Here is a 92,493-nt window from a genome sequence, read left to right on the forward strand (position 1 = left end):
GTTTTTCGTCTTTACACTGATGCAGGCATAGCCCATACGGATCAAGGAAATCTCCCTCCTTCGCAGCAGCATTCCTTTGTAGTATCTCCAAAACGGGATCGTCGTCGGCTTCTTGCCAGAGAATTATAAAACGGATAAGATGGGAGAATGTCACAGGCACGCCGATAAACATTCCCTAAAAAGCGCGGATGTTCCTTGTGAGTAGACTTCGGTAGAGGTTTTTGAAGGAGAATGCAATGAATAGTCTTGACCAATCCTATAGTATGACTCTGGTTTTTCTCTCCTATTTTATTTCAGCAATGGCGTCATACACAGCATTAGATCTAGGCGCACGTCTCCATTATGCAAAAGGCAGGGGACGTGTGTTTTGGTTATGTGCTGGAGCCGTCTCCATGGGGCTTGGTATTTGGGCTATGCATTTTGTTGCCATGCTTGCCTTGCATCTGCCGATTGCCGTCCAGTATGATAACCTGATTGTATTTTTCTCGATTGTTTTGGCGGTTTTATCATCAGCGATTACATTATGGATCGTGAGCGAGCAGTCCATGTCCAAAACGAGGGTAGTAACAGGATCGGTTGTCATTGGGTCTGGTATCGCCGGAATGCATTATACAGGGATGGCAGCGATGATGATGAACGCCATTATTCTGTACGATTGGCTATGGTTTACCGTCTCCATTTTCGTTGCCATCCTGGTTTCGATGGTAGCGTTGATTCTTACGTTTCAATTGCGTTCGGTGGACCCAGTAGAAGGTCTCTGGCGTAAAATTTTTGCAGGGCTGTTGATGGGAACAGCCATTACCGGTTTGCATTACACTAGTATGTACGCCACCACATTCGTCGCTCACGAGCACATGACAATCGCATGGATCACGCATGATGATTCAGGGCTGATCGCTACCATGATTGGCATTGTCATCGTGTTGATTCTGGTCGTGACATTGGCTTCTGTATACGTGGACAAGCAATTCGCAGGGAAGACCTTGCGCGTGCTAGAAAGTGATCAACGCTATAAATCGCTATTTGAGCACAATTACGACGGGGTGATCTTTTACTCGATCGATGGTAGCCAAAGCGACATGAATCCTGCGGCGATGCGATTGACAAAGGAGAAGAGCTTGCCTCTCGAAAAATTAATGGCGATGTGTACTTCTACAGATGCCAAGCTCATATCGACACATTTTACAAATGCTGTGCAGGGTGAGGCGCGCAACTACGAGATCACCTTGACCACGAGCGAGGGTCGTCAGCTTCATCTGAATATGACCCATACCCCCGTATTTGTCGATCAGCAGATTACGGGCGTATTTGTGATTGTAAGAGACATTACCAATAAGAAAGAATACGAGGCAAAAATCAATTATCTCGCTTTTCACGATTCGTTGACTGGTTTGCCGAATCGCCGTTTTGTCGAACAGCAACTGGATCAGGTGATCATGGAGGCACAAAAAACGGATCAGCAAGTATACGTGTTGTTTCTGGATCTCGACCATTTCAAGCTGGTAAACGATTCCTTGGGTCATGATTTTGGTGACTTGTTACTTCAGGAAGCCTCCTTGCGATTGCAGGATTGTCTGGGTAAAAAAGGAACGGTAAGCAGGCTTGGCGGAGACGAATTCATGGTGATTCTTACGGATGTCACGGAAAGAGAAGTATCTTCCATGGCGAATGAAATCAACCAAAGGATTGAACAGGCATTTTTTATCCATGGGCACGAGCTGTACATAACGACGAGTATCGGGATTTCTCGATATCCAGAGGATGGGCAAGACAGGAGTATCTTGATGCGTAACGCAGATGCGGCGATGTATGCAGCAAAAGACAAAGGGAAGAACAGTTTCCACCTGTATGTACCGAATCTGGAGCAAGCAGTGAATGACAAAATGAATATTCAAAATGAATTGAATCGCGCTTTGGCCAGGCAAGAATTTTTATTGCACTACCAGCCACAGGTAAGTGCCAAATCAGGCGCAATCGTTGGTGTAGAAGCGTTGATTCGTTGGGATCATCCTGAACGAGGCTTGCTTTTGCCAGACCAGTTCATCTCTGTAGCAGAAGAAACCGGGTTGATCGTACCGATTGGGGAATGGGTACTGCGAACGGCCTGCAAACAGAACAAGCAATGGCAAGAGCAGGGACTCATGCCGCTTCGGGTAGCCGTTAATCTATCTGCGCGGCAATTCCTCAAACAAGACTTTACCCAGATGGTCGCTGAGATTCTGCACCAGACAGGGCTAGCACCGGAATACTTGGAGCTGGAAATCACAGAAAGCAGCATGATCGACGTCCAACGCGCCACACAGGCACTTAAGGAACTGAAGCAATTAGGGGTGCACGTTGCGATTGATGATTTTGGAACGGGCTACAGTTCTCTCTACTATCTGAAAGAATTTCCATTAAATCGTTTGAAAATAGATCGCTCGTTTGTGCGCGACATGATCGAACAGCCTTCCAATCAGGCCATCGTGTCCACGATTATTTCCATGGCGCATCATTTGCAACTGCATGTGATCGCGGAAGGGGTCGAGACGAAGGAAGAGCTTGCGTTTTTGCAAGAGCATCTGTGTGAAGAAGTGCAAGGCTATTTATTCAGCAGACCGTTACCGAGTGAAGACGTAGCGTTTTATTTGCAGGCCCAAAAAGGCGCGAGTTAAACAAGAGGAGCAGCTCACATGAGTTGCTCTTTTGTTTTGCATCGGCTAGCCAAATGAGGTGGTATAGCTATCAAATTGTCACGTAAAATGTACTATTCCTGCGAACTTGTCAAGGAATTGCATCTAGGACGAAAGGAGGGAGAGTATGCTGGCTCTAGGTGTCATCTTATTGCTGTTTACCATTGGAGTTGCGATTGCCATTGGGTATCGGGCAAACGAAAGCGTCCGGCAATTTGATGAAAGCGCGCATGAGAGCTTTATCGGTTCCCAAGCAGAGAGGGAGGGATAACGAAATGCAGCAGGAAAAAGAACAGCAATTGCTCGAGGACAAGAGAGACCTGAACAAGTTTGGTTATGCGCAGGAATTACTGAGGGATATGGGTGGCTTTTCGAACTTTGCGATCTCATTTTCGATTATCTCTATTTTGACAGGTGCAGTATCGTTGTACGGGCACGGTTTATTGTATGGCGGTTCTGGCATGATGGGCTTCGGATGGACCTTGGTAGCGTTATTCGTCATCCTGATTGCAGCATCGATGTCTGAACTCGCATCTGCGATCCCTACAGCCGGAGCGTTGTATCACTGGGCAGCAATTCTAGGTAGCAAACGATGGGGCTGGTACACAGCGTGGATCAATCTCATCGGCCAAATCGGGATTGTCGCAGGCATTGACTATTCGTTCTCTTTGTTTGCGGACCCGCTGCTCGCGAGTGCGTTTGGTTATACTTCAACAGAAACGACCACGTTAATCCTGTTCGGGATCACACTCCTTTTGCACGGTACATTTAACCACATTGGAATTCGACTCGTTGCTCGGTTAAATGACTTCTCCGCTTGGTACCATATTGGCGTCGTCGTCATACTCGTCGGAAGCCTCGTCTTTTTCTCCCGTCATGATTTGCAACCGCTTGATTACCTCTTTCAGGTCGGTCAAACCTTTTCAGACAAACCGTACGCGATTGCTTTTTTAATTGGGTTGTTACAAGCGCAGTGGACGTTTACTGGCTATGATGCATCGGCACATACGATTGAAGAAACGATTAACCCACGGGTTCGTGCTGCTTGGGGGATTTATACGTCTGTGGCCTTTTCCTTTATTTTTGGATTCATCATGCTTGCTTTTGTCACCTTATCCATCACAAACGCAGCGGCTGCGAGTGAAGCGGAAAATGCATTTATTTATGTGATTAGCGAGGCATTAGGTGGCACATTTGGTTCGGTGGTGCTGTGGCTGGTTACTTTTGCGATGTGGTTCTGTGGCCTGGCGTCCATTACTTCCTTTTCGCGAATGTTGTATGCGTTTTCACGTGACAAAGGAATGCCATGGAGCCACCAGTGGGCAGAAATATCGACCAAGTACAGAACGCCAGCAAAAGCAATTTGGCTGGTTATCATTCTTTCCTTTGCACTTGCCTTGTTCGATTACATCGTGAAAAGCATCAATCCGAACACGACGTATACGACCTTGGCATTTCTTACGGCGGTTAGTGTCGTTGGGCTTTATGTCGCCTACGGGATTCCGTTATACCTCAAGCTTCGGGCGGAATCGCGAGGCCTATTTCAGCGGAAGCATTACGGTCCCTGGCATTTGGGGAACTGGAGTAAACCCATTAATGTGTTGAGCTTGATTTGGATCATTTCCATCTCGATTATGATGGTGATTCCACCCAATCAGACAGCTGGGTACGCCTTGATAGCCATGTTTTTGGTGCTTCTGCTCATGGATTTGGCTTATTACCGGAAGCATTTCAAGGGCCCGCAAGCTGCGCTGGGCAATTCGGAGGAAGACATTAAGCGTCAGGAAGCGAAATATAGGGATTCCTAATGGAAAAGAAGTTCCGTTTCACGGAAAGTGCAGAGCCTCCCTTATGTCAGTATTGGCATAGGGCTTTTTTCGTTGAAGGAGGTTTTGCATAACGAATGGCAGAGGACGAAAAGCTATGAGTAGGAAGGAAATAGCAATACATATGGGAGGAACGCGATGAAAAGAATGAGATGGGTGTTGCTTGCGATGGGAATCGCGCTGATGGCTCAAGCAACGATGAGTTTGGTTCCACAGGTGAGTGGGTATGACAGATATGCGCGTGAAGAAAACTCCTCGAATCGGTATGAAGTCGCGGGTATTACAAATGCAGGCGCATTCGAAGCCTTTTTTGGAAACCTTCAAGAAGCGGTCAAAAAAAATGACAAGACAGAAGTAGCCAAGCATATCAGGTATCCACTACGTGTGAACAAAGACGGGAAAAGTCATTTTATCCGAGATGAACAGCAATTTTTGGAAGAGTATGATCGAATCATCACGGAGAAGGTAAAGGAAGCGTTTTTACAGCAAAAGGTAACGGATACGTTTGTCAATGATCAAGGCGTGATGGTAGGGAATGGAGAAATGTGGCTGGGGCAATTTTCGAATCGCTTTGTCGTTTTTGCAGTAAATGTAGAATAGGGATAAGGGCTTTTCTCTAGAAAAGCTCCCAATCTAGCAGCGTAAATGTTTTTATTGTTCCAAATAGTATATTTTACATGGACATTATCGATGGAAAATTCTAAAATAACAAATAAATAGACAGCTACAGATGTAGATTCGACATTTTTGTCCTTGTGGAATGGACATTTGTTATTTTCATCGTTCCGTGATAGAATTCACAAAACGATATTTTTTTTAGCTAAACTTAACTGACTCGGAAGATTTTGAAGAAGAAAGCAGAAAAAGGAGTGATTGTGTGAGTTTGGAAACGAAGAAATGGGCGGATGAAGTAGCTGAGCAGGTAGTCTCATGGCGACGATATCTCCATCAGCATCCAGAATTGTCGTTTGAAGAGGAGAAGACGTCTCAATTTATTTACGAAACGTTGGAATCTTTCGGGAATTTAGAGCTTTCGCGGCCAACGAAAACGAGTGTGGTCGCTCGACTGATCGGATCACAACCAGGAAAAGTTCTTGGCATTCGCGCTGATATTGATGCTCTCCCCATCCATGAAGAAAATGATGTGCCATATGCATCAGGAAAAGCTGGCGTGATGCACGCGTGCGGACATGACGGTCATACAGCAATGCTGTTGGGAGCCGCAAAAATTTTGTCCCAGTACAAGGATCAAATCAAAGGCGAGGTTCGTTTCTTCTTCCAGCATGCCGAGGAGCTGCCGCCGGGTGGGGCTGCTGAAATCGTAAGAGCTGGTGCAGCGGACGGACTGGATTCGATTATCGGCATTCATTTGGCCTCGTACATGCCTGTCGGGAAATTTGGTGTACTTTACGGGGCACTTACTTCATCGACAGATCGCTTCGATATCAAGATTCAAGGAAAAGGCGGGCACTCCTCGCAACCGGAAGCATCGGTTGACCCGATCGTCATTGGGGCACAGGTTATTACTGGCCTACAACAAATTGTATCCCGCAACGTTAGTGCGTTGGACAAGGTCGTTATTTCGGTGACGATGCTGAATGCAGGGACAGCTTATAACATCATTCCAGATTCGATGACACTGACGGGCTCCACGCGCTGCTTCGATGCGGAGATTCGCCAAAATATTCCGATGTGGATTGAACGAATTGTCAAAGGAATTACGGAAGCGCATGGCGCAAGTTATGAATTGACGTTCTCGCATGGCTACACATCGGTCGTCAACGACAAGCAGGTGACCAAGCTGATGGAGGATACGATCCGTGAGCGTTGGGGAGAAGAAGAGATTATTTACATTGATCCTTTGATGCCGGGTGAAGATTTCTCTGAGTATTTGAAAAAAGCTCCAGGCTGTTTTATTCAATTGGGCGCTGGCAATCCAGACAAAGGCTTTACGTATCCGCACCATCATCCACGCTTTGATTTTGATGAGGATGCAATGGTACGCGGCGTGGAATTGTTTGTTCGGGCCGCTCAAAAAGTCGTCATGGAGTAGAGCGAGATAGAATGAGGGGGATGTTGTATGGCAGAGGCACGCGTCAATGAGTACAAGCTGCATTTTCTCGTACTGATTCTCGTCGCATTGACAGAATTTATCGGGACAAAGAAAATCAGTATTGGCATCGGGGTTATCGCTCTGTTTCCGATGCTCTACGCGCTCGTTTTAGGTGGGGCAATTAGCTGGCCTAAGTTTAAATTTTTGAGTGAAAAAGAAATGAACGTCGCAGCCAATATTTTGGGTGTTTCGTTCTTGATCTTTATTGCGAAGCTGGGAGCCAATATCGGTCCTGAGCTGCCTAAGCTTCTCGGCTCTGGTGTATCCTTGATCGTCCAAGAGATGGGACACATTGTAGGGACAATCGCATTTGGTCTGCCAATCGCATTGTGGCTAGGTCTGAAGCGTGAAGCAATTGGGGCGACTTATTCTCTCGACCGTGAGCCAAACTTGGCAATCATTGTTGATAAGTTTGGAGCAAACTCTGCCGAAGCTCGTGGCGCGCTGGGTGTATATATTTGCGGAACCTTGTTTGGTGCCATTTATATGTCGATTCTTGCAAGTATTTTAGGAAGCAGCGGGTTGTTTCACCCGATTTCTCTGGCGATGGGAGCCGCAGTTGGTTCCGGTAGCATGATGGCAGCAGCAACAGGCTCATTGGCTGTTATTTTCCCGGAAGCGCAAAAAGACATTGCCTTTTATTCCGGAGCGGCAAACTTGATGATGAGTATCGTCGGAACGTACGTATGTATCTTCTTCTCCTTGCCGGTCACACAAAAGCTGTACGCATGGCTTGAGCCTATCATTGGGCGCAAAGGCGCTTCTTCTGCAGCAGAAGGGGGGAGAAAAAGCGCATGAATCAAATCTTGACGATTTTTATCATTGGCTTCATTGCTCTCATCGGTAACTGGATCGGTTATAAAGTACCATTGATGGAATCTTTGCCAGGTATTTTACTCTTGGCGGTCATTACGTTGATCGGAATGGGCTTCACTCGCATTCTTCCGTTCAAATCTCCCGTCATTGTATGGATCTCTTTGTTTGCGATGCTTGCGACCTCCCCGTTTTTTCCAGGGAACGAATATACGGCTGCTGCGATTGCCAAGATCAATCTGCTCGCATTGGCCACGCCGATTCTCGCGTATGCAGGTCTGTCACTCGGAAAAGACGTTCATTTATTCAAACAGCTTAGCTGGCGTATCGTAGTTGTGTCTCTCGTCGTCTTTACAGGTACGTTCCTATTCGCTACGTTGTTTGCGGAGATTGTATTCAAGATTCAAGGCAAATTTTAACGAAACTGTTTTTGTGTTAGGGCCTCCGTGTGCTTCCATATGCCATGGAGGTTCTTTTCACATACAACTGTGAGAGTCAGGAGTGGAGAGAGCATGATCATTGATGTGAGAAAGGTTACCTGGCAAAGGGATGAAACAACCATTTTGAGAGACATTGCCTGGCAAGTGCAAGACAGGGAGCATTGGTGTTTAGTCGGTTTAAACGGCTCTGGTAAAACCAGTCTGTTGAATATCATTTGTGGCTATGTGTGGCCGACAAAGGGGGAGGTCAGTGTATTAGGAAATCTTTACGGAACAGTCGACTTACGCGAGGTGCGTAAATCAATCGGCTGGGTAAGCACGGCGTTGATGGCACAGCTTCACGAGCATGAAACCGCACTCCGTGTCGTCTTGAGTGGACGGGAGGCAACCATCGGCTTGTATTCCGTTCCAGAGGAGGCGGAAGTAGAGAAAGCGTCGGATTTACTCGATACATTTGGATGCCGTGCATTGAAAAACAGACGTTTTGCCGCTTTATCGCAAGGGGAGAGACAAAAAGTACTGATTGCTCGTGCATTGATGGCTTCCCCTCGATTACTCATCCTAGACGAGCCTTGCACTGGACTGGACTTGCTTTCAAGAGAACAGCTGTTGGCCATGATTGAACAAATCGCCAAACAGCCAAACGGGCCCACTCTCATTTATGTCACCCATCACATTGAAGAAATTTTGCCTTGCTTCACGCATACCTTGCTGCTAAAAGCGGGGGAAGTAGACCAGGTTGGAAAAACAGATGAGGTCTTAACGGCTGAGCGTCTGACAAGCTTTTTCGGTGTACCTGTTCACATTCAACGCTCGCAAGGAAGATCTTGGGTAAGCTTAGGGGAAGAGGCGACTGTTTGATCGTGTAGGATAAGTTTGGGCACGAGTCAGCACGGTTGTGCATGATTGTGTATAATAGCAATAAGAAGTTGTATCTGGGAGGAGAGGAGAGATGGAGGCATGAACAATGTGATTGCACCAATCACAGACTCCACCTGGGCGATCATCACCTATGAGGAAGCGTGGAATAGCTACGTGAACAGCTATGTGATCAAACAAGGGAATGCCTTTGTATTGATTGATTCTCACCAGCGCAAGCAACGTTCATTTTTTCAACAGGCGTTGGAAGAGATCGGGGTCAAGCCAGAGCGAACGGAATATGTCTACTTCACTCATCGACATGCTGACCATATTGGAAATGCCGATATGTTCCCTTCTCGAAACAATTGGATTCACCTCGAAGATTATTACGAACTGGACGATTTTTCACAGACGCTATTCGGCCATACGTTTACAGGGAGTGGGGGGGATCTGCCTTCACTGCGTTTCCGACTGCTTTCCTTTCATACAGAAGGCTCAGTTGCCTTCTTTGATCCCCAGTCGAAAATATGCTTTGTCGGCGATCATTTGTGCTTTGAAAACACAGAACTCGGCCAAATTGTTGGCGGAGAAGTGGACTGTCGGACAGCTTATCAAGAACACTTGAAGCAATGGGTAGCACGTGAACCAGAGCGAGCGGTGGAGTTTACGGAGGGCTTGGAGATTTTGCAGGATTGGCCCATTGAGTATTTAGCGACTGGTCATGGCCCCATTCTTCAAGGCGAAATTAAGATGTTTTTGCAAGAGTTGATTGCGATTGCCCGTTCGTAACGAAAAAAAGACTTGTGTGCCGCGTACTGCCGGCTTGCACAAGTCTTTTTGCATTACTTGCTGGAAGTTGTTGTTTCTTCTTCTTCCACTTCTTTTTCTTTTTCTAAATCTTTATCCATGATTTGGACGTTATGTTTTTTATACAATTCATCGATCCATTTATCCATATTATTTCGTTTGTTTCTGGTTTTTACTTTTTCAATCACTTGCGGGCGAACTTCTTCGAGTGTTCCTTCGAACTTATCTTTGTTTTTCTCATAGTATTCTTTGATTTGTTCTTCAGTGATCGGTTTAGCCTTCTCGAACAGCTTGTCCCGCAGCATGACAGCACGCACGCCCTCACGGAGCTCTTGCTCAGTCATTTGCTTATCATCCAAATACTGTTGGAATCTCTCTGGTGATCCCATTTTTTCTTTAACTGGGTTCACACGCGCATCGAGTTCTTGATCACTTACAGTGACTCCTTGTGCAGCGCCTTCCTGCTTGTACAGCTCCAAGGTGATGATATCAGCCATGACACGCTTACCAGCATCTTTTTTCAACTTGTCGTACATTTGTTCTTGAGTGATCGTCACATCACCTATTTTGGCAACAGGGTTATCCGCAGAGAAAGCAGATTCTTTTCCAGAACTACAGCCTACCACGGCGAGACTTAGTACGAGTGCTGAGGCAGCAAGTATAGTTACATTGAATTTTTTCATGAAAAATACCTCACTTTCTTGATAGTAATACGACTGTGCATAGAGCAGCGTTACGGGGACGGGAAAATAAAAACCGCACACATAAAGCAATGTGCGGTCGTCAATCGATTAGCTGGCTTGTGTAGAGGCTTTTTTCCACTCTTCCAAGCGTTTTTCCAGTACGGTGTGATTCAGATGCAAAAGACTGGCTGATTTGCCCATCAATTGCTTGAGATGGGAAAGGGCTCGCTCGTAATTTCCTTTGGCAGCTTCAATCTCTGCCAAGCAGAAGAGCTTCCAGTCTTTTGCCGATCGTTTGCTTGCGATCAGCTGGTAAGCTTCTATCGCACTCTCTACTTCACCCAGGCGGGCGTGTGAGCATGCAATAAGAGCTAAGGAATCAGTCATTCCCTGATCACGCTGGTAAATACGAAACGCCACTTCCAATGATTCATTGTATCGTTCGGATGAATAGTAAACGATCGCTAGGTTGTAAAACAAGTAGTGAATCATCGCTTGATTGAATAACGTTGGTCGTTCTTTGCAAACGTTGATTCCTTGAACGATATATTTTTCGGCCATTTCATAATTGCCAAGCATGATCTCATGGGTTGATTTATCCAGCATAGCGACAGCTCGGGAACGGTTCTTCCGATAGGAAGCCTCCAGCCAGCGCAATCGAATATTCAAACGGCGTTTGAAAAGATTGGCCATGTACTGAAAGCGGAAGGGCCAGTGCAGGCGAATAAACATAACCAACAGCACAGCCGCAATCCCTGCCAGCGTTGATGTCAAATTAAAACTCAAATACTCCACGTAGTGACACCCTCTCTATTTACGCTGCATCTATTACCCCATCTTAGCACAGAACCTGTCCGCATGACAGAGCATTACCGCTATTTCGTCAATGGCAAGATATTCTCTTTTTGGTGGGAAGAGAGCTGCTGCGTTTTGACATAATCGTCGGAAATGGTGTAGAGCGTGTCGCCAATCGTGAGTATCCGTTTAATGTTACTGGAGCTGTCGTACCAGCCTTCGCCTGCTTTCGCGATATCTTCCTTCGACAGATGGGTGATCTGATCTGTCAGTTGAAAACCTTTTTGCAGATCGAGCTGATATACATAGGCACCTTGGAAAGTAAAGTGGCCGTACTCGCGCATATCGTTTTTGGCTTTTTGTTCAGCCGTACGTTCGTGGACGGATACAGGGAAGGCTAGCAGATCTTTTTCTTTGGAGAACAGCAGAGCCTTGTGATTGCGCAACAGCTCGGAGTCCGTTCCTCTGTCCCCGATAACAGTCTTGAACTTTTCCTTCGGTTTGGTTACATCACTGACGTCAAAGAGGGCAATTTTCATCCCTTGGTAGTACGCCCAGTCTTTATCTGATTCTGCTTCTTTGCCAAAACCGATGATATGGTTTTCATCATACGGGTGTAAATAGTCGCTGTAACCTGGAATTTTGAGGGCACCTAGTACGCTTGGAGCAGAAGGCTTCTTCAGATCGAGAACGAACAGCGGGTCGACTTTTTTGAAGGTGACCATGTAGGCACGATCTCCCATGAAACGGACAGAGTAAATGCGTTCGCCTGGAGCGATGCCTTCTAGCTTGCCGAATACCTCGAGTTTGTTGTCCAGTACATACAAGTTGTTTTTCGAAGTAAGCTCATCGTCTCGCCACATGTCACCGCTGGTGGTGGCAATTCGGAAATAACCATCGTTTTCATCCATGGAAAACTGGTTCAGAATGCGTCCAGGCACCGACCCTTTTCCTGTATACCGGATGTCTCCCTTGTTCATGGCAAAACGGTAAATGGTTGTATCTGACTCAATGGGAGGTGCAATCAAAGGAGTTGTCACTCCTTTTTGCTTAACGGCTACTGGCTGGGCATTGTTCTGGGTGACGGCTACATACAGATTTTTGGTGGATGCATAGATGTTCTCGCCAGCACCAAGATACGTATTCAGTGACATCTTTTGTTTCGAATCATCCAGATTCACACCAGCGACGATCAAATACTCTGGACGAAAGTGATCCGGGAAGTAACGAATCTCGCTGTAGGGAATGGTTTGGTATTGGTTATGATGGGCGCTGTCTTTATACGTTGGACCTGGCACTTCTGCTTTCTCTTGCATGATACGATACGTATCCATGTAATGGTTGGCTGTCACATACAAGCTCGCGCCGATTTTGCGGGACGACATGTACTGGCCTTCCAGCTCCAATTGACGAATGAGCCGAGGTTGTTTTTTGTCCGTAATATCGTAGATCATGGTTTTCACGGACTGCATGCCTTGGAAACGGGGGATGCCTCTTTTGGAAGCAGGACCAGGAGGATAGGAGATGGTCTCATCCGCTTGCCCGATTACGATGAGTCTGCGTTCGTCTACATACATTTCTTGCGGTACGAATTTTCCATTGTCATAGCTGATGCGGCTTGCGACCTTCATCTCGGTGGCTGGATACGCTTTGATGATGCGCACTTCATTTTGCGTGGATTGATAAAGATAAGTGCCGTCTGATTTTACGATATCTGCTTCATCGACGCCCTGCACTTGTGTGTTCGTTGTGGAAAAATCACCGCGAACAGCGCCGCCGGAGGTGTCTGCTACTTTGTTGGCTGTGCTAGGTGCTGCTACTGGCATAGCGGTACCCATTTCCATGGTGGCATAATGGTAGCTGTCCAGGTTTGATGATTGAATGAGCTTTTTTAGCTCCGCATAGGAACCGACTACTGGCAACTTTTCTGTAGATGCTGCGGCTTGAACGGTTGGCTCCGCGATTGTACCTGTCGTGAACAGGAAGGGTATAGCGGCCACTACCATCACGGAGGCGAGAAGCCCGGCAAATGTTCTTTTCATTTTGATCCCCCTCATATCTGCTTCTTGCCAAAATTTGTTGTCGGTAATAAGACGACGCACGTTTACGGAATGTTTCACACACTCTTTGGGCAGCAATCTACGGACAGGTGGGGGAGCGTGTGCTATAATAATAGGCGGTTTATGCTACCATTTACACCACTACGTCAAAAGGGGCGTCATAGATGGAAAACTTGAAGCAAAGCATTCTGGAACTCATCACGGATACTTCTACGAATCTACCACCAGACGTGCGTCGTGCCGTCAATACAGCTAAAGTGAACGAGGATCTTGGCACACGTGCAGCGCTGTCTTTGTCTACGATTGCGCAAAACGTCGTCATGGCAGAAGAAAATGTTTCTCCGATCTGTCAAGATACGGGTATGCCTACATTCGAAGTGAAAACTCCGGTCGGAGTCAACCAGTTGATCATTAAACAAGCAATCAAAGAAATGATTGCAGAAGCAACCAAAACAGGTAAGCTGCGTTCCAACTCCGTAGATTCCTTGACGGGTGAAAACACAGGGGACAACCTCGGTCCAGGTACTCCTGTCATTCACTTCGAGCAATGGGAAGAGAATGAAATCGAAATCAAGCTGATTCTCAAAGGCGGCGGCTGTGAGAACAAGAACATCCAATACTCCCTGCCCTGTGAGCTCGAAGGCCTGGGCAAAGTGGGCCGCAACCTGGATGGCATTCGCAAGTGCATTCTGCACGCGGTATACCAAGCGCAGGGACAAGGCTGTAGTGCCGGCTTCATCGGCGTAGGAATCGGTGGCGATCGCACTTCCGGTTATGCACTGGCGAAGCATCAATTGTTCCGCAAAGTGGACGATGTCAATCCAATTGCTGATCTGGCTGCATTGGAAGACTACATCATGGAAACAGCAAACCAACTCGGAATCGGAACCATGGGCTTTGGTGGGAATGCGACTCTTCTTGGCTGTAAAATCGGCGTGGAAAACCGCCTGCCAGCGAGCTTCTTCGTATCTGTTGCGTACAACTGCTGGGCATTCCGCCGTCAAGGTGTTCGCCTGAACCCGGAGACTGGCGAAATCCTTCGTTATCTGTATAAAGATGAAGAAGTGGCGATGGACTTGACCCCAGTAGCAGCTTCGGACGAAACAGACGATGAACCTCGTGAAGTTGTTCTGCAAGCGCCGATTACGGAAGAACAAATCCGCAGCCTGAAAGTGGGCGATGTGGTTATCATCAACGGCGAAATGCACACAGGACGCGACGCCCTGCATAGCTACCTGATGGATCATGACTGTCCAGTAGACCTGAATGGTGGCATCATCTACCATTGCGGTCCGGTTATGCTGAAGGATCAAGAGGGCGAATGGCATGTAAAAGCGGCTGGTCCGACTACCTCCATTCGTGAGGAGCCGTACCAAGGCGAAATCATCAAGAAATTCGGAATCCGTGCCGTTATCGGAAAAGGCGGAATGGGTGCGAAAACACTGAAAGCATTGAATGAGCATGGTGCTGTTTACCTCAATGCAATTGGTGGGGCAGCTCAATACTATGCACGCTGCATCAAAAAAGTAAACGGTGTTGACTTCATGGAATTCGGTATTCCAGAAGCAATGTGGCACTTGCAAGTGAACGGCTTCGCGGCAATTGTAACAATGGATGCGCACGGCAACAGCTTGCATGCGGATGTCGAGAAAACGTCCGCTGAGAGACTGGCTCAATTTGCTGCACCTGTATTTAAATAAGGTATAAAGGGAAAACCTCTGGCGCACTTATGTGTGGCTGGAGGTTTTTTTATTTTTTCGAGGCCAAGAAACAGGGAGGAAATAGTTGGATGCATGATGAACTTTCGAGGAGCTAACCACGATTGCGGACAAATGGATTTTCATTTTTGACAGGGGGGACAGAAATGAAATGGTTGATTGCTGATCGCGTCATTATCGGAGATGGAGAGCATGTAATCGAACAAGGCGCTGTTGGGATTGATGAGCGAGGAAAGATTGTAGCAGTAGGGAAAGAATCGGAGCTTACGGATTCCATTTCGGAGGGAGAGGTAAAGCGGTACACCGGATGCTCCATTTTGCCAGGTTTGATCGATTTACATGTTCATATCGGGTATTGGTGGAGCAAACCAGACTCGGCTGAGTATCGCAACAACGATGGACTCGTGGCTTTACTTGCGACGGCCAACTTGAAAGAGGCACTTTCCTTGGGGGTAACGACGATTCGCGATGTAGCAGCACCGGATGGATTGTGCAGTACGCTAAAGTTGGCAGCCAAGAACAAGTTCATTGTTTCCCCTCGTCTTTTTCAGGTCAACCAAGGGATTATTATGACTGGGGGGCACGGTTGGCAATTAGAGGGTGCCCTGCGAGAAGCAAATGGTCCGTGGGAAGTGCGGACAGCCGTACGTGAACAAGTGAGAGCAGGGGCAGACTGGATCAAGCTCATGACGAGCCATCGTACACCAACGCCGGAGTTCACACAAGAAGAGCTGGATGCGGCGGTTGATGAATCGCATCGCTTGGGACGGAAATGCTGTGTGCATGCCTCGACCCAACCTGCGATCCAGATGGCGATTGATGCGGGATTTGATACGATCGAGCACGCGACATTTATGACCGTCGAACAGGCAGAACAGATGAAAGAAAAAGGACTGGTATGGGTACCGACGATGATTACCTTTTTTCAGATTGCTGATTATTACAAACATATTTGGAATGAGCAGCAACAGGCGAATCAAGGCATATTGAGCGAAGGGCTTATTGAGCAGGGAGCCTTCTTCATCGAATCGGAAAAGGCGTACCGGGAGAACTTCGTACAATTGATGAATACAGGCGTAAAGATCGCTACGGGTACGGATATCGTATTGGAAGGCTATCCGATTACACCTGTGGCAGAAGAGATCAAGCTGATGGTGGAGCTGGGGATGGAGCCAATTCGTGCGATCCAGGCTGCTACCCAAAATGCTGCAGAGGTGCTGGACCAAGGTAGTAAGATCGGTACGTTAGCGCCAGGTTATTTTGCTGATTTGCTTGTGGTAAAAGGGGATCCATTACAAGAGATAGAGGTATTGAAGCAAGTAGAGGAAGTGTTTCTTGAGGGTGTGACTGTCTATTCAAAGTGTTGATGGGGCTGAGCCTTGCTCTTTCGGGTTTGCAACGGCGTTTGTACTGGGTGTTTGACTATTCTTTGCAAAAATGGGTATTGGTTTATTGCGCGTATACCAGGGCGGGCATAGGTTAATAACGAATGATCACAGAAAAAAGGAGTGAGATTCGTGAACTATGTAGTCCGTTCGGGAGATACGCTGAACAGCATTGCGGCTCGTTTTGGTGTATCCGTTCAGGAATTAATCCGCGTGAATAATATCGCCTATCCCTACTACATTTACGTTGGTCAAAATTTGTACATCCCGATTACTCCGACACCAGCTCCAGGTGGAGATGTCGAGCGTCGTTTGAATCGACTGGAGAATCGAGTAGATGCGCTTCGCGAAGACTTTCGGAGGCTGGATAATCGAGTAGATCGGTTGGAGAACCGTGTCACTCGTCTGGAGCGGGCCATTACGCCGACACAACCTCCGCGCCCACGTCCGACCGGCACGCCTCGTCCACGCTAAGCAGCAGGATAGAGGGTCGAATATTTTTCCACACTTTCAATTTCCTCTTTGCCCGATCCTGCATAAAATGATACGAGAGGATTAAGAGGAGGTGCGGCCATGCTGGGGTTAAATGGAAAAAACGTCCGACACCATTTCATGGGCGTCTATGGAAAAGTGGTACAGATTCGGGAACTGGTGGATGTGATCGACCAAGTTTTTGACTCTGTAAACAAAGTGGGCGACATAGGAAAGGCGATGCTTGGACCTCGTAAGGCAAGTGCCAAAAAGCTCGACAAGCTGAGATGAATGGCAAAACAATAAAACCGCGTCCATAATGGAGGCGGTTTTTATTTATGATTCATTCTTAGTTCTTATGGGCAGACTCTATCATCAGAATAACTCATCAGAAAGAAAAAGTCTACTCTTTTTCTGGAAATTCCCTTATATTTTTGGAGCTGTTATCAACTGACTTCAAAAAGGAGAGTGGGATGGAGATGGAAAAGGAAAAGCGCCGCGTAGGCTTGGTTACGGGTGGAGTACTGATGGGGCTAATCTTGTCATCGTTGGATCAGACGATTGTATCAACAGCCATGCCGACAATTACCAAAGAGCTGGGAGGTCTATCTCTTTATAGCTGGGTGTTCGCCATTTATATGCTTACAGCGACCACGAGCATGCCCATCTATGGGAAAATGGCGGACTTGTTTGGACCAAGAAGAATGTATTTGATCGGTTTGTTTCTGTTTCTCGTGGGATCTCTCCTGTGCGGCATGGCGAATTCCATGACGAGTCTTATTGTAGCGAGAGGAGTTCAAGGGTTGGGCGCTGGGGCATTAATGCCGGTTGCATTCATCATTGTGGGTGAACTGTATCCACCCGAAAAGAGAGGCAAATTTCAAGGCCTTTTCGGAGCTGTCTTTGCCATGACGAGTATACTCGGTCCCTCATTGGGAGGAATTCTCGTGGAGCATCTGCCGTGGGGATGGATTTTCTTTATAAACCTTCCGATCGGTATCGCTGCCTTTTTGATCATTGCCCTAGCCATTCGTGATCAGTGGCACTACGATAAGAAGCCTGTGATTGATTGGTATGGGGCGACTAGCTTGAGTGCAGCCATCATTCTCATCCTGCTGTCCCTTGTTATGGAGGGGAGGGAATACAAGATTGGGTTAGGGGGAGTGGGTCTCTTACTTCTCGGTTTGTTCATCTGGGTTGAAACGAAAGCAAAGGAGCCCCTGCTTCCGCTTTCCCTATTTCGCATCCCGGCCATTGGATATGGCAATCTCGTTGGATTCTTTGTGAGTGCCGCTTTGTTCGGTGCAATCGCATACATCCCACTGTTCGTCCAAGGGGTACGCGGTGCGAGTCCCTCAGAAGCTGGATTCCTTTTAGTGCCGCTCATGCTGTCCGCAGCGATTTCTTCGACGGTTGGGGGAAGATGGATGGCAAAAGCTTCATTTCGGGCGATTCTGATTCCTAGCTTACTCATCATGGCGACAGGCTTTTTCCTTCTAAGCACGATTGATGTAGAGACAACCAACACACAGCTCGTCAGTTACATGATTGTCACAGGTCTAGGCATGGGGGCAATCTATCCGGCACTCGGTACAGCAGCACACAGCGCTGTAAAACCGCAAGATCGGGGCGTTGCCATGTCGACATCGCAATTGTTTCGTTCCATTGGGGGGACGATTGGTATTAGTGTGTTTGGGACCATTATAGAATGGCGGATGCGGGGAGGAAGGGTGTTTAGTGAAGCTATGCACGATGCTTTTGTCACTGGATTGATTCTGATTGGAATCAGTTTGATAGCTAGTGTCCTACTAGGCAATACTCGATTGCTCGACAAAGACAAAGAACCCCGCCATTCGCGTACATCAAATAGCGGGGTTCCCAAACAATAGGATCATGGTTTTTTATTCATGCCTTCCATTGCCATCCGAACCATCTCTCTGACCATACTGCCGCCCAAGCGTCCTCCGATTCGACCAGCATCGTGAGAGGTTAACTGTCCATTGTAGCCGGGCTGTAACGGAACATGAATTTCTTCTGCGACCTCGAATTTGGCCTGCGCGGGATCAGCAACGTGTGCAACCTGCGCTTTTAGGGCGTCCAGTCCTTTTCTCGCCTCGGGGACGAGAGGGCGTTTGCGTCTGCTCATGGTAGATCACCTCACGCCCTAGTGTGCCCAATTAGACGAGTGCTTTGCGCAGAGTAAAATCAGTCTCCTGATAGTAAGTATTAGCAACGAGCAGGTTAGGTCCCGCACATCCAGCAGCGGGGCAGAAGCAATTGATCTTCTGATTCAGCGTGTGTTCCTGCCATTTTTCAAACATCGACTGGAGCTGATTGGTTTGAATATTGCCCAATGGCTCTACATCACCGAAATCGGTCACGATGACATCGCCGGTGAAAATGTTGATGTTAAGACGATTGCGACCATCTGGATCATTGCGAGTCGTCACATTTTTCGCAGAGCGCAGTCGGCTGATCAATTCCCTGTCTGCGGCTTCAGGACTACAAGCGAAAAACGGAAGCGTCCCGAAAAGCATCCACAAATCTTCATTGCGTACATCGAGCATCCGATGAATGGCTTGACGGAGCTCATCGAGTGAAAGTACATCCAGATCACGAGCAAAGTCACTCGCGTACATCGGGTGTACCTCATGTCGCTTGCTTCCCATCTCCTGAATCTGACGGTGGAGCGTATCGAGCTTTGTCCATGTACGATGATTCAGCATCGTTTCGGCTGAGACAAATACACCTGCTTCTGAGAGCTTGCGAACATTTTCCATCATCTCTTGAAACTGTGCTTCCGCTCTTTTGATTGAAACCGGCTGCCGTGCTTTTGCGTAAACAATATCATGGAATTCCTCGGGAGTGGACCAGTTCCATGAAATATGCATGACGTCGATGTAAGGCAGGATCAACTCATACCGAGAAAACGGCATGGACATGTTGGAGTTGATTTGCGTCCGCAGCCCACGATCTGCTGCATATTGTAGAATAGGCGCGATCACAGTTTTCACGGTGCGCTCGCTGTACATCGGTTCACCGCCTGTTATACTGATAGTAAGCAGATCTTTTGCTTCATCGAGACGACGGAGTATCAGATCAACAGGGAGAGCGGGATCGTCTTTGTATCGCAATGTATCACCAACCGCGCAATGCTCACAGCGGAGATTGCACAGATTCGTTACAGTAAACTCGACGCTGGTAAGTTTATAGGCGGGGGGTGTAGCATTGAACAACGGCTCCCATGGATCGTGTAAAGGTGTTAATGGTGTAGTTGGAACCATGCGGATCAATTGTGGAAACCTCCTTCATTCTGCGTACAACTCAACCTATTATAACGACATTAGGGCGGAAGGAGAATAGCTAACGAGATGATTATGGGGATGTCTTTTGGACGCGGTGTGCTTTTTCATGATCGAAATGTGCTGGCTTGCGCGGAAGTAAAAGACGGCGTGATTCATATGTGGGCGGAAAAAATCACATTGAAAACGATCGGGAAGCTCTGGTATCGAATATTTTTCTCCTTTCCGTGGTACTATCAATTGTTTCACCTTTTGCTTGCTGGTTATGTACTGGCAGCGATCGTGAAGCCTGACTGGGCCATCATTGATCCGATGTGGGTAGCTGTATACATCGCAGGCTTTCACTTTGTTTTTCCGAAAATGATGAAAAAATTTCACGGTGCAGAACATAAAGTGTTTAGCTATGGGGGCAAGAAGTCGCTAGCAGCATGGAAAGAGATTCAACGGGCAAATATCGTGAATGACGGTTGCTCGACGAATCTAGTCGTTTGGTTTTTTACGGGGTTCATTTTGTCCGTCTTCTTTTTACCCTTAGAATGGAGCGTCGCATGCGGGGTAGCAGGACTGCTTGTTGGCATGCTCGGGGATCGCTACGTGCGTAAATATTTCGGTTTTCTTTACAAGCTGTCGGCTTTCTTTCAAAAATACAGCACGACCAAAGAACCGGATCGGCTTCATCTAGAGACAGCGATCCGCTCGTATATGCTTTTTGAGCACATTCGCGAGGTGGATCGATTGCAGAATGCTTCATAAGGAAAAAGCGGTGTTTCCACTATGGATACGCCGCTTTTATTGTTCCATGCACAGGTCGGCTGCGTCATTGAATCCTGAAAAGTATTTTGGTAATATTTGCTCAACTCGATCCTTTTCCTTTGAAAAGGATCGAGGAATATGAGAAGAGGAGAGCTGAGTCGAGATGAGAAAAGAACAGGATGTAGGGGTGTACGAGCAAGTGGGAGTGGCAATGACATGCCGTTCCTATCAAGAGTATGTGGATATGTTTTCGCTCACGGATGAAATCTTGTCGATGGAACCGATTTTGGATGTCGGGGCAGGAGCGTCCTCCTTTACAGCGGAGGTATGCCAACAAGGACGAGAGGCAATTGCAGTTGATCCGCTTTATCAAATAAAGCCTGAAGAGATTTGTACGAAGGGGAAGCGAGAGATCGAGGAATCAACGCAAAAGCTGGCTGGAATCGCACACACACTTCATTGGGAATATTACGGCTCGCTTGACGAGCATCAGCAAAACAGAGAAAGGTCACTGGAGCAATTCATTGCCGCGTATCGTGCCGATGAAGGCATCGGTAAAAAATACGTCTCAGGCTTGCTGCCTGATTTGCCTTTTGCTGACAATCAATTTTCACTGGTGCTTGGCAGTCATTTTTTGTTTTTGTACCAGCAACAGTTCGATGAGCAATTTCACCTGGACGCGATTAAGGAATTGCTGCGTGTTTGTCAGCCTGGCGGTCGAATCAGACTCTACCCGTTAATCGGATTGGATCGCAAACCATATAGCAAGCTACCACAGCTCATGGAAGAAATACAGCGTTTTGGTCACACAGCCAGTTTGCAGTCGACGAGCTTTCGGTTTCTAGTGGGTGCAACGCATTATTTAGAAATTCGTAAAGCATAAAAAACAGGGAGGATAGAAGGTGCATATGCGCCCTCGACCTCCCTTTTCTTTTTCCTATTCCCGTTCTAGCGGGCTTTCTTCCAGTTGGCGATACATCTTGCCTTTATCCACATACGATTGGCGAATGCGTACGAATTCTTTCAAGTCAGCTTCGTTGAGTTCGCGTTTTACTTTCGCTGGATTGCCGACAACAAGAGAGCGAGGTGGCACCTTCATGCCTGGAGGAACGAGTGCACCCGCAGCAACCATCGCTTCTTCCCCGATTTCCGCACGATCCAAAACAATCGCGCCCATTCCGATCAATGCGCCGCGACGTACCACGCAGCTATGTAAAACGGCATTATGTCCGACGGTCACCTCGTCTTCGAGGATCAAAGGGTTGTTCGGACTTTGATGCAGGGTGCTGTTGTCTTGCACACTGACGCGTTTTCCAATGACGGTCGGAGCGATGTCCCCGCGGATTACAGTGTTGTACCAAATAGAAGAATCCTCGCCGATTTCGACATCGCCAGAAACGACGGAGCCTTTTGCCAGGAAAACAGTAGGGTGAATCTTCGGTTTGATGTTTTCGAATGATAAGAGCAGCATAGTAACCTCCTAATCAATGAGTAAGCGAGCAATCTGTTTGCATCGGGCGCGGATGGAAAATGGAGAAGCGACCAGTTGCAGGATCGCAGTCGATGACTGTCCCGGAAAGCTTGTCTATCTCATGGGTTTGATAAAAGAAATGAATCCCACTAATATCTTGGGTAATATCGTGTTTGTCCGCTTCCGTAATGGCGATGCTATATGTATAGCTGCCACAACCCGTCGTAGTCGGGACGAGTCTGATTCCGAGCTGTTCAGCATCCGATTCTTCCGCAATCATTTGTGCAAGACGTACTGCCGCAGCTGGAGTAATGGTTATCATCGTCCTACCTCCTCGTAGCCATTTCTATTGTACTACAAATGGACCTTCCAAATCCTGCTTGTTGACCATGTAGGAGGCATGTGATAGAGTAAATGTTACTGATTCTGATGTGCAGGAAATGTGGGTAGTCGCTGCCGCAATCGTTTCGACGATTGGCGGTAGAGGAAAGTCCAGGCTCGCCCAGGCTGAGATGCCTGGAGTGTTCGTACCTGGTGCAAGCCAGGGCAGTGAGGTGTTAAGCCTTGCTGACGGCGTGGAAAGGGCTCTCTCTGAGGCCCGAGTACGCTGAAAGTGCCACAGAAACGTAGCTTTTCTGGCGACAGAAAAGATGGAACGCGGTAAACCCTGCGAGCGAGAAACCCAAATTAGGTAGGGGAACCGTCCTGAAGGAATCAAACGGAAAGGACGGATGGTATCTTCGGATGCCATAGATAGATGGCTACCGCTCTTGGTGCGAGGGATTGCCCCGCTTGAAGCACGGGAGAGACAGAACCTGGCTTATAGCATTTCCTGCTGGAATGAAATGTAAAACCACCTGAGATCTCAGGTGGTTTTTTTACGTTCTCCGAAATATCGTGAACCCGCTACCTATCAATGATTGAAGAACAGTGGAATGATTTACCGTGAACAAGCTATGAAACTTTTTCGGAAGTCTTGTCGTCTAAAAAGAGCATTCGGCAGAAGAAAACAGTTCTACTGCGGACAATTCCATCATTTCTTCAAATGGGAGTGTTTGCTGGAGAGAATGAACTGATAAAACTGTTACATTGATGGAGGGGTTTATTTTGCAAAAAGCAAAGAATAGAGCAAGCAAGGATTTCAAAAAATTATTGGCGACAGCGGTTCTGGCAGGTTCGCTTGCATTGCCGGGTACCGGATTGGCTGCTACGGCACTGCCATTCTCCGATATCGGAGGAAACGTAAATAAAGACGCGATTCTGAAATTGAATTATGCCGGTGTGCTGAAAGGTTATACAGATGGCACTTTCAGACCGTATAAAGAAGTGACGAGAGCGGAGTTCGCTAAAGTTGCTGTGCTGGCACTCGGGTACACAGATGCGCAAGCAAAGCTACTACAAGGAAAGACCGTATTTAAAGATCTGCCAGCAGATCACTGGGCAACAGGATACATTAATCTTGCGGTATCCCAAGGCATCATCAAGGGATATCCAGATGGAACCTTCAAACCGAACAACAATGTAAAAATTGCGGAAGCGTTGACTGTTTACGTCCAAGGCTTGAAGATTGACGTTCGTCCATCAGCCTCAAGCGAGTGGTACATCCCGTATTTGCTGGAAGCGGACAGAGCAGGTATTTACGATGCAAAGGAAACACCGACAACAGCAGCTCCGCGTGATATCGTTGCGAAGTATACCGATCGCTTTATGGAAACGCCTGTTTACGCAAACGGCGCCTACTACGACAAAGATGGCAATGCAAAAGGAACCAATCAGAAGCTACCAGTAGTAAAGGGCGCAGTTGCTTCGTATGACAAGTCTGGCAAAAAGCTGAAACTAGTCGGACAAAACAAAGAAATCGAAATTGCTGATTCCGCGCAAGTATACGGCAATCTGGTCGTAGGCGCGCAAGTAGAATACATCACGAAAAACGGCCGAGTGGCTTTCCTCACCGTTGTTACTTCTGATTCCGAAATCGTCGAAGGAATCGTGAAGACTGGTCTTAATTTTACATCGGCTGTAGGCGATGAGAAGAAATTCAAGGCAATCGTCAATGGAAGAGAAGTCGTTTTGGAAGTAGAAGATGGCGTAAATGTAAGCCGTTCTCACATCGGCCAAAAGTTCGTGGCAGTCGTTGGCGACAATGGCAAGATCAAGTCCATCACGATTAGCGACAACACGACAAAAGGAATTGTGGAAAAAGTATCTTCCGTGAGCGGTTCCAACTCGAAGAAAGAGCTGAGAGTAGACGGCACGACATACACTCTGGATTCCAAAGCAACGATCAAAGGCAAGGCGCATCCAGAGGCAAAAGAAACAAGTGCTTCGTTCTCTGACATCGAAAAAGATGACTTGGTCGAGCTGACACTCAATGTGGACGGCAAGGTATCTGAGCTTGTTTACACGAAGCTGAGTTATACGGATACAATCACCGTTGATACAGACAAAAACCGGATTCGCGTCGGCAGCGTTAATTATGAGGTGCATGAAGATACCGAGTTGTTCGTAGATGAAGACGAAGTAGATGAACTGGATGAGTTGACGAGCGGCCAAATTGCAGTGCTTACGTTTGACAAGAATGGAAATCTGATCAAAGTAGAGCAGGGTGTAGGTGCAGCTACGAACAAGCTGGTCTCAGACACAACTGCGTATGCAGCAGGAAAACTGGCAACGGTGAAAATCGACGGAAAAATCTACGACATCTTGACCAACGCGAAGCTGACTGTCGATGACAGATCCGTATCTCCAACGACGATTAAAACAGATCAGTTTAATGACCACCGTATCCTTACGTGGAAATACAACGTCGGCACGAATGACATTGTAGAGCTGACTTTGGAAAAGCAAACGGTAAAAGGATACGTGACGAAAAAATCCGGTTCCAAAATTACCGTGAACGGGAAGGTGTATGAGCTCTTGTCCGGCGTCACGATTGACAGCGATGCAGCATCCAACGACAACGAGTACACGCTGACACTCAACAACGCTGGCAAAGTAAAGGCAATTACAGGTGCGCCTAAGAAAGTAAGCGGCGTGGTTGACTCAGTTGAGGTTCGTAACGATGACGGCAAGGTGACTTCCGCGAAAGTAGAGATTAACGGCAAGACGTACGATGTAACGGATGAGGATGCGATTGAAGATGTCGATCAATTTGAATACGTGACATTGACCCTTGATCGGGACGGCGATGTCATTGCTGCTTCCGTTAGTGGAAAACTGGCGAAGGAAAACGTGCGTTTCGTCGGAATTGAATCCCGTGTGAACAAAGACAAATACGTATTTTTCGATGACGTGTCGACGAGCTTGAAGATGACAGAAGACGCAAAGATCAAATACTACAACGGTAATGACTTGAAAGAAAGCGATCTTACCTCCAAGGACAAAGTGGATTTGTGGACAAATGATCAAGGTCTTGTCTATGCCATTGTCGTAGCAAAACGATAAAAAAATAGAAAGAGGCGATCTCTTCCTCCATTCGAGGTGAAGGGGTCGCCTTTTCATTTGTTAGCATAGTCTTTAAAAAGTATTTTAATTGAAAATCATTTTCAATTAAAAGAAGATGTGATATATTGATTTTGTTTCGCTCAAAACAAAAAAGGAGTGATTTCAATGCAGGTTGATTATGAAGTGATTATTGTTGGTGGTGGACCAGTTGGCATGATGGTGGCTGGAGAGCTGGCGTTGGCGAAAGTGAAGGTATGCGTACTTGAGCGCTTAAAGGAAACGACCCCGTATTCACGGGCGCTAACGGTACATCCGCGCACATTGGAAATCCTGGATATGCGCGGGTTGAAAGCGAAATTACTTGAGAGAGGAAAGCCGATTTCGACGACGCATTTTGCTGCGCTTGATACACGCTTAGATTTTTCAGTCTTGGATTCTTCCTCCAACTACACATTGATTATTCCCCAACATGACACGGAGAAGGTGCTAGAGGAGTGGGCAAAAAGTCTAGGGGTGGTAATACGAAGGGAAGAGGAGGTAGTGGCCGTACACCAAGATCAGCACGGGGTTGAGGTTGAGGCTTCCGGGCCGAATGGAAAGGCTGTGCTGACGGCACGCTATGTGGTCGGTGCAGATGGCGCTGCCAGCATTGTCCGCAAGCAGGCAGGCATTCCGTTTGTCGGTAAGAATGCGACTTTTACGGCTATGCAAGGGGATGTTGTTTTGAAAAATCCGCCGGAATCAGGAGCCCTTTCCTACTTTAATGAACAAGGCTTGGTCATGATTGTACCCTTGCCAAAAGGGATGCATCGGGTGGTGCTGATCGATACGGAGCGAATGGCTGTACCAAAGGAAGAACCCGTTTCCTTGGAGGAACTGCGTGCTAGTTTGCTGCGTATTCTTGGAGACGATTTAGGAATTTCCGATCCGTTTTGGATGACTCGTTTTGGCAATGCGACCTTGCAAGCTCAGCGTTATCGAGAAGGGCGGCTTTTCCTGGCGGGAGATGCGGCGCATATTCATTTTCCAGCCGGAGGACAGGGGATGAACGTTGGCTTGCAAGAGGCAATCAACCTAGGGTGGAAGCTGGCGGCCCATTTAAAAGGCTGGGCACCGGATTGGCTGTTGGACAGCTATCATACGGAGCGTCTCCCCATCAATACCGCATTGCTAACGAATACACAGGTGCAATCGCTGCTGTTCGGTAGTTCGGAATTCTCCCCAGCCGTTATCGCTTTGAGGAATATGGTGTCCGACCTGCTGAAAATACCCGAGGCAAATTATCGGTTGGCTACCCAAATCTCTGCGTTCAATGTCCAGTATGAACCGGTTGGGGAGATGCAGCCGCATGTATGGAATGGTCGACGTTTTACAGAGTTGAATCTGCGTCTGGAGAACGGTGAGTGCCAGAATGCTTACAAGCTATTTCATTCTGGTTCATTCCTCTTGCTACATTTTGGCTCGGATGAACGATTGGACGATGCTGTAGATTGGTCGAGATACAAGCATGTCCATGTCGTTCGTGCTTCGCTTGCAAAGGGAGCAGCTGATTGGCATGACGTGCATACAGCGTTGATTCGACCGGATGGATATGTCGCGTGGGCTGTTTCCCAAGAGGAGTCTAATCCGCTGGAAGCTATTCGGAAAGGAATCTCACACTGGTGCGGACAAGATTGATTGAAGCGGAATTGTTTTGTGCAAAACAAAATGAAATTGTTTTTCTCGAAACAATCAGTATATAATGGAGAGGAGATGGATATCTAGGAGACATGATATGCAAAGCACAGAACTTTCCAAGCAGAGGATCATACAGCTTTACATTCAGTTAATCACGCAGCAAGAGCTACGAGAAAGCAAATTGACTGCGCGAATGGCAGAAGAGATGCAGAAGCTGGAATCCGAAATGGGGATGAAGCTAAACCTTACCCTATCCGAAATTCATTTCATTGCCTGTATCGGGGATCATGGTCCCATCAATGTCACCACGATTTCGGAAAAAGTCAATTTAACGAAAGGGTCCATAACACGGATCAGCAAAAAGTTATGGAAGCTTGATTTAATTAAAAGGCAACAGTTGGTTGATAATAAGAAAGAAGTGTACTATCGGCTAACTGCAAAGGGACAAAAGCTGTATAAGATTCATCACCAGATGCATCAGGACATTGAACAGCGATTTAAGAGCTTTCTGGATAAATACACACCGGAGCAATTAGCATTTTCCCGCGAACTGCTGGAGGACTTGCTGAATTGGGATTTCTGAGTTCGGAACAAAGGGGCGCCATCGACTGATGGTGTCCTTTTTATTGTCTATGGGGGACACCATTAATGCGAGGAGTACAGGATATATGACTCCGTTGGAGGAAGCAGGAAGGAAGGGAAATTCACAAATGATTGCTTTGCGTGAAAAATATGTCTGTGAACAGAACTCTCGATAAGTAAAAAGCCGAATTACCCCACGGTAATCCGGCTTTTTTGCTTATTTAACCTTATGGTTGAATTTTGCATTTCCCATAGGAAACCGCTCTTAGTTAGGTATACGTCTGTCTTTCCACTCGTCAACTTCTCTTGGATCGATGTCGAGAACTTCGCAAATATGTAGCGCAATCGTAACAGTGGGATTGGTAATCCCGTATTCAATGTTCTGATAGTGTTTCAAGGAAACGTATATGATTCTGCTTATTTTTTCCTGGGATAATTTCTTTTCTATTCGGGCATCTTTTAGTTTCAATTCTTGGAAGCTCTCCTTGAATCGTTTACTCATATGTTAACCTGTTAGCGAATTTTTGATTACCCATTATACTTGGTGAATTAAAATACTTACTGTTATTTCCAAGAATTTACATTTTGATAACCTCTAAAAACTAAGATGAAAGTGGAATGAAAATTCATAGAAGGATGTGAACTCCATGCATGAGTAATATAATTGACGGATCATGAGTAAGTTCAAGGGGAATTTATGGTAAATATTTACAAATACTTACGGCGATTATAAAATGTGAGAAGTTAAGTGTTTCTTATGTACACTACTAAGGGGGATTTCTTTTAGTATGGAAACAAGAAAAACAACACAAAAATCGATACGCTCTGAAATAGATAAAAATATGAAAGAGAACGGATATACACTTAGTAAACTCAGTGAGTTGAGTGGTGTTAATCCTGGAGATTTGAGTGAGATCCTAAATAGCAATCCACCACGTGCCATTACAATTGGTCAGCTTGACACGTTGGCTAAAGTCTTTGAAAAGGCTCCTGGTTGGTTGTACGAGTTGTACCCGGAAGAGTGTATAGCCGAAGAAAAAATCTCGCGGCCACGTTTGATCCCTTATTTGGTTCGATGCGCCGAGCTTGGGCATCAGGATTGTATTGAAGTGGTTGTCTCCAGATTACTTGAGAACCCTAAAAACGTTTCCATTCTCTTTACTGTTGCAGAGCAATTATTTCAAAATGGTAGAAAGCCTATGTCAGTCCCCTTTTATCAGCTAGTGATTGAAACTGAAAAAGATAGTCATTCGGATCACTTCCTGATAAGTCAATATCGGTTATTTCGTGCGTTGCAAGGAACAAGTCCTGAAGACAACTGGAAAGCGGTCATACGGTTTGAACCCTATCGGAACAGATTGTCCGAAAATCACCAATTGGACGCGTTGCTACATCTAGCGAATGCGTGCTACATCTAGCGAATGCGTGCTACATCTAGCGAATGCGTGCTACATGTTGCAAAAGTGGAAAGATGTTGAAAAATATGCTGACGAACTACGGACCCTAGCTATTGCAGTCTATCAGGATCAACTACGAAAGAAAGAGAGCGGTAAAACGGATGAAATGTTACACACGGAACGTCATCTAGTTGTGTACTATGGCCAAAGCTCCTTGTTAAAAGGAGTTGCTCTGACAATGCAAGAACAATATGTAGAAGCGGAAAAACACGTGATCGAATATACTGATCTTACTTGGTTTGAACTGTTAGATGAGATAGGGAATAAAGAAGTAAAGAAATTCAATATATGGGGCAGGGCTAACCTATATGGGCTTAACTTGAAGAAAGGAAACGTGAGTATCCTATCAGAGTATGTTGCTTTCTTACAGGAACATCCAAATAAAATTCTCCCTGGGATGTTGACCATCATCGAAGCAGCCAATAAACATAATTTTTGTATAGATGAGCTACTACATCGTTATTCTGCTAATCTATCCAGCTTTCATGACCATCAGAACCCTATTAATTTGAGTCAGAATTTTCAATTTTGGATCAAAAGACTGAATATGAATCTAGAAAAGGAAACACGTCACAAGCGATAGATCAGTTACTGCTGTGCCTGGATTTATCTGACAAAATGACCTATCACCAAGGATTTAAACGTTGTGTCACAAAGTTTTGGAAACACTTGCCACAAGCAACAAATGAGCAAAAAGATCGCTATCAAGCTATTTTAGAAGGGAGAGTGTGAATATGAAGAGATTTTTTGTTTTGTTATCCATGGCTTTGAGTTTTGGGCTATTTTCCAGTGTTGGCCAGGCTTCTATAGGAAGCGAAACGCCATCTATTTCTGCTGTTTCTCCTCCTCCAGTTATGCAATATCATCACGGCGTAGGAGGCTAAATAGAGTTTGATAAAGGGTTCGAAAAAGCATCCCCAACAAAAAAGGGATGCTTTTTTTATTTTCCCATTTTTCTAAGAACAGTGAATTTGGGAAATTGCAGTATAGTTATATATGTATCTATTGTAAAAAAAGGGGGGTGATAACCATAGGAGCATTTGCATATAGAAAGGGCGTTCCACCCATTCGTCAGGAAAATGGAACGCCCGCAGGAGGAGCAGATACAGCTCCTATAAGTAAATGTACCACGCTACTGTTAGATCGGGAAGGAGGAACTTATCACGATGTAGATCATTTGAAAAACATTGTGGAACAATTACGGGAACAGCTGGTGCAATTGTTTTTGGAGAAGAATGATTTGTTGGATGATGAAGTCGTAGAATTAAGTCAGCAATTGGATCAGTACATCCTGGTAATTCAATCAAGAATGATGCAAAAATAAGAAAAAAAGTAGATAAGGTTTTATTTGAATTAAGGTTATAGAAACTCAATTTGGAAATATATGTTACAATTTCCTTGAATTTAAAATTTCTAACAATATACAGGAGGGTAAAAAATGAATAGTAAGAAAATTTCTTTCGCAACTCTCTTACTTAGCAGTTTAGTTGTATCTGGAGCTGGCTCTGCTTTCGCAGTATCTCAAGGTGAGACTATTCAAATAGGTAACCTAAAAATCGTTGAACGTGTATATGAGAACCCAGTAGAGTATGATTTTACAGATGACCTTACGAAGAGTGATTCATCTAAGATTGGTCCCTTAGGCAATGATATGACTGGCAAAGTATATGAAATGTCTAAGAAGGACCTATACAAATCAAAATCTTATGAAGCTGATATTGAGAACGATAGTAGCGAAAACGATACCTTTTCAAGGAAGGTTACAAGAAAAACATTTCTAACCGGAAAAATAGGCGTGGAAGCCGAGACGAAAGTCAACTGGAGGATAATAGAGGGAAAAGTGGGGATTAATGCAGAAGTTTCATTTGGAGATGAAGACATTGTAGAAACAACCCACAGTTGGGTCATACCAAAGCGTACGATTACAACCGTTGAATACGGATCAAAAGCCGTAAAAACAACTGGAAGCTTAAACGAATATTTTCAAGGCAGAGTAGTAGATTCTAACTACGTTAACGTCAAATACTCGTACAAAGAGTATTCTAGTAAAAAATCAAAAGATCTATGATCCGATCTCTCCATATACTTCTCCTTCTGTTCATAGTTCTTCTTAGTGGCTGTAGCGAGGCAGTAACAGTCCCTAAAGAGAAGTCATATGTAACTGTCTACGATTATTTCGAAGAAATTACAGGGGAGAATCTAAAAACATCCGTGCTTCAAATAACAAAAAACGGTAATTCGGCAGAACTCACGTTACGAATCTTAATTTCGGACGATTTAAGAGAAAAAATGATGCATACGGAAAAACCCATTTACTTTACGTTTGCAGATATGCCAGGCAACGAGACCATTAAAAATTTGCTTGCTGAAACTCCTTCACACGTTCAAATTGAGTTCAACAGTAAAGAGAATCGGTATACGATTTCGCAACAGCTAAAGCTAAAAGAAAATTTGACGGAAGATGATGAACAGGCGCTATTGTCTCCTGCTAATTACCGATTTCAGGTCAGCAACGAAGAAAAGCTCTCTGTAGCTAGTTTTATGGGTTTAGAATACTCGCTACTTCCTGAAGATAATCAGAAGTAGCAAATCGCTTGTTACGAATTGTACCTCTTGTTGCAAACGTGGCCACACCCTACATGGTATTTTTGGGGGGGTACCGCCAACCAAATGTGACTTGGATGTAATAAAAAACTCGTATTCCTGTACGCTAAGGAACACGAGTTTTTTCATATTGCCGGTACCCTCGGTAGTAGCAGCTATTGTTCTCTGTAATACAGTACTTGGAGGGAATGATACAGGCGTTGACAGAACGAGGAGAATTGATCGATGACAATCTATTACAATCGTACGATTATTTCCGTTTCGTGAGGTGCCCCCTATTGTCCGAATCAATCCATTCTCGTCGCTTGAAAGCATCAGCCGTTTTCCTGAAAAACTCAAGGGATCGGCTGCTTTTTTTGCATGTATGTAAATATACACTTACGAAGCTTCCGCGAGATAACCTTCTTGTGATAAAAAAGATGCTATCTTATTTAGTTCAATCTGAATATAATGCGGCTAATCGAGCTGGATTATGAAGGGAAATGACTACTGATTATGGTATAATCTACCTGATCAGGAGGTAAGAGAGCTATGTCAATAAAAATGAAACGGAGTTTACTCCTAGCTTCAGTTTTGGTAATTTGCGTGGCTATATGGACGATTGTCATACAAAATATGACTGGTTCCAACCAATTATCAAAACCAGTATTACAATCTAGTATTCAACAACAGAAAGCAGATGGGGTACGTATTGAGGATCTCGAACCTAAAGATATTCAAGAACATCCAAATCAGCAAAAAGAGATTACTAATAATAAAACGAGCTATGACGTATCTAAAGATGAGGGGACAAATGTTTTAAGCGATCCTAATCATATAGTACCAGGTCAGGTGGAGGAGCCTACAATTAATACTCCTGATCAACCCGAGGTATCTATGAATCTCGATTATGAACATATTTTAAGACTTGATCCGAATGTTAAAATTGTGGCCATTTCAGATGATAAGATGGCTTCTGAAGAAGCAAGACAGGCAAGGCAAGAACTTGAGGCTTCAGTTCCTCAATTCAACGCATTTTTTTTCGTTGATGCCGCTCGTGAAAATGAAATAGACATTCTAAAATTATTTTTGAAAGCTGGAATTGACCCTAATGCATATATAGAAGTTGAAAAAGGTTTCAAGACTACTGCTCTCCATTCAGCAGTTTCAAACGACCATCTAGATGTTGCAAGTCTACTTCTGAAAAACGGGGCAAACCCGAACTTATTGTACGATCAGTACACCATAATCACCTTAGCAGTAGCAAAAAATAATTATGACATGGTAAATGAACTACTTAAGAATGGCGCTGAGCCTGATTTAAATTATCAGAACTTTAGATCGCCACTTATGCGTGCAGTTCAAGATAACCGCTTACATATTGTAAAGTTGTTATTGGAATACGGAGCTGATCCACTTCTTGCTACACAGTATGCCCCAGAACACCCATCCAAGTTATCTAGTCCGATCGCAGAAGCAAGAATGTTGGGGAATCGTGAAATGATTGCTTTGCTAGAAGCGTTTATCCCTGATTAAAACCCAGAGATTGTTTTCAACCAAACCTGATTTTGAAGACATTAGACTCAATAGTCCTAACTAGAAAGCTCTTGGAATAATGAGCTATAAATAAAGAGGGGCTTGAAATTGAGCCTTGAACTATTCCGAAAAGGTAACTTTTCGGAATAGTTGTTTTAGACATTGCCGTGGCTATTTGGAGCCTTTCTCTGCTATTGGCCACGCTTTTAGAAAAGCATAATCTGACCGGACCATTAGAAATCGTAATGAAACGATTGGTATATAAAAATAAAAACTATTAACTTATCATTCGCACAGGGGTAGTGCCTTCTTTTTTCAATCGATTATAATAGCATAAAAGCTAGTTACTGTTATGAGAAAGAAGGAACCTCCATGACTTATACCACCCAGGAAAACGGTGTTTTTCCAGCAGTCTGTTCACTTGATTGCCCGGACCAATGTGGATTGCTCCTTCATAAAAAAGAGGGGAAAATCGTCAAAATTGAAGGGGACCCGAACCATCCGGTGACGAAGGGGAATATTTGCAACAAAGTCCGCAACATGACAGAGCGCATTTATGATCCCAAGCGACTCACGCATCCGTTGAAGCGTATTGGCAAAAAAGGGAGCGGGGAGTTTGTTCGAATCAGTTGGGAGGAAGCCATCACTACCATAACCGAACGCTGGCGTGCCTTGATCGACTCAGACGGTCCCGAGAGCATTTTGCCTTACAGCTTTTACGGAAACATGGGGCGGATTAGTGTTGAAGGAATGGATCGCCGTTTTTTCTATCGTATGGGGGCCAGTCAACTTGACCGTACGATATGCAACAGTGCAGGGGCTGTAGGGTACAACTACACGATGGGCGGAGCCTTTGGAACAGATCCGGAAGACACTGTACATTCCAAGCTGTTCATCATGTGGGGGATCAATACGGTTAGCACCAACATGCATCAAGTGGTGTTTGCGGAACAGGCTCGAAAAAACGGGGCGAAGATCGTCGTGATTGATGTCCACAAAAATCAGACAGGGCGATGGGCTGATTGGTTTATCCCGATTTTACCCGGAACAGATACGGCTTTGGCTTTGGGCATCATGCATGTGCTTTTTGCAGAAAACTTGGTGGATTCAGCCTTTATGGAGAAGTATACAGTAGGACATGAAGAGCTCAAGGAGCATGTACGCACCTACGATCCTGCTACCGTATCAGCGATAACAGGTGTCCCTGTCGACGATATTTATAAATTGGCGAGAATGTATGGTACCACTTCCCCGTCCTTTATTCGCATTGGAAATGGCATTCAGCATCACGACAATGGCGGAATGTGTGTAAGGACGATTGCTTGTCTTCCGGCCCTGACAGGGCAGTGGCTTGTCAAAGGCGGTGGGGCCAATAAAGGGAATAAAGGCTTCTTGGAGCACAACAAGCTTGCCGTGCAGCGACCAGATTTGCTGGCCAATAAACAGACGAGAGTCATCAACATGAATGAACTTGGAAAAGCGTTGCTCAATACAGAGCCGCCAGTCAAATCGCTCTTCGTCTATACGAGCAATCCAGCCATTGTTGCACCAGAAGGAAACAAAGTACGGGAAGGCTTGGCGAGAGAGGACTTGTTCACGGTTGTGCATGATTTATTTTTGACGGAGACGGCTCTTTATGCTGATATCGTTTTGCCAGCGACGTCTTCTTATGAAAATATGGATTTTTACACGTCGTATTGGCATCATTACATTCAACTTCAGCAACCAGTGATCGCCCCATTTGGAGAGAGCAAGTCCAACACGGATGTTTTCCGCTTGCTGGCTGCTGCTATGGGATATGACGAACCTGTTTTTCAAGACAGTGATGCAGAGATGGTCAGACAGGCGTTGGAGGGACACGATAATCCTCATCTGGAAGGAATCACGTATGAAACTTTGGTCGAAAAACAATATGCCAAAGCCAATATGGAACCTTTCTTTTTGGAACATCTCCCCACCCCAAGTGGCAAAATTGAGCTTTACTCGCAAGCAATGGCAATACGCGGGTTGCCTCCATTACCGACGTACACACCATTGGTGAATGATGGGGATTTCCCGTATTTATTTGTCCCGGGACCCAATCACAATTATTTGAACTCTACGTTCTCGAATAATGAAAAACATAAGAAGATGGAAAAAATACCTCGGTTACACATGAATGTGGTGGATGCTAGTACTCTAGACATTACTGATGGTGATACGGTCCGCATATGGAATGAGCGGGGAGAGTGTGAACTCGTGGCAGCTGTCGGTGAAAATGTTCTCACGGGTGTCGTCGTGAGCCAAGGCTTATGGGCAGACAACGAGGGTCCGAAGCATTATGTAAATGCCCTCACACCAGACCGAATCGCGGATATGGGTGGAGGAGCGACGTTTTTCTCTGGACGTGTTGATGTGGAAAAGATCACTCGCAGTTTATAAAAAAGTGTCCCTACTGCACATGGCAGAGGGACACTTCTACTTTTTGATTACAAAACAAAGCTGACGACGATACCAGACAAAAGACTAACGAGTGTGGCACCGAACAACAGCTTCAACCCAAAGCGAGCAACCACATTGGATTGTTTCTCATTCAGCCCTTTCACCGCACCAGCGATAATGCCGATAGAGGAGAAGTTCGCAAACGAAACGAGGAAGACGGAAAGAATTCCTACTGTACGTGGGCTCAGTTCAGATACGACTTTGCCCAGCTCGATCATCGCTACAAACTCGTTCGTTACGAGCTTCGTCGCCATGATACTACCAGCCTTCATCGCTTCCCCAAAAGGAATGCCCATCAGGACGGCAAAAGGAGCGAAGACGAAGCCAAGCATTTCTTGGAATGTCCAGCCGAAAATCATGCCGAACAAGCTATTCACAGCTGCAATCAAAGCAACAAAACCGAGCAGCATTGCGCCCACGACTACTGCTACCTTGAAGCCGTCCATGATGTACTCAACGAGCATTTCAAAAAAGGACTGCTTTTCATTGCTTTGAATCTCCAGTAAATCGTCTTCTTCGTTCACTGTATAAGGGTTGATGATCGATGCGATAATAAAGCCGCCAAACAGATTCAAGAACAGGGCTGTGACAACGTATTTCGGCTCAATCATCGTCATATACGCACCGACAATCGACATCGAGACAGTAGACATGGCTGACGCGCATAGTGTATACAGACGGTGCTCTGGCAAGGAACCGAGCTGTTTTTTCACAGTGATGAATACTTCATTTTGGCCGACAATAGCGGAAGCGACAGCGTTGTAAGACTCTAGCTTACCCATGCCGTTAATTTTGCTCAGAACAAAGCCAATTGCCTTCATGATAATCGGCAAAATCTTGAAGTGCCGCAAAATACCGATGAGAACGGAAATGAAGACGATAGGGAGCAATACACCAAGGAAAAAGGACATTTGTCCGTCGTTTGCCAGATTGCCAAATACGAAATTGATTCCTTCCGCAGCAAAAGCAAGAAGCTTTTCAAACGATTTGGAAATGGCTGAAACGAATATAAACCCAAACTTGGTATGCAGAAGAAGAAAGGCAAGCAAAAATTGCAGAGCAATCATGACGATGATCGGTCTGTATTTGACCTGTTTACGTCCATTGCTCCCTAACAATGCTAACCCGATCACGATGAGTAAGCCAGCGATGGGAATGATGAAATTCATTACAACCTCCAAGAAATTAAATAGTGCTAAACTTAAATGGCAAAAAAACGCACTTCCCGACAAGAGAAGTGAAAGCGGTTTATATTCTATCACTTCGATAATATGATTGCAATTTATATGTATGTTCAGAATTGTTGTCCGTTACGTTTGGAAAGCTGAAATCGGGCGTACTAGCATAAGCCCACCACCATACGGTTTATGGAGGAGGTGAAATCCTTGGATGAGTTGCAGAGGCTCAAGCAGTTTATCACTTCAGCAGAGCATGTCTGGACTCAGATCGCGAATTCGCCGAGAGGAAAGCCTGTATATACCGTAAACGGTGTGGATTACACGCCATTGCCCGAAAAATATAACACCAAACGAAAAATTTCCCGTATTTTCCGCCGGTATTGGGGGAAGCAATTGACGGAAGTGATGATTCGGAATCTCCATTTGCGGATGCTAAAAGGAAAGCTCTGTGTTCCTTATCGTGACATCCCAACTTTTCCTGCAACCGTGTTGTCGTTGCAGATAAAAGTGAATCTGCCGGATCATCGGACCGTGGCTGCGATACTGAGCGGGGGAGGGAAAAAAACAAGAGTGGACTACCGGTTGATCCGAGTCGGCGCAACCAAAACGTTCACGATCATGAAACGCTCAGGCGAGCAGTTTGATCTGAGATATCAATCTCTTGCTACCATACCCCTCAACCCGAAGGCACAACCCGTACGTAGAACCAAGCAACGGGGAAGAACCAAAAAGTAACGAAAAGCTCCTCAATTCCCCCGAAACATAAGGGGCGAGGAGCTTTTGTAATATAGTTAGGCACGAATGGAAACACGGTATTCCCGCAGCCAATAATCCAGTTGACCGAGATAGGCGAACAATTGGGGTGTACTCATGAGCTGACCGAAAAACGGAATGCTCGAAGCCTGTGCATCTGACTCGGCAATTTTTCGAATCGTTGGAACATCTACCAGTTGAAGTAGTGGAGAGGAAGAGTCGTTTACTATATCCAGCAGCCAAGAGCGAACGGCTTCCGTATAGGCGGGATTGTGTGTTTTCGGGTACGGGCTTTTCTTGCGATACAAAACCTCATCAGGCAAGATTCCTTCCATGGCTTTTCGCAAAATTCCTTTTTCCCGATTCCCGTGCGTCTTCATATCCCAAGGGATGTTCCAGACGTATTCCACGATGCGATGGTCACAGAACGGGACGCGCGCTTCCAGACTGGCCGCCATACTCATTCGGTCTTTGCGATCCAACAGCGTGTTCATGAACCACGTTATATTCAAATAAAACATTTCCCGTCGGCGAGCTTCAATGGGATCTTCGCCTGGAAGATGAGGGACTTCATCGAGGGATTCCTCATACCGCATGGCAACGTATTCCTCGGGTTTGACCCAATCACGAAGATCAGGGGATAGCCAGGAGGCACGTTCTTTCGTCGCTCTCGACCATGGGAACGTTCCGGCATTCAGCAGTTCCTCGCGATGAAACCACGGATACCCGCCAAATACTTCATCTGCACATTCTCCTGAGAGGACGACGGTTGTCTCTTTTTTTATTTCTCGGCAAAACAGGTAAAGCGACGCATCCACATCAGCCATCCCCGGCAAGTCGCGGGCGAGTGTCGCTGTTTTCAGGGATTCAATCAAATCGTCTGTGTCAAACTCAATTGTGTGGTGCTGGGTTCCGAGAAACTTTGTAACAAGCTGCACATAAGGTTCATCCTCATTCGGTTGAAAAGTACTTGCCTTGAAATGTTTTCGGTTGTCTACGTAATCAATGGAGTAGCTGTGCAGGGTTCCACGGCCTGTTTTTTGAAAATGATCTGCCGCAACAGCTGTGATAATACTCGAGTCTAACCCGCCTGACAAGAGGGTCGAAATGGGCACATCCGCAACCAATTGGCGTTCAATCGAATCCGTGACTAACTCCCTGACACGTTCCGCAGTTGTCTTTAGGTCATCCGTATGTGGGTGGCTTTCGAGCTGCCAATAGCGTTTTTGCTTGACGTTATCACGCGTCACCAACAGATAGGAGCCGGGCCGAACCTCGTGTACATTGTGAAAAACACCATGGCCAGGCGTACGAGCGGGACTGATTCCGAAAACCTCTGCCAAGCCTTCACGAGAGAGCTCTGGTTTGACTTCAGGGTGAGCGAGCAAGGCTTTTAGCTCGGAGGCCAGCAGAAATGAACGGCCTCTTTGCGCATAAAACAGCGGCTTAACCCCCATACGGTCACGGCCGACAAACAATCTTTGTTCGCGTTCGTCCCAGATCGCAAAAGCAAAGATGCCGTTTAGCTTTGACAGACAATCTGGCCCCCACTCCAAATACGTGTGCAAAAGTACCTCTGTATCCGAGTGAGATTGAAAGGTATGTCCGCAAGCAAGCAGTTCTGCTCGCAAATCCTCGGTATTATACAATTCACCATTGTAAATCATGGTGCAGGCATGTTTGTTTTTGAGAGCCGACATAGGCTGCTGTCCGCCAGCAGGGTCTACGACCACAAGGCGGCGATGACCGAGGGCCGCGCGAGGAGTCAGCCAAAAGCCTTCTGCATCAGGGCCTCGATCCTTGAGGCATTGGGTCATTTTTTGCAGCACATCACGTTCACCAGATAAGTCCTTTTCCCAATCAATCCATCCTACAATTCCACACATGGCATGATCACCCTTCTCCTGAAGCATTGCACACACAGCGTATGCAATCAGCCTAGCGAGGTTGTCTGTCCAGCAGGGAATCGAGGGTAATATGCGGAATTTATAGAAGATTTGAAATAAGGGAGGCTGCGGTGGACAATCTCACGTTATTGCTCATTGAAAGAATGGGCATTCTTTTAACGCTGGCATTTATTTTGACAAGGACACCATTGTTTCGCCAGCTTTTAGACCGCGAATTGCACGTAGGGACGTCAATCGCATTTTCCGTGATGTTCGGGTTGTTTGGGATTGCGGGTACATATGCAGGAGTGGTCGTGCAAGGGGATAGCTATCTTCCTGCGTTTTGGATATTTCGCTTGTCTTATGACGAAATTATCGCCAATTCTACTTTGGTAGGAGTCGTTATTGGAGGTTTGCTAGGAGGACCTCTCGTTGGACTGGGGGCAGGTGTCATTGCTGGGCTTCATGTCTTCCAATTGGGAGGATTCGCCGCAGCACCGATGGGCTTGTCGATCCCGATCACGGGGTTGCTGGCAGGATACGTAGCGCGTTTTTTCTCGCAGGAGCGGGTTATTTCTCCTTCCAAAGCCATGTTCATCGGCATGTTCGCGCCCATTATTCAGATGTCGCTTTTATTGATCATGGCAGCTCCGCCAGAATTGGCGCGAACCATGGTCAACGTGATTGGGATTCCGATGGTGCTGACGAACAGCGTTTCGATTGCAATTTTTACGACGATGATACGGGTTGCCTTGCAAGAGGCAGAACGTTCGGCTGCCATTGAGGCGGAGCGTTCCTTTACGATAGCAGAAAGAATTTTGCCACACCTGAAAAGGGGGCTTACACCGCAGACAGCTCAGTCAGCAGCCCTCGTCTTACAAAAAGAAACGAAAGCAGCAGCCGTTGCTGTAACCGATCGAGAACGGCTCCTTGCGCACGTGGGAGTGGGGGCAGATCATCATCATCCGGGAGAAGCGCTCAATAGTGAGCTCGATAAGCGGGCTCTGTATAGCGGTGGAATCGACAAGGGATTGACGCGAGAGAGCATAGGGTGCAAGCGCAAAAATTGTAACCTGCATGCAGCGATTCTCGTGCCGATTAAAGAGGGGGACAGCGTCGTTGGTCTGATCAAACTCTATTATCGGAGGCCGCAACAAATAGGAAAAGTCCAGGAAGCACTAGCAAAAGGGCTTGGCAACCTGATCTCCAATCAATTGACCCTATCTCTCACGGAGCAAATGAAAGGGTTAATGAAGGACGCAGAGTTGCGGATGCTACAGGCTCAGATTCATCCTCACTTTTTGTTCAACACGTTGAATTCCATTGTGACCTTGATACGAATTGATCCGCAGCTAGCCCGGCATATGACCATTCAGCTTGGCGTGTTCATGCGATTCAACCTGAAGCTCACAGCGAGTCCGCTTGTCACCGTGAGACAGGAGTTGGATCACCTGCATGCTTATTTGGAAATTATCAAAATCAGATTTTCCGAGCAATTCGCCGTTCGCACCATCATTGATGCGGGGGTAGAGGAGGCCCTTATTCCTCCTGGCACGTTGCAGCCGTTATTTGAGAATTGCATTCAGCATGGTGTTCGCGACATCACGAACGGTGGTGAGATCATCCTCCATGTGAAACGGCAGGATGTGCACGTTGTTTTTCAAATCGAAGATAATGGCGAAGGCTTTCCCGACGACCTGCTGCCAGTTCTGGGAAAGGTGCCTATGGAGAGTAAGGAGGGCAACGGAATTGGCATCCATAATGTTAACCAACGCCTGATCAGCTTGTGCGGACAAGATGCCCAACTTCATTTTGCCAATAAACAAGAAGGCGGCAGTACGATTACCTTTACCATTCCGATTACAAAAGAGGTGAGTGCCTGATGCCAATACGCGTCATGATTGCAGAAGACGAGCGACTAGCACGCGAAGAACTGAGCTATTTACTGCTCCAAGAAGGAGATGTAGAATTGCTGCCCTATGCCACTAACGGCCGAGAGCTGTTGGAAATGGTCGATGTGCACGAACCGGATGTCGTCTTCCTCGACATGAAAATGCCTGAGCTGGAAGGGGCACAGGCAGCAAGAATGCTCGCATCACGCAAGCAGCACCCCCTCATCGTTTTTTGTACCGCGTATGAGGAATTTGCCATCGATGCGTTTAAGCTGTACGCCGTCGATTATTTGTTAAAGCCTACGGAACCCAAACGGCTGGTAGAAACGATGCAAAGGATACGCGAGCGTCTGGTCAAGGCGAAAGTAGAGCCTGTCCAGACAAAACGAACCAAGCTGTTGGTAGAAGACAATAGCAGATTAGTGGTCATTGATCCAGCGACGATTGTCTATGCGGTGCGGGAGGAGCGATATGTGCAAATCGTCACCCAAACGGCGACGTACTTGACGCGGATGACCCTGACACAACTAGCGGATAAGCTTTTCGCATACGACTTTTTCCGTACCCACAAAAGCTATTTGGTCAATCTTCAATTCGTGAGCGAGCTCGAACCATGGTTCAACGGTGCCTACAACCTGATTTTGAAGGGGGAAGGAAGACCGCGTATTCCCGTATCTCGTACCTCCGCTAAGGATTTGCTCAAACGTCTCGAGGAATAAGCCTGGTGATCCATCGTTTGCAGATCGTGGTTAAAAATCTGCCACTGACACACTCTCCCCGACATCTTACGCAGAAAAATACACGGTTAGAAAAGGATTCTCTACAATGTAGGAAGCGCTTACATTTCTGTAGATGAGGGGGAGGTTCCCATGGGCAAATCCGCTTCGGCCAAAAAAGCCGAGGATCAGAAGAAGCAAGCTGTTGATTATGCAGCAGTGATTCAGTCAGCCACTTTCAAAGAGCTCTTGAGAAGAAAAAAAGCGTTTATTTTGCCATCTTCTATTTTTTTCTTCGTGTTTTACTTCACCCTTCCGATTTTAACCTCCTACTTCACTGTACTGAATCAACCAGCGTTTGGAGCCATTTCGTGGGCGTGGGTATTTGCCTTTGCTCAGTTCGTCATGACATGGGGCCTCTGTATTCTGTACACCAGGCGGGCAGAGCAGTTTGATCAACTCGTTGAGAAAATCAAACAAGAGGCAGGTGGAAGGAGCTAATGAACGTTACTGCATTTTTACTCTTTCTCGTCATTGTTCTTTTGACACTTGTCATCACCTTTTACGCTTCGAAAAAGACGAACACGACTAGTGAGTTTTATACCGCTGGAGGAGGCTTGACGGGTTGGCAAAACGGCCTCGCGATTGCGGGAGATTACATGTCCGCTGCTTCCTTCCTGGGAATTGCCGGGATGATTGCCTTGAGCGGATTTGATGGCTTCTTCTACAGTATCGGCTTTCTTGTCGCGTATCTCGTTGTGCTCTACTTGGTAGCAGAGCCTTTGCGTAATTTAGGAAAATACACGATGGCTGATATGATAGCCGCGCGTTTTGACAATAAAAAGGTTCGTGGTGTCGCTGCTCTCAATTCGATTGCGATCTCGATTTTTTATATGATCGCGCAATTGGTCGGAGCAGGGGCCTTGATCAAGCTGCTCTTGGGGCTGGATTACACGACATCTGTTTTGATCGTAGGGGCATTGATGACGATCTACGTCGTGTTCGGCGGGATGACGGCAACCTCGTGGGTGCAGATCGTCAAAGCGGTATTGTTGATGATCGGGACATTCATCATCTCTATGATGGTTTTTGCCAAATTCGATTTTAATCTCTTGAAAATGTTCGAGCAAATGAAGGCAGCGACACCATTGGGAGATCAATTCCTCAATCCTGGCAACAAGTTTAAAGTGGGACTCGATACTATTTCACTGAATCTCGCACTTGTGCTCGGAACAGCTGGATTGCCGCATATTTTGATTCGTTTCTTCACCGTAAAAGATGCTACGACAGCTCGCAAATCGGTTGTGTACGCGACGTGGATCATTGGTGCCTTCTATGTTATGACGATCTTCCTCGGCTTCGGGGCGGCAGCGTTTGTAGGAGCGGGGAATATGGACCCCGCAGGTAATATGGGAGCTCCACTGCTTGCGCAAGCACTAGGCGGCAATTTCTTGTTCGCCTTTGTATCTGCGGTTGCCTTTGCTACCATTCTCGCGGTAGTGGCTGGGCTGGTGCTGACTGCGGCTTCTGCCTTTGCGCACGACTTTTACGGACACGTATTACGCCAAGGAAAAGCAACAGAAAAGGAGCAAATGAAGATGGCCAAGTGGGCGTCTGTGGGTGTCTCGATTGTCTCCATCTTGCTCGCCTTGTTTGCGCAAAATCTGAACGTGGCTTTCCTTGTTGCGCTAGCTTTCGCAGTAGCGGCAAGTGCAAATCTACCAGTGATTTTGTTCACGATCTTCTGGAAAAGGTTCAATACGGCAGGAGCAATCAGCGGGATGCTCGTCGGTTTGTTCAGCTCTCTCATTCTGGTTGCGTTGAGTCCGAATGTTTGGAATCCGGTAGCTGGTAAAGCCATTTTGGTCGGCGAAGCGCTGTTCCCGTTGCCGAATCCGGGCATTGTCTCGATCCCGTTAGGGTTTTTGGCAGCATGGATCGGAACCTTGTTGTCCAGCTCCCGTGATGATAAGAAGTACGATGAAATTTTGGTGAAAGCGAATACAGGAATGAAAGATTCAGCGTAGAAACAGTAAACGTAGGAAGCTCATGCCACAAAGAGAAGGCTGGGGTTAACCCCTGGTCTTTTTTTATTTTTGCAAGAAGGGAGAGGTATTGTCCGTGACGACGATCATCTTTTTCCTTGCCGTCATTATCGGAACGATGGCCATCACTTATTCGGCTGCCAAACAGACGGGGACGACGAAAGACTTCTATGCAGCAGGAAATCGCTTGAACGGGTTACAAAATGGCATTGCCATCGCAGGGGATTACATGAGTGCTGCCTCGTTTTTGGGGATTGCGGGAACGATTGCGATGTACGGCTTTGACGGGTTCGTGTATGCGATTGGCTTTTTTGTCTCTTATCTGATTATTTTGTTTTTAGTTGCGGAGCCGTTGCATAATTTGGGGCGTTATACGTTGGCAGACGCGATTGCCGTCAGGTTTGACAGTCTTTGGCTGCGTGGCGTTGTTGCTTGTACGACTCTATTAATTACGATTTTTTACATGCTGGCGCAATTAGTTGGGGCAGGTGCCCTCATTCATTATTTATTGGGAGTTCGTTATGATACAGCTGTCCTGATTGTCGGGAGCCTGATGACATTTTACGTGGTGTTCGGCGGGATGGTGGCGACCTCCTGGGTTCAGATTATTAAAGCGATTTTGCTCCTGACAGGAACATTGATCCTAAGTCTGATCGTGTTTGCCCGTTTTGATTGGAGCTTCTCTGAAATGTTTTCACATGTGAGTACGATTACACCTCTTCAGGAACAGTTCTTACAGCCGGGTAATCAACTTCATGATCCGCTGGAAACGATCTCCCTGCATCTGGCCTTGATTCTCGGTACCGCTGGACTCCCCCATATTATCTCCCGGTTATTCACAGTCAAGGACGCAAAGACGACTCGTAATTCGATTTACACCGCTACCTGGGTCATCGGCGCCTTTTATTTGATGACGATCTTCCTCGGGTTCGGGGCGAGCACGTTTGTAGGCTACGAGGCATTGAAAAATGTGGGCTTCGGGGGGAATCTGACCGTCACGCTCTTGGCGGATGCACTAGGTGGAGAGTTTTTGATGGCGTATATTGCTGCTGTTGCCTTCGCGACGATATTGGCTGTCGTGACAGGACTCGTGCTCTCCGCTTCTTCTGCGTTCGCGCATGATGTCTACAGTCATCTGATCAGACGAGGGGTGGCATCAGAAAAAGAACAGGTCACCATGGCAAAGCTTTCGTCAGTTGCGGTGGGCGTGATCTCCATTTGGTTGGCTATCGGTGCAGAAAAAATGAACGTGGCGATTCTCGTTGCGCTGACGTTTGCGGTAGCAGCATCATCGAATTTGCCACTGCTATTGTTTACGTTGTATTGGAAGCGGTTTACCGTGAGAGGAGCGATTTGTGGCGTCCTGACAGGGTTAACGGCATCAGTAGTCCTTGTCATTTTAGGACCGACTGTTATGCATCCCCTCACCGGACTTATCCGTGCGGAGCCACTTTTTCCACTGACGAATCCTGGATTGGTCTCCATACCACTCGGCTTTTTAGGTGCTGTGCTCGGGACACTACTGGATCGGCCTGATCCGGATGCCGAGATGAAATACCAACGCGTACTGTTTCAGGCGTTGACAGGAATCCGAGCTCCATCTGCGAAGAAAACAGAACAAGAATCTGCATAAAGCCTCTCCACGTGCCCCACTCTAGGAGTAGAAGGAGGAGGGGTAAGTGGGTACGACCAAAGAGTCAGACGCTTTATCACATGACCAGCCAGATGTCTATGAACGAGCAAGGCTGGCACTGGATGATCTGATTGAAGAGCTATGTGAAGCACTGGAAGTGGAAGATACCGAATCCTATAAGCGAAAAGGCTATGAGATGATCGGGAGCTACTTTCGAGAGCCTGTCAATACCGGGGAATTAACTTTGATTTATGCAGCGGTACTTGCCGTTATCCTTTATAAGCTGGAGTTAACGCAGCAAGGAGAAAACGTAGCAATGGTCCGTGATCAGTACAGCATGATGAAAAAAGACGATTGAGTGGCGACCCCGTTTGAGGGTCGTTTTTTAATTGGCACGATCCCGCCCTGCATGTTTCATTGGTTAACCATTCATAATACAGGTAAACGACATCAAAATAGGTGATTGATATGGAAAAGGTCGGGCTCGTTTTGCAGGGAGGGGGAAGCCGTGGGATTTATACCGCTGGCGTACTGGATTACTTTATGGAGCAGGAGCTTTACATCCCGTATGTGATTGCCGTGTCAGCAGGTGCGTGCAATGGAGCGGCATACTTGGCGAGGCAGCGCGGATTGGGCAAGATTTATCATACGAAATACATTCACGATCCCCGGTACTTTCACTATAAAAATTTGATCACGAAACGCTCGTTGTTTGGCATGGATTTTATTTTCAATGAGATGCCATACAAGCTGGAGCCTTTCGCCTTTGATCGGTTTCACGAAGCGAAGGAACAGTTTGTTGTCGTCACAACGGATTGCGCGACAGGGGAAGCCGTTTACTTTACGAAAGACGACTGTGAGGATATTTTCCATGTGATTCGGGCTTCGTGCAGTCTTCCGTTTCTATCACCCAAGGTTACGATCAACGGACGTAAGCTATGGGATGGAGGCATCGTGCATCCGGTACCTTTCATGAAGTCCATGCTTGATGGCAATCAAAAACATATTATTGTGCTGACCTCTTCTTGTCCGCCAAGTGAGTGGATGCGCAGGTTTTCGCGTGTCGAGGGTCTATTTTCCAGAAGTACGAGCTTGTGCCAAGCATTCATTCGTCATTTTCGCATCTATTGCGAGGCAATTGAGCAGGTCAAAGAGATGCAGAAGGAAGGCAGAGCGTTTGTTATCGCACCACCAATAGGTACCTTTCTACGAGGTTTTGAACGTCAAGAGGAGAAGCTGGAGCATTATTACAGACAAGGCTACCAGGATGCACGTACCCAATTTTCTGAGCTTTGTACTTGGCTTGGTCTTGGAAGGAACAGGTGAAAAATGAGGAGACAGCTGTCCCGTGGATGTTTTTTCATCAAAAACGAGCGAAACAGGTTTTTCCAAAGCGAAGATAGGGAAGAAGCATCAGGGGAGGATGGAATCAGGAGGAAAGACCCCATGAAATATGTGAATGTAGACCTAGTAGAGCCAGGAGACGTTTTGGCTCGAAGCATTTATACAAGCGAGGGCTTGACGCTCTTGCATACAGGTGTCCAGCTGACTGTCGGAATGATTAATAAATTGCGTCGGTTTGGCGTCACGATGTTAAGCATCAAAGACCCGCTACTCGATGAAGTGAAAGAGCAGGAGGTCGTCACGGAGACCACTCGGAAGGACGCGATCCGCAATCTGTCACAAGCGATTTCGTGTGTGCAGACTGGAAAAAATTTTGATGTCCGCGGTATTCAAAAATCAGTGGGAAGTATTATCGACGAAACCTTGAGAAATCGTCGCGTACTCTTGAATCTGGGAGAAATTCGCACGACCGACAACGCAATGTACATTCATTCCTTGAATGTGTGCATGATGGCGACAGTAATGGGCGTAGGATTAGGCTATAATACAGCCCAATTAAAAGAGCTCGCCATTGGAGCCCTCTTGCATGACATTGGAAAGCTGTCAGTCGACAAGGAAGCCCCAGCCTACAAAAAGAACAGCAAGACCAATCATCATACGTGGCTGGGCTTTGATCTGTTGCGAAAAAAACATGAGATGAGCATTGTCTCTGCACACGTTCCTTTGCAGCATCATGAATGGGTGGATGGTAGTGGTCAGCCACGGGGATTGACTGGCGATGAGATTCATGATTTCGCCAAGATTGTTGCGATTTGTAACTACTATGATAATCTCATCTCTCCTTTTTCAGAGGAAGAAGAGACGTTGCCTGCGTATGAAGCTTGCGAAAAAGTGATGGGGCTCGCGGAGAAGCGCTTTGACCATAAAATGGTCATTCACTTTTTGCGATCGATTGCCTTGTACCCGACAGGAACCTCGCTGAAGCTGTCGACAGGAGAGATCGGTGTGATCATTGACCAAAATAGAGGGTTGCCTTCTCGCCCAGTCGTTCGGGTCATTCGAAGAGACCAGCAGGCGAATCGGCGAATGGTGGATGATCATGAGATCACGGATATTGATTTGAGTGAAAAGCCTACTATATTTATCACAGCTGTCATGGACTAGGACTCCCTATCAGGGAATATCCCTACCAAGATCAGGGAAAACCCCTACATACACGTAGGGCTCACAGGGCTACAATGGACTCAAGGCAGATGGATACCTAGAGCTACACCACATTTGCCAGATGAAAAAGAGGAAGGACGTGTCATTATGTCCCGTATTCTAGTCCCTGTCGATTTCTCTGCGCAGTCCATTCAGGCGGTCCGCTTCGCGCTGGCCTACGCCAAAAATAAGCATGATATCACATTACTTCATGCCATTTCGCCGTTCCCTTCACGCAATGTTGTCAGAAGGTTGGGACGAGATGTCGTAGAAGATTTTCAATTGGATGAAGCAAGAGATGATCTGAAAAAATTCCTGGCGATCGTAGAAGAAGCCGGAATCTCGTATGAACTAGAGATTGAGTTCGGAGAGCCGCATGAAGTCATTGCGAAGCACGCAGCGAATGACTATGCTGCCATCGTAATGGGAACACATGGCTACGGTCGTATTACGGGTTTCTTATTGCAAAGCGTCAGCTATCCGACACTCCACGATGTCAAAGTTCCGGTATTCCTCATTGCGGAGGAGACAGATGAGAGCCGCTTCCCATGGAATAAAGTACTCATTGCAGTAGATGGCTCCGATCATTCGATGGAAGCCGCCAAAAAAGCCATCGAGATGGGGCAGCACCTCCCGGATGTATCGTATACGCTCCTGTCCGTTGTCATCCCACCCGTCACATACGCAGGTGTGTATGGCGTAGGCTGGGATAACATGAATACACTCGAAGGCTGGGGACGTGAAACGTTAAAACCTTGCGAGGAGCTGCTCGAAGCTGCATCGCTTCCTTTTGAAAGCAAGGTCGTGGTTGGAGATCCAGCTACTGTGATCCGCCAGACGGCTGAAGAAATCGATGCTGGACTGGTTGTGCTCGGTCATCATGGCCAAGGTGCAGTGGCAGGTACGCTGCTTGGCAGTGTTACATTTAAAACGATTCATCGTACGAAAACACCACTCCTCATTGTGAAAACATAGCATTTTACTAGAAAAAGCTGTCCGCTTGGTGGACAGCCTTTTTGCTTGGGCGCATTCTCTTACGATAGAGTTTGCGCTTGTTTGTGTTCGTGAAGATGGTTAGCGCCATCTTGTGAAACCTCGGCAAAATCCCACTTAATTCGTCTACATCCCCATGCAGTGAGCAGAAGGATGACAGATGCGATTAGAAATATCGTAATTAAAGAGGTCATCTGCATGAGCGGACCTGCCACAAAGGAACCGACCATCATGAGTCCGACCATGAGCGGTGAAATCGTTCCATTCACCCGTCCGATATACGCTTCATCCACGAGCTTGATCATGAACATACCGATCACAATTTGTAAAAATGCCATCCCAATTCCGGTGAAAAAGCGCATCGCTGCGGTTACGTATACCCAAACAGAGAGAACTTCTACGGCGACAGTGAGAGCGAAGAATATCAATCCACCTATAATGACCCAGCGACCATTCAGGCGCTCCAGATAAACGGAAGCCAAAATGCCGCCTAACAACAAACCTAATCCGTCTAACGCATTAAACCACTGAATGGCTTCCTTGGAGAGTAAAAGACGATCTGTGACGACAAATACCTCCAACGAATTGATAATACCCGAGGCTAACCCCAGACACGCAAAGGTAACGGCGAGTCCGCGCAAGGCTGGTCGCTTTTTTACATAGGTAAAGCCTGCTTTAATCTCAGAAAGGAGAGTTCCGCCTTCCTCTGTTGCACTGGCAGTTGAGGTAGGAAGTATCAGCAAGATCAGTGCCGAGACGAAGAACAGGCCGGCCATCGTTAACAGGGAAGGGTAGATGCCCCACTGCTCAAAGAAAAAGGTACCAACAATCGGGCCAACCAGCAGAAAAATCGAACCCGTACTTTGAGAAATAGACACCGCTGCTGCAACGTGTTCATCAGGAATATGGCGCTTCATCATCTTGGCAGAAGAAGGTTGGGAGAACTGAGACGCGATAGCCGAGATAAATGTCGCAAAGAATACAGCGATCCACATCCCTTGCCAGAGCAAATACACGATGACCAAAACAGAGAGGGCGCTTAACAGGTTCCCGGCTATCATCGTTCGCTTCGGATTCCAGCGATCAGCCAATGCCCCGCCAATTATCGAAAAAACGAAGATCGGTGCAAGCTCGATGGCGGTCAAGAGCGATACAGCGGTCGGATTGTTGCCGCTCGTCTCCATCACATAGTAGAGCAAGGCCATGTTACGTATCCATATACCGATATTTTCTAATGTATCCGAGATAAAGACGGTGAGAAAAACTTTGTTTCCCCAGAGACCTTTCATGGGTCATATCACTCCCGATAAAAATATACCGAACGTCCGGTCTAATAAAAGTTGAAAAAAATGCTACTTGGCAATAATGCCATGCAGCAAAACGTCAATGCTCCTTTTCAGCAGAGCATGAAGACGCTCGTCTTCCATTCGATAACCTACATTGATGATTCCGTTCATGAGCCCTTCCAGTATCATCGCCATTTCTTCGGGATCGCATGGGGCGAACTCGCCTCGGTCGATTCCTTCTTGGAAGAGTGAAGTATAGAGGGTATACGTGGAGCCAAGCATTTCCAGCACTTGTTCCAAAATGACTGGATCGGCGAGCTGGCTACCGGAGAACTCTTCACCTGCTTTTTTTAAAGGGTGGGACAAAAAATCCTCCAAGAAAAAAGCAGCTAAGCCGTACAGTTTATCGATGGATGTCTCGAATTCTTTTTCTTTTTCCTGCCACAGATCTACCCATTCGTTGTACTGCTTTTCAAGCAAATACAGGAACAACTGCTCCTTGTTTTTGAAGTGGTAATAGAGGCTGCCCTTACTCGCTCCAGTTGCTTGGCAAATGTCCTCAATGGAAGTGGCTGAATAGCCTTTCTGAGAAAATAACTCGGTGGCTTTCTCTACGATATGTTGTTTGGTTTTCTCCCCATCGAGACGGCGCTTTGACATTTTTTAAAAGCTCCTTCTTCTAGACTGAACGTTCGGTTTTGTTTTAGTTTATTCGATCTGACAGGGAAGCGCAAGTGCTCGATTGAGAAGAAGGGTCAGAGGGAAAAATGATAAGGAGCGAGAGAAGGGCGGGATTACTTTGCAAATCGGTTGTCATGTCAGTATTCGTCATGGGTACGAGGAGGCGGCGAGAACTGCCTACAAAGAAGGAGCCTTATCCTTTCAATTTTTCCCGAAAAACCCGCGAAGCTTAGGTGTCAAGCAATTCGATGTCCGGGACGCAGAGCGGTGTCGCGCTTTTTGTCAGCAAAACGGCATGCTGTCGATTGCTCATACGCCATACCCGGTGAATCTTTGCGTCGAGGAGCAGGAGCTATTCGCAGTCACGGTGGGCTCCGTACGAAATGACCTTGAAATTGCCGAAGCTTGTGGAGCGTTGGGCGTGGTCGTTCATTTTGGGCAGTATAAAGGCGCTGATGTACTTACCGGTTACAAAATCATGATCCAGATGGTCAATCAAATACTGGATGGCTGGAATGGAAAAGCCCAGCTGTTAATCGAAAACAATGCCGGACAAGGCAACCGCATGGGCACGACACTCGAAGAGCTTACGCAGGTTCGACAATTGTTTGCTGAGCCACAGAAGGTAGGCTTTTGCCTGGATACGTGTCATGCATTTGCCAGTGGATTGTGGAAAGGGAATGATTGGGGGGAAGTAGCGGACCGGATGCGAGCGCTCGATTATTTTACGAGCTTGCGTGCCGTTCATCTGAACGATTCCGTCTATCCGAGTGGTTCCTTTCGAGATCGGCATGCCTCCATCGGAAAAGGGATGATCGGTGATGCAGCCATTGCCACCTTTTTGCAAACACCCGAATTGCAAGGACTTCCCATCGTTCTGGAAACGGCGAGAGGCTCAGAAGGGGGACATATCGAAGAAATCAAACATGTTCATCTGCTCAGAGACAATTGGCAGGGCTGACCATGTTGTGGTAGAGTGTGAAATGATGTGTTCAACACGGGAGGGGTACCTATGAAAAAGCGTATTAAGGTGACGATTGCGGATTTTACTCATCTTACAGAAAACTTGAACAACCCGGAGGAGCTCGCTCTGTACAAAGCGGCGAACGGAAATACATACGATGCTGAAATCGAGCATGATGGATATGCGATTGTGGATGTGACAGACGAGGATTACATCGAGCTGGCTCCAGGGGAGTATCAGCTGATGATCGAGGAGTGGACAAACGCCGGACAAATCGGCGAGTGGACACTACAAACCATGTCTGACCCAGCAGATGACAAAGCTTTGCTGTATCGCACAGTGGACAAGGCTGGAACGGAAATACAAGCACCACAATCATTGCCGAAGCAAGTAGTCGAGCTAGTTGCAAATACGTGGTTTGGCAAAAAAGCGAAGAAGATTGAGGAGTAATCCAAGAAAGAAAAGGAGCGCTGCGAGATAGCGCTCCTTTTTTATGCCAATATGAACCAACAAAGCTGGTGAGAAGAAAAAGCACAGGGCTCGCAGACCTTGACAACGCCTACCCAGTCGGAACTGCAAAAAGGGGACCACGCTTGTCGAACACTTCTTCCCTGAGAAACGTCCGCCCGTAGGGTGGCTTTGGCTCGACGGTCCCCTTTTTGAAGTGGAGACGGGCAGTCAATCACCCTTGCGGGCGTGTCAGAGTCGAAGAGACTTGTGCTTTTTCTTCTCCTCCACAATGTTGACTCAGCTTCCCAATCATTCTTCCTCAGAATCCAGTTGAATCCCATACTTTTTAATCCGCCGCATAAGTAGGGACTGGGTTATGCCGAGGGCCGCTGCTGTTTTGCGAGTCGTTTTGTGTGTGCGCAAAGCTTGCAGAATAAATTCCATCTCAATTTTCTCCATCCTCTCTGTAAGAGAAAGAGAACCGAGTGAAAGAATTCCTTCCTCCAGCTCCCGAATACTCCGTAGTTCTTCTGGCAAATCACTGACTTGAATTTCATCCAGCTTGGATGTAATAACGATCCGCTCTACCAGATTTTCCAACTCCCGCACATTCCCAGGCCATTCGTATTGATGCAAAACATCCAGAGCTTCCGGCGAAAAACGCCGTTTCTGGTTATGCTTGCTATTGAATCGCTGTAAATTATGGTGGAGTAGCGGGAAAATATCGTCCTTTCTCTCCCGTAATGGCGGAACATTGATTGGCAAAATATTAAGGCGATAGTACAGGTCATGTCTGAATTTGCCCAACCGCACGAGCTCCTGAAGGTTGGCATTGGTTGCCGTTATGATGCGGATGTCAGCTGTGTATGTTTTGGTGCCACCGATCGGCATAAACGTTTTGTTTTGCAGGAGCAGTAATAATTTCGATTGCAAGTGGTAGGGAAGCTCGCTGATTTCGTCCAAGAAAAGCGTCCCTTTGTCCGCCATTTTCACTAATCCGATTTTCCCCGAGTGACTCGCCCCCGTAAATGCCCCTTTGTGGTAGCCGAACAGCTCTGACTCAATCAAGGTTTCGGGAATGGCGCTACAGTTGACGTGGACGAACGGCCCACTTCTTCGTCCGCTCAACTGGTGGATTTGCTCCGCAAGATAGCTTTTTCCTACGCCTGTTTCACCTGTAATAAACACGGTCGTGTCGACAGGGGCTGCTTTTTTCATTAATTCCAGCAGGGCGAGATAGGAACGGCTGTTGCCAATCATGGTTTGGGAGGAACTCTGGCTCGCTTCCCATTTCATGAGCTGAATCTCTTCGCTGTACCGCTTAAGCAAAGCGACCGTCTCTTCCAACTGCGAACTGGCACGGGCTGCCTCTGTGATATCACGTGAGTGGGAAACGATCAGCTCCGGTCTCCCATCCTCATCCGGGATGATATGCCCGGTCACCAGGAACTTCCCTTTACTATTGACGAGTTGAATGGTTGTGGTCGGTTTTCCCGTTTCCAAAACCAAGCGGGTGACTGAAGGACTGAAAATCCCCATTTCTTCGAGGTCGGATACGTTTTGCCCGATGAGTTCGGCTTTTGGTAGACCACACAGGTTTTCACTGGCATTGTTTAACCATAGAGTAGTTCCCTGCGCATCAGCAATGAATATGCCATCTGCCAGTGTGTTCAGGATGTCAATAAAACGATCAACAGAAGACAATGCTAGTATCTCCGCAGCTTTTTCCATGTTGAGTAGCTCCCCGGTTTTTCAACTGATTGTACAAGATCAAATTGACCGTTGTATAGTGAATCGAAATTAAAAATAGTTGAGTCGAAATAGATTCAAGCGAAAAGTTAGACTTTTCCTACTTTTCGATTCAAAAGTGAGTCTACTTCGACTCACCAAGAGAGGATTGCTTTTAGCTTGATTGCGTTTTCTTGCCATTTTGAGGCTTGGCACAAGAGTTGCTATTACATAGTGGGACGTAAGCGATTTACCCAAGAATAAGAGATAAGGAAATGCATGCGATGTTATCAAAACTGGTGACGCACGAACAAGCAGTGGAGCATGTTCTGGATGGCACCCGGCTGATGTATGGCGGATTCGGCACGATTGGCTCCCCCGCACACTTGATTGATGCGATCTTGCACAAAGGCGTGCAAAGCTTGACACTCATCGGAATTGATGCGGGGTATCCGGAAATCGGAATCGGAAAGCTGATCAGTCATGGACGGGTGAGGCGGCTGATAACCACACATATTGGCTCCAATCCCGAAGCAGGTCAACAAATGATGGACGGGATGCTGGAAGTGACATTTTGTCCACAAGGAATTTTCGCAGAAAAGATTCGGGCAGGAGGTGTTGGCATTCCGGGAATCATTGTAGATGCGCATGTGAGAGGAGAGCGAGTGGAGGGAGCAGAGCCGTTTGCCTTTGCCGGAAGAACTTGTCAGATTGAAGCTGCTCTTACAGCGGAGGTAGGGATCGTCTATGCAAAACAAGCGGACACCTATGGTAATCTCGTTTATGACAAGGCGGCAAGAAATTTGAATCCGCTAGTAGCGATGGCCGCAGATATCACGATCGCTGAGGTGGAGGAGATCGTTCCTGCAGGAGAGCTGGACCCGGATAAAATCGTGACGCCTGGCATTTTTGTGGATTATATCGTGGTAAGTGGCGGAGGGAACAGCTAATGGGGTTGGAAATGGATCAGCGAAATATGGTTGCGTGGCGTGCAGCCAAAGAGGTCGCTCCCGGTATGGCAGTAAACTTGGGGATCGGGATCCCTGAGCTCGTCGCTGATTTTATCCCGCATGAATGGCAAGTCATGTTTCACTCGGTGAACGGAATCTTGGGAGTCGGACCTACGCCGTTAAAGGGAGAAGAGGACCAGCATATTTCCAACGCAGGTGGAGCACCTGTTACCGTTGTACCGGGGGCATCGTATTTTGACAGCACCATAGCGTATGGCATGATCCGAAGAAGAAAGCTGGATGCAGCGTTTATCGGGGCTTTGCAGGTGAATCGCCGAGGAGATCTGGCAAACTGGATTGTTCCTGGCTCACGCGTTCATGGAATTGGTGGAGGAGCGGAGCTAGCCTATTACGCCAAAAAAGTAATCGTGCTCATGAGCCATGTCAATCAGGCAGGTGAGCCCAAAATTCGCAGGGAGTGCACATTGCCGCTGACGGCGAAGGGCTGCGTCGATCTCATTATCACCGAGAGGGCCGTTATCGAGGTCACGCAAAGAGGCTTGCTTTTGACAGAGGTAATGTACCCGTACACCTTGGAAAATGTCATCACGAATACCGGAGCACCTCTAATGATTTCAGAAAATTTACAAATGGTAGAGTAATGAAAAATGTAAGCGTGAACATAAAGAATTGGGGGATGGAACAGATGAAAAAAACATGGAAAACAATCGCAGGAGTCGTATTCGCGTTGTCACTACTAGTAAGCGGATGTAGCCAAGGCGCTTCCACTAACAGTGCGGGAGGTCAAGCGGGTGGGGCTACTGCTGGAAATGTATCGTCTATGACAAAAGAGGCAGGCGTATTTGTATACGCGGCTTCCGGTGAATATCAGCCATTCAGCTACTTCAAGGATGGTCAATTGACCGGATTTGATGTCGAGATCGGCAATGAGATCGCCAAGCGCTTGGGTCTTGAGCCAAAGCCAGTCACGTCGCCTTTTTCCGGCATTATCGCAGGGGTAAAGGAAGGACGCTATGATGCGGCGATTGCCAGCCATGCGATTACAGAAGAGCGGAAGCAGCAAGTTGATTTCGCAGACCCGTACTATTTGTCCGGTGGTCAACTGTTCGTTCGCCCGGATGGGACTATTAGTACGCTGGAAGGATTAAAAGGCAAGGAAGTGGCAGTTGCACTCGGTACTACACATGAAAAGATGGCCCGGGAGTATACGGATAACATCAAAACGTATGACAGCGATGTAACGGCTCTGCGTGCCTTGGAGCAGGGAAAACACGATGTCGTGATTACTGATAGCGTCGTAGGGGAGATTGCCATTGGGCAAGGCTTGAAGCTCAAGAAAAGCGGGTCGCCACTATCGGAAGTCAAGCATGGAATCGCAGTGCGCAAAGGAAATACGGAATTGCTGAACAAGGTCAACGAAGTGCTCAAGCAAATGATGGATGATGGTACCTACGTCAAATTGAGCGAAAAGTACTTTAATCGCGACATCAGCAAATCCGAATAGTGAGTTGGTATAACAAGTATATTCCATTACGAGCGAGGGGTGGCATCAAGTGCCCAGTATTGCCCATCTGACAGAAGAGTTTCTCCGGACATTGCCGTTTTTTTGGAAGCCGTTGCTGCTGACATTTCAGCTGACGATCGCTTCTGTTATCGTAGGCTCGATTATCGGATTGTTTGTCGCCTTGTTAAAGGTGTCCAAGCTTCCAGTTGCACGTTTCGTAGCCAATGCGTACATCATGATCATTCGCGGTACGCCGTTAGTCGTGCAAATTTTTGTTTTGTATTTCGGCTTTTACAAAGTCATTGACCTGGGTCAATTTTGGTCGGCAGCGCTCGCTCTGGCGATTCACAGTGGAGCCTATATCGCAGAGATTTTCCGTGGCTCTATTCAATCGATTGATAAAGGACAAATGGAGGCAGGGCTGTCTCTAGGCATGTCCACTCGTCAGACTATGCGTCGGATCATTTTGCCGCAAGCGATGAAACGATCGATCCCGCCACTTGGCAACCAGTTTATTTTGTCTTTGAAGGAATCGTCTCTGGCCGCTTTCATTGCCATGGATGAGTTGTTCTCACTGGCCCGCCGCTTGTCTGCGGAAACCTTTGATGAAATGACGTACTTTTTGATTGTGGCGCTCTATTACTTGGTGATTGTCATGGCGTTTACGTATGTGGTCCACATCATGGAGAAGCGTCTGGCAAAAGGAGAGGCGTAAAGCGGAGGGGAAAGACGATGGAAAAACAAAGAGAAATGATACGTGTGCAAAATTTGAAGAAAAGCTTCGGAAAAGTGGAAGTTCTCAAGGATGTTACCCTGCAAGTCGGAAAGGGCGAGGTCGTCGTCTTGATCGGTGCCAGTGGATCGGGGAAAAGCACATTGATTCGATGCATTAATTTTCTGGAGATCAAGGATGGCGGAGAGATCTATATCGAAGGAAAAAGCATCGACTCGAAAAAGGATGATTTGACCAAAGTACGCCAAAAGGTAGGCATGGTGTTCCAGCACTTCAATCTGTTTCCGCATAAAACGGTTCTGGAAAACATCATGGAGGCACCGCTGATTGCTAAGAAAGCGGACAAGGAAGAAACGAAGCAGGAAGCACTCCGGCTGCTGCAAAAGGTAGGTCTTTCTGAAAAAGCGGACGCTTACCCGTCCAGCCTCTCCGGTGGACAAAAGCAACGCGTGGCAATTGCTCGTTCGCTGGCGATGAAGCCAGAGATCATGCTCTTCGACGAGCCAACCTCAGCGCTTGACCCTGAGTTAGTAGGGGAAGTGCTAGAGACAATGAAGCAGCTCGCACAAGAAGGGATGACGATGATTATTGTGACGCACGAAATGGGCTTCGCCAAGGAAGTGGCCGATTGGGTGGCGTTTATGAATCAAGGCAAGATCATCGAGATGGCTAGACCCCAAGAAATTTTCAACAATCCGAAAGAAGAGCGTACGAGAGAATTTTTGAACCGTGTACTGTAATGGCGTAAAAACGAAAGGGAGCTGTGGCATGAGAGACGTGGTCATAGTCGCGGGTGTGCGCAGTGCAGTGGGTGCATTCGGGAAAAGCCTGCGTGACGTACCAGCAACAGAGCTGGGGCGGCAAGTGTTGGAAGGCTTGATGAATAAGGTTGATTTGCCGAAGGAACAAGTCAATGAAGTGATTTTTGGTAATGGGTACGTACATGGGGGAGGACTCAATGCTGCACGTATCAGCTCGCAGCTGGCGAGATTTCCACGCAATGTTTATGGTCACATCGTCATCAAAGCGTGTGGTTCAGGATTGAAGGCGATTGGCAACGGAGCGCTAGCCATAGCAGCAGGTCAAGAGGACGTGGTGATTGCGGGGGGAGTGGAGTCCATGAGTAGTGTTCCCTACCTCGTGAAGAACCGCTGGGGCAGCAAATTCGGCAATTTGTCCATGGAGGACGCTCTTTTGTCCGATGGTTTGATCTGCTCACTGACCGGTGAGCATATGGGTATGACGGCAGAACGGCTGGCTGTACAGTATGGTATTTCCCGAGAGGAACAGGATCGTTTTGCCTATGAGAGTCACGTAAGAGCAGCGGCAGCTATTGAAGCGGGCACGTTCGAGAGTGAGATCGTACCGATTGAAATCAAGGATCGCAAAGGCACCCGTGTTTTTGCTCAGGATGAATCCGTGCGCCATGATATCAAGCTGGATGAGCTGGCTAAGCTGAAAAGTGTTTTTCAAAAAGAGGGAACCATCACTGCCGGAAATGCGTGTCCGATGAATGACGGCGCAGCCGCTGTATTGATGATGTCTCGTGAAAAGGCGGAGGAAGCGGGTTTGACTCCGCTCGTGAAAATTAAGGCTTTTGCCAGCGCAGGAGTCGAACCTGACGTGATGGGGATCGGACCAGTTCCCGCCACACTAAAGGTACTGGAGAAAGCAGGATTGACGCAGGGTGACATTGGACTCATCGAATTGAACGAGGCATTTGCCGCCCAGGCTTTGTCTGTAATCAAATGCTTGGAGTTGGACACGAGCAAGGTGAATGTCAATGGAGGCGCGATTGCCTTGGGTCACCCTGTGGGAGCAACTGGAGCCAAACTGACTGTGACGTTGATGAACGAAATGATGCGCAGACGCGAGAAGTATGGCATGGTGACGTTGTGCATGGCAGGTGGCATGGGGATGTCTGTGATCTATGAAAACTTGACAATGTAAACTTCTCATGTGCAAATGAAAAAGCCCCGAACGTTGATATGTCGGGGCTTTTTGCCATGAAAGCGTGATCGCTTATTAGGGGACCTATTGTTCGTGTAAGTATTTTCGCAATGTGGCCGCTACTTCTGTTGGGTTTTCCAGCTGTACAATGACATGCTGATATTTGACATGTCCCTCTACTTCTAGGATCAACAACGAATCAGTCTGGGTAAAAGAAAGGAAGTACCATTCATTTCTATGCTGAAAGCTTCCTTCATAAATGTTCAAAGGTCCAAAAGACGTCCCCGGCAAGCGCAACATCCATTTTGGCGGAATAAAAGAACCGACCTCGACATGCTTGATCGATTGATAAGGTAACGTGATCGTGCTCTTCAAGGCTAAGAGCGTATGCAAGCCAGTGAGACGCAAGGTAAAATCCGTGTTGCCGAAATGTACACTTCTTCCCATTGTTGCTCACCTCTTTCATCTGCCATTATTCCATTATCTCACAGATGAATGATGATGACACGGGACAATCAAAAAAGCCGGCGCTTCCCCATCAGGAAGGCAACCGGCTTTTCGTATTCTTTCTTACATTTCTTCTGGAGCAGCCAGACCGAGCAAACGCAGACCTTCCTTCAGCACAGCAACGACTGCTGCTACGAGCTGGAGACGGGATGCTTTCACATCTTCTTCCTCAGCCAGGATGCGTACATTTGCATAGAACTTGTTGAACGTTTGCGCCAGGTCGATCACATACTTGCCGATTTGCGACGGATCGAAGTTATCGGCAGCACGTTCGATTACCTCAGGGAACGCGTTCAAGAGGGTAATCACTGCCCAAGCCTCTTTGCTGTCGAGTGCGCCGGAAGCCAGGTTCACTGTCGTTGCTGGCTGGTAGCCACCTCTGCGCAGCAGCGAGCATGCACGAGCGTGTGCGTATTGTACATATGGTCCTGTTTCACCTTCGAAGGTCAGCATCTCTTCCCAGGAGAAGTTGACATCATTCAGGCGGAAGTTTTTCAAGTCATGGAAAATTACTGCGCCTACCCCGACTTGACGAGCCACTTCTTCTTTATTGGACAGCGTAGGGTTTTTCTCTTCGATGACTTTTTGGACATCAGAAATGGCTTGTGCCAACACTTCTTCCAAGAGAACAACTTTCCCTTTGCGTGTGGACATTTTCTTGCCGTCCTTGAGCATCATGCCGAATGGGATGTGGTGCATATTTGCAGACCACGCATAGCCCATTTTTTCCAACACTTTATAGAGCTGCTGGAAGTGGAGGCGTTGCTCGTTTCCTACGACATAGAGTGCTTTTGCAAAATCGTACGATTCGTGGCGGAAGAGGGCAGCAGCCAAATCACGCGTTGCGTACAGGGTAGCGCCGTCTGATTTTTTGATCAGGCATGGTGGCATATTGTATTCATCGAGATTCACGACCATTGCACCGTCGGATTCAGTCAAGAGACCTTTTTCCTCGAGCAACGTAACAACGCGATCCATTTTGTCGTTGTAGAATGCTTCACCGTGCGTGGAGTCGAAGGCTACGTTCATTAGGTCGTAGATCTTCATGAATTCTTTGAGGGACTCATCACGGAACCATTTCCACAGATGTTGTGCTTCTTCGTCGCCATCCTCGAGCTTTTTGAACCATTCACGGCCTTGGTCTTCCAAGGTAGAATCGTTCTCGACTTCTTCGTGGAAGCGAACGTAGAGGCTGAGCAGCTCCTTGATCGGTTCTGCTTTTACCTTTGTTTCGTCACCCCAGAGGCGATATGCAACGATCAGTTTACCGAACTGCGTTCCCCAGTCACCCAAGTGATTGATGCGCACTGGCTCGTAGCCTTGCTTTTCCATGGTGTTGGCAATCGCGTTCCCGATTACAGTAGAGCGCAGGTGACCCATGGAAAACGGCTTCGCGATATTTGGGGAGGAGAGGTCGATTGGTACTTTGCGTCCTTGACCGACATTGCTGCTTCCGTATGTGCTGCCTTGAGTAAGGATTGTTCCGATTACTTGCTCTGCCACATTTTCTTGATCCAGGAACAGGTTCACGTACGGACCAACTGCTTGCGATTCGCGCAAGGGTACACCGGAGAGCTGTCCAGCCAGCTCTGCTGCGATCATCGGTGGAGCTTTGCGCAATGCTTTTGCCAATTGGAAGCAAGGGAAAGCAACATCGCCCATTGCAGGGTTTGGTGGTGTTTCCAGCATGCCGTATACGGCTTCTTTTGTCAGGGTGTCTACGCCCATCGAGGAGAGCGTAGCGGCAATCTTTTCAGCGACTTGGTGTTTGTAGCTCATCTAAATTTCTACTCCTTTCAAATAAAAAAACCTCTACGTCTCCTGTGAAAAAGAGACGAGAGGTTATACTCCCGCGGTGCCACTCTTGTTGTTTTTCCCTTCCATCGAACAGGAAGGCAAAAACCGCTTGATCTGCTGTAACGGGCAGTCCCGGCATAGCCCTACACGATCCGTTGCCCATAATGGCTGGCGTAGGATGTTCAGGTCGCATCTCCGAGGGGCGCTTCCTCACATGGTTTGGCATCGGGCTCACACCGTCTCCGACTCGCTTTCGTCCTCGCACAAGGAGTACTTTCCTCATCAACGATTCGTTTGTTTCTCTAGAATTATAGCTGTATTAACCGTCAGGATGCAACTCACTGTTCCGGTTTTTTTTCCGTGAAGGAAAGTTTAAGTGCTTCATATTGCGAAAGCGACCATGCTTAAACTTTCTGGAGCGCATAAAAACTTTCAGCTAAAACGCGGTCGATCACCCTTGAGAATGCCTCGATCAAGGTTTTTTTAAAATCTTATCTAATTCCGCGAAATACTGCTTGGTCAGCTCTTCCCTTTCTTCCGCGCTGAGGTTATCCGCGTTCATCATTTGCTCTTTGTACTGTTCCAGCTTTTCGAGCATGGCCAGCTCGGCAGCAGCGGCCTCGTCCAGATCGTAATTTTCAGATGGATCGAACGGAATTAATCGATTGTCGTTACCACTGCGCAAATAAGCGGAGCGCCAGTTTTCCGGAAACTGGTACGCTTGCTCGCCAAACATAATCCCTAAAATATCGTCGGATTCAATCGGCAGGAAGTGATCGTAATCGTCTCTTCTGCCTCCCTCAGACAAATTAATGTGGGACAAAAAATAGTGGAGATAATGTTCCCCGGTTTCGGTATTCTTAACGATGGAATAGGTTTCAAATTCGGATTTGGATAGTTCTTTTATGGTCTCCAAACAGGACAGAAATTTGTCTTTTTCTCGTGCTTGCAAGTCATCCATGTCATCTCGTTCCTTTCGCTCTACAATATGCCTCATGATAGCAAAAGCAATGTGCGCTGACAATGAAAGCAACGCAACGGAGTACAGTCGTGGAAGAAGGGAAAAGAATTATGGAAAAAATAATTGGATAATCTTGTCACAAAAATAAGCCAGCTGGATCAAATACATATCAACACGTAACAAGGAGGTGAACAGCGTGTGAATGCAAGTGCCAAAAGTAGCGAAGTGGACTGGACGCTGCAACTGACCAATGAAGAGAAGCTGACGAGACTCATGAGCGAGTACGGAGCCAACATCGTGCAGCTCGCCTACTTGATCGTCAAGGATCAGGGAATCGCGGAAGACATTACCCAGGAAGTGTTCCTGAAGGCGTATCGGGGTCTGGATCAGTTCCGCCATCAGAGCAGCGTGAAAACGTGGCTTTACCGAATCGCGATCAACGAGTCCCGCAAATATTTGCGTTCGTGGTCCTTTCGCCAGATTTTTTCTACATACCTCTCCAAAGAGGAAGCACCCCCGGAAAAGGTCGACACCGCAAACGTTGAATCGGCAGTCATCGGACGAATGAGCAAGGTACAAGTAGCGGAGCAGGTGATGAAGCTCTCGCCGCTGTACCGAAAAGTCATGGTACTTCATTACTATGAAGATTTGTCGATAAAAGAGATTGCGCAAGTGTTGGATATTTCAGAAGATGCCGTACGAACCCAATTGTCACGGGCCCGAAAACATTTTAAGGCATTGTGTGAAAAGGAGGGATTGGAATGGACGTAGATAAGCAAATGCGTGAAGCGGTACGGAATGGGAGTCAGGAATCTATAGAAGACGTGAGGTTTACAAAAGAGATGGAATTGCGGATCAGAGGTGCGATTGCACAGAATAAACACAAGAATCGAAACCGAATTTTCGTGGCTGGATCACTAGCAGCGTGCTTAGCGGTAACTGCTGTGGGAATGCACCAGCAAGGCTGGTTTCCAGAGATGCCTAGTGGCAAAAATGTAACGAATGCGGTTGCAACGACTGCTACGAAAAAAAACAATAAAGAGGCAAATCAGAACAGTGTAAAGGTGTCGGCGGAAGAGGCCATTTTACCATTAAAAAAAGTGATTCCAGCCTTGAGCAAGATGACAATAAGAGTGGATCGTACAAGCCATGGAATCAGTGATCTAACGTTATTGGAAGGCGATAATGCTCGTGCCAAGGTTGCCTATGATATACAAACAGGACAAATTGAGAGCTTTACAATTGATGGTGATCGAGGAGAACAGAAGGAAGGGAAATTGCCATCAGCCAAGACTGCGGAGAATGCGGCAAACGCATTTCTACAAGCTTTCCTTGGGGAGGGAAGCAAGTCCTATCAGCACGTCCAGACTCAGATTTATACCGACGAGTATATGGCAAAAGGCCCATGGATGAGCGTGAATTATCAACGAATGGAAAACGGCCAGCCCGTTTCGTTCGACGTAATGTCGGTTGGAATTGACCAACAGGAGCAAGTCGCGTTTTTCGGGCGATTGAACAAGAGCGAACAAGCCTTTTTCACCAAGCTGACAGATGCCATGCCCGATTTGAGCCCATCCCTTCTTCTTTTGGACAAAGAAAAGAACCACGATGGCATGTCATTCATCTTGGGGAAATCGAACAAGGAGGGACATCAGGTTTCTCTTGTGATCTATGGAAATGGTCAAGCACTGGAATCGTATAGGCTTTTGAATAGGGATGAAAAGGAAGCAGCGAGCCGGAAAGAAGCAGAAGGAGAAAAAGCCTTGCAGCAAGAGCGACAGTTCCTGAACAAACTGCTCGGTGCGGATAGCGATAACTATCGGTTATTGGACGCCAACGATCCAGGGTTGTATCTGCGATATCATAACGAACTGCCGGTGTTGTCTGATGAAATTAGCATAATAACAACTGACTCTGGCCACGTCCAATATTTCAGGATGGAGCCCGAAACATTCGAGCCGTCGCAGTACCCGGATGTATCGACTGCTGTGTCAGAAGAGGTAGCCATCAAAGAGCTGACCGAGCATATGAAGCTTCGATACGTGCAGAATCCGAGAATACAGCCACAATCAAAACAAGGGGAAGAGTGGCAGCCCATTCTGGAGTACACGCCAGCTGTTTCCTTCATGCAAAGAGGACGTGAAGACGGTACGGAGTGGCATATCGACGCGACGAATGGCAAGATGGTGTATGGAACGGGAGATAACGGGCTTGCTTATGATCAGTTGAATACGAAGGAAGCACATCCGATCGAATCTCCAAAGGAATACGTCAAGGTTCGCTCCAAGGATGAGGCAAAAGCATTGCTGCAAGCGGAATTTGGCATACAGGTAGATGAATCGACCTATAGAGAGAGTGTGAGTATCCGCGAGGGACGCAAGGAATATGTATGGAATGATAAAAATGACAAGTATATCGGCGTAGAAGTCCTTGCAGAAACAGGCAGTGTCGTCGGGCTGGGAACACCGCGTTCCGATACAGCAGTGACTGTCAAACGCGAGCAAGCGGAAGAGGCTGCACTTGCCTTTCTGCCTAAATACGTTGATCCAGGCATAAAAGAAGTGCAATTGGCGAAAGTCATACAGCCAGGCGAAGCGAATCCTGTGTCATCGGGCGAATGGGAATTCAGATATTTCATGAGCAAGGATGGCATTCCAGTACAGGATCGCGGGCAAAAAGCGGCTTATTCAGTAACAGTCGATCCGTCTTCTGGCAAAGTGACAAAGTTTGAAAACTACAGAGAGACGCACGAGTTGGTGGAGCTTCCAGCATCCGACGAGATCGTCTCGAAAGACAAGGCTGTTGAAGCGTATTTACGCGTCATGCCTTTGAAGCTGGTCTATTTGATGAAAGATGTGGATGGGCAAAAATTAGCTCAACCAAAGCTGGCGTATGTGCCGTGGAGTGACGAAAAGCTGGCGCTCAAATATATTACTCTGGATGCCGTGACAGGCAAGATCATCACCAAATAACAAGAAAAAAAGGCTATCCCGCAGCCATTCCTGATGGCTTTTGGGATAGCCTTTCTTAAACACTTATCTAACAGTCGTCACACGAGCACCCGATAATAACCAACAGGATAAACAGCACGAGCACGATTGCGAAGCAGTCACCGAAGAATCCGTTACCGCAGAAAGATGTACTCATCTTTGTTTCCCCTCCTTTCCGTTATACTCCAGTCTATACACGAATGCCGATATTGGACTGGGCGGATGCCCAGCTTAGGCAAAAATGGGCGCGTAAGAGAAGAGGCTTAGTAAAAAATAGACAATTCACAATTGACGAGGAGACAAAGGGGGTGTTAAGATACTTGCAAACATTCAAGACATTTCGCAAAACAACTAAATGACAAGTGTACGACTCTTATCCAGAGAGGCAGAGGGACTGGCCTGATGAAGCCTCGGCAACCGGTAAAAATCCGGTGCCAATTCCAGCAAAGCTACGTGCTTTGAAAGATAAGAGGATGTCTCAGGCGTTTTCGTATCTGCTGACAAATCCTCTTCTTTCAAAGAAGAGGATTTTTTTATTTTATTTACCCAATTACAGAGAATAAGCCGATGCAAGGGAGAAAAGGGGCACGTCAATGAAACCAACTTTTCGCGAACAGCTTTCCCGGAAAATTCTGATTCTGGACGGTGCAATGGGCACCATGCTTCAACAGGCGAACCTGACTGCTGATGATTTCGGCGGTGAAGCCTATGATGGCTGTAATGAACTCCTGAATCTGACCAGACCAGATGTGATTCGTTCCATTCATGCGAAATATTTAGAGGCGGGCGCAGACATCGTCGAGACAAATACGTTTGGTGCTGCTTCCATCGTTTTGGCCGAGTACGATGTGTCAGAGAAAGACCTTGAGATCAATATAGCGGCAGCACGCTTGGCCAGAGAAGCGGTGGATGCCTATTCCACGGAGGAGTGGCCGCGTTTTGTAGCAGGTGCAATGGGACCTACGACCAAAACGCTTTCGTTGACAGGCGGTGTCACTTTCGAAGAACTGGTCGAGGCGTATTATCGTCAGGCAAAAGGTCTGATTCTCGGTGGCTCCGATGTGCTTCTTTTGGAAACCTCGCAAGATACGTTGAACGTCAAGGCTGGCGGAATCGGGATTCGTAAAGCTTTTGAAGAGCTTGGACAGGAGATCCCGGTGATGCTGTCAGGTACGATTGAGCCGATGGGCACGACGCTTGCGGGCCAAAACATCGAGGCGTTTTACATCTCCTTGGAGCATATAAAGCCAGTTTCTATTGGTCTGAACTGTGCGACAGGACCGGAGTTCATGCGTGATCATCTGCGGACATTGTCAGGAATTGCCCAATGTGCGGTCAGCTGTTATCCAAACGCAGGCTTGCCAGACGAGAACGGCCATTACCATGAAACGCCACAAGGACTTGCCTTGAAAATGCTGGCGTTCGCTGAACAAGGCTGGATAAACGTCGCTGGCGGTTGCTGCGGAACAACGCCTGACCATATTCAAGCGATGGCAGAAGCATTGAAAGACTGCAAGCCGCGCAGTGCAGCTGTAGAACCGCTGAGCGCGGTCTCCGGAATCGAGGTCGTTTACGTTGAAGATGACAATCGTCCCCTGTTAGTAGGGGAGAGGACCAATGTCATTGGTTCCAAAAAATTCCGTGAAATGATTGCAGCTGGTCACTATGAAGAAGCATCCGATATTGCCCGGGCCCAAGTAAAGCGCGGCGCACATGTCATCGATATATGCTTGGCTGATCCCGACCGTGATGAATACGAAGATATGGAAAAATTCCTACAGTTCATCGTGAAAAAAGTAAAAGCGCCCCTCATGATCGACTCGACAGATGCCAAGGTCATGGAGCTGGGACTTCGCTATTCGCAAGGGAAGGCCATTCTCAACTCGATCAACCTGGAAGACGGGTTGGAGCGATTTGAGGAAGTCGTGCCGCTTATCCACAAGTTCGGTGCCTCCGTTGTCGTTGGAACGATTGAGGAAGCGGGTATGGCTATCACTCGCGAAAAGAAGCTGGAGGTCGCGCAACGTTCGTACGACATTCTTGTCAACCAGTATGGAATAAAGCCACAGGATATTATTTTCGATCCACTCGTCTTTCCAGTAGGGACAGGGGATGAACAATATATCGGCTCTGCAAAGGAAACCGTAGAAGGAATTCGTTTGATCAAACAAGCAATGCCTGCTTGCAAGACGATTCTGGGTGTCAGTAACGTTTCCTTCGGCTTGCCTCCTGCGGGTCGGGAAGTGCTGAATGCGGTCTTCTTGTATCACACCACTCTTGCAGGGCTTGATTACGCCATCGTCAACACGGAAAAGCTGGAGCGCTACGCTTCGATTCCAGAAGACGAGAGAAAGCTGGCAGAAGCCCTTCTATTCGAGACAAATGATGAGACATTGGCGGCCTTCACCGAATTTTATCGCCAAAAGAAAAAGGAAGTCCGTGTGGAAGTCTCCTCGTTAACGCTCGAAGAACGCTTGGCCCATTATGTAGTCGAAGGCTCCAAGGATGGTCTGGTGGAAGACCTGAAGCTAGCTCTGGATAAATACGCACCACTCGAGATCATCAACGGTCCGTTGATGAAGGGGATGGAAGAGGTCGGTCGCCTGTTCAACGGCAACCAGCTGATCGTGGCAGAAGTATTGCAGAGCGCGGAAGTCATGAAGGCATCCGTATCGTTTTTAGAGCCATTCATGGAAAAAAGCGATGCTGCTGCCAAGGGGAAAATCTTGCTGGCGACCGTCAAAGGCGATGTGCATGACATCGGAAAAAACCTCGTGGAAATTATTTTGTCAAACAACGGCTACAATGTCGTAAACCTAGGGATCAAGGTACCGCCAGAGCAACTGATTGCTGCATGCAGAGAAGAAAAGCCGGATGCCATCGGTCTGTCTGGACTCTTGGTAAAATCCGCGCAGCAAATGGTCATTACTGCACAAGACCTGCGTGATGCAGGCATTGATATCCCGATGATGGTTGGCGGTGCGGCGTTGACGCGCAAGTTCACATCGAACCGGATCGCACCGGAATACCGTGGAATTGTTTTATACGCAAAGGATGCCATGGATGGTCTGGACCTCGTGAATCGTCTACAAAATCCGGAAGAACGTGATCGCTTGGTAGAAGAACAGCAGCATCTGCTGGAAGCAGTTGCAACGGCTCAGCCTGTTGTTGAGGAGAAAAAAGCACCATTGCCAACTCGCTCAGCCATCAGCAGAACCGTTCCGATCCATCTGCCGCCCGATTGTGAACGACATGTTTTGCGACAATATCCGCTGAGTCATTTGCAGCCGTATTTGAACCTGCGGATGCTCCTCGGAAAACACCTCGGTGTTCGCGGTAATGTAGATAGATTGATAGAGGCAGGCGACGACAAGGTACTGGAACTGTACGGCATTGTGGAAGAGCTATTAAATGAAGCGAAGCAAAAAGGAACCATTACGACACACGGTGTGTATCAGTTCTTCCCGGCTCAGTCAGATGGCAACGATATTTTGGTCTATGACCCAAAAGACCACAGCAAGCTGCTGGAGCGCTTTTCATTCCCGCGTCAGCTGGAAGAACCTCATCTTTGCCTGTCCGATTTCCTGCGACCAGTGGAGAGCAAGGAAATGGATTATGTCGGATTCCTGACAGTAACGGCTGGGGGAGGGATTCGCGAAAAATCTACAGAGCTAAAAGAGCGTGGCGACTACTTGCGCTCCCATGTCCTCCAAGCCATGGCATTGGAGCTAGCAGAGGCATTTGCTGAGCGAATTCACCACGTCATGCGCGACGTGTGGGGTATACCGGATCCGGTTGAGATGACGATGCTCGAGCGCTTCGGTGCTAGATATCAGGGCATACGTGTATCCTTCGGTTACCCTGCTTGCCCGAACCTGGAAGATCAAGCGCAGTTGTTCCGACTGTTGCGTCCAGAGGATATCGGCGTTCAGCTGACAGAGGGCTTCATGATGGAGCCAGAAGCTTCCGTATCGGCGATGGTATTTGCTCACCCTGAAGCACGTTATTTCAACGCAGGTCCATCTATTTTTGAAGTTTAAAGATAAATGAAAATGGGAGAGAAGGGATTGAGTTGACGACGAGAAAGAAAGATTTACGAGCCTATTTGAAAGACCACCTCCTTGTCGGAGATGGAGCGATGGCGACCCAGCTGCACGGGCTGGGCGTCCCGGTTGGCGTCAGCTTTGAGGAGCTGTGTTTATCCAACCCTCGTTTAGTACATGAAGTTCATACGTCCTACTATCAGGCCGGTGCACGTTTCTTGGAGACAAATACGTATTCCGCCAACCGAGATGCATTGAGCCGTTACGGTCTAGAGCATAAGGTAGCGCGGATTAACCGGCTCGCAGTCGCCATTGCACGGGAAGCTGCTCAGGATGATGCTTATGTAGCTGGAAGCATCGGATCGATTTTGGCTGGACGGGTGAAGAAAAAGGTTTTGGATGAATACCGTGACCAGTATGAGGAACAAGCGATTGCACTGTTGCATGCGGGCGTAGACGGATTGATTCTGGAGACGTTCGTGGACTTGGAGGAGCTACTTCTGGCGATCGAGGTAATCCGTCCGCTCACAGATGTACCTGTAATCGCGCAGTTAGCCACTTTGGAAGTAGGGCGCACACGTGATGGCTACGCCTTGACAGATGCTTTTTCCGAGCTGAAAGCCGCAGGTGCTGACGTGATTGGTTTAAACTGTCGCCTTGGTCCCGCTGAATTACTTCGTTCGTTTGAAAATACAGTAATTCCAGAAGATGCACTCTTATCCGTATTCCCAAATGCGGGTCGTCTGGGGATGACTGACGGAGAATACGCTTTTAAATCATCACCTGAATATTTTGGACAGAGTGCGCTTCGCTTGCGTGAGCAGGGGGTGCGGTTGATTGGCGGATGCTGCGGAACTACACCTGCACATGTGAAGGCGATTGCAGATGCACTTGAGTCACTTGAGCCGCAAGCGCGTGTGAACCCGACCATCGTTGCTGGAGATCGTCCTACGATTTCTGTGCAAAACAATCGGGAGAGGGAGAAACCAAGCATTGTCGAGCGCGTAAAAACAGCTACTACCATCATTGTTGAGTTTGATCCTCCGCGTGATCTGGATGCAGATCAGTTTCTCCACGGATGCTGCGAGCTGCACAAAGCAGGAGCAGACGCCATTACGTTGGCTGATAACTCGTTGGCGACAGTGCGCATGAGCAACATGGCTCTCGGGGCACTCATGAAGAGCAGACATGGAATCGATCCGCTCTTGCACATTGCTTGCAGGGACCGCAACCTCATTGGACAGCAATCGCACTTAATGGGGCTGCACGCTTTGGGGATTGACCAAATATTGGTGATTACTGGCGATCCGTCGCGCTTTGGTGACTTGCCAGGTGCCAGCTCGGTATTTGATGTGACCTCGTTTGATCTGATTCGCATGGTGAAGCAGTTGAATGAAGGTGTTTCGTTCTCAGGACGTCCGTTAAAGCAAAAAGCCCAGTTTATTGTGGGCGCAGCCTTTAATCCGAATGTCCGAAATATGGATGCTGCCGTTGCCCGCTTGGAAAAGAAAGTCGAGGCAGGTGCGGATTACATTATGACGCAACCTGTGTACGACGCGGAGTCCATTCGGAATGTATACGAGGCGACGAAGCACATCGGCATTCCTGTCTTTATCGGGATCATGCCGCTGACCAGCTCGCGCAATGCGGAGTTCCTGCATAATGAAGTGCCGGGAATCAAGCTGTCGACAGAAGCTCTGGAACGGATGAAAAAGGTACAGGGAGAAGCCGCCCGACAGGAAGGAATCGCAATCGCGAAGGAATTGGTCGACACGGCCGTTCGTTACTTCAATGGCATCTATCTGATTACACCTTTCAATTATTACGAGATGGCGGCAGAGCTCATTCAATATACGCGTCAGCAAAGCTCGTTGGTGAAGCTGGCCCAGACTTAACGGTATACGCCAGTTAAATAGGGAAGGCCTATGTGTATAGACAGGCGATAGCCTTGTGTCTAATATACATGGGCCTTCATTTCGTCCAACATAAAGGCGGTCTTGAGAGCTTCCCGATTGCAAAACTGTTGAATCTCAGCCAGGCTCATCTGGGCGTACAGCTTTTTGCGTAAAAAACGTTCAATGATATGCGGGAAAGCGAGATCGACAAAGAGCAAATGCAGTTGTTCAATCGATAGGGGATTTTCTTGGAGATAGCCACGCAATATATGAGAGAACAATTCCTCGTTCCACTGTTCATTTTTTCGCATAGCAAGGGATAGAACACGGGCAATGTCTTTGGACGGAAAATCGTAACGAACGTCCTCCCAGTCAATGATCGCAATTCTTTGATTACTGACGAGCAAATTCCCATTGTTAAAATCTCCGTGACAGAGAAAGTGATTGCTCAGGGGTTCTTTTTTCCATTTCGAGAAGTATGGAGAGGATATCAAATGTTGCTTGGCTGTGATCCCGGCTTGTTTAAAAAAAGGAAGGTATTCCGCGATCGCAGCGTATTTTTGATCACTCTTCCCGGCAAGTCGAAGCTCCCACTTCTCAAGGGCAGCTAAATCTGTCTTGTATTCCACGGACCATTTTTCTGCGCCATTGTAAAGGGTGCCATGCTTGGAGGAAAAACCGAGCGACCTCGCATGAAGTTTGCCTAAAACCATGCCGATCCGTTCCATTCGAATAGGGGAGTTATACGCAATGTTTGGCCAGGATAATCTTTGGTGGAGAACGAAAAGATTTTCTTTATGAGTTATGTAACGCTTATTATTTTTGGTTCGTTGAATGTCGGGGATGAGTACGCCGTTTTTGCGCAAATGCGCTTCTGCACTCAGAATGAAATGTAAACGTTCCTTTTGCAGAGGGAAAGCCTTTCCGATGAATTTGCCATTGGTTGTTTCCAAGTAAATGACGAGTGATTTGGATGTATCCCGAATGGTTTTGTGATGCAGAACAGTCACGTCGTATTTGTTCTGGATTTTTTTGATGAGGTCGTCCAATGCTGATGCCCCTCCTTGCGTACAGAGCTACAAGTATTGTACGGAAGAAGTGGAGTGGTTGACACTGAAGGATCTACTTAGCAGGCGAAGGAAGAGGGTGCCAATTCATCTCGCGTAAAAAATGACTCAGCTCAGTAAACTTGGCGATTCGTTCTTCACGTGTAAAAGATGCGTTAGCCCCACTGGTAGACGGGACGACAAACACATAGCTGCCAGACCAATCTTCTGTCCCAAAGTACCTGATTGGCTGCAGCCCCAGTGAAATTGCTTCTTTTTTTTGCCCAGTCGCGTGACGAAAAGCAGTAATGCCGTTAAAACAAATGACACGAGGCCGGTAAGTCTGAATCATTTGGACGAACTGCTCTGCACCTGCGGCATAATCCTCGTTACGCAGGTCTGTTGCGGAGCGGGTAGGACGTGAGACTAGATCGGTAATACCATAGTTGTAGTCTAAGAGGGTAGCGGTTTCCTCGGGCAAGAGCTTGTGAGGTGTCAGGCCGCCTTCGTACAATCCGCGCCAAAACAGGTTGGCTGGATTGGCGTAGTGGAAACCTGTCGTAGCCGATATACGTCCTGGATTGATACCGCAAAATAAAACCGCCAAATCGCGGCGAATGTATGTGGGCAACCATTTTTCTGTGAACTCGACCAAAGCGAACCCCTCCTGTTTACCACATTGTAGCACATCAGTGAGCGCTTTCAGAAAGGAGCAAAAAAAGCTGCCAGATTCGGCAGCTTCAGGTTATATTGGATCAAGTATTGGATCTTATAACTGGGGAAGCGGATACGGCAGCACTTGCTGTGTCTCATTGAACGTGAATTGCTCCATTTCATTCCGGACGTATCTTTTCGTCTCGAATGGAACGACTTCTTGTTCTTCATTACCCCACAACCAATTTGACAGCATTTGTATCATAAGGATACCCTCCACTTTGTGGAAATGTTTTACATGTTCATCATACTCCAGTTGAGGGCATTTTTGGTTGGGCAGGTGTGAATAAGGCGTGAAGAAATCGTGGATAGAAAGTGAACAAAAATGAAGCGATTTCACAGTGCTTCGAAAAAAAGCGAAAAGAGATCCGCCTGTACGAACGGACTCTTTTTGCTTTTCTGCCATGTCATATTTATGGATTGGTGGACCACAGTCCAGCGGATTTCACAAAGATGCGTTTGTTCAGCTTCAGCTGGCTAACCACGAACTCAGCAATATCCTCAGGCTGCATGGTCTTTTCAGGATTTCCGTCGGTCAGACCCAAGTCAATTGCCATATCGGTTGCTACTGTGCTAGGCGTAAGCGCCGTTACGCGAATGTTGTGTTTGCGCACTTCGAGAGCCAACGATTCAGTCAGACCAAGAACACCAAACTTGGACGCACTATACGCGCTGGTGACAGGAGCTCCTTTTTGTCCAGCAGTGGAGGAGATGTTGATAATGTCACCGGAGTTTTGATCAATCATGCCAGGGAGTACAGCGCGAGTCACGTAGTACACGCCCATCAGATTGACTTGGATGATTTGCTCCCATTCGCTCGTTTCCAGCTCCAGGAATTTACCGAATTTAGCGACGCCTGCATTGTTGAGCAGGATATCAATTTGACCCAGTTCATTTTTGATAGAGGTAACGGCTGTCGTGACGTCATCATAGTTGGAAACGTCTGCTGTCGCAATCGCGACCTTCACGCCGTATGCTTCTACTTCCTTGGCTACTTGCTTCAAATTTTCCTCAGAGCGAGCCAAGAGGCCGAGATTCACGCCTTCTTTTGCCAAAGCAATTGCAGTAGCGCGACCAATGCCTTTACCTGCTCCTGTAATGATTGCGTTTTTTCCTTTTAGATCGATAGCCAATCAATAACACTCCTTTTTCAAGACAATAGGAATCTCATGTATATTATGCAGTGTACTAGCATTTATCCGCGGGGGGAAGGATGCACTTTTATGTACGTAGGTTACGAAAGGTAACTGTACGAACTAAAAATGTCCTCCCTGAGCAGGGAGAACATTGGATAGCTTGCTGCCAAGTGCTTACAGCTTGTATACGTCTGTGTATTTTTTCTCAAGGTAATTCATCAAGTAGGTAGCATTTGTACCTTCGCCAGTAATCGCTTGAACGAGTTCGCGAGGGCTCTTCATTTTACCGTACTGATGGATTTTTTCCTTGAGCCATTCACGGATCGGAGCGAAATCGCCTTTTGCGATCAGCTCTTCGTAGCCGTTGATCTCATTTTCCATAACGTGGACGAATTGTGCGGCATACACATTACCCAGCGAGTAAGTAGGGAAGTAACCGATCATTCCGCCTGACCAGTGTACATCCTGAAGCACACCCAGTGCATCTGTCGGTGGCTCAACACCGAGGTATTCTTTCATTTTTTCATTCCAGATTTTTGGCAGATCAGCCACTTGAATGGTTTGATTGATCAAGCCTTTCTCGATTTCGTAGCGGATCATGACATGCAGGTTGTACGTCAACTCATCTGCTTCAGTCCGGATAAAGGAAGGAGTAACAGCGTTAACCGCACGATGCAAATCTTCTACAGACACACCTTCGAATTGGGTAGGGAACGCTTTTTGCAAGTCAGCGAAAAAGTGATTCCAGAACGGCAGACTGCGTCCGACCATGTTTTCCCAGTAGCGGGATTGGGATTCGTGAATCCCCATGGAGGTACCATCGCACAGTGGAGTGAACAGCAGGTCTCGATTGATGTTCTGCTCGTACATCGCGTGTCCAGCCTCGTGAATACAACTGAAGAGCGCAGAATTGAAATCATTTTCAGCGTAGCGCGTCGTAATGCGGACATCCCCAGGGTTGAAGGTGGTGCAGAACGGATGCGCACTGCGATCCATGCGGCCAGACTTGAAGTCGTACCCGATTTTCTCGAGGATATAACGGCTGAATGCTTCTTGGTCTGCCACTGGGAAGTTTTTCGTCAAGAATGATGTGTCTGGCTTGTTCGGGGAGTCGGCGATTGCTTTTACCAGCTTGACGGTTTTCTCACGCAAGGTGGCGAAGATCGGATCGAGCTGGTCGACAGTCATGCCAGGCTCATACATGTCCAAGAGGGTGTTGTACTTGTTTTTGCCGTCATGACCCCAATACTCGATGAACTCGAGCTGGAAGTTCACAATTTTCTCCAGGTACGGCTGGAACATGGAAAAGTCGTTGTTGGCACGAGCTTCTTCCCACACCGTTTCTGCCTTGGCGGTCAGCACGACGTACTCCTGATGCCTGTCAGCAGGAATTTTCTTGTTGCGGTCATATTCCTTTTTGCATTCCAGCACACTATGACGGGTAATTTCATCCAATGTTTCGAGGACAGATGGCTCACTCAGCTCCGACAAAAGCGCTTCCATTTCTTTAGACGTCGCCAGCTTGAATTGCTCACCAGCCAAAGTCCCGATGATTTCAGAACGGGCATCCATACCATTGCGAGGCGCTTGTGTAGCCTTGTCCCAATAAAGAACGTTCAGCGCTTGCGTGTAGCTGGTTATTTTCTTCACATAGTCACGGAATTCGGCCGCACGTGTTTCCACAGTCGTTGACATAGGGTTCCTCCTATATATTTGTCATATTTTGGTAAATGATATGTAACTCATGCAGTCAAAAAATTTTTACTACTGAATATTATAACGGTTTAATGAAAAATTACTAGGTGGATGCGGCAAGCATTTGTCGGTATAATCGTAGAGGAAACGAAAGTGTTACTTATTTGCGATGACAGGAGAATGAAGATGAGTCAATCCAATCCCCAATGGGAAAATGAGATAGCAAAACGCCGTACCTTCGCCATCATCTCCCACCCGGATGCGGGTAAAACGACAATGACGGAAAAGCTGCTCTACTACGGCGGAGCCATCCGTGAAGCAGGGGTGGTCAAGGGGCGCAAAAATTCCAAGCATGCTACCTCCGACTGGATGGAGATCGAGAAAAAGCGTGGAATCTCCGTTACGTCCAGTGCGATGGATTTCGAATACAACGGACACCACATCAACATTTTGGATACACCTGGTCACCAAGACTTCAGTGAAGATACGTACCGTACGCTGACTGCTGCTGATGCTGCTGTGATGATTATCGACGTAGCAAAAGGGGTAGAGGCACAGACGATCAAACTGTTCAAGGTCTGTCGCATGCGTGGTATTCCGATCTTTACGTTCGTGAACAAGCTGGACCGTCACGGAAAAGATCCATTCGAGCTCTTGGAAGAAATTGAGCGCGTATTGGGCATTCGCTCTTATCCGATGAACTGGCCGATTGGCATGGGTAGCTACTTTAGTGGTGTATTTGACCGCATGAAGTCTCGTGTCGAGCTGTACCAAAACAACACACAGCACGAGGACATTTCCTTTTTCCCTGTAGAGGGAGCAGAAGACCCGCTGATCGGTGATCGTGTCGGTCAAGAATTGTGGCAGCAATTGCAGGACGAAATCTCCCTGCTGGATGTTGCGGGAGATGAATACGATCCTGAACTGATCAACAAAGGGCAACTGACGCCTGTTTTCTTCGGTAGTGCTATCAATAACTTCGGTGTACAAACATTCCTGGACAACTTCCTGCAAATGGCGCCAGCACCTTCCGCGAAGAAGAGTACAGAAGGCTTGATCGATCCGTATACGAACGATTTCTCCGGCTTCATCTTCAAAATCCAAGCCAATATGAATCCAGCTCACCGAGATCGCATCGCTTTCTTGCGTATTTGCTCCGGCAAGTTTGAGCGGGGAATGTCAGTCAAGCACGTCCGTCTTGGCAAAGACATCAAATTGGCGCAGCCGGTACAGTTTATGGCACAAGACCGTGAAATAGTCGATGAATCGTTCGCGGGAGATGTCATCGGTCTTTTTGACCCGGGCATTTTCCAGATCGGAGATACACTCTGTGTCGGAAAATCGTTTGAGTACGAAGAAATGCCGCACTTCTCGCCGGAGTTTTTCTCCAAGGTGATGGTGAAGGACGCGATGAAGCACAAGCAATTCCAAAAAGGGATCATGCAGTTGACCGAGGAAGGAACGGTGCAGTTATTCCGTACCCATCCGATGGAAGAGCTGATTCTTGGCGTGGTAGGTGTACTGCAGTTCGAGGTACTGGAATACCGTTTGAAAGCCGAGTACGGGGTAGACATCATGTTGACTCGTATGCCGTATCAAATCGCTCGCTGGCTCGAAGGGGAGAAAGCAGACCTCGATGCTGTGAAGAACAGAACCGTTTCTGACCGTTATGGCCGTCCGGTTATGCTGTTTGAGAGCGAGTATCAGCTGCGTGTCGCGATGGATAAGTACTCGAATATCAAGTTCCATGACAGTTCTCTTGGTTTGAAATCCGTTCATTCTTAATTGAAAAGGGAATTACAGGGCCTCCCGATCGCGGTGAGGCCCTCTTTATCCCTAATGAGGAGGCAATCCGATGCAAATTTTGTTGATTCGCCATGGACAATCCGAAGCAGATATTTTGAATGTGCATGAAGGCAAGGCAGATTTTCCTTTGACAGAAGAAGGGCGTGAACAGGCACGGCGCATGGCAGCGCGCGTTTTGGAGCAGTTTCCTCCAGATTTTATTTGGGCGAGCACACTCAAGCGAGCCAGTGAGACCGCTTCTATTTTGGCTGACACAGTAGGTTGTCCCGTTCAGTACATACCCGAGCTGCAAGAGCACAATAATGGAGACCTGGCAGGCAAGCCCTTAGAGGAAGTCGCGTTTCCTTGGGGAATCTTGCCGCACGAAAAGCTGGGCGGAGATGGCGAGAGCAAGATCGAATTCCGCGCACGCGGCGAGCAAATCTATTCTGCAATCAGACATCTCAGCACTTCCTATAAAAGAATTGCGATTGTTTCCCACGGCGGCATGATCTCCAGAATCATCGAAAGCTTCTTGCAGCTGCCTGTCTTGCACGACATTTACTTTGGCACAGGCGACACCGGTATCCACTTGTTGGAGTATAACGAATACGGACGTCTGATCCACTTCACCAATTCCACGACTCATTTGGACAGCATGGACTAGAACTCGATGGCAAAAAACTTGACCTCCTCCGTATTATTTGGAAGGGTAACCATCCCTTTTTCTTGCAGCCCGATTTTCTGCAGAAGCTTGGCAGAAGATGCATTATCGGGGTTGGTGATTGCTACGATGCGCTTTAAGCCGACAACTTCTTTTGCGTGGGCAAGAACGGCAGAGGCTGCCTCATACGCGTAGCCTTTGCCCCAGTATGCGGGCAGAAAGGCAAAGCCGATATCGACATCCTCCAACGAATCTCTCTTGATCAGTCCACATAAACCGATGGGAACATTTCCTTCCTTTAATTCTGTCAAATACAGACCAAAGCCAAGACTCTCGTACATTGCGACAGCGCCATTCAAAATATAGTTGCGGGCGTCTTCCGTCGAACGAAGACCACGATCGCCAATAAATCGAATCCAAGAAGGCTCATTCATCAGTTTCAAGACAAAATCAGCGTCTTCGGCAGTTTGCCAGCGGAGGATGAGACGATCTGTTTCCAGCACTTTCAATGGAACGACACCAGCCTTTTCTTTTATCATTTATCCGATGATTTGCAACTCTTTGGGAAAAGACGTCAATACTTCTACGCCATCCTTCGTGACGAGGACATTGTCTTCAATGCGGATGCCACCGATCTGCGTGTTATAAATGCCCGGTTCAATCGTGAAAACCATGCCTGGGATGAGTTCTCCTGCTGCCTGGCTGTGAACGTACGGAGCCTCATGAAGCTCCAATCCGATTCCGTGCCCTACACGATTGATGAAAAATTCTCCATAGCCCCGGTCCGCAATGACAGCTCGTGCAGCTAGGTCAACATCTGCGATTAGAGCCCCTGGTCGAACAGCCTGTATCCCAGCCAGATTCGCTTGCAAGACCGTATCGTACATGTCTAGCAATTCTGCACCAAGTTGACCGACAGCAAAAGTACGAGTCAGGTCCGATACATACCCATCGACATACACCCCTGCGTCAATTAACAAAACTTCTCCAGCTTGAATCACCCGATCACCTGGGTCACCATGGGGCAGTGCTGCTTTTTCTCCAGCCAGTACAATCGTTGAAAAGGAAGGGCCTTGGGCTTTTAGCTTTTTCATCTGGTATTCCAGCTCTGCGACGACGTCCAGTTCCGTCATCCCTACGGATATCAGAGGGAGCGTACGGCGTAGGGATTCCTCCATCACCCAAATAGCTCGCTTGATAGTAGCGATTTCAGATTCATCCTTAGCCACGCGTATATTGCACAGCAATTCTCCGACATCCACTGCTTCTGTAGCGTGCACCACCGATACGAGCGCCTCATATGTTTTCGCCGTCAAATGGTTCTTCTCCACACCAATGTGAGAGAGGGGAGTCGGCAGCAAATGCTGAAGCACAGTCAGCGCATCCTGTGAATCGTCATGCGTGTAAATCATAATGGCAGGACAAGCCTCCCGTGCTTTTTCACCGTCCAGCAGTGGAACGAAGAGGAAGGGGGACTCGCCTCTCACCAAAACGAGACCCATAAAACGTTCATGTGGCTCTGTCAAAAATCCGGTAAAATAGTACACGTTTTTGGGATGCGTAATAATCAATGCGTCTAGTTTCCTGCTTTCCATATACGCGTGCAGCTTTTCCAATCTTTCTTGCATTCAGATCACCCTTTTTTATTGGTAGACAATGCGGAAAGGACACGTAGCGTTAGGTTCTAAAAATGACAGGTGTCAATACGGATAGAATCTCAGCTTCTTCAGTGGAAGGATTGTACCACGTATGAAGGAGAGAGGAAGGGAAGTGGATCGTATCTCCTTGCTCGAGATGGTATTCCGTTTCGTCGACGACGATGGTGACACATCCTTTTACGACGTAGTAAAACTCTTCGCCGGGATGCTGAAAGGCGACATGCTTCTTCTGTCCGGGTGGCAACACGTTGAGGAGCGGCTCAAGTGCCCTGTCGGGGAAATTCCCACCGATTCGAACGTACTTCACAGGTGACCCTTCAATCTGCAACGTTTTACGCTTTGCTATGGGCGTGTGGTACGTGACATCTTTTTCTACTTCAAAGAAGTACGTAATGGGGACACCCAGGCATTCCGCAATTTTTTGCAGAGAAGTAATCGCGAGTGAACTGTTACCACGCTCTACTTGTGATAAGAAACTGACGGAGAATCCTGATTTCTCACTTAAGTCCTTTAAAGTAAGCTCTTGTTGTATACGAAGCGCTCGTATTTTTTTGTAAACGTGCTCCAAAAAGTCACCTCCTGCACAAAAACGATTTTTGTAATACAGTAAATATTACGGTAATACAAAAATAAACGCTACATTTATTCTGAATCTTCCTTCTCCTTTTCTTATCCTACTTGTACCATTCCCTTCATATACTGGGACAAAGACAGGCCGTAAGAGAGGAAGGGAATGCTTTGAGGGCTCTCCTGTTAGTGGTTTTGTTTCTTGTTGCCTTTGACATGCACGCGCAGACGCCTCTTCTTGCGCCGTATTTAAACGTATTGGGTGTATCCGCTGCGATGATCGGCTTCGTGCTCGGCGGTTATGCGATCAGTAATTTGACAGGCAACCTGCTCGCTGGCCCTTTTCTCGATCGCTATCCGAAAAAATGGTTTATCGCAGGTGGATTGATTTTGGCTGGGGTGATGCTGATTGGTCAAGGCATCGTGCAAAATACGGCGGGTTTCTTTACCTTTCGGCTGATGCTCGGGTTTTTGATGGCGTTTGTATCTCCTGCTTGTTCTGCCTTGCTCGGAGAAACAGGGAAGACGGCACTTGAGCAGGGCGAAATCATGGGTAAAAAGGGATTGGTCCTTACCTCGGCAGGTATCGTATCCCCGGCAGTCGGTAGCTTTTTGGCGGTGCAGTTCGGCTATGGTCAATCATTCGTGATTCTTGGCTACATGATGATCATTGCTGGCGTTTTCGCTTGGATGATGCTGCCAGATAGAGTAGAGGGAAGCACGCCGTCCACGCCACGGATAAAAGATGGAGGCAAGCAGAGCCTCACCGCCATCCTGGAAAATCGAATGCTGTACCCTGCGTTTCTTGGGGGATTTGCGATCATTTATGCCCAAGGAACGATCATCTACGAAGTGCCCTTGCTCATCCAAAAACAAGGGCTGTCCCCGGCCGTTACTGGCATATTGTTCAGCTTGAAAGGGTTGGGGGCACTTGCGATTCTGTGCCAGTTTTGGCTGCATCGCGTCCCCGTCGAGACGAGAACGTTTGCTGGTTTGGGCGTACTTAGTCTTCTTCTGTATGCCCTGGCAATCGGGCTGGCAATTCCGATTCATGTGATGATGTTTTTCTTCGGTGCGTGCTTTGGGATGCTATTTCCGGCTTTTGCGACCATTTTGACGGTACATTCACCCCGAGAGCAATATGGGAGCGTGTTTAGTATTTACTCAGCGGTATTGTCGATCGGAGCGGTATTGAGCCCAGTATTGGCAGGTTTGCTGGGGAATTGGCACCATTCTTACTTCATTGCGTTTTTTGTAACAGCGGGCGTGTGTCTGATCGGGGGACTGCATCGATTCTTGTTAAGCGGGGTTCCGCGATAAAGCTGCAAGACGGATAGACGAAGGACTTTCTGCTTAGTAAGCAGGAGGTCTTTTTCGTTTCGATAAACAAAAAGTTGAGTATCTTGCCATAATCGGCTATAATACCCATTGTGATTATGATAATTATTCTCAATGAGTGTGCGGTCGAGTAGGCAATTGTCGCTGCTCGATGGCATGAAGCAGATGGAGGAACACACCAATGAAGAAAACAGCCAAACTTTCGATAGTCAGTGTCGTATTAGCAAGCTTAGTTACAATCGTGAGTGCTTGCTCTGGCCAGCCGAACGCTGCGAGTCCAGAGACACAAGCGGGCAACAGCCAGACCGCAACACCAGCGGCTGAAGCTCCACGGGTACTGAAGGATGCGATGGGAAATGAAGTAACAGTCCCAGCTCAACCACAGCGCGTGATCGCTTCTTATCTGGAGGATCATTTAGTAGCGTTGGGAGTGAAGCCAGTTGCTCAATGGTCAGTAGGGAACAGCCAGGTACAAGGCTACCTGCAAAAAGAGCTGGCGGGTATTCCAGCGATTTCTTATGATCTTCCGCCAGAGGTCGTGATGAGCCACAGCCCCGACCTGATTATATTGGATACCGCATCCCTGATCCAAGGAGACAAGTATAGCCAGTACTCGAAAATCGCTCCTACTTACACCATTGGAAAAGAAAAGAACAGCGATTGGCGTAAAGAGCTCCTGACAGTAGGGGAAGTTCTCAACAAGGGAGAAGAAGCGAAGAAAGTGCTAGCAGATTATGAGACATTTGTAGCTGAGTCCAAACAAAAGTTGCAGCAAGCGATCGGGGAAAAATCAGCGGCAGCACTATGGATGACGGGGAAAAATGTGTATGTAGCACGTCAGGACTTGTCTAGCGGGGATGTGCTCTATAAGGACCTCGGGTTTAAGGCTCCTACCATCGTTCAGGAAATATCCAAGTCAGGTGAAGCAAACTGGAACGCGATTTCCATGGAGAAATTGGCTGAACTCGATGCCGAGTACTTGTTTATCGTAAACAGTAATCCAACTGCTGTGGAACAGCTGCAAAAGGATCCAGTATGGGCGAATATCCCTGCTGTGAAGAATGGAAATGCCTATACGTTTGCGAAAGATTCCAGCTGGCTGTACACAGGCGTCATTGCCAACCGCCAAATGATTGAAAATGTACTCGGCAACGTAATGAAATAAGAGAGAAAGCCTATCCACCCTTTGACGTTTCGTAGGAAGAGTGGATAGGCTTTTTATATGTGTTTCTTGCTATCATGGGACTGGGATCTTCTTGATTTTACGTGTTTTAATTCCGCCACGATAATAAAGCTCACGATAACAAGTAAAAACCACGAGCTGATTTTACTGAGATGCACGAGTTCCCAGCCTGCTTTTTGATTCGGATAATTCCAAGCGCCGAGGAACGTCGCTATATTTTCCGCAATCCAAATGAAAAAACCGATCAAAAAGTAACCAAGAGGGATGGGCATGAAAAATCGCTCGTTCGCGACGCTAAAATAAACACGGGTTTTCCAGAAGACAATGAAAATAGCTGCCATCAGCACCCAACGCAAATCCCAAATATAATGGTGGGTGAAAAAGTTCAGATAGATCATTGCGCCCAAAATTGTGGCGATAATTTGATTCGGCCAGCCAGAGAGAGAGACCTCAAGTCGGCGCCACGCTTGACATAAGTAGCTCGCGACACTGGCGTACATGAACCCACTGTAAAGAGGAACGCCAAACACCTTACTGTACGCATCCTCAGGATAGCTCCAAGATCCCATATGCACCTTGAATATTTCCAAGCACAGCCCGATCACGTGAAAGACCGTGATGACCTTCAATTCGTCCCGAGACTCCAAGCCACTTTTCACCATGAAGATCTGGAAGAGTAGGCAGAGCAAAAGCAGGAGGTCATACCTCGGCAAACCAGGAATGGTGACGAACTTGGATAAGGCGAGCGAAGCAAAAATAAAGACTGGAAACAAGCAAGACATGGCTTCTTGATAGCCGAAATGAAGCAATAAACGAATATATCGTATCATTTGTCTGTCCTTTGCGTTCTGAAAGTAGTTTCAGAGAGCTAATCCGTAAGCACAAACCGCACAAGTCTATTAATCGCGGAAGGCAGCACGCTTACGTGGCCCTCATCTTCGAATTTGATGTAGCTCACTTGAACACCTTTGGTAGCGAGTGGTTCCATGCGCTCGACGACCCGTTGTGCACCCTCTACCATGAAGGAGAGCTCATCACCGCCAACAATGACAAGAAGCTTTAGTTCGTGTTCCCCTTTCCATTGAGCGATGAAGCGCTCTTGCTCCCTCAATACCTCGTCGTTGCCCCACCAGACGGAAGGGCTGCCTGATACGACGTGAGAAAAGAGCTTCGGACGCGAGAACATCGTATACAGTGTGAAATGACCGCCCAGGGAGTGGCCGAAAATCGCCTGTTTGTTCGGATTTACTTGCCACTCGGAAGAAATAGCTGGCATCAGCTGCTGTTCAAGGAAATCGAGGAACAAATCAACTCCACCATACTCTGGCCAAGGTTCCCCATTCGGTCGGTCAGGAAGTGAAGCCGAATCCACAGGCATGGTCAAATCGTAACAACGGCGTTCCATGTCAAATGGCAAACGTGATGGATAGCCGATTCCTACAACTATGGCTGGGTTGAAGCCCTTGGGCTTGCGCGTTTGCAACTTCACCGTCTCCGCAATCGTTCCAAACATCGCATCGCCATCCACGGCATATATAACCGCATACCCTTCAGGCGGGGCCTCAGCTTCCGGAATCGCAATCATAATCCGATAGTCACGACCTTGGCTTGATTGCAGTGTCCACTCTACACAATTACTAGGGAAGTAGCCGTTTTTCTCTATGATTCTCATTTTGCAATCAATCCTTTCACATCGTCAATGACTTTCATATGTGCGATCAGGCCGCCACTTAACCAGTGATCTCCCTCTACTTTAAACGTACGACCGTTCTTCACAGCCTCCATGCTTTTCCAAACAGGACTCTCTGTCAAATCCTTCTCAAACGCATCCCCCGTACCAGCGTCATTGATAAGGAAAATATAATCCGCATCCAAATCAGGTAAGCTCTCTAGTGATAAATTAATGTCACCACCGGATACAACCTGGCTCGGCAAAAAGCCTAGCTCATTGGTAAGTACGTATCCACTGAAGAAATCGTACTTGATGAAGAACATCCCTCTGCCATTGAAGCGAATAATGGCTGCTTTTTTGCCTTGGATATGGGGGGCCAGCTCCTTTTTGGCTGACTCGACATGTTCTTTATACTTTTGCAAAGCTTCTTCTGCTTCCGCCGACTTGCCCAACAGATCGCCAATCACGCGTACGGAAGATTCAAGATCAGCATTTGCTTGCTTGAACACATACGTCGGAGCAATCATCTTATATTTATCGTACACGCCGCTTTCGATATGGTTGGCATTGTGCAAGAGGATGAGATCTGGCTCATGGGCCATAACAGCTTCCGGCTCTGGAGGCAATCCACCTGCGAAGGTAATGGACGGCACATCTTTTAGCTTATCTTGCAAATACATTTTTGGTCTTAAGCCAGTTGACCACTGCACGACCGGAGCAACGCCTAGTGCGACCAAAGTATCTTCCAGATTGGGAGCGAATATTTTGGCAGGTGCGGCAGGCAATGTCACCTCGTTACCCATTTCATCTTTTAGTACTCGCGGGTAGGCAGGATGGTCAGAAGAGCTCTTTGCCGATCCTTCTCCTTCGGCACTCCCAGTCGCGGACGAATCGACCTTCTGCGTCACTGCCTCATTGCTTGCATTGTTCCCGCAGCCTGCTGCAAGTCCAGCAACGAGCATCGCCGTGGTCAGCAACAGCGCAAGGCTAGTTTTCTTTGTCATACTAGTAGAATCCCCTCTCGATGATAATGTTTCTCACTGGGAAACATTATAATTCACGTGTGAAAGGGGCTCCATGGACAACACCTTGAATTGCATTTGGACTTTTCCCCGTTACCATCAGCACCATTTCATCCAGCATTCGGTTCATGGCAATCGGTGAGTACTCGTACCACGGATTAGAAGGCAAGGGGTAGAGGTATCCATTTTGTACAGCACGAAGTCCTTTCCAAAGCGAATGATGCTGTAGCGTCAGCCAACTGAGGCGTGTCGACTCATCCAGACAAACGAACAACAGGATTCGCTCCGGGTCTAAGCTCGCAAGCTGTTCGAGCGTGATTGGCTGATTGCAAGGTTCCTTTTCCTCTTCCACAAGAGAAAGTTGCAAATCATCGTACAGAAGCTCCTTCATTCCCTTGTTGTTGTAGAGATGGATGCCATCCCGATAAAGTCGAATGATCGCAAATTTATCTTGCTGGAGCACGGACTGCAGGTCTGCGCGAACGACAGCAGCCTTCGCTTCATAAAAAGCGATCCAGGAGTCACAAGCAGCTTCTTTGCCCGTGTAGCTGGCAACTTCACGTAATTGCTCTCTCCAGCCAGAAGATTGGAGGGTCCAGACGTCTATGCTATGTGCGGACAAGCGTTGCCTGGTAGTCTCGGGAAGTTCTATGTGGCTAATGACAACATCCGGCTTGGCAGCCAGAAGCATCATTTCCTGATCGTCGTCGTTCCACGGTGTTTCGACCGCTTTTAGATGAACGGCAATTCGTTGCTGATACTGCTGATAGTAATAGGGGGTCCACTTCGCATCCAAAGGAGCAGCGACTGGTACAATCCCCAGTACCATTAGATGACCCAGCAGGGAAGGGGAGAAGACGGCAACTTTGCGCTCGGAAGCTCTTTCATACGCGGAGGGGGACACTCCCACTTCCTTCTTGAACTTCCGGCTAAAGTAAAACTCGTCGCTATACCCGATTGTTTTCGCAATATCCCGTAGCTTCATATCTGTCTCGCGTAGCAATCGCTTGGCATGATTGATACGCAGACTCGTTACATAGTCCATGACACTTTGTCCGTAAGCCTTCTTGAACGAATCACCAAAATAGCTCGGACTCAAGTTCGCCATCGCTGCCAACGTAGTTACGTTTAACGGACGATCGAAGTTACAGATCATATACGAACGAACCTCGTGGAGTGACATATGACGTCTAGGCTCGTATTCTTCATTTTGCTTCATGAATCCATCCACCTTTTCAGGCAAGTGCAAAAGTTTGTGATAATGATAATTATTATCTATGAATAATAACGAAAATGATAGAGGAAGAAAAAATAAGGCGACCGATCCCAAGTATCGTAGGGAAGCGATCGCCCGCCAAGCCATTTTTGGAATTACTCTTCGCCGGTAGCTACCGGATTATCTGGATACGAGCTCCAATCACTCCAACTGCCCAAATACAATTTCACATCTTTTCGACCAGCAGCATGGAAAGCGAGCAAATTGGAGCAAGCCGTCACGCCTGAGCCGCAATAGACGATCAATTCTTTATCAGCGTAAGGGGCGAGACGCTTTTGCAGCTCGTCTGCCGGAAGCATTGTCTGATCACCAGCGAGGTTGTCCTTATAAAAGAAATTGTGCGCCCCGGGAATGTGACCTGCTTTAGAGTCGATCGGTTCGTTCTCGCCGCGGTAGCGTTCTGGCGCACGAGAATCGAGCAATACAGTGTGCTCGCTGCGTTTTTTGACACCTTCTATGTCAACCAGCATGTCGTGGCGAACATGGGCGACGAACTCTCGAGCTTGTACAGTAGGTACTTCTGCTGTTATCTCATAGCCAGTCTTTTTCCAAGCAGCGTATCCCCCGTCGAGTACAGCTACCTGATCGTGACCAAGGTATCGGAGCAGCCACCATAGACGTCCTGCCATCGCCATTTCCTGATCATCGTAGGCGATGACAGTCGTGTTGGCATCGATTCCCGCATTTGAAAAATGGGCAGCCAGCAGATCCATATCTGGTAGAGGATGACGTCCACCATGCTCGCTTTTGGAGCCAGAAAGGTCACGGTTCAGATGAAAGTAGAGGGCTCCGGGGATATGGTCCTTCGTGTATTCCTCTGCACCTGCTTCAGAAGCACTTAAAGCAAAACGACAATCGACGATCACCAAATTTTCATCGTTCAGATGATCCTTGAGCCATTGAGGTGTGACAAGTGCTTGCATGAATCTCCCTACTTTCTCTTTTTTCTTCATCATAGCAGATGGCAATCCAATCAGGTACAATAATTACAGTAAGGTGGTTAGCGGAGAAGAGGAGAGAAGAGGGGAGAAGAGAGATGAAGCGTTTCATTCGCTATTTTTTAGAGGGGCTATTGTTTGTCATTCCGTTGGCAGTGACGATTTATATTTTGTACTGGATTTTCACGACTGTGGATAATTGGTTCTACCTGTTGGTCCACAAGTGGTTTAATCTCCAAATTCCAGGACTTGGTGTCCTCTTGACCATACTCGGTATCACGATTGTAGGTTTCCTTGCATCCAATGTGCTGACACGCGGAGTGCTTTCGCTCGTGTCCACCGTCTTCGAAAAAGTGCCGTTTATCAAACTCATTTATACGTCCATCAAGGATTTGATCGGAGCGTTTGTAGGGGAGAAGAAGAGCTTCAACAAGCCGGTGCTCGTGACGCTATCCAAGGATGGAAATGCGAAGGCAATGGGGTTTATTACAAAGGAAAGCCTCGATTCTTTCGGTCTCACAGACCATGTAGCGGTCTATCTGCCCCAGTCGTACAATTTTGCAGGAAATCTCCTGTTGTTCCCGAGCGATCAGGTACAGCTGCTTGATACGGAAAGCTCAGAAGTCATGGCATTCCTGGTATCGGGTGGAGTATCCGGAGGGCCGCAAAACGTAAACAAAAAAAGCAGCGATGCGTAAATAATACAAACCTCCAGCGCCACGATTCTTATGGTTTTGGAGGTTTGTTTGTTGCTGGTATTCCCATAAACTTTAAACCACACCTTCGTTCCTGAATTGAGCCCAAATATCAGCTTGCGAAGCTGTACCTTGGCATAGACAAAAAGACACTCAAACGAGTTTGAGTGCCTTCACATTTTAATTACGTTAGCTGCTAAAAAATCCACTATGGCTGGAATATTTGCGACGATAGTGACGATGGCCGTATGTTCGATGCCCCATCTTCCAAAAAGGCCGATATCGGTAATCACTGCTGCTGTACTTGTGATAGCCGCGTCCGGTCATTTTCCACAAGAACCGGGCGCCTTTCTTAAAGAGGACCGCCACAATGACAATCGCAACGATCAATATAACGAAACCGATCCCCAAAATCGTGAGTAGGACTGACATCCACATCGTCTCCTTACCAAAAAGGTCTTACCCTTTTTTACGGATGACTCCACAGGAAGTTTCAATCATCCCTCGGCATTCAAATATTTTTCATAGGGAGTGTAGTCGATTTCTTTGGATTGCAGGTGGGCAATGAGCCATTTGTGGTCACGCTTGGGGGTTGCTACGATGTACCCCTTTACAATCAAATCTGTTGTAATCGTGGTTGCTTTCTCTTCTAGCGCGATCTGGCCGATTTTCGCTGCAATAGAACGTCTCGCAACATCACGAAACAACTGTGGCACAGGATCAACTAATTCATTGAGCAAGGTCAGACCCTCATCTGTCCAGAGTGAACGTGTCTGATCAATGTAATGATCTTGCCAATCCAAGTCGGATTTTCCGTCTTGCTTGGGCATGGACTTGAGAAATTTGCGGAACATAAAATACCCGCCAATGGCCATAAGACTTACGAGAACGATGGTCCAACCAACGATAAACAGGGAAAACCCTGTAGACATTTCACCCATACCTTGTACACCTCATTACGAATATCCATTCACTAGTAAAAATTGTACCTTATTTTGGTTCGAGCAACAAACTTTTTGTGCATTTTCCTATCCTTGGGGTTTGCTCTTCCCAAGAACACATACAATTTAGTATGATTAGAATTAATCTTTATTGGGAGTTGACGCTCATGTTCAAGCTTGGACAACGCGTCGTCATTGTTGCCGACTCCTTCGAGCAAGGTTTGCCTTTGGGTGAATACGGTTACCTGATTGCTCGTGACCGCAATCCAGACAGCGCATTTTCCTGGGTTTTACGCATTCCGAAAATTGATAAGCATATCGCCGTTGTAGAAGAGGATATCGCCTTGGAGGAGCAGTTGCTGGAGGAAGAAGCAAATCGCATCTCGCATGAGGCTTTACTTGATTTTGCATTGGCGACAAGGAACGAAGCACTGTTTCGACAACTGATGGGCATGGAAGATGCAGAAGAGGCAGATGACGAACCCGCGAAGGAATCAATGGAGGAATTTATCCGTAAAGTAAATATCAAAGCATGGATCTAATCGGCGGTACAAGCATTTGAAACTTTTGTGAGGAAATGAAAGCGAGGCTGTTTCATGTCTGAATTTGTGACGTTTACCAATGAGTTCGGTCAAACCATCGATATGTCCCGAGAGGACTACCAGAAAAAAATAATTCCACAAAATCTGGATAAGTACTGGGATGAAAAAGATAAGCTTCGCGATTTTGCGATGGAGTTGGTGAAGGGTCAATTTCATGAGCAAGCCGCTGTCGCTGCCGACAGGCTTCTCGAATTATACGGTCCAATCGAGTCTGCTCTCATTTTCCGTGCAGTTGTTCATATGCAGGCGAGAGAATTTGAAAGAGCTAAAAAAATCCTGACAGATTGTCTGGAACGATTCCCGTCCTCGGGTACGGCTTGCACCAATTTGGCAAAAATCTTCGCGTTTGAGGGAGATGAGCCAAAAGCGTTCGAGACCCTACATACAGGCCTGCACAAAGACCCGAATCAAGAAAATGGTTTGAACATGTTTGTTGAGAGCTTCTTGCAAAGAGGGAAAAAGGATGAGCTGAAAGGGCAGCTAGAGTCGCTGGCAAGTAAAGAAGGCGCTTGGAGACCACAATTGCAGCTGGCGCGTGTTGCGTTGAATGAGGAGGATCTCCTGAATGCAATGAAATGGTACACGGCTGCGATTGAAGGAGCGAAAGATCGCTTTGAGGTCGTCATGACTGTGACAGGTGAATTGGGACAAGCGGGTTATGTCTATCAGTTGATTCAGATTTGTGAAAAGTTCTGGACGCCACATTTCCCGTATCCGTATGCAGGCTTCAACTATGCCAACGCTCTGTTGGCGACCGATCAAATGGAAAAGGCAATTGTCATCCTGCGAAACATGCAAGAGCATTTGCCAGATAACTACAAGCCTATGGTCGATCACTTCCTGAATCGAGTACCTGGAGCGCACGAAGCGGAAGCAACCGCCCAACAGAAAGTCGTCGAGAGCCAAATGGACGATCCGACGATGAAGAAGAGCAAGTGGAAGTTTTGGAAGTAAATCGATAGTTGTAGCGCCCGGCATTTCGCTGTCGGGCGCTTTTTATGTAAAAAGGGGGACTGTGCGATGCTGCATCATGTGGAAGTGTATGTCTCCAATCTGGCACGCTCCAAAGATTTTTGGGGCTGGTTGCTGGAGGGGGAGCTGGGCTATACGCGATATCAAGAATGGGCCAGTGGGGTTAGCTGGAAACAGAACGGTACCTATCTGGTTTTTGTCCAGGCAGAAGAGCGATTCCTCGACATTTCGTATCACCGTTGTCGTGTCGGTTTAAATCATCTGGCGTTTTACGCACGGGATCGAGAGCATGTGGAAAAGCTGCGGGAGGAAGCTGCTCGTCGCGGTATCTCTTTGCTCTATCAGGATCGGCATCCGCATGCTGGAGGCGAGGGACATTATGCTTTGTTTTTCGAAGACCCAGATAGAATTAAGGTCGAGATCGTCGCCCCCTAACCTCTCCAGAACATATTGGTCCATGAAAAAACGGTGCAAACATCCCCGGTAGATGGTTGGCACCGTTTTTTAGAAGCCATCTATTTGAACTGGCTGGTGAGCCGCCGCTCTATATAGGCTA

At 47.4% G+C, this 92,493-nt stretch carries 91 protein-coding genes, 1 other RNA gene and 1 riboswitch (1 of these 93 cut by a window edge); of the genes, 59 read left to right on the top strand and 33 right to left on the bottom strand.

Annotated elements, in window-relative coordinates; translation table 11 throughout:
* Positions 1-45: the 5' portion of a UV DNA damage repair endonuclease UvsE gene (gene uvsE, locus PMI05_RS17285; RefSeq protein ID WP_007724269.1), read on the bottom strand. The gene continues 882 nt to the left of window position 1, outside the view; 45 of the gene's 927 nt are visible here — the first part of the coding sequence; the start codon lies at positions 43-45; the stop codon falls past the left edge of the window.
* A gap of 191 nt (positions 46-236) precedes the next feature.
* Between uvsE and PMI05_RS17290 the strand changes: the two genes are divergently transcribed.
* From PMI05_RS17290 to PMI05_RS17325, 9 genes are all read left to right on the top strand, one after another.
* Positions 237-2,654 carry an EAL domain-containing protein gene (locus PMI05_RS17290; protein WP_007724272.1) on the top strand — a complete coding sequence of 806 codons (2,418 nt, stop codon included), beginning with the start codon at positions 237-239 and terminating at the stop codon, positions 2,652-2,654.
* Between the two features lie 145 nt (positions 2,655-2,799).
* Positions 2,800-2,943 carry a hypothetical protein gene (locus PMI05_RS31110; RefSeq protein ID WP_007724273.1) on the top strand — a complete coding sequence of 48 codons (144 nt, stop codon included), beginning with the start codon at positions 2,800-2,802 and terminating at the stop codon, positions 2,941-2,943.
* A gap of 4 nt (positions 2,944-2,947) precedes the next feature.
* Positions 2,948-4,480: an amino acid permease gene (locus PMI05_RS17295; RefSeq protein WP_007724276.1), complete on the top strand. Its 1,533-nt coding sequence runs from the start codon at positions 2,948-2,950 to the stop codon at positions 4,478-4,480.
* Positions 4,481-4,636: 156 nt separating this feature from the next.
* Entirely contained in the window at positions 4,637-5,098 is a 462-nt protein-coding gene (locus tag PMI05_RS17300; RefSeq protein WP_007724279.1) for a hypothetical protein, read from the top strand.
* Positions 5,099-5,375: 277 nt separating this feature from the next.
* Positions 5,376-6,551: an amidohydrolase gene (locus PMI05_RS17305; RefSeq protein ID WP_007724281.1), complete on the top strand. Its 1,176-nt coding sequence runs from the start codon at positions 5,376-5,378 to the stop codon at positions 6,549-6,551.
* A gap of 27 nt (positions 6,552-6,578) precedes the next feature.
* Positions 6,579-7,409: a DUF3100 domain-containing protein gene (locus PMI05_RS17310; protein ID WP_007724284.1), complete on the top strand. Its 831-nt coding sequence runs from the start codon at positions 6,579-6,581 to the stop codon at positions 7,407-7,409.
* Complete coding sequence (locus PMI05_RS17315; RefSeq protein ID WP_007724287.1) at positions 7,406-7,843, top strand: hypothetical protein; 438 nt, start codon at positions 7,406-7,408, stop codon at positions 7,841-7,843. The genes PMI05_RS17310 and PMI05_RS17315 overlap by 4 nt, the downstream gene beginning before the upstream one ends.
* 93 nt (positions 7,844-7,936) lie before the next feature.
* On the top strand, positions 7,937-8,725 hold the full coding sequence (locus tag PMI05_RS17320; RefSeq protein WP_007724290.1) for an ABC transporter ATP-binding protein: 789 nt from the start codon (positions 7,937-7,939) through the stop codon (positions 8,723-8,725).
* A gap of 99 nt (positions 8,726-8,824) precedes the next feature.
* The gene (locus PMI05_RS17325; protein WP_007724294.1) at positions 8,825-9,514 is read left to right on the top strand and encodes an MBL fold metallo-hydrolase; all 690 of its coding nucleotides are present in this window, start codon (positions 8,825-8,827) and stop codon (positions 9,512-9,514) included.
* A gap of 53 nt (positions 9,515-9,567) precedes the next feature.
* On the opposite strand, the gene PMI05_RS17330 is transcribed toward PMI05_RS17325, so the two are convergent.
* The 3 genes from PMI05_RS17330 to PMI05_RS17340 form a co-directional block, all read right to left on the bottom strand.
* Entirely contained in the window at positions 9,568-10,215 is a 648-nt protein-coding gene (locus PMI05_RS17330) for a SurA N-terminal domain-containing protein (RefSeq protein ID WP_007724295.1), read from the bottom strand.
* Between the two features lie 108 nt (positions 10,216-10,323).
* The gene (locus PMI05_RS17335) at positions 10,324-11,010 is read right to left on the bottom strand and encodes a lipopolysaccharide assembly protein LapB (protein ID WP_007724297.1); all 687 of its coding nucleotides are present in this window, start codon (positions 11,008-11,010) and stop codon (positions 10,324-10,326) included.
* Between the two features lie 80 nt (positions 11,011-11,090).
* On the bottom strand, positions 11,091-13,052 hold the full coding sequence (locus PMI05_RS17340; RefSeq protein ID WP_007724300.1) for a beta-propeller domain-containing protein: 1,962 nt from the start codon (positions 13,050-13,052) through the stop codon (positions 11,091-11,093).
* Between the two features lie 182 nt (positions 13,053-13,234).
* Here PMI05_RS17340 and PMI05_RS17345 point away from each other — a divergent pair, with 182 nt between their 5' ends.
* From PMI05_RS17345 to PMI05_RS17365, 5 genes are all read left to right on the top strand, one after another.
* A complete protein-coding gene (locus PMI05_RS17345; protein ID WP_007724302.1) occupies positions 13,235-14,770 on the top strand; it encodes a fumarate hydratase in 1,536 nt (511 codons plus the stop codon).
* 164 nt (positions 14,771-14,934) lie between these two features.
* Positions 14,935-16,155: an amidohydrolase family protein gene (locus PMI05_RS17350; RefSeq protein WP_007724311.1), complete on the top strand. Its 1,221-nt coding sequence runs from the start codon at positions 14,935-14,937 to the stop codon at positions 16,153-16,155.
* 150 nt (positions 16,156-16,305) lie between these two features.
* Positions 16,306-16,647 (top strand): LysM peptidoglycan-binding domain-containing protein, encoded by a 342-nt coding sequence (locus PMI05_RS17355; protein ID WP_007724314.1) that lies wholly within the window; start codon positions 16,306-16,308, stop codon positions 16,645-16,647.
* A 99-nt stretch (positions 16,648-16,746) separates the two neighbouring features.
* The gene (locus tag PMI05_RS17360; RefSeq protein WP_007724315.1) at positions 16,747-16,935 is read left to right on the top strand and encodes a hypothetical protein; all 189 of its coding nucleotides are present in this window, start codon (positions 16,747-16,749) and stop codon (positions 16,933-16,935) included.
* Between the two features lie 182 nt (positions 16,936-17,117).
* Complete coding sequence (locus tag PMI05_RS17365; RefSeq protein WP_007724318.1) at positions 17,118-18,533, top strand: MDR family MFS transporter; 1,416 nt, start codon at positions 17,118-17,120, stop codon at positions 18,531-18,533.
* A gap of 2 nt (positions 18,534-18,535) precedes the next feature.
* Here PMI05_RS17365 and PMI05_RS17370 read toward each other — a convergent pair whose 3' ends face one another.
* On the bottom strand, positions 18,536-18,790 hold the full coding sequence (locus PMI05_RS17370) for an alpha/beta-type small acid-soluble spore protein (RefSeq protein ID WP_007724320.1): 255 nt from the start codon (positions 18,788-18,790) through the stop codon (positions 18,536-18,538).
* Between the two features lie 31 nt (positions 18,791-18,821).
* The gene (gene yfkAB, locus PMI05_RS17375; RefSeq protein ID WP_007724321.1) at positions 18,822-19,937 is read right to left on the bottom strand and encodes a radical SAM/CxCxxxxC motif protein YfkAB; all 1,116 of its coding nucleotides are present in this window, start codon (positions 19,935-19,937) and stop codon (positions 18,822-18,824) included.
* A 78-nt stretch (positions 19,938-20,015) separates the two neighbouring features.
* On the opposite strand from yfkAB, the gene PMI05_RS17380 reads away from it, so the two are divergent.
* Positions 20,016-20,699 carry a DUF1385 domain-containing protein gene (locus PMI05_RS17380; RefSeq protein ID WP_007724323.1) on the top strand — a complete coding sequence of 228 codons (684 nt, stop codon included), beginning with the start codon at positions 20,016-20,018 and terminating at the stop codon, positions 20,697-20,699.
* Between the two features lie 163 nt (positions 20,700-20,862).
* Positions 20,863-21,582: a class I SAM-dependent methyltransferase gene (locus PMI05_RS17385; RefSeq protein WP_007724324.1), complete on the top strand. Its 720-nt coding sequence runs from the start codon at positions 20,863-20,865 to the stop codon at positions 21,580-21,582.
* 54 nt (positions 21,583-21,636) lie between these two features.
* Here the strand turns inward: PMI05_RS17385 and PMI05_RS17390 are convergent, their stop codons facing one another.
* Entirely contained in the window at positions 21,637-22,170 is a 534-nt protein-coding gene (locus PMI05_RS17390) for a gamma carbonic anhydrase family protein (RefSeq protein WP_007724325.1), read from the bottom strand.
* Positions 22,171-22,183: 13 nt separating this feature from the next.
* On the bottom strand, positions 22,184-22,492 hold the full coding sequence (locus PMI05_RS17395; RefSeq protein WP_007724327.1) for an iron-sulfur cluster biosynthesis family protein: 309 nt from the start codon (positions 22,490-22,492) through the stop codon (positions 22,184-22,186).
* 116 nt (positions 22,493-22,608) lie between these two features.
* On the opposite strand from PMI05_RS17395, the gene rnpB reads away from it, so the two are divergent.
* The 4 genes from rnpB to PMI05_RS17415 all read left to right on the top strand — a co-directional run bounded on the left by rnpB (position 22,609) and on the right by PMI05_RS17415 (position 27,874).
* Positions 22,609-22,998, top strand: an RNA gene (gene rnpB, locus PMI05_RS30095) — RNase P RNA component class B.
* A gap of 279 nt (positions 22,999-23,277) precedes the next feature.
* Complete coding sequence (locus tag PMI05_RS17405) at positions 23,278-25,614, top strand: S-layer homology domain-containing protein (RefSeq protein ID WP_007724330.1); 2,337 nt, start codon at positions 23,278-23,280, stop codon at positions 25,612-25,614.
* 165 nt (positions 25,615-25,779) lie between these two features.
* Complete coding sequence (locus tag PMI05_RS17410; protein ID WP_007724332.1) at positions 25,780-27,291, top strand: monooxygenase; 1,512 nt, start codon at positions 25,780-25,782, stop codon at positions 27,289-27,291.
* A gap of 97 nt (positions 27,292-27,388) precedes the next feature.
* Positions 27,389-27,874, top strand: a complete 486-nt coding sequence (locus PMI05_RS17415) for a MarR family transcriptional regulator (RefSeq protein ID WP_007724334.1) — start codon at positions 27,389-27,391, stop codon at positions 27,872-27,874.
* 264 nt (positions 27,875-28,138) lie between these two features.
* Here PMI05_RS17415 and PMI05_RS17420 read toward each other — a convergent pair whose 3' ends face one another.
* Entirely contained in the window at positions 28,139-28,375 is a 237-nt protein-coding gene (locus PMI05_RS17420; RefSeq protein ID WP_007724338.1) for a helix-turn-helix transcriptional regulator, read from the bottom strand.
* 286 nt (positions 28,376-28,661) lie between these two features.
* Between PMI05_RS17420 and PMI05_RS31805 the strand changes: the two genes are divergently transcribed.
* The 9 genes from PMI05_RS31805 (at position 28,662) to PMI05_RS17450 (ending at position 35,870) form a co-directional block, all read left to right on the top strand.
* Positions 28,662-29,291 carry a helix-turn-helix transcriptional regulator gene (locus PMI05_RS31805; protein WP_007724341.1) on the top strand — a complete coding sequence of 210 codons (630 nt, stop codon included), beginning with the start codon at positions 28,662-28,664 and terminating at the stop codon, positions 29,289-29,291.
* 34 nt (positions 29,292-29,325) lie between these two features.
* A complete protein-coding gene (locus PMI05_RS31810) occupies positions 29,326-29,913 on the top strand; it encodes a hypothetical protein (RefSeq protein ID WP_007724343.1) in 588 nt (195 codons plus the stop codon).
* Between the two features lie 151 nt (positions 29,914-30,064).
* Positions 30,065-30,214: a hypothetical protein gene (locus tag PMI05_RS30745; protein WP_007724346.1), complete on the top strand. Its 150-nt coding sequence runs from the start codon at positions 30,065-30,067 to the stop codon at positions 30,212-30,214.
* Positions 30,215-30,351: 137 nt separating this feature from the next.
* On the top strand, positions 30,352-30,654 hold the full coding sequence (locus PMI05_RS17430; RefSeq protein ID WP_039960954.1) for an aspartyl-phosphate phosphatase Spo0E family protein: 303 nt from the start codon (positions 30,352-30,354) through the stop codon (positions 30,652-30,654).
* Positions 30,655-30,768: 114 nt separating this feature from the next.
* Entirely contained in the window at positions 30,769-31,398 is a 630-nt protein-coding gene (locus tag PMI05_RS17435; protein ID WP_007724348.1) for a hypothetical protein, read from the top strand.
* A 143-nt stretch (positions 31,399-31,541) separates the two neighbouring features.
* The gene (locus tag PMI05_RS17440) at positions 31,542-31,916 is read left to right on the top strand and encodes a hypothetical protein (protein WP_238543318.1); all 375 of its coding nucleotides are present in this window, start codon (positions 31,542-31,544) and stop codon (positions 31,914-31,916) included.
* 549 nt (positions 31,917-32,465) lie between these two features.
* Positions 32,466-33,449: an ankyrin repeat domain-containing protein gene (locus tag PMI05_RS17445; RefSeq protein ID WP_007724351.1), complete on the top strand. Its 984-nt coding sequence runs from the start codon at positions 32,466-32,468 to the stop codon at positions 33,447-33,449.
* 161 nt (positions 33,450-33,610) lie between these two features.
* A complete protein-coding gene (locus tag PMI05_RS30100) occupies positions 33,611-33,730 on the top strand; it encodes a DUF418 domain-containing protein (RefSeq protein WP_369751222.1) in 120 nt (39 codons plus the stop codon).
* A 91-nt stretch (positions 33,731-33,821) separates the two neighbouring features.
* On the top strand, positions 33,822-35,870 hold the full coding sequence (locus PMI05_RS17450) for a molybdopterin-dependent oxidoreductase (protein ID WP_007724358.1): 2,049 nt from the start codon (positions 33,822-33,824) through the stop codon (positions 35,868-35,870).
* A gap of 47 nt (positions 35,871-35,917) precedes the next feature.
* On the opposite strand, the gene PMI05_RS17455 is transcribed toward PMI05_RS17450, so the two are convergent.
* Positions 35,918-37,099: a NupC/NupG family nucleoside CNT transporter gene (locus tag PMI05_RS17455; protein WP_007724360.1), complete on the bottom strand. Its 1,182-nt coding sequence runs from the start codon at positions 37,097-37,099 to the stop codon at positions 35,918-35,920.
* A 207-nt stretch (positions 37,100-37,306) separates the two neighbouring features.
* Here PMI05_RS17455 and PMI05_RS17460 point away from each other — a divergent pair, with 207 nt between their 5' ends.
* On the top strand, positions 37,307-37,843 hold the full coding sequence (locus PMI05_RS17460; protein ID WP_081496837.1) for a hypothetical protein: 537 nt from the start codon (positions 37,307-37,309) through the stop codon (positions 37,841-37,843).
* 56 nt (positions 37,844-37,899) lie between these two features.
* Here PMI05_RS17460 and asnB read toward each other — a convergent pair whose 3' ends face one another.
* Positions 37,900-39,747: an asparagine synthase (glutamine-hydrolyzing) gene (gene asnB / locus PMI05_RS17465; RefSeq protein WP_007724364.1), complete on the bottom strand. Its 1,848-nt coding sequence runs from the start codon at positions 39,745-39,747 to the stop codon at positions 37,900-37,902.
* A 131-nt stretch (positions 39,748-39,878) separates the two neighbouring features.
* Between asnB and PMI05_RS17470 the strand changes: the two genes are divergently transcribed.
* The 9 genes from PMI05_RS17470 to PMI05_RS17510 all read left to right on the top strand — a co-directional run bounded on the left by PMI05_RS17470 (position 39,879) and on the right by PMI05_RS17510 (position 49,555).
* Entirely contained in the window at positions 39,879-41,630 is a 1,752-nt protein-coding gene (locus PMI05_RS17470) for a LytS/YhcK type 5TM receptor domain-containing protein (RefSeq protein ID WP_007724366.1), read from the top strand.
* Positions 41,630-42,358 carry a LytTR family DNA-binding domain-containing protein gene (locus PMI05_RS17475; protein ID WP_007724372.1) on the top strand — a complete coding sequence of 243 codons (729 nt, stop codon included), beginning with the start codon at positions 41,630-41,632 and terminating at the stop codon, positions 42,356-42,358. Before PMI05_RS17470 ends, PMI05_RS17475 begins: the two co-directional genes overlap by 1 nt.
* Before the next feature lie 150 nt (positions 42,359-42,508).
* The gene (locus PMI05_RS17480; protein ID WP_007724375.1) at positions 42,509-42,856 is read left to right on the top strand and encodes a DUF485 domain-containing protein; all 348 of its coding nucleotides are present in this window, start codon (positions 42,509-42,511) and stop codon (positions 42,854-42,856) included.
* Complete coding sequence (locus PMI05_RS17485) at positions 42,856-44,382, top strand: cation acetate symporter (protein WP_007724377.1); 1,527 nt, start codon at positions 42,856-42,858, stop codon at positions 44,380-44,382. The genes PMI05_RS17480 and PMI05_RS17485 overlap by 1 nt, the downstream gene beginning before the upstream one ends.
* Positions 44,383-44,470: 88 nt before the next feature.
* A complete protein-coding gene (locus tag PMI05_RS17490) occupies positions 44,471-46,033 on the top strand; it encodes a cation acetate symporter (protein WP_369751221.1) in 1,563 nt (520 codons plus the stop codon).
* Between the two features lie 46 nt (positions 46,034-46,079).
* Positions 46,080-46,391, top strand: a complete 312-nt coding sequence (locus PMI05_RS17495; RefSeq protein ID WP_007724384.1) for a hypothetical protein — start codon at positions 46,080-46,082, stop codon at positions 46,389-46,391.
* 110 nt (positions 46,392-46,501) lie between these two features.
* Positions 46,502-47,359: a patatin family protein gene (locus tag PMI05_RS17500; RefSeq protein ID WP_007724387.1), complete on the top strand. Its 858-nt coding sequence runs from the start codon at positions 46,502-46,504 to the stop codon at positions 47,357-47,359.
* A 120-nt stretch (positions 47,360-47,479) separates the two neighbouring features.
* A complete protein-coding gene (locus PMI05_RS17505; protein WP_007724391.1) occupies positions 47,480-48,541 on the top strand; it encodes an HD-GYP domain-containing protein in 1,062 nt (353 codons plus the stop codon).
* Between the two features lie 147 nt (positions 48,542-48,688).
* Positions 48,689-49,555 carry a universal stress protein gene (locus PMI05_RS17510; RefSeq protein ID WP_007724394.1) on the top strand — a complete coding sequence of 289 codons (867 nt, stop codon included), beginning with the start codon at positions 48,689-48,691 and terminating at the stop codon, positions 49,553-49,555.
* 59 nt (positions 49,556-49,614) lie between these two features.
* Here the strand turns inward: PMI05_RS17510 and PMI05_RS17515 are convergent, their stop codons facing one another.
* Both PMI05_RS17515 and PMI05_RS17520 read right to left on the bottom strand, forming a co-directional pair.
* Positions 49,615-50,862, bottom strand: a complete 1,248-nt coding sequence (locus PMI05_RS17515; protein WP_007724397.1) for an MFS transporter — start codon at positions 50,860-50,862, stop codon at positions 49,615-49,617.
* A gap of 63 nt (positions 50,863-50,925) precedes the next feature.
* The gene (locus PMI05_RS17520; RefSeq protein WP_007724400.1) at positions 50,926-51,519 is read right to left on the bottom strand and encodes a TetR/AcrR family transcriptional regulator; all 594 of its coding nucleotides are present in this window, start codon (positions 51,517-51,519) and stop codon (positions 50,926-50,928) included.
* A 139-nt stretch (positions 51,520-51,658) separates the two neighbouring features.
* Here PMI05_RS17520 and PMI05_RS17525 point away from each other — a divergent pair, with 139 nt between their 5' ends.
* A complete protein-coding gene (locus PMI05_RS17525) occupies positions 51,659-52,501 on the top strand; it encodes a deoxyribonuclease IV (protein ID WP_007724404.1) in 843 nt (280 codons plus the stop codon).
* Positions 52,502-52,552: 51 nt separating this feature from the next.
* Positions 52,553-52,954 (top strand): hypothetical protein, encoded by a 402-nt coding sequence (locus PMI05_RS17530; RefSeq protein ID WP_007724406.1) that lies wholly within the window; start codon positions 52,553-52,555, stop codon positions 52,952-52,954.
* Between the two features lie 309 nt (positions 52,955-53,263).
* On the opposite strand, the gene PMI05_RS17535 is transcribed toward PMI05_RS17530, so the two are convergent.
* The gene (locus PMI05_RS17535; RefSeq protein ID WP_007724409.1) at positions 53,264-54,685 is read right to left on the bottom strand and encodes a sigma-54-dependent Fis family transcriptional regulator; all 1,422 of its coding nucleotides are present in this window, start codon (positions 54,683-54,685) and stop codon (positions 53,264-53,266) included.
* 281 nt (positions 54,686-54,966) lie between these two features.
* Between PMI05_RS17535 and PMI05_RS17540 the strand changes: the two genes are divergently transcribed.
* From PMI05_RS17540 to PMI05_RS17565, 6 genes are read left to right on the top strand one after another with little or no spacing between them, the layout of a single operon-like run.
* On the top strand, positions 54,967-55,632 hold the full coding sequence (locus PMI05_RS17540; RefSeq protein WP_007724412.1) for a CoA transferase subunit A: 666 nt from the start codon (positions 54,967-54,969) through the stop codon (positions 55,630-55,632).
* Positions 55,632-56,294 (top strand): 3-oxoacid CoA-transferase subunit B, encoded by a 663-nt coding sequence (locus PMI05_RS17545; RefSeq protein ID WP_007724416.1) that lies wholly within the window; start codon positions 55,632-55,634, stop codon positions 56,292-56,294. Before PMI05_RS17540 ends, PMI05_RS17545 begins: the two co-directional genes overlap by 1 nt.
* A 44-nt stretch (positions 56,295-56,338) precedes the next feature.
* Entirely contained in the window at positions 56,339-57,157 is an 819-nt protein-coding gene (locus PMI05_RS17550; protein ID WP_007724418.1) for an ABC transporter substrate-binding protein, read from the top strand.
* Positions 57,158-57,206: 49 nt separating this feature from the next.
* Entirely contained in the window at positions 57,207-57,872 is a 666-nt protein-coding gene (locus tag PMI05_RS17555; RefSeq protein ID WP_007724420.1) for an amino acid ABC transporter permease, read from the top strand.
* 17 nt (positions 57,873-57,889) lie between these two features.
* Positions 57,890-58,630, top strand: a complete 741-nt coding sequence (locus tag PMI05_RS17560; protein ID WP_007724428.1) for an amino acid ABC transporter ATP-binding protein — start codon at positions 57,890-57,892, stop codon at positions 58,628-58,630.
* 28 nt (positions 58,631-58,658) lie between these two features.
* Positions 58,659-59,840, top strand: a complete 1,182-nt coding sequence (locus PMI05_RS17565; protein WP_007724431.1) for a thiolase family protein — start codon at positions 58,659-58,661, stop codon at positions 59,838-59,840.
* Between the two features lie 84 nt (positions 59,841-59,924).
* On the opposite strand, the gene PMI05_RS17570 is transcribed toward PMI05_RS17565, so the two are convergent.
* The 3 genes from PMI05_RS17570 to PMI05_RS17580 all read right to left on the bottom strand — a co-directional run bounded on the left by PMI05_RS17570 (position 59,925) and on the right by PMI05_RS17580 (position 63,105).
* Positions 59,925-60,287 (bottom strand): hypothetical protein, encoded by a 363-nt coding sequence (locus PMI05_RS17570; protein ID WP_007724434.1) that lies wholly within the window; start codon positions 60,285-60,287, stop codon positions 59,925-59,927.
* Positions 60,288-60,410: 123 nt separating this feature from the next.
* Positions 60,411-62,126: an arginine--tRNA ligase gene (gene argS / locus PMI05_RS17575; protein WP_007724437.1), complete on the bottom strand. Its 1,716-nt coding sequence runs from the start codon at positions 62,124-62,126 to the stop codon at positions 60,411-60,413.
* Positions 62,127-62,616: 490 nt separating this feature from the next.
* Entirely contained in the window at positions 62,617-63,105 is a 489-nt protein-coding gene (locus tag PMI05_RS17580) for a hypothetical protein (protein WP_007724449.1), read from the bottom strand.
* 198 nt (positions 63,106-63,303) lie between these two features.
* On the opposite strand from PMI05_RS17580, the gene PMI05_RS17585 reads away from it, so the two are divergent.
* Together PMI05_RS17585 and PMI05_RS17590 are read left to right on the top strand one after the other, a co-directional pair.
* Complete coding sequence (locus PMI05_RS17585; protein WP_007724450.1) at positions 63,304-63,876, top strand: sigma-70 family RNA polymerase sigma factor; 573 nt, start codon at positions 63,304-63,306, stop codon at positions 63,874-63,876.
* On the top strand, positions 63,867-66,077 hold the full coding sequence (locus tag PMI05_RS17590; RefSeq protein ID WP_007724451.1) for a YcdB/YcdC domain-containing protein: 2,211 nt from the start codon (positions 63,867-63,869) through the stop codon (positions 66,075-66,077). Before PMI05_RS17585 ends, PMI05_RS17590 begins: the two co-directional genes overlap by 10 nt.
* A 67-nt stretch (positions 66,078-66,144) precedes the next feature.
* Here the strand turns inward: PMI05_RS17590 and PMI05_RS30115 are convergent, their stop codons facing one another.
* Positions 66,145-66,252: a YjcZ family sporulation protein gene (locus PMI05_RS30115; RefSeq protein WP_007724452.1), complete on the bottom strand. Its 108-nt coding sequence runs from the start codon at positions 66,250-66,252 to the stop codon at positions 66,145-66,147.
* A 213-nt stretch (positions 66,253-66,465) separates the two neighbouring features.
* A riboswitch (SAM riboswitch) is annotated at positions 66,466-66,567 on the top strand.
* A gap of 121 nt (positions 66,568-66,688) precedes the next feature.
* Here PMI05_RS30115 and metH point away from each other — a divergent pair.
* Both metH and PMI05_RS17600 read left to right on the top strand, forming a co-directional pair.
* On the top strand, positions 66,689-70,135 hold the full coding sequence (gene metH / locus PMI05_RS17595) for a methionine synthase (RefSeq protein WP_007724453.1): 3,447 nt from the start codon (positions 66,689-66,691) through the stop codon (positions 70,133-70,135).
* A gap of 32 nt (positions 70,136-70,167) precedes the next feature.
* Entirely contained in the window at positions 70,168-72,033 is a 1,866-nt protein-coding gene (locus tag PMI05_RS17600; RefSeq protein ID WP_007724454.1) for a bifunctional homocysteine S-methyltransferase/methylenetetrahydrofolate reductase, read from the top strand.
* A 59-nt stretch (positions 72,034-72,092) separates the two neighbouring features.
* Here the strand turns inward: PMI05_RS17600 and PMI05_RS17605 are convergent, their stop codons facing one another.
* The 5 genes from PMI05_RS17605 to PMI05_RS17620 all read right to left on the bottom strand — a co-directional run bounded on the left by PMI05_RS17605 (position 72,093) and on the right by PMI05_RS17620 (position 76,624).
* The gene (locus PMI05_RS17605; RefSeq protein WP_007724462.1) at positions 72,093-73,082 is read right to left on the bottom strand and encodes a phosphotransferase; all 990 of its coding nucleotides are present in this window, start codon (positions 73,080-73,082) and stop codon (positions 72,093-72,095) included.
* 73 nt (positions 73,083-73,155) lie between these two features.
* Positions 73,156-73,734, bottom strand: coding sequence for a mismatch-specific DNA-glycosylase (locus tag PMI05_RS17610; RefSeq protein ID WP_007724464.1), 579 nt, complete (start codon positions 73,732-73,734; stop codon positions 73,156-73,158).
* Between the two features lie 114 nt (positions 73,735-73,848).
* Entirely contained in the window at positions 73,849-73,998 is a 150-nt protein-coding gene (locus PMI05_RS31115) for a hypothetical protein (protein ID WP_007724466.1), read from the bottom strand.
* A gap of 208 nt (positions 73,999-74,206) precedes the next feature.
* On the bottom strand, positions 74,207-74,926 hold the full coding sequence (locus tag PMI05_RS17615; protein WP_007724469.1) for a 3-ketoacyl-ACP reductase: 720 nt from the start codon (positions 74,924-74,926) through the stop codon (positions 74,207-74,209).
* A 177-nt stretch (positions 74,927-75,103) separates the two neighbouring features.
* Positions 75,104-76,624 (bottom strand): carboxypeptidase M32, encoded by a 1,521-nt coding sequence (locus PMI05_RS17620; protein WP_007724470.1) that lies wholly within the window; start codon positions 76,622-76,624, stop codon positions 75,104-75,106.
* Between the two features lie 186 nt (positions 76,625-76,810).
* Here PMI05_RS17620 and PMI05_RS17625 point away from each other — a divergent pair, with 186 nt between their 5' ends.
* Positions 76,811-78,409, top strand: coding sequence for a peptide chain release factor 3 (locus PMI05_RS17625; protein WP_007724474.1), 1,599 nt, complete (start codon positions 76,811-76,813; stop codon positions 78,407-78,409).
* Positions 78,410-78,479: 70 nt separating this feature from the next.
* Positions 78,480-79,076 (top strand): histidine phosphatase family protein, encoded by a 597-nt coding sequence (locus PMI05_RS17630; RefSeq protein WP_007724475.1) that lies wholly within the window; start codon positions 78,480-78,482, stop codon positions 79,074-79,076.
* Here the strand turns inward: PMI05_RS17630 and PMI05_RS17635 are convergent.
* Genes PMI05_RS17635 through PMI05_RS17645 form a run of 3 tightly spaced genes read right to left on the bottom strand, consistent with a single transcriptional unit; the run spans position 79,073 to position 81,299 of the window.
* A complete protein-coding gene (locus PMI05_RS17635; RefSeq protein ID WP_007724476.1) occupies positions 79,073-79,612 on the bottom strand; it encodes a GNAT family N-acetyltransferase in 540 nt (179 codons plus the stop codon). The genes PMI05_RS17630 and PMI05_RS17635 overlap by 4 nt on opposite strands.
* The gene (locus PMI05_RS17640; protein WP_007724477.1) at positions 79,613-80,701 is read right to left on the bottom strand and encodes a Xaa-Pro peptidase family protein; all 1,089 of its coding nucleotides are present in this window, start codon (positions 80,699-80,701) and stop codon (positions 79,613-79,615) included.
* A gap of 49 nt (positions 80,702-80,750) precedes the next feature.
* Positions 80,751-81,299, bottom strand: coding sequence for a helix-turn-helix domain-containing protein (locus PMI05_RS17645; RefSeq protein ID WP_007724478.1), 549 nt, complete (start codon positions 81,297-81,299; stop codon positions 80,751-80,753).
* Positions 81,300-81,469: 170 nt separating this feature from the next.
* On the opposite strand from PMI05_RS17645, the gene PMI05_RS17650 reads away from it, so the two are divergent.
* Complete coding sequence (locus PMI05_RS17650) at positions 81,470-82,618, top strand: MFS transporter (protein WP_039960956.1); 1,149 nt, start codon at positions 81,470-81,472, stop codon at positions 82,616-82,618.
* 199 nt (positions 82,619-82,817) lie between these two features.
* Entirely contained in the window at positions 82,818-83,801 is a 984-nt protein-coding gene (locus tag PMI05_RS17655; protein WP_007724480.1) for an ABC transporter substrate-binding protein, read from the top strand.
* Between the two features lie 53 nt (positions 83,802-83,854).
* On the opposite strand, the gene PMI05_RS17660 is transcribed toward PMI05_RS17655, so the two are convergent.
* From PMI05_RS17660 to PMI05_RS17680, 5 genes are all read right to left on the bottom strand, one after another.
* Positions 83,855-84,649 carry a DUF817 domain-containing protein gene (locus PMI05_RS17660; RefSeq protein ID WP_007724481.1) on the bottom strand — a complete coding sequence of 265 codons (795 nt, stop codon included), beginning with the start codon at positions 84,647-84,649 and terminating at the stop codon, positions 83,855-83,857.
* A gap of 38 nt (positions 84,650-84,687) precedes the next feature.
* A complete protein-coding gene (locus tag PMI05_RS17665; RefSeq protein WP_007724483.1) occupies positions 84,688-85,491 on the bottom strand; it encodes an alpha/beta hydrolase in 804 nt (267 codons plus the stop codon).
* On the bottom strand, positions 85,488-86,495 hold the full coding sequence (locus PMI05_RS17670; protein WP_007724485.1) for an ABC transporter substrate-binding protein: 1,008 nt from the start codon (positions 86,493-86,495) through the stop codon (positions 85,488-85,490). The genes PMI05_RS17665 and PMI05_RS17670 overlap by 4 nt, the downstream gene beginning before the upstream one ends.
* A 46-nt stretch (positions 86,496-86,541) precedes the next feature.
* Positions 86,542-87,732 (bottom strand): helix-turn-helix domain-containing protein, encoded by a 1,191-nt coding sequence (locus PMI05_RS17675; protein ID WP_007724487.1) that lies wholly within the window; start codon positions 87,730-87,732, stop codon positions 86,542-86,544.
* A 152-nt stretch (positions 87,733-87,884) separates the two neighbouring features.
* A complete protein-coding gene (locus PMI05_RS17680; RefSeq protein WP_007724489.1) occupies positions 87,885-88,712 on the bottom strand; it encodes a sulfurtransferase in 828 nt (275 codons plus the stop codon).
* Between the two features lie 113 nt (positions 88,713-88,825).
* Here PMI05_RS17680 and PMI05_RS17685 point away from each other — a divergent pair, with 113 nt between their 5' ends.
* Positions 88,826-89,425 carry a DUF502 domain-containing protein gene (locus PMI05_RS17685; RefSeq protein ID WP_007724490.1) on the top strand — a complete coding sequence of 200 codons (600 nt, stop codon included), beginning with the start codon at positions 88,826-88,828 and terminating at the stop codon, positions 89,423-89,425.
* A gap of 186 nt (positions 89,426-89,611) precedes the next feature.
* Here PMI05_RS17685 and PMI05_RS17690 read toward each other — a convergent pair whose 3' ends face one another.
* On the bottom strand, positions 89,612-89,854 hold the full coding sequence (locus tag PMI05_RS17690; protein ID WP_007724492.1) for a hypothetical protein: 243 nt from the start codon (positions 89,852-89,854) through the stop codon (positions 89,612-89,614).
* A 65-nt stretch (positions 89,855-89,919) separates the two neighbouring features.
* A complete protein-coding gene (locus PMI05_RS17695; protein WP_007724494.1) occupies positions 89,920-90,363 on the bottom strand; it encodes a DUF2621 domain-containing protein in 444 nt (147 codons plus the stop codon).
* 167 nt (positions 90,364-90,530) lie between these two features.
* On the opposite strand from PMI05_RS17695, the gene PMI05_RS17700 reads away from it, so the two are divergent.
* The 3 genes from PMI05_RS17700 to PMI05_RS17710 all read left to right on the top strand — a co-directional run bounded on the left by PMI05_RS17700 (position 90,531) and on the right by PMI05_RS17710 (position 92,372).
* Complete coding sequence (locus PMI05_RS17700; RefSeq protein ID WP_007724495.1) at positions 90,531-90,905, top strand: hypothetical protein; 375 nt, start codon at positions 90,531-90,533, stop codon at positions 90,903-90,905.
* 54 nt (positions 90,906-90,959) lie between these two features.
* Complete coding sequence (locus PMI05_RS17705; RefSeq protein ID WP_007724500.1) at positions 90,960-91,919, top strand: lipopolysaccharide assembly protein LapB; 960 nt, start codon at positions 90,960-90,962, stop codon at positions 91,917-91,919.
* A 66-nt stretch (positions 91,920-91,985) separates the two neighbouring features.
* Positions 91,986-92,372: a VOC family protein gene (locus PMI05_RS17710; protein WP_007724501.1), complete on the top strand. Its 387-nt coding sequence runs from the start codon at positions 91,986-91,988 to the stop codon at positions 92,370-92,372.
* Positions 92,373-92,493 lie beyond the last annotated feature (121 nt).

This window comes from Brevibacillus sp. BC25 (assembly GCF_000282075.1).
GTDB lineage: Bacteria > Bacillota > Bacilli > Brevibacillales > Brevibacillaceae > Brevibacillus.

Bases quoted from the DNA above. Each gene is read 5' to 3' on its own strand.
- PMI05_RS17325 (WP_007724294.1), top strand. From the start codon at position 8,825: ATGAACAATGTGATTGCACCAATCACAGACTCCACCTGGGCGATCATC.
- PMI05_RS17295 (WP_007724276.1), top strand. From the start codon at position 2,948: ATGCAGCAGGAAAAAGAACAGCAATTGCTCGAGGACAAGAGAGACCTG.
- metH (WP_007724453.1), top strand. From the start codon at position 66,689: ATGAAACCAACTTTTCGCGAACAGCTTTCCCGGAAAATTCTGATTCTG.
- PMI05_RS17315 (WP_007724287.1), top strand. From the start codon at position 7,406: ATGAATCAAATCTTGACGATTTTTATCATTGGCTTCATTGCTCTCATC.
- PMI05_RS17640 (WP_007724477.1), bottom strand. From the start codon at position 80,701: ATGCAAGAAAGATTGGAAAAGCTGCACGCGTATATGGAAAGCAGGAAA.
- PMI05_RS17700 (WP_007724495.1), top strand. From the start codon at position 90,531: ATGTTCAAGCTTGGACAACGCGTCGTCATTGTTGCCGACTCCTTCGAG.
- PMI05_RS17420 (WP_007724338.1), bottom strand. From the start codon at position 28,375: ATGAGTAAACGATTCAAGGAGAGCTTCCAAGAATTGAAACTAAAAGAT.
- PMI05_RS17485 (WP_007724377.1), top strand. From the start codon at position 42,856: ATGAACGTTACTGCATTTTTACTCTTTCTCGTCATTGTTCTTTTGACA.
- PMI05_RS31805 (WP_007724341.1), top strand. From the start codon at position 28,662: ATGGAAACAAGAAAAACAACACAAAAATCGATACGCTCTGAAATAGAT.
- argS (WP_007724437.1), bottom strand. From the start codon at position 62,126: ATGAGCTACAAACACCAAGTCGCTGAAAAGATTGCCGCTACGCTCTCC.
- PMI05_RS30745 (WP_007724346.1), top strand. From the start codon at position 30,065: ATGAAGAGATTTTTTGTTTTGTTATCCATGGCTTTGAGTTTTGGGCTA.
- PMI05_RS30115 (WP_007724452.1), bottom strand. From the start codon at position 66,252: ATGAGTACATCTTTCTGCGGTAACGGATTCTTCGGTGACTGCTTCGCA.
- PMI05_RS31810 (WP_007724343.1), top strand. From the start codon at position 29,326: ATGTTGCAAAAGTGGAAAGATGTTGAAAAATATGCTGACGAACTACGG.
- PMI05_RS17695 (WP_007724494.1), bottom strand. From the start codon at position 90,363: ATGGGTGAAATGTCTACAGGGTTTTCCCTGTTTATCGTTGGTTGGACC.
- PMI05_RS17340 (WP_007724300.1), bottom strand. From the start codon at position 13,052: ATGAAAAGAACATTTGCCGGGCTTCTCGCCTCCGTGATGGTAGTGGCC.
- PMI05_RS17450 (WP_007724358.1), top strand. From the start codon at position 33,822: ATGACTTATACCACCCAGGAAAACGGTGTTTTTCCAGCAGTCTGTTCA.
- asnB (WP_007724364.1), bottom strand. From the start codon at position 39,747: ATGTGTGGAATTGTAGGATGGATTGATTGGGAAAAGGACTTATCTGGT.
- PMI05_RS17415 (WP_007724334.1), top strand. From the start codon at position 27,389: ATGCAAAGCACAGAACTTTCCAAGCAGAGGATCATACAGCTTTACATT.
- PMI05_RS17665 (WP_007724483.1), bottom strand. From the start codon at position 85,491: ATGAGAATCATAGAGAAAAACGGCTACTTCCCTAGTAATTGTGTAGAG.
- PMI05_RS17445 (WP_007724351.1), top strand. From the start codon at position 32,466: ATGTCAATAAAAATGAAACGGAGTTTACTCCTAGCTTCAGTTTTGGTA.
- PMI05_RS17290 (WP_007724272.1), top strand. From the start codon at position 237: ATGAATAGTCTTGACCAATCCTATAGTATGACTCTGGTTTTTCTCTCC.
- PMI05_RS31115 (WP_007724466.1), bottom strand. From the start codon at position 73,998: ATGATACAAATGCTGTCAAATTGGTTGTGGGGTAATGAAGAACAAGAA.
- PMI05_RS17320 (WP_007724290.1), top strand. From the start codon at position 7,937: ATGATCATTGATGTGAGAAAGGTTACCTGGCAAAGGGATGAAACAACC.
- PMI05_RS17410 (WP_007724332.1), top strand. From the start codon at position 25,780: ATGCAGGTTGATTATGAAGTGATTATTGTTGGTGGTGGACCAGTTGGC.
- PMI05_RS17395 (WP_007724327.1), bottom strand. From the start codon at position 22,492: ATGATAACCATTACTCCAGCTGCGGCAGTACGTCTTGCACAAATGATT.
- PMI05_RS17550 (WP_007724418.1), top strand. From the start codon at position 56,339: ATGAAAAAAACATGGAAAACAATCGCAGGAGTCGTATTCGCGTTGTCA.
- PMI05_RS17670 (WP_007724485.1), bottom strand. From the start codon at position 86,495: ATGACAAAGAAAACTAGCCTTGCGCTGTTGCTGACCACGGCGATGCTC.
- PMI05_RS17660 (WP_007724481.1), bottom strand. From the start codon at position 84,649: ATGATACGATATATTCGTTTATTGCTTCATTTCGGCTATCAAGAAGCC.
- PMI05_RS17390 (WP_007724325.1), bottom strand. From the start codon at position 22,170: ATGCTGCTCTTATCATTCGAAAACATCAAACCGAAGATTCACCCTACT.
- PMI05_RS17475 (WP_007724372.1), top strand. From the start codon at position 41,630: ATGCCAATACGCGTCATGATTGCAGAAGACGAGCGACTAGCACGCGAA.
- PMI05_RS17590 (WP_007724451.1), top strand. From the start codon at position 63,867: ATGGACGTAGATAAGCAAATGCGTGAAGCGGTACGGAATGGGAGTCAG.
- PMI05_RS17580 (WP_007724449.1), bottom strand. From the start codon at position 63,105: ATGGATGACTTGCAAGCACGAGAAAAAGACAAATTTCTGTCCTGTTTG.
- PMI05_RS17310 (WP_007724284.1), top strand. From the start codon at position 6,579: ATGGCAGAGGCACGCGTCAATGAGTACAAGCTGCATTTTCTCGTACTG.
- PMI05_RS17560 (WP_007724428.1), top strand. From the start codon at position 57,890: ATGGAAAAACAAAGAGAAATGATACGTGTGCAAAATTTGAAGAAAAGC.
- PMI05_RS17705 (WP_007724500.1), top strand. From the start codon at position 90,960: ATGTCTGAATTTGTGACGTTTACCAATGAGTTCGGTCAAACCATCGAT.
- PMI05_RS17520 (WP_007724400.1), bottom strand. From the start codon at position 51,519: ATGTCAAAGCGCCGTCTCGATGGGGAGAAAACCAAACAACATATCGTA.
- PMI05_RS17435 (WP_007724348.1), top strand. From the start codon at position 30,769: ATGAATAGTAAGAAAATTTCTTTCGCAACTCTCTTACTTAGCAGTTTA.
- PMI05_RS17565 (WP_007724431.1), top strand. From the start codon at position 58,659: ATGAGAGACGTGGTCATAGTCGCGGGTGTGCGCAGTGCAGTGGGTGCA.
- PMI05_RS17570 (WP_007724434.1), bottom strand. From the start codon at position 60,287: ATGGGAAGAAGTGTACATTTCGGCAACACGGATTTTACCTTGCGTCTC.
- PMI05_RS17690 (WP_007724492.1), bottom strand. From the start codon at position 89,854: ATGTCAGTCCTACTCACGATTTTGGGGATCGGTTTCGTTATATTGATC.
- PMI05_RS17515 (WP_007724397.1), bottom strand. From the start codon at position 50,862: ATGAAAGGTCTCTGGGGAAACAAAGTTTTTCTCACCGTCTTTATCTCG.
- PMI05_RS17680 (WP_007724489.1), bottom strand. From the start codon at position 88,712: ATGCAAGCACTTGTCACACCTCAATGGCTCAAGGATCATCTGAACGAT.
- PMI05_RS17625 (WP_007724474.1), top strand. From the start codon at position 76,811: ATGAGTCAATCCAATCCCCAATGGGAAAATGAGATAGCAAAACGCCGT.
- PMI05_RS17540 (WP_007724412.1), top strand. From the start codon at position 54,967: ATGTTATCAAAACTGGTGACGCACGAACAAGCAGTGGAGCATGTTCTG.
- PMI05_RS17300 (WP_007724279.1), top strand. From the start codon at position 4,637: ATGAAAAGAATGAGATGGGTGTTGCTTGCGATGGGAATCGCGCTGATG.
- PMI05_RS17510 (WP_007724394.1), top strand. From the start codon at position 48,689: ATGTCCCGTATTCTAGTCCCTGTCGATTTCTCTGCGCAGTCCATTCAG.
- PMI05_RS17370 (WP_007724320.1), bottom strand. From the start codon at position 18,790: ATGAGCAGACGCAAACGCCCTCTCGTCCCCGAGGCGAGAAAAGGACTG.
- PMI05_RS17365 (WP_007724318.1), top strand. From the start codon at position 17,118: ATGGAGATGGAAAAGGAAAAGCGCCGCGTAGGCTTGGTTACGGGTGGA.
- PMI05_RS17535 (WP_007724409.1), bottom strand. From the start codon at position 54,685: ATGGAAAAAGCTGCGGAGATACTAGCATTGTCTTCTGTTGATCGTTTT.
- PMI05_RS17710 (WP_007724501.1), top strand. From the start codon at position 91,986: ATGCTGCATCATGTGGAAGTGTATGTCTCCAATCTGGCACGCTCCAAA.
- PMI05_RS17530 (WP_007724406.1), top strand. From the start codon at position 52,553: ATGAAAAAGCGTATTAAGGTGACGATTGCGGATTTTACTCATCTTACA.
- PMI05_RS17655 (WP_007724480.1), top strand. From the start codon at position 82,818: ATGAAGAAAACAGCCAAACTTTCGATAGTCAGTGTCGTATTAGCAAGC.
- PMI05_RS17330 (WP_007724295.1), bottom strand. From the start codon at position 10,215: ATGAAAAAATTCAATGTAACTATACTTGCTGCCTCAGCACTCGTACTA.
- PMI05_RS17675 (WP_007724487.1), bottom strand. From the start codon at position 87,732: ATGAAGCAAAATGAAGAATACGAGCCTAGACGTCATATGTCACTCCAC.
- PMI05_RS17500 (WP_007724387.1), top strand. From the start codon at position 46,502: ATGGAAAAGGTCGGGCTCGTTTTGCAGGGAGGGGGAAGCCGTGGGATT.
- PMI05_RS17345 (WP_007724302.1), top strand. From the start codon at position 13,235: ATGGAAAACTTGAAGCAAAGCATTCTGGAACTCATCACGGATACTTCT.
- PMI05_RS17545 (WP_007724416.1), top strand. From the start codon at position 55,632: ATGGGGTTGGAAATGGATCAGCGAAATATGGTTGCGTGGCGTGCAGCC.
- PMI05_RS17380 (WP_007724323.1), top strand. From the start codon at position 20,016: ATGATTATGGGGATGTCTTTTGGACGCGGTGTGCTTTTTCATGATCGA.
- PMI05_RS17350 (WP_007724311.1), top strand. From the start codon at position 14,935: ATGAAATGGTTGATTGCTGATCGCGTCATTATCGGAGATGGAGAGCAT.
- PMI05_RS17635 (WP_007724476.1), bottom strand. From the start codon at position 79,612: ATGATAAAAGAAAAGGCTGGTGTCGTTCCATTGAAAGTGCTGGAAACA.
- PMI05_RS17620 (WP_007724470.1), bottom strand. From the start codon at position 76,624: ATGTCAACGACTGTGGAAACACGTGCGGCCGAATTCCGTGACTATGTG.
- PMI05_RS17685 (WP_007724490.1), top strand. From the start codon at position 88,826: ATGAAGCGTTTCATTCGCTATTTTTTAGAGGGGCTATTGTTTGTCATT.
- PMI05_RS17480 (WP_007724375.1), top strand. From the start codon at position 42,509: ATGGGCAAATCCGCTTCGGCCAAAAAAGCCGAGGATCAGAAGAAGCAA.
- PMI05_RS31110 (WP_007724273.1), top strand. From the start codon at position 2,800: ATGCTGGCTCTAGGTGTCATCTTATTGCTGTTTACCATTGGAGTTGCG.
- PMI05_RS17455 (WP_007724360.1), bottom strand. From the start codon at position 37,099: ATGAATTTCATCATTCCCATCGCTGGCTTACTCATCGTGATCGGGTTA.
- PMI05_RS17505 (WP_007724391.1), top strand. From the start codon at position 47,480: ATGAAATATGTGAATGTAGACCTAGTAGAGCCAGGAGACGTTTTGGCT.
- PMI05_RS17630 (WP_007724475.1), top strand. From the start codon at position 78,480: ATGCAAATTTTGTTGATTCGCCATGGACAATCCGAAGCAGATATTTTG.
- PMI05_RS17385 (WP_007724324.1), top strand. From the start codon at position 20,863: ATGAGAAAAGAACAGGATGTAGGGGTGTACGAGCAAGTGGGAGTGGCA.
- PMI05_RS17360 (WP_007724315.1), top strand. From the start codon at position 16,747: ATGCTGGGGTTAAATGGAAAAAACGTCCGACACCATTTCATGGGCGTC.